Annotated in this window: 31 protein-coding genes and 1 pseudogene; 21 read left to right on the plus strand and 11 right to left on the minus strand. The window is 71.3% G+C overall.

Going from position 1 to position 96,052, the window contains the following annotated elements:
- Positions 1-143: 143 nt before the first annotated feature.
- On the minus strand, positions 144-962 hold the full coding sequence (locus tag AB0H83_RS21945) for a zf-HC2 domain-containing protein (RefSeq protein WP_360097011.1): 819 nt from the start codon (positions 960-962) through the stop codon (positions 144-146).
- 227 nt (positions 963-1,189) lie between these two features.
- Here AB0H83_RS21945 and AB0H83_RS21950 point away from each other — a divergent pair, with 227 nt between their 5' ends.
- The gene (locus AB0H83_RS21950) at positions 1,190-3,778 is read left to right on the plus strand and encodes a hypothetical protein (RefSeq protein ID WP_360096807.1); all 2,589 of its coding nucleotides are present in this window, start codon (positions 1,190-1,192) and stop codon (positions 3,776-3,778) included.
- Here the strand turns inward: AB0H83_RS21950 and AB0H83_RS21955 are convergent.
- Positions 3,682-5,496, minus strand: coding sequence for a hypothetical protein (locus tag AB0H83_RS21955; RefSeq protein WP_360096810.1), 1,815 nt, complete (start codon positions 5,494-5,496; stop codon positions 3,682-3,684). The two genes, AB0H83_RS21950 and AB0H83_RS21955, sit on opposite strands and share 97 nt — an antisense overlap.
- Before the next feature lie 192 nt (positions 5,497-5,688).
- Between AB0H83_RS21955 and AB0H83_RS21960 the strand changes: the two genes are divergently transcribed.
- Entirely contained in the window at positions 5,689-6,336 is a 648-nt protein-coding gene (locus AB0H83_RS21960) for a hypothetical protein (RefSeq protein ID WP_360096813.1), read from the plus strand.
- 75 nt (positions 6,337-6,411) lie between these two features.
- Here AB0H83_RS21960 and AB0H83_RS21965 read toward each other — a convergent pair whose 3' ends face one another.
- Positions 6,412-8,811, minus strand: coding sequence for a right-handed parallel beta-helix repeat-containing protein (locus AB0H83_RS21965; protein WP_360096816.1), 2,400 nt, complete (start codon positions 8,809-8,811; stop codon positions 6,412-6,414).
- Complete coding sequence (locus AB0H83_RS21970) at positions 8,808-11,516, minus strand: LuxR family transcriptional regulator (RefSeq protein ID WP_360096819.1); 2,709 nt, start codon at positions 11,514-11,516, stop codon at positions 8,808-8,810. Before AB0H83_RS21970 ends, AB0H83_RS21965 begins: the two co-directional genes overlap by 4 nt.
- A 282-nt stretch (positions 11,517-11,798) precedes the next feature.
- On the opposite strand from AB0H83_RS21970, the gene AB0H83_RS21975 reads away from it, so the two are divergent.
- Both AB0H83_RS21975 and mycP read left to right on the plus strand, forming a co-directional pair.
- A complete protein-coding gene (locus tag AB0H83_RS21975; RefSeq protein ID WP_360096822.1) occupies positions 11,799-14,006 on the plus strand; it encodes a hypothetical protein in 2,208 nt (735 codons plus the stop codon).
- Entirely contained in the window at positions 14,003-15,223 is a 1,221-nt protein-coding gene (gene mycP / locus AB0H83_RS21980) for a type VII secretion-associated serine protease mycosin (RefSeq protein WP_360096825.1), read from the plus strand. Before AB0H83_RS21975 ends, mycP begins: the two co-directional genes overlap by 4 nt.
- Before the next feature lie 64 nt (positions 15,224-15,287).
- On the opposite strand, the gene eccCa is transcribed toward mycP, so the two are convergent.
- Complete coding sequence (gene eccCa, locus AB0H83_RS21985; protein ID WP_360096828.1) at positions 15,288-19,250, minus strand: type VII secretion protein EccCa; 3,963 nt, start codon at positions 19,248-19,250, stop codon at positions 15,288-15,290.
- Between the two features lie 139 nt (positions 19,251-19,389).
- Between eccCa and eccD the strand changes: the two genes are divergently transcribed.
- From eccD to AB0H83_RS22055, 14 genes are all read left to right on the plus strand, one after another.
- Positions 19,390-20,796, plus strand: a complete 1,407-nt coding sequence (eccD, locus tag AB0H83_RS21990; protein WP_360096831.1) for a type VII secretion integral membrane protein EccD — start codon at positions 19,390-19,392, stop codon at positions 20,794-20,796.
- The gene (gene eccB / locus AB0H83_RS21995) at positions 20,793-22,208 is read left to right on the plus strand and encodes a type VII secretion protein EccB (RefSeq protein WP_360096834.1); all 1,416 of its coding nucleotides are present in this window, start codon (positions 20,793-20,795) and stop codon (positions 22,206-22,208) included. The genes eccD and eccB overlap by 4 nt, the downstream gene beginning before the upstream one ends.
- Before the next feature lie 135 nt (positions 22,209-22,343).
- Complete coding sequence (locus AB0H83_RS22000; protein WP_327006893.1) at positions 22,344-22,955, plus strand: hypothetical protein; 612 nt, start codon at positions 22,344-22,346, stop codon at positions 22,953-22,955.
- A 214-nt stretch (positions 22,956-23,169) separates the two neighbouring features.
- Positions 23,170-25,014 carry a hypothetical protein gene (locus AB0H83_RS22005; protein WP_360096837.1) on the plus strand — a complete coding sequence of 615 codons (1,845 nt, stop codon included), beginning with the start codon at positions 23,170-23,172 and terminating at the stop codon, positions 25,012-25,014.
- Positions 25,015-25,159: 145 nt separating this feature from the next.
- The gene (locus tag AB0H83_RS22010; protein WP_360096840.1) at positions 25,160-25,450 is read left to right on the plus strand and encodes a WXG100 family type VII secretion target; all 291 of its coding nucleotides are present in this window, start codon (positions 25,160-25,162) and stop codon (positions 25,448-25,450) included.
- 30 nt (positions 25,451-25,480) lie between these two features.
- A complete protein-coding gene (locus AB0H83_RS22015; RefSeq protein WP_360096843.1) occupies positions 25,481-25,771 on the plus strand; it encodes a WXG100 family type VII secretion target in 291 nt (96 codons plus the stop codon).
- Between the two features lie 95 nt (positions 25,772-25,866).
- Entirely contained in the window at positions 25,867-26,484 is a 618-nt protein-coding gene (locus tag AB0H83_RS22020; RefSeq protein WP_360096846.1) for a hypothetical protein, read from the plus strand.
- Between the two features lie 15 nt (positions 26,485-26,499).
- Positions 26,500-28,860 carry a hypothetical protein gene (locus AB0H83_RS22025; protein ID WP_360096849.1) on the plus strand — a complete coding sequence of 787 codons (2,361 nt, stop codon included), beginning with the start codon at positions 26,500-26,502 and terminating at the stop codon, positions 28,858-28,860.
- A 14-nt stretch (positions 28,861-28,874) separates the two neighbouring features.
- Positions 28,875-29,201, plus strand: coding sequence for a hypothetical protein (locus AB0H83_RS22030; protein ID WP_360096852.1), 327 nt, complete (start codon positions 28,875-28,877; stop codon positions 29,199-29,201).
- Positions 29,198-30,103 (plus strand): hypothetical protein, encoded by a 906-nt coding sequence (locus tag AB0H83_RS22035; RefSeq protein WP_360096855.1) that lies wholly within the window; start codon positions 29,198-29,200, stop codon positions 30,101-30,103. Before AB0H83_RS22030 ends, AB0H83_RS22035 begins: the two co-directional genes overlap by 4 nt.
- The gene (locus tag AB0H83_RS22040) at positions 30,100-30,558 is read left to right on the plus strand and encodes a YbaB/EbfC family nucleoid-associated protein (RefSeq protein WP_360096858.1); all 459 of its coding nucleotides are present in this window, start codon (positions 30,100-30,102) and stop codon (positions 30,556-30,558) included. The genes AB0H83_RS22035 and AB0H83_RS22040 overlap by 4 nt, the downstream gene beginning before the upstream one ends.
- Positions 30,558-30,872 carry a hypothetical protein gene (locus tag AB0H83_RS22045; RefSeq protein ID WP_360096861.1) on the plus strand — a complete coding sequence of 105 codons (315 nt, stop codon included), beginning with the start codon at positions 30,558-30,560 and terminating at the stop codon, positions 30,870-30,872. Before AB0H83_RS22040 ends, AB0H83_RS22045 begins: the two co-directional genes overlap by 1 nt.
- A 24-nt stretch (positions 30,873-30,896) precedes the next feature.
- Positions 30,897-86,558 (plus strand): zeta toxin family protein, encoded by a 55,662-nt coding sequence (locus AB0H83_RS22050; RefSeq protein ID WP_360096864.1) that lies wholly within the window; start codon positions 30,897-30,899, stop codon positions 86,556-86,558.
- Positions 86,559-86,663: 105 nt separating this feature from the next.
- On the plus strand, positions 86,664-88,235 hold the full coding sequence (locus AB0H83_RS22055) for a S8 family serine peptidase (protein WP_360096867.1): 1,572 nt from the start codon (positions 86,664-86,666) through the stop codon (positions 88,233-88,235).
- Positions 88,236-88,285: 50 nt separating this feature from the next.
- Here the strand turns inward: AB0H83_RS22055 and AB0H83_RS22060 are convergent, their stop codons facing one another.
- The gene (locus AB0H83_RS22060; protein WP_360096870.1) at positions 88,286-88,909 is read right to left on the minus strand and encodes a sigma-70 family RNA polymerase sigma factor; all 624 of its coding nucleotides are present in this window, start codon (positions 88,907-88,909) and stop codon (positions 88,286-88,288) included.
- 174 nt (positions 88,910-89,083) lie between these two features.
- On the opposite strand from AB0H83_RS22060, the gene AB0H83_RS22065 reads away from it, so the two are divergent.
- On the plus strand, positions 89,084-89,359 hold the full coding sequence (locus AB0H83_RS22065; protein WP_360097014.1) for a zf-HC2 domain-containing protein: 276 nt from the start codon (positions 89,084-89,086) through the stop codon (positions 89,357-89,359).
- On the opposite strand, the gene AB0H83_RS22070 is transcribed toward AB0H83_RS22065, so the two are convergent.
- A complete protein-coding gene (locus tag AB0H83_RS22070; RefSeq protein ID WP_360096873.1) occupies positions 89,277-90,563 on the minus strand; it encodes a hypothetical protein in 1,287 nt (428 codons plus the stop codon). The genes AB0H83_RS22065 and AB0H83_RS22070 overlap by 83 nt on opposite strands.
- Positions 90,564-90,766: 203 nt before the next feature.
- Between AB0H83_RS22070 and AB0H83_RS22075 the strand changes: the two genes are divergently transcribed.
- A complete protein-coding gene (locus tag AB0H83_RS22075; RefSeq protein WP_360096876.1) occupies positions 90,767-91,003 on the plus strand; it encodes a zf-HC2 domain-containing protein in 237 nt (78 codons plus the stop codon).
- A gap of 122 nt (positions 91,004-91,125) precedes the next feature.
- The gene (locus AB0H83_RS22080) at positions 91,126-91,659 is read left to right on the plus strand and encodes a sigma-70 family RNA polymerase sigma factor (protein WP_360096879.1); all 534 of its coding nucleotides are present in this window, start codon (positions 91,126-91,128) and stop codon (positions 91,657-91,659) included.
- Positions 91,660-91,661: 2 nt separating this feature from the next.
- On the opposite strand, the gene AB0H83_RS22085 is transcribed toward AB0H83_RS22080, so the two are convergent.
- The 4 genes and pseudogenes from AB0H83_RS22085 to AB0H83_RS22100 all read right to left on the minus strand — a co-directional run.
- Positions 91,662-92,105 carry a roadblock/LC7 domain-containing protein gene (locus AB0H83_RS22085; RefSeq protein ID WP_360096882.1) on the minus strand — a complete coding sequence of 148 codons (444 nt, stop codon included), beginning with the start codon at positions 92,103-92,105 and terminating at the stop codon, positions 91,662-91,664.
- A gap of 155 nt (positions 92,106-92,260) precedes the next feature.
- The gene (locus AB0H83_RS22090) at positions 92,261-93,688 is read right to left on the minus strand and encodes a nitrate- and nitrite sensing domain-containing protein (protein WP_360096884.1); all 1,428 of its coding nucleotides are present in this window, start codon (positions 93,686-93,688) and stop codon (positions 92,261-92,263) included.
- Entirely contained in the window at positions 93,681-94,757 is a 1,077-nt protein-coding gene (locus AB0H83_RS22095) for a hypothetical protein (protein WP_360096887.1), read from the minus strand. The genes AB0H83_RS22090 and AB0H83_RS22095 overlap by 8 nt, the downstream gene beginning before the upstream one ends.
- A gap of 163 nt (positions 94,758-94,920) precedes the next feature.
- Positions 94,921-96,052, minus strand: a pseudogene (locus AB0H83_RS22100) (hypothetical protein); the annotation flags it as partial.

The following is a 96,052-nucleotide window of genomic DNA, read 5'->3' on the forward strand; positions in this document are numbered from 1 at the left end:
CGCTCCGGCCGGGCGAGCAGACGAACCCATCGACCAACTGCGCCGGATACCGCGTTCATCGCCACCGCTCCTGTTGGTTGTTCGGACCTCGCTCCGATGACGAGTCCCGAGCGGCGATGGTTCACACGAAGGCGACAACGCGGTTACGGTTTGGACAGCCGTACCGTGACCAGAGTGTCGTTGGCGGTGTCGTTGGCGCGGAACAGGGTCACCGCGGTGATCCGACTGATGGGGATGGTGACATTGCCCCCGACGCTGTGCACCCGGTTCTGGGCGGTCCAGGAGACGGCGAGCTGCGACTCCCCGCGGTCGCCGAGCGCGAAGAGCCGGTACGACTGACCCACCGCGAGCTCTTCGACGACGGCCTCGACCCGGGCCCCGTTCGGCGCGCTGACGACCGTGACGGACACGCTCACGCCGGACTGCGTATCTGTGTCGTTCCCGGCCAGCCGGACGTTGACTGGTTCCTTCGCGCCGAGCCAGGCGCCGATACTGATGCCGACGGCCAGCGCGAGCGCCACCGCGGACACGACGACGCGGGTTGGCCGTGCCCGCCGCCGTCGCGGCCCGCCTGGCGGCCGGCCCGAGGGCGGCGCGCTCCTGCCGGGCGACTCGGCGGCTGGGCGCGCCGGTCTGGGCAGCGCCGGATCGGCTTGGGTCGGGCCGGCTTGGGTCGGGCCGGCTGGGGCCGGAACGGCTGGGGCCGGAACGGCTGGGGCCGGAACGGCTGGGGCCGGAGAGACGGGTGACGCGGCGGCGGCCTCGAGCAGGCGGGCAACACCGCTGCTGTCCAGACGGTCCAGCACCCGGCGGACATCGGTGAGGTCGGTCGCAATGTCCGCACATTGTGAACATTCCACGAGGTGCTGCGCCACGGCGAGCTCCTCGTCCGCGGGCAGTGCACCAAGCACATACGCGCCGAGCTGAAGGCGCACGTGTCCGTCACCCTGCTCCGCCGTCATCTCCACCGTCCCACTCGCACCCCGACCGCTCCACTGATGGCCCTCGTTCTACGAGGACGGGGCATATTCGGTTCAGCGGACCTGTTTCGGTCGCGTGAACGTTTCTGCCGTCGCGACCGTATACCCGTCAGCCCGCGGTCGACTGCGGTCAGCCCGCAGTCGACCGCGGAGAAGCAGGAGGAGGAGGTCTCGTGCCCGGCCCACCAGGACTAGAGGGCGATGGTCCCGTGATCGATCTTCCGGACGCCGCGCAGCCCGGGCCGGTGCTCACGCTGCTTGTCGGTCCGGCCGGTATGGGGCTCGGCGCAACGCTGACCGACCTCGCCGATCGGGCTCGGCGTGGCGGGCGAGTCGTCGTAGCGGTCTCGCCGGACCCGGCCGAGCAGCGGCACGCCTGGCTCTTCCTGACCCGATTGGCCGGCGAGGCCGCGTTGCCCGGGTCGCCGTCGGGGGCGAGCCGCATACCCATCGCCGGCCGTACGCCGGAGAGCCTCGTCACGACCGTCTGCCGGCTGCTGCGCGGGTTGCCCGATCCGCTCGTGCTGGTGGACGGCGGCCAGTGGGTCGATGCGGCGTCGGTCGCCGCTGTACCCGCTCTGTTGCGGGGGTTGGCCGGCTCCCGAGTGCGCTGTGTGGCAACCGTCAGTACCCCGGTCATGGTTTCCGCCGCGCCCGACGGGACCGCCATGACGCTCGCGCGGCTGCGCCGTGACGGCCTGCTCACGGTCCGGACGCTGCGCCCGCTGGAGCAGGACGAGTTGGACGACCCGGGTGCCCGACCGGAGGCCCAGGCGGTTCTGGCCGCCCTGCGGGCCGCACCGCAACCGGTATGGCCGGTCGCGGTGGCGATCGCGGCGCTGCACCCGCTCGGCGCCGGCGCCGCGGCGCACGCCGCCACCGTGCTGGATCTGACGCCGTCAGCGGTGGCGCAGGCGCTCGGGACACTCGTTCACATGGGCGTGCTGCGGGGCGGTGGGACCGGCGGGTGGCGATTCGCCAGCGCGGCGGTCGTGGCGGCGCTGCGCGCCGCCGACGGGCCGTACCGGTCGCGGCAACTGGCCCGGGAGGCGGTGCACGCGATCTGGGACGGCCCGGCGGGCGGCGCCGCGCCGACGTATCTGGGTGAACAACTGGTAACGGCGGGTACCGCGGTGGACCCCGAACGCTCGGCGGGCGCGCTGATGATGCTCTCCGACCGGTTGCCGATGACTGACGGGCGGACCGTCCAGTGGTTCGCCGCGGCGAGCCGCCTGACCCGCGATCCGGTCCGCCGGGTGCAGGCGCTGCTGGGGCTCGCCGCCGCCGCGACCAACACCGGCGACCATGCGCTGGCCCTGCGGAGCGCCCGCAGTGCGCTCGACGAGATCGACGGTCAGCAACCGCGGTCGGACGGTGCGTCGCGCGATGGCCTCCGGCTCGACGCGCGCCTGCTGAGCCTGCGGGCGATGCACGGGCTCGGGGACGCCGCCGGACTGGCGAGGGCGGCGAAGGAGGCGGGCACACCCGTCGAGCAGGCCGCGACATTGTCGATGACGGACTGTTGGGCCGCGGCCGAACGGCGGCTCGGCGCCGCCATACCGCTAGAGCCGGCGCGGCCCGCGCCGTCGGGCCGCAGCGCGGTGGTGCGGGCCGTGTTGGGTGAGCGCATGAGTGGCGTCGTGGGACCGTGGCGTCCGACCGCGACGGAGGCGCCGGCGCCACCGGGTGACCCGCTGCACCGGGATCGGGTGGCGCAGCGGGCCGGCATCCTGCTCACGGTCGGCGACCTCACCGGAGCCCAGCGGCTCCTGCGCGTGTCCCAACTCGATGCGGGCGACCTGCCGTGGGCCGAGCGCGCGCTGCTCGCCTGGCGCCGGGGTGCCTGGTTCGACGCGCTTGACCACGCCGCCGCGGCGGAGTTGCTGCGGTCGGCAACGCCGCCGGTGGACGCCGTCCTGGCCCGCGCCGTCGCGGTGACCACCCTGGCCCAGGGCCGCCCGCTCCGCGCGCTTGACAGATCAATGTCGATGGATTCGTCGCTCGGCCTGCCGCACCTGCGCGAGCTGACTCGCGCCGAGATCGAGGCTGCGCTGGGCGACGCCGAGCGGGCCGGTGCCGCGCTGACCCGAGCCGCGGCCAGGGCCGAGCGCGATGGTGTCAGCCTGGGGACCGACGAGATCTGGCTGCGCCTGACCGAGCTCGCGCGGTCGCGTGGGGACTATCCGCGAGCGCGCCAGTACGCGGCGCGCGCGGCCCATGCCGCGCGTTCGATCGGCACGCCACTGGCCGAGCTCCACGCCCGCCTGGCCCAGGTCGCCGCCGAGACGGACGCGGCCGCGGCCGGCGAGGCGCTGACCCTCGCCCGTGACCTCGACCAGGCCTGGGTACTGGCGAACACCCTCGAACGGGTGGCGACCTGGGGCGCGGGCCCGGCCGGCCTGCTGGCGCAAGCGTACGAGCTGCTCGGCTCCCTCGACGCGATCCTCGACCGGGCGCGCGTGCGCGCGGCGATGCGGACGCTCGGCGTCACCGTGCCGCACCGCTCGGCGACCGCGGCCGAGAACGAGCGCCTGCTGGCCGAGTTGGTGGCGGACGGCCTGTCGGGCCAGCGGCTCGCCGCCGCCCTGTGGGCGACGGCGAAGAGCGTCGAAAGCCGGTTGGGTCGCCTGTTCGCGCGCACCGGGTATCGGTCGCGGGCGGCCCTGGCGGCTGCCGTCGCGGCGCCCGATCCGGCCGGTGGTCACCCGACGAGGAGCTCGTCGAGCGTCAGGTCCGGTACGGCGACCGCCCGCCACGCCCCACGCTCCGCGACGAACGCGCGGCTGACCGTGACCTGATCGAGGAACGGACGAGGGAGCAGTAGGTCGAGGCCGTCGCGGGCGAAGTCAGGCAGGCGCGACCGGACGAGGGGCAGCTCCGCCAGCCGCGCGGCGCTCGCCGGGACGTCGATCGCCACATCGCCGGGCACGTCCAGCTCCAGCAGGCGATAACCGCCGGTCGGCGTGGGCCGCCGACGCAGCACCGGCACGAACTCGGAGGTGGCTCCGCGCGCCGGGTGCACCGCGTACGCGCGGGCGTGCCGGCGGTGCGGCCAGGTCACGACATCCTCCGGCACGCCTGCCACGCCATGGGCCGCCCCCACACACTGCAGGACCACCGGATCACCGGCCGCGCCGTCGTCAGGACGCGGCCGCCCATCGAGCGTCTCACCGGGGGCGGGCAACCGCGCACGGTCGAGCCATCCGGCGGGGATGAGATAGGTCCCGGGCGCGGCCAGCCGCTCGCGCAGGCGCTCCGGGGCGTATGCCGTGACCCGCGCCGCCGCGACCGCTGCCCCCGGCTCGACCAGCAGCTGGACGTCGTGGGCAGCCCACGACGGGTCCTCATGGTCGCGGTCGACGCGGCCGAGAAGGAACAGCTCCGCCGCGGGCACCCCCTCCGTGTGCGCGCGGGCGGCGGGCGCGCTCGACGAGACCCACAACCACAACGGGGCCGCGTTGACCGGTGTGGGCCGGGGTAACCAGTCCAGCCCGCTTCGCCGCGCATCAGGTTCGGCGTCGACGAGCTCCGGCTGGTCCCACCTGGTCTCCTCGTACCCCGGCGGGTCGAACGGTTCGATCGCACTCGGGTGGGTGACGGCGGCGTGGTCGGCTCGGGCCGCGACCTGAGTGACCGGCTCGAGCCAGCCATCGTCGCTGCTCCACCGCGGCTGGCTGGCGGCGAGGCCCGGTGGGGTCATGCGGTGCCAGGTCGCGGGTCGACCGTCCGGCCACACCGCCCGGGGATGACCATCCTGTATGGACAGGTTCGTGTCGGGCGTACGGAGGTAGATGTCGACGCCGAGCACGGTCGCCAGCGCACGCAGATGCGCCTCCGCCGCGGCGGCCTGCGTCGTCGTGACCGCGGAGAGCAGGCACAGGTCCTCATCGATCCAGCCGGTGTCGCGCAGCAGGCGGGCCAGTTCCTCGCCGCCGACGGCCAGCAGGCTGCCATCGGTGTACGGCACCGCGAGGCGGCCGTCATCGAGCGTGATCAGCTCCACATTGGACAATCCTGGTCGCATCCAGACACTGTCGAAGCGCTCCGCCGACACAGGGTCACGCCCCGGCGGCACGGCCACCACGCGGACGCCGCCAACCTGGCGCACCCGTGCTCCGCCCGCCGGCACCAGCCGCCCGTCGGCGTCGGAGACGAATGACCCCGGCTCAGCCCCGTCCGGGGGGTACTCCCGCCAGCTCGCCGTGCGTCCGCCCGGCGCCCGTACGCCGAGATCGAGGCAGCCGTCGAGCAGCTCGGCCCATGCCCCCGGCGGCGGCGCCCACACCCGGGCCCCGCTCACCTCGGCGAGTTCACCACAGTACGCGTGCAGCCACGGCTGATCGCCGGGATCGACGGGCCCGGCCAGCCACAGCCGCAGATCGCGACCGTACAACGGCAGGTCGCTCAGCGAGGCCGCGAGCTCCGCCCCTGTCCGGTGGGTCAGCGTCCGGGGGCCGGCCTGGTCACGCACGACGACGAACTGACCTTCATCGAGCGACGCCGCAACCGTGAGCAAGCCCGGATGACCCGGGGCCAACCTGCGCGTCGGCGGTGCCGGCGCCGTGCCGACCGCTGCATCCTGGCGCGTCACCGCCTTTCGTTTCGCCACGCACATACGAACGTTGCCAACTGGCGCTCGGTTCATGACGAGCCGGTGAACCGACGGGTCCGTGCCGTACGTCATGCCGGGGGCATCAGGAGGTGGATCGTGACCGACGACTTCACGGCGGTATGCGGGCGGATTTCAGGGGATGCCCGCGATGGAGGGCAGGAGCGCCTCGCGGTGGCGCGGGCGGTGCAGGAGGCGGCGGTACGGGTCCAGCGGCAGCTTGGGCGCGTCCGCACGTTGATGCACCGGCTGGACCCGGCGGGCCTCAACATCTCCGGCCGCCGGTTTGAGGCGGTGCTGCTCGGATACGACGTCTATGTGTGCATGCTCGTCGACGCTCTCGCCGAGACGGTCGACACCCTGTCTGACGGGGCCGATACCCTCTCCAGCGCGGCCGGAATCGCACGCTCCCGAGACGGGCGGTCCGGTGTGGCCGAATCCACCGGGCAGCGCGCATCCGGCCCACCGCGTGCGTCAGTTCCCCGGATCGATGCGATCGGCGAGCTGGCCGGCGCGGCCCGCCGCGAGCTGATGCGGTTGCGGGCGCTGATCGCCCGCACCGAGGTGCGGATCGGGCCGGAGCCGGCGCTCATTGACGACTGGAGCATCGCCGAGCAGGGCCTCTTCGGAGCCGACGGAGTCCTCGGCGTCATCCTGGGCGCCGGCACCGCGCGCACCACCGCGCTGGACGGTTCACGCGTTTCCACATCGGTTGGATGGTGGACGGCTACGTCAGATGCGGCGTGAAGCTGCCGTATCGCGAGGGCTCCCCGCCGGCATCCTCCCACTGATAGTCGTCCGGTTCTCCTGCATGGTGCGAGGTCACCCCGTGGGCCGGAAGTCGGCCGCGGTGAGCAGGGTCAGCTCAACGGTGCTGGCGCTCGGTGAGGCGGCCAGACGGGAGGCCTGCTGGTCGGCCATCCGCTCGAACACCTTGCGGGCGACTCGACCGTTGCCGAAGGTCCCGTCCTTGGGGATCTCCTCGAAGTAGCGCAGCAGCACCTGGGCCGCGTCGTCGTCGAGCTGGTAGTCGTGGCGGCGACTCTGGTCCCGCACGATGGTCACCAGCTCATCCGGGGTGTAGTTGGCGAACTCGATGGTCCGGCTGAAGCGTGACTCCAGGCCGGGGTTGCTCTCCAGGAACTTCAGCATCTCGTCGGAGTACCCGGCGGCGATCACCACGATGTCGTCGCGGTGGTCCTCCATAAGCTTGACCAGGGTGTCGATCGCCTCCCGGCCGAAGTCCGGGCCTGTGCCGCCGCGGCTGGAGCTGAGGGTGTACGCCTCGTCGATGAACAACACGCCGCCCAGCGCGCTCTTGAAGGCCTCAGTGGTCTTGATGGCGGTGCCGCCGATGATCTGCGCGACGAGATCGGCGCGGGCCACCTCCACGAGGTGACCCTGGCGCAGCACGCCGAGCTTGGCCAGGATCGCCCCGTAGAGGCGGGCGATCGTGGTCTTGCCGGTGCCCGGGGCGCCGGCGAAGACGAGGTGGCGGGCCATCGGCGGCGCGGAGAGGCCGGCCTCGCGACGACGCTGGGACATGATGTTGAGGTTGATGAGCGAGGTCACCTCCTGCTTGACCCCGGCCAGCCCGACCAGGCTGCGTAGCTCCTCGACCGGGTCGGAGCCGAGCGCGGCGGTTGGTCGGGTCGTGGCCGGGCGAGCCTGTCCGGGCGCCACCGCGCCCCCACCGGTCGCGGTCGCCGTGGCGGCCGTGGCCTGGTTGCGCGCGCTGGTCAGATCCTCGACCGTCACTACGGCGTCCGGCACCTGCCGGAGGCCCTCGCCGCCGTTGTCCCGAACCGTGCAGGCGATGACGCGGACCGCCTCCGTCGTCTCGACCCGCACCCCGTCGCCGGCGTTGCCGGTGAGCTCGCAGTCGCGCAGCGTCCCGCTGGAGCCGGGCTCGAAGCGGCATCCGGCGTCGTGGTTGTCGTGGATCCGGCTCCGGCTCATGGAGACCTCACCGTCGGCCCGCACCACCACCCCGTCCGTATCGGATCCGGCGATGTCGGCGTCGGCGATCGTGAGGCTCGCGTCGGCGACGATGACCCCGGGGCCTTCGCTGCCGTTCAGGCTGAGCCCGGTGATCTGCGGCCGGCTACGGTGGGTGACCGCGACCCCGGCCGCACCGACCTGGTCGATGGTGACGTGTTCGAAACCGCCCCGCGCGCCGTCACGTACCTCGATGCCCGCCGCGCCTCCGCGCACCCGCAGGCCACGGAAGAACGGGTCAGCCCCGCCGGTGACCGTGACCCCCGGCCCAGCGCCATCGCGGACCTCGAGGTCACGGAACTCCGGGGTGCTGCGCTCGGCCACCATGACACCCGCACCGTGGGAGCCGATCACCGCGCACGACTCGACGGTGCCGGCCGATTCGCCGATGAACCGGAGGCCATCGGTCCGCACGGTCCGCACGGTGCACCGCAGCAGGGTCGGGGCGCTGCCCGCGGCGGTCACGATGCCTCCGCCGGCCTGCTCGATCGTGCAATCCTCCAGCTCGATCGTTCCCGTGCTGGCGAGGTAGGCCCCGATGCCCATGGCGTCCTGAATGGAGAGCCGGCGCACGACGGCGGTCGCCTGGTGCTCGATCGCGAGCGCGGGCTTGCGCGCACGCTGGATGCGGCTGTCCTCGATGAGGATCTGCCCGTGCCCGTTCAGGCAGATCCCGTTGCCCGCGGCGTCGCTGATCGAGCTGGCCCGCAGGCGGACCACACCCCCGTCGGCGACGACCACGCCCGACGTGCCGAGTTGCTCGGCCGTGCAGTCGTCGAGCACCGAACCGGCCGGCGAGGTGACCACGATGCCGGCACCGACCTGGTTGGTCACGCGGCTGGCCCGCATGTCCAGCGATCCGCGCTCGCAGACGAAGATGGCCGTCCACGCGGCGGCCGAGATCTCGCATTCGCTGATGCTGAGCCGGCCGAGGCTGAACGCCACCGCCGGGCTGTCGGCGTCACTGGCCTCGATGGTCAGACCCGACAGCGTGGCCGAGCTGGCCGCGAGGGTGACCGCCACGCCCGATCGGGTGGACAGCTTCACGGTGCCCGGACCCTCCTCGGCGGCGATCCTCACCGGCTTGGTGAGCACGAGGTTCTCCGAGTAGTGCCCGGGTCGCACCGTGATGAGCGCTCCCTCCGCGGCCCGACCGAGCGCCTCGCTGATGCTCCGGCACCCGTGGCCCGCGCCCGCCGCGACCACGATGCGGGTTTCGTTCATTCCCGGCCTCCCAGGGACAGATGGACCGTTGCCAGCTCGACCCGTGATCGGCAGCCGGTGCGCGAGTAGAGCCGCGTGAGGTAGGTCTCGACCGTCTTCTCGCTCATCCGGATGCGGGCCGCGATCTGACGGTTGGTGTGTCCGTCGCGGATCAGTTCGATGATCTGTGTCTCGACCGCGGACACGTTCGGCTGGCTGGCCCGTTGACGAGCGGGCCGCAGCCCGTGTGCGCGCAACAGGGCCCCGATGCGGGGAGCGCCATGGGCGCCGGTGGCAGCAGCCGCGTGGGCCTGGCGTAGGCACTGGGCCGGATCGGCGTTGGTCTGGACGCTGACCCCGGCCGCGACGAGACAGGCCGACACCAGAGTGGGCTGGTCATCCCGGTCGCGAGCCCGGTCGGCGGCGGCCTGGGCCAGCGCCGGTTCGGCTTCGAGCACCGATCGGACGATCAGACCGAGGTCCTCGCTGAGCGGGAATCCGTGGTCCCGGCTCGCGGTCAGGGCGTCCTCGAGCACGCGCGGCGCGTCGGCGTCCGTGGTCCACGCCCCGATCTCTGCCATCCGGGCCAGGCTCAGCTCCACGCCGAGGCCGCCGCCCGGGGCGCTGCGCAACGCCCGCAATCCGTCGTGCAGCAGCGACGGTTGGTCGTAGATCGCGCCGGTGCCGGCGGTCACCCACCACCGGAGGCCGAGGAACGGCTGCGTGGCCACGACGCCCGAGAGGCTTTGCTCGACGAGGGCGGCCTCGCCCCGTTGGCCATGAACCTCGGCGGCAAGGGCGCGAGCCACTGCGTGGGCCGCCGAGCCCGGTGGCCCCGCCAACTCCATCTGCCGGGCCAGCGACAGCACGGTGGTGCTGTCGCCGCGCCGGAAGGCGGTGACGAGCCGGTGGTGGGCGGCGAGCGGGCCGTCCGGCGGAGTACCGTACCGCGGGCCGAGCAGGCGACCCACCACCGCCACCAGATCGCCCAGCGAGGCGGCGAGGAGCATCTCGTCGTCCAGGACAGCCGGCGCGCCGGTGCCGTCGGGCTCGACCGGCAGCCGCAGCGCGGTGCGTAGCGCGGCGAACTCCGCCGGCGCGAGCAGGGTGCCGTCGGCGGTGCCCTCGACTGGGGGGCGCGGATCCGATGTTGACAGTGGCGGGGGACCGACCGGGTGGAGCCACCAGTCGGCCAGGTCGAGCGCGTCCACACGGTTCGGTACGGCGTCGCGCAGTGCCTGGCTGACCTCCGGCGTCACCGGCGTTCCGGTGTGGACGGCCGCGAGCAGGGCGGCCGACGCCAGATCCGAGTACGTGTGGCTCGGCAAGCAGCGCCGGAGGCCGGCGATGCCGACCGCCTCCGCCAGCCACCCGTACCGTCCGGCCCGTACCAGCACCGGCAGCAACTGATCGAGGATCTGCTCCGCGTCCGGTCCGCCGCCGGCGTGCGGCAGCGCCGCCCGGAGCCATCGCGCAGCCCGTTCGGGGTCCCGATGCTGGGTGGCGCGCGCGACCGCCGCGAGGCTCGCGGCCATGCGGCCGTCCGGCGGCATCGTGGCTCCCGCCGCTGTCAGGTGGTCGGCCAGCAGGGTCGGGTCGGCCTGCTCGCCGCGGCCGATGCGGCGCAGCAGGGCCGCCGCGAAGGCGCGGTGCAGCCGGCCGAGGGACTTCGCGCCGTGGTCGTGGGCGATCCGCGCGCCCAGTGCCGGGCAGACGGGGGCGACGAGTCCCTGCTGGACCACCAGCGCGCCGGCGGCGACCAGATCGTCGAGCACGCGACCGTAGGCGTCGACATCACCGAGGGTGGCCTCGGCCAGCAACGGCAGATCGTCCACCCGCAACGGCAGCACCGTCGCCGCGCCGGCGAGCCGGCCGGCTACCGGCCCTCCGGTCCGGATGCGGACGGCGAGCGGGTGGTCGGGCGCCAGTTCGATCGAATTGTCGCTGTCGCGTAGGCAGAGGTGTTGCCGGCGCCCTTGGCCCAGCCGGACGATCCGATCCGTGCGGTCGAGATAATCCATTGTGGACAGTATTGTCGGTGGATGGCCGGCCAGGTCGCCGAGAGCCGCCCACAACGCATCCAGCAGCCCGTCGTCGACGACACCACCGAAGCGCTCCCCGATCACCTCGCCGGCCGCCCGGGCCGACAGCGGCGGTAGGTCCACGACCGTGTCGGCGGCGCGGGCCAGCGCCCGCATCCAGGGCTGCGCACCTGTGGTGACCGCCGCGACCACCACGCACCCCGCCCGGGCGAACGTGGACAACGCCAAGGTCGGCGCGGCGATCGCGTCGGCCTCGTCGACGACCAAGGCGGTGGGTCCTCCGTCCCGGAGCGTCCGCGAGAGCCTGGCCAGGGCGTCGGTGGCCCGCACGAGAGGTTCGGGTGAGCCGTCGTCCGCCGTTTCCCGTGCGGCCACCGTCGCGGCGAGCCGGCTGGTCGCGTCGACGACGTGCGCGTCACCGATGCGCTCGAAGTGGTCGCGTACCGCCCGGACCAGCCCGGCGAACCCCATGTCGTCCCCCGAGCCGGCGAGGCTCGTCTCGACCACCCGGACGCCGTTGCGGCGCCACTCCTCGCCGATCCCGGTGAGCAGGGTGGACTTGCCGATGCCCCGCGGTCCCCGCACGAGGACGAGCCGGCCCTGGTCGCCGGCCGCCTGCAACGCCGCATCGAGGGTGGCGTGCGCGTCCGAACGACCAGGGACACCCCGTCGCCGTCGCCCCATCCCACTCCTCCCATGCGCACCGTCGAACGCCCGCCGTTGGTAGCACGCGGTGGCACGCGCCCCGGCGCCGTTAGCCCGTTGGTCGCTAACGCGGGGGAATTCCCGCGGTGACCGGACAACGGATCCTGGGCCTCATCGGTTCGCGCCGGGATCGTTGGCGCGGGTTTTCCCGCGAGTTATCGGGACGAGGCCCACGGGCCGGTCCGCGGCCGCGGCACTGCCGTGTGATAAGCGCAGGAGCGGCGTGGCCTGCGGGTCGCTGCTGGAGGAGGCTGAGCTCTCTTGTGGAGGAGCGGGCGGGTTTCGTCGGCTGAGCGGACTGTCGGCCGGAGCCGGGGTGATCGCGACGGCTCCCGGGCGGCGGGGGCCGGCACCGATCGGGAGCTGTTCGTCGAGTGGTACGGCGGCGGGGTCGCCGTCTCGCACCGGGACGACCAGCCCTTCCTGCTCTGGCAACTGCTGAGTGCCACCTTCCCGGCCTCCGACGACCTGCCGGTCCGCTACACCAGAGCCGCCGGTAACCACGCCTCGGTGGCCGCCGTGCTGCGCGACGTGGTCGGTCAGGCGGCCACGATCCTGGCCCGCCGCGGCGGCCACGGGCGGCTGGTGCTCACCCCGGTCGATGACGACGGTCCCGCGTTCGCCGACGGTCGGCTCGTCACCCGGCTGCAGGCGGCGGCTTCGGTGCCGCTCACGGCCGAGGCGGCGCTGCCGGTCACGCCGCCGCCCGCGATACTGGCGAGCGGGTGGCTGCGCGAGACGAACCGGCTCTACCGGCACGCCGAGCCGCGTGTCGCCGTGGCCGAGGTCCTGCCGGCCGGGATCCTGCTGCGCCCCACTCTGGTCTACTCCTCCGGCGCGGTCGCGGTATTCCGGCCGGCGCAGTGGACGATCAGCATCGGTAGCCATGGCCGGGCCGTGCCACCGATTCTGGTCGCGATGCTGCGCCGGTTGCTGCTCGATGTCCCAGCCGAGCCGGTGCCGCTGCAGCTCGTGATCGACGGCGAGGCGGACGACGCGACGCTGCTCCAGATCGCCGCTCTGGCTGAGGAACTGGCCGCACGGTCGCAGACCGCGGCACCGGACCTGGGCCTGGCGATGACGGCCGGAAGCCCGGCAGCCGCCGGCCTGGCATGGCCGCTCGAGGACGAGCCGGACGGACTTAGCGCGTGGCCGATTGAGGACGAGCCGGACGGACTTAGCGCGTGGCCGATTGAGGACGAGCCGGACGGATTCAACGCGTGGCCGTTCGAGGACGAGCCGGACGAACTCAGCGCGTGGCCGCCGCCCGATCGAGAGGACACCTGGTCGCCGCCGGCTCCGGCGGGCGCTGGTGAATCCGCCACCGTGAATCGTGCGGAGCCCGAGCCCGAGCCCGGCCGAGTGGTCGCGCGCCGGCCGTCGGGTGCGGACAGTTCCTGGCCGCCGCCGCCAGCAACGCCAGCATCAACGCGAACGCCACCGTCACCGCCGGCCCCGCGGCCCACGATGCCACGCCCGCCGATCGTGACAATCGTCGATCCAGATTTCGACGTCCCCAGCGCAATGCCCAGCGTCGGGCCGGTACGGCCGGACGTCATGTCGGAGGTCATCGAGCCGGCTCTGGTCGAGGCGAACGAGCCACGGCAGGAGCGACCGGCGGACCCGGCCGGACCCCGGTGGCAACCGGCCGCGCCCCTGGCGATCGCCGACCGGGCGAGCACGGAAGAGGAGCAGCATCGCTTCTCCGCGGCCCTGGGCAGCCGCTTCACCGACCTGCTGGCCGTGGTCAACGCCGCCATGGCGACCTGGCCGGTGCTGCGCGAGACCTCGGCCGCGGCCAAGGCGGACTTCGTCGCGGTCTGCCTGTATCTCGGAGCGTCGCAGATGGGGGCGGTGCGGCTCAACGAGGCCCTGCGCGGCGGTGAACCGGTGAGCGTGGACGGCTACGTACCCTGTCTGGTCTCGGGGCTGCGCCAACTCCCGTTGCACCGGCGCCCGGTGCTGTCCCAGGCGCGGCTTGACCAGCCGGCGTCGGCGCTGTATCCGGTCGGCTCCGTCATCACCGAGCCGGCGCTGCTCACCGCGAGCGTCTCCGCCGAGGTGACCGCGCCCGAGGCAGACGTAGACTTCCTCGTCTGGCCCCGCACGGCCCGGCAGGCCTCCGTGCTTGTCACGGGCAACGAGGTCGACGAGGCCGTCTTCGGGCCGGGCCGGCGGTTGCGGGTGCTGGCCGTCCGCTCTGGACAAGCCGAGTCGCCACCATCCGGCCCGCCGGCGCCGGCGACCGCGGTCCTGCTGCGTGAGCTGTCGCCGGACGAGCAGCCCGCGGGCCCGGAGCTCGACGACGCGGACCGCGCCGCCCTGAGCCGGCTGGAGACGACGCTGGGCCGGCGCTGGGCGGCCACGCTGCGCACCCTCGAAGACCCCGCCGTGGTGGCCCGGCTGGTCGGGCCGCCGCCCGGGTATGTGTCGGCCGGCGCCACGAGCGGCCGGGTGGGCGCGGCGTGACCGGCAGGACCGCGTACCGGGCGCTGAGCGCCCTCGCCGCCCTGACGCTCACCGGGGCGGTTGCGATCGGTGCCCTACCCCCGCTCGGCACCGCCGCGCAGGCGGCCGACTGCGTCGCGACACCGACGACCACCGAGTCCTCGGTGCCCTGGGCGCAGCGGCTGCTCCAGCCCGACCGGGCGTGGGAGTTCAGCACCGGTGCAAACATCGTGGTGGCGGTCGTGGACAGCGGGGTGGATGGATCGACCCCGCAGCTCGCGGGGCGCGTCGACCGGGGCCTCGACCTGCTCGCCAACGGCGGACGGGCCGACACCGACTGTCTCGGCCACGGCACGTTCGTCGCCGGGATCATCGCGGCCGCGCCGACCTGGGGGATCGGCTTCGCCGGCGTCGCCCCCGATGCTCGCATCCTGCCGATCCGGGCCACCAGGTCGGCGGAAGGCGACCCCGCGCTGTTCGCCCGGGGCATCCGGGCCGCGGTCGACGCCGGCGCGAAGATCATCAACGTGTCGGCGAGCACCACCGATCAGCACCCGGCCCTGATCGACGCGGTCGCCTATGCCGAGAGCCGCGACGCGGTCGTGATCGCCTCGACGGCGGGCGACTCCCGCTCGACCGCGCCCGTGTATCCGGCGGCGCTGCCCACGGTGCTCGCCGTGGCCGCCATCGACTCGGTCGGTGTCCCGGCCAACTTCTCCCGGTCGGGCTCGTACGTCGGGCTCGCCGCTCCGGGGGTGGACGTGCTGAGCATCGGACCGGGCGGGCCGGGCCAGCTCATCGGCAGCGGCACGAGCTACGCCGCGGCGTTCGTGAGCGGCGTGGCGGCGCTCATCCGCGCGTACCGTCCCGGCCTCACCGCCGAGCAGGTGCGCAACCGCCTCCGGCGGACCGCCGATCACGCCCCGCAGGTGCCGGACCCCGTACTGGGCTGGGGCGTGGTCGACCCGCTCGCCGCCCTGACCACCGAACTGCCAGACGAGGGACAGAGCGGTGCCGTCGTCGCGGCGCGGCCGAAGCCGGCCGACATCTCGGCCACCGGCGCGCCCGACCACACCGGACGAGTGCTCGTGCTGCTGGGCGCCGGCGCGGCGATTCTTGTCGCCGGGCTGAGCGGGCTGTTCGCGGTGCTCGGCCCGGCCGGTCACCGTCGTCGCTGGCGTCCGGCGCGGGTGATGCGGGTGACGGCGGAGAGCCCTCCGCCGCCACCCGACAGGTGAGCGCAAGCCGTTTGTCCCATGCGCCGCCTCTCGGACGAGACCGGTGCGGACGGCCCGGCGCCCGTCAGTCCGACGTCACCAGCGGGGTCTGGACCAACCGAACGGTGCGGCGCCGGTCCAGGTGCTGAGCCCGGCCGACGGGGAGCAGCCGGGGCTTGAGGTTGCCGAGGAAGGAGCCCTCGTCACGGGGGCAGGAGAAGAGCAGGGCGGGGTTGCCCAGCTCCCAGATCCGGCGTATGGCCTGGTTCATGAAGGCGCGCGAGGCGCCGGCGGTACGCCGGGCGATGATCACGTGCAGGCCGATGTCCGCGCCCTGGGCCAGGAGGGGCACCAGGGGCTGCAGGGGTGAGTCGCTCGAGCCCTCGGCGAGCTCGAAGTCGTCGACGATGATGAACAGCCGGCCACCGGTCCACCAGTCGCGCAGCGGCAGACGTTCGGGCGTGATGTCGGAGCCGGGCACGCGTTCACGCAGATGTCCGGCGACCTCCTTGAGGGTCTCGGTGAGCGAGTCGGTGCTGACCGAGTATCCGACCTGATGAGACCGCGGGACCGCGTCGTAGAGCTGGCGACGGAAGTCACCGAAGACGATCCGGGCGTCGTCAGACCGGTAGTGCGTCGCGATGGCGCGCGCGATGTGGCGCAGCAGGTTGGTCTTGCCCGTTTCGGAGTCGCCGAACACGAGCAGGTGCGGGTTGGCGTCGAAATCGTGCCACAGCGGTGCGAGCTGCACGTCGTCCAGCCCCAGGGCCACCTGGACATCGGCGGTGGGCGAGGCGGCCCGCGGACCGGGCAGCGCCGCGCTGGGCAGCGTGCCGGGCAGGAGCCGCACCTGGGGGGCCCGCGGCGCGGTCGGCAGGTCGAGCGCGGCGACGAGCTCGGCGGTGGCCGCGGCCAGGTCCGCGGTGCCCGAGTCGCCGTCGATGCGGGGCAGCGCGGCGAGGAAGTGCAGCCGGTCCATCGTGAGCCCGCGGCCCGGGCGCGCGGGCACGGTCGCGGCGAGCTTGCTGTTGACCTCGGAGTCGATCGGATCGCCCAGCCGCAGCTCCAGCTTCGTGCCGAGCACGTCGCGCAGCCACGGCCGCATCTCGGCCCACCGGTTGGCCGCGACCACCAGGTGGATGCCGAAGCCGAGCCCGCGGGCGGCGAGCTCGGTGAACCGGCCCTCGATCTCATCGAAGTCCTGCTTGACGGTGTACCAGCCATCGACGACCAGGAACACGTCACCGTACGGGTCCTGCTCGGCGAAGGCGCCGCCGCGCTTGGCCCGGCGGTAACTGGCCATCGAGTCGATGTTGTGGATACTGAACATGTTCTCCCGGAAGGCCAGCAGGTTCGTCATCTCCAGCACCGTCCGGGTCACCCGGTCCCGGTCGAGCCGGTTGGCCACGCTGCCGACGTGGGGGAGCCGGGCCAGCGGCGCGAGCGTGCCGCCGCCGAAGTCCAGGCAGTAGAACTGCACCTCGCGCGGGGTGTGGGTGAGCGCCAGCGCGGCGATGAGCGTGCGCAGCAGTGTGCTCTTGCCGCTCTGCGGGGCGCCGACCACGCCGACGTTGCCCGCGCTGCCGGCCAGGTCGACGAGCAGCAGTTCCCGGCGTTGCTGGGCCGGCATGTCGATGAGACCGAGCGGCACGGTCAGCATCGACGTACCCAGGGCGCCGACTGGACGGGGGCCGAGGTGCGGGTCGTCGACCAGCGGCGGCAACAACCTCTCCAGAGTGGATGGTTCGGTGAGGGGCGGAAGCCACACCTGGTGGGCGGCCGGGCCGTGGCCGCGCAGCCGGCTCAGCAGCAGGTCGACCTGCAGCGGTGGCCTCTCGTTCTCGTCCTCCGGCTCCGGTTCGGGTTCGTCGGCCACCTGTGGGGCCACGTGTTCGGTGTCGAAGGGCACCAGGCCACCGGCCGACGGGCCCCGGCGGGAGCGGCGCGCGGGACGGTAGGGGCCGGAGGAGTAGGCCGCCTTGAACCGGACCAGGGTCGTGGTGTCCGGCCGCAGGTAGCCGTTGCCCGGCACGTTGGGCAGCTCGTACGCGTCGGGCACGCCGAGCACGCTGCGGCTCTCCATCGCGGAGAACGTCCGCAGGCCGATCCGGTATGACAGGTGCGACTCGATCTGGTGGATGCGGCCCTCGTCGAGGCGCTGGCTGGCCAGCAGCAGGTGCACGCCCAGGCTGCGCCCGAGCCGGCCGATCATCGCGAACACCTCGATGAACTGTGGCTTGTTGGTGAGCAGCTCACTGAACTCGTCGACCACGATGAACAGCGCCGGCATCGGCTCGAGCCGGGCGCCGTCCACGCGGGCCTGCTGGTAGTCACGGCGGGACGCGTAGTTGCCGGCCGCCCGCAGGTGCTCCTGGCGGCGGATGAGCTCGCCGGTCAACGCGTCCTGCATGCGGTCGACCAGCTCGAGCTCGTCGGCCAGGTTGGTGATGACGGCCGAGGTGTGCGGTAGCTTCTCGAACCCCAGGAACGCGGCCCCACCTTTGAAGTCGACGAGGATGAAGTTGAGATCCTCGGACGAGTGCCGGGTGGCGAGCGCCAGCACCAGCGTGCGCAGCAGCTCGCTCTTGCCCGACCCGGTCGCCCCGATGAGAATCCCGTGCGGACCCATGCCGTTCTCAGCCGCCTCCTTGATGTCCAGTTCGATGGGCGAGCCGGTGCCGGAGATGCCGATCGGAACCCGAAGGCGCTGGCGGGGCGGGCGCCCGGCCCGGTAGGAGATCGGGTCGAAGTCCATCAGGTTGTCGATGCCGAGCAGCCTGGCCAGGTCGTAGTCGGTGGCCAGCGGCTCATCGACGTCGACGACCTGGCCGAGGCGGTACCGGGACATGCTCCGGGCCACGGCCGAGGCGGCGGCCACTCCCAGCGCGTCCGGCCGGCCCAGTGGCTTGGTCGATGTCTTGCCCAGGTGGTCGAAGGCCACCAGGTCCACCTTCTTGGCGCTCACGTTCAGGTAGAGCGAGTGTGGCCGCGACTTCCAGGGCAGTGATCCGCCGACGTCGAGCACGACCAGGTTGCGATAGCCCTCGGCGGTGAGACGATGGTCCTCGGTCAGCGTCGCTCCGTCGAGCACCAACACGACGAGCGGCTCGGTCCCGGTGATCGGCGTGTCCGGCTCGAACCCCGGCCGCGGCGTGACGCCGAGCTCGCCGAGCCACCGCTCCGCCTCGGCCTCGTCGTGGGCGAACATCCGGCGCGGGCCGGCGGCGTCGGCGCGTTCATCGTCCTGGGCGTGGGGCAGCCACTTCGCCCACGACCAGTCGTCGCGGGCTTCGTCGCCCACCCACACGAGCAACCGCAGGTCGGCCGGGCCGTGCGCCACGACCGCCTGGGCCACCATGGCCCGGGCCAGGGCACGGATGGCGGCGCGGTCACCGTCGAACTGTATGGCCGCGAAGCCGCGCAGGTAGACGGCGACCGGGGCGTCCTGCAGTGTGGAGTAGGCCCGGAGGAAGCGGCGCAGCACGTGGGCCGAGAGCGGTTCCAGGTCCTCGACCGGCTTGGTCTGCGGGGCGACCAGGCGGCTCGCCGACCGGCGGGTGCCGCGCCCGACGCGGACCTCCCCGAAGTCGTCGTGCGCGGTGCGCCGTTCCCACAACCGTTGGCTCAGCGCGACCGACCACAGCCCGGCCGGGTCGGGGTGCAACCACCGCGCCGCGCGGTGCTGCTCGATGAGGGACGCCCGCACGGTGCGCCGCTGCTGGCCCAGGTAACGCAGGTAGTCGCGTCGGTCGCCCTGGGCGTTCTCCTTGTGTTCGCTGGCGTTGCGCAGGAACGGAACGATCGCCATGCCCAGCACGGAGACCACCATCAGCACCACGCCGATGTAGGCGAGGACGCCGGCGCCCGGCCGCAGCAACATCAGCATGATGGCAAGCGAGCCGATGCCCATGGGTACGTACAGCAGGACCTGCCCGGCACCCCCGGTCGGCGGTTCCGGCACCACGGGCGGGGCCTGCAGCTCCAGGTCGCTGGTGGGGGCGACGGGGCCGGCGCGCCGCGCCTTGCGGACGAAGACGATCGTGCCCACCTGGTTGCTCCATTCGTGAGGGTTATCCCGCGAACCGGCGACGCCGTCCCGCCCCCACCCATGGCTGGGCGCGGGGCTGGCTAGCTTCGCTGCAGGTGACGGTTACTGAACCTTGGGCAGGAAGGAACCGGACCACACGATGGAAGAGCGCACACAGCATCGCACGCGGGCACCGGTTCGGCTACGGTTCGTTCTCGATTCACACACCACGGACCTGGCCGTACCCGCGCACGCACCACTGGTCGACGTGCTGTCCACGGTGCTGCCGATGCTCAACCCGGACGCGCCCGATCATGGCGCGGAGCATGACGGTTTCGTCGTGGCGCGGCTCGCCGGGCCGCCGCTCGACGAGGAGCGCACGCCGACCGAGTTGGAACTGCTCGACGGAGAGACGCTCCACCTACGCCCGCGGGCGCCGCAGTTGCCACCGGTCATGTTCGACGACCTCGTCGACGGGGTGGCGGAACAGGTACGCGGCGGGTCAGGGGTGTGGACCCCCGCCCGCTCGGCAGCCACCTGGTCGGCGTTCGCGGCCGTCGCCCTGCTGCTCGCGGTGCCGGTGCTGGCGCTCGGCGGCCCCGACGACCTGCGGGCCGTGACGGCCATGGGGCTGAGCCTGGTGCTCCTCGTCGGCGCGGGCCTCGCCAGCCGGGCGGCTGCCCGGCCGGTCATCGGCACGGTGCTGGCCGGTGTCGCCGGGATCAGCGCCGCCGCCGCAGGCTGGTACGGCGGGCAGTGGGCCGACCCGACGAGCGGCTGGCCGTTGCAGGTCGCGACCGCGACCATCGCCGCGTTGACCTGCCTGAGCCTCGGTCTCGCGCTGGTCGCCGACGCAACGCTGCTCTTCACCGCAGCCATGACGCTCGGGCTCACGATCTGCCTGCCGGCGATGGTCGCCGCGGTCGGGGCGTTGCCGCCGCAGCACGCGGCGGCGACCTTTCTGGTCGCGTCGCTGGTCGCGAGCCTGTTCCTGCCGCTGTTCGCGTTCCGGTTCAGCGGACTGAGGCTGCCGCTGTTGCCGAGCACTGCCAAGGAACTCGCCGAGCACATCGATCCGGTTCCGCAGGAGGTCGTGGTCAATCGGGGCACGGTGACGATCCGCTACCTGACCGCGCTGTGCGTGGGGCTGGGCGTCGCGCAGGCGCTGCTCGGAGTCGCCCTGATCGTGCCGGGTGGCAAGTGGCCCCTCGTGCTCGCGGTGGGCGCCGCGGCCTGGCTGCTGCTGCGGTCGCGGCACATGGGCACCGCCGTGCAGCGGTGGGCGGTCGTGACCCCCGCCGTGCTGCTCGCGGCGGGGGTGGCCGTGCGGTGGAGCGCCGACCACGACTTCTTCGTCCGCGCCGCCGTGGTGCTGCCCGTCCTGGCCACCATCGGAGGGCTCCTCGCCGTCGGCGGTGCCATGTTCCCGGGACGGCGGCTGACGCCCTACTGGGGCCGCGCGGCCGAGTTGCTGGAGACCATCGTCGCAGTGGCGATCCTGCCCGTGCTCGGAGCGGTGCTCGATCTCTACCAGATCGTGCGGGCCTGGGCGAGCGGGTTCGCGTGACGACGAAGCGAGATCAAACCCAGGCGTACTTCTTCCTGGTCGGCCGGCTCGTGGCCGGCCTGCTGAACGGCGAGCCGGACGCGCTGCAGCGACCGAACCGGCGTCCGTCGGTCGGGACCGCAGTGGGCGTCCTGCTCACGATCCTGGTGGCGGCCGGGTTCGGCATCTACGGACTGCTGCGCCCCGGCGGCCCCATGTCGTGGCGGGCCAAGAGCGGCGCCATCGTCCTGGTCGAGGAGACCGGAGCCCGCTACGTCTACGTCGACGGGACGCTGTTTCCGGTGCTGAACTACGCCTCCGCCCGGCTGGCGCTGGGCGCCGAGGCCCCGGTCGAGGTCGTGTCGCGGGATTCCCTGTCCGGAATGCCGGTCGGTGCCCCGATCGGCATTCCCGGGGCGCCGGACGGCCTGCCCTCGCGGGCGTCGCTCTACACCGGACCGTGGAGCGTCTGCGCGCGGCCATCGCTCGGGTCGTCGAGGCCGTCGGCGCTGACCACCGTCGTCTTCGGCGCGGCCGGTGCCGCCGCGCCGGCCCTCTCCGACGATCAGGCGCTGCTCGTGTCCACATCGGACGGCAAGGTGTTTCTGATCTGGCACGGCCGGCGGTACCGGATCGCCAGCGCGGCCGCGCTCGTGGCGCTCGGCTACGGTTCGCTGAACCGGCTCCCGGTCACCGAGGCGTGGATCAACCCCGTGCCGGCCGGGCCCGATCTCGGCTTTCCGCCGGTGACCGGCCGCGGGCGGCCTGGGCCGACGCTCGGTGGCGCGCCGGGCGTCGTCGGGCGGGTGTACGAGTGGCACAACCCGGCGCTGTCCACGTCGGAGCTGTTTCTGTTGCGTACCGACGGGCTCGCGCTGCTCAGCCGGACGGTCGCCGCCCTCGTGCTGGCCGACCCGGCCACCAAGGCGGCCTACGGTGACGCACCGGTGCGTCGGGTGCCGATCGGTGCGGACGAAGTCGCCGCGGCGCGCGTCGTGGATCTGACCACCTTCGTGACCAACTTTCCGCCCGAGCCGCCCAGAGCGGCCAACAATACCGGGGCGGACGTGGCCTGCGTACGGCACACGCTCGACGCGACCGCGCCCTCGGTGGCCGCCACGCTCATGCCGCCGGCGGCGCTGGCCTCGGCGGTGTCGCTGGCCGGACCGGCGGCTACGCGGACCACGGCTGACGAGGTCGTGGTCGCGGCCGCGTCCGGTGTGTTCGCCCGCAACGCGGCGGCGCCGGGCACGGTCTACCTGATCACCGAGTCCGGGGTGAAGTACCCCATCGCCGACGAGGAATCGTTGTCCGCCCTGGGCTACGTCGCCGCGGCGGCCGTGCCGGTGAGCGGTGAGCTGCTGGCCCTGCTGCCGACCGGCCCGGTGCTCAGCACCACCGCCGCGCGCGCCACGCAACCGGCCGGCACCTGACCGCGCCGTCGACCGGTGAGGGTTCTCCCTCCCCCTGGCTCGGCATCGCGGGCGAAGGGCCGGTCGGGGCAGGTGCGGTGCTTGCATGGGTCGGCGCGACGCGCCTGCAGCGTCTGTCGAAGGATGTGATGGTCCATGGTCAAGGAGACGCACGTCGGCGCCGGGTTGCCCGATCTGCTGACCCGGCTCCGTGGCCTCATCCCGGCGGACATGATGGCCGATTTCGAGAAGCTGAACACATACGTGGTGAACGCCGGCCCGTCGGGTATGGACTCCGCGCAGTGGCTCGAAGACGTGGTCAAGGACCGGCGGGCCGGTCTGATCGCGCACGCCAGGCTGCTGCAGGCGTCGTTCACATCACTCGCCGGCGCGATCGGCGACGCGGCACGGCTCATGTCCGATGCGGACGCCGATGGCGCCGCCGGCCTGGCGGCCATCCAGGCGTGGCTCGCCTCGTCCGACCCGAAGCTGCTGCCGCCGGTCGCGCACGCCTACACCGGTGGCCGCACCAGCTACGACAGTGAGGACCGGGGCGGAGACCCGCAGCTGCTCTTCAGGGTCACCGACGGCGGCGAGCACGTGACGGAGAAGGGCGGCGTCGTCGTCGGCCTGCCGGACAAGAAAGAGGCGCCGTCCCCGGACCTGTACCAGGACATCTTCAAAGACCTTCCGAAGAAACCCGGAAGCTCCGCGGTGAAGGACCCGCCGGAGCTCATGTTCCTGTCCGACGAGTATGTCGTGAAGTAGGTAGTCCTCGATGGCCGAGGAGAAGTACGCCGGCTCGCTGGACGACCCCCCACCGCTGGGCCAGACCTTCGCGCAGATCAAGACGTGGGAGCAACTGCACGCCTTCGTCAAGGAGCTCGTGGAGGACAACAGCGCCAACCTCCACGCGTGGTGGGATCTGGCCAGCGCCACCAGGAAACAGGTCGAGGCGCTCGACACCGTCCGCGGCAACTTCGTGCGCCTGCTGGCCGACCTCGAGGACGAGTTCCGCGGGGCCGCCGGCGCGGCCGTGCAGCAGCGCGGCGCCGAGATCGTCACGTACATGAAGACGGTCGCCGACGCGGTACGCGAGTCGCCGCCGCCGATCGACGCCACCGGCCACGACATCGTGGTGTACGGGCGGTCGTTCTGGGACGCGAAGGCGGTCTTCGACAAGCTGGCCGATGCCGAGGCGGAGGCATTCGTCAAGTGGTTACGTCAATATATGGCCAACGCCCGGCGCACGCTGACGGCACAGATGGCCCAGCGGGCGCGCGACGCGGCCCACCAGATGGTCGAGCGGAACCTGCACATCCCGCATCAACGCAAGCTGCTCATGATCCTGGCCGCCAAGTACGCCGGAAAGCATGGGCGGCTGGATCCGTTCGCGATCGAGACCAAGGGAACGAGCTATACCTATACCGGCGGCTCCGGCGGTGGTTCAGGTTCGGGTTCGGGCTCCGGTTCGGGCTCTGGTTCGGACTCCGGTTCGGGCTCCGGGTCGGGCTCCGGGTCGGGCAGCGGCTCCGGCGGCGGATCGTCCGGGAGCGGTTCCGGCTCGGGGTCTGGCTCCGCCAGCGATGATCAGGCCCGACGGGACGCCGAAAACAAGGCCAATGCGGCCATCGACCAGCTGAAGGCCAACGCGCCGGGGCCCGGCTTCGGCACCGGTGGTTCGGGCCCGGGCTCGGGCGCCGGTCTGGACGCGGGCGCCGGCCCGGGGGCGGGGACCGGGGGTGCCACGGGCAGTTCGCCCGGGGGATCCGCTGGTGCGGGCTCTCCGGAGTCGGGCACCGGGTCGGGCTCCTCAGCCGGCGGTGGGATGCCGGGGCTCGGCGGTGGCCAGGGCTCGGGCTCCTCAGCCGGCGGCGGGATGCCGGGACTCGGCGGTGGCCAGGGCTCGGGTTCGGGCTCGGGCTCGGGTGGCTCCCCGTCGGGCGGTTCTTCCTCGCCGGGGTCCTCCTCCCCGGGGTCCTCATTGGGCGCCGCGGGCCAGACACCGCTGCAACCCACCCGCCCCACGGCGCCGATGGTGTCCGACGGCGCGGGCGGGGGAACCCCGCTCTCGGCGCAGCAGGACAAGGCGTTGCAGGACGCTCGACGGGCGGCCCAGGAGGCGATCGACGCCTTGCGAAAGCCCGCTGACTCGGCCGACCGGACCACGGCGCTGGACGACGCGAAGCAGGCCCTCGGCGCCGCGCTCGACGACCTTGCCGACAGCGGCATTCCGGGTTCGACCGACCGGGCCGGGGCGCTACAGGCCGCCCGCGCCGCCGCCGACCAGGCCATCGACGACCTCCTGGACGGCACGTCGTCCGACCCGGCGGCCGAGGACCGGGCCCGGGCGCTGCAACAGGCGCGGGACGCGGCCGACCGGGCGATCGACGACATGCTCGATCGGTCGCTGCCGATCACATCGGATTCCAGCGGGGCTTTGTCGCGCTTTCTCAACGGCGGCACCGCCGGGTCCGGTGGCGTCACCACCGCCGGGGCCGGCTCGTCGGGCGGTGGCTCATCCGGGGGTGGCTCGTCGGGCGGGGGCACCGGGGCGGGGACGCAGGTCGGGATCGCGAACATCTCGTCCGGCGGGGACGTCGGCGGTCAGCGGACGGGTTCGCTGTTCTCACCGGCGGTCGATCCTGCGGCGCTGGCCGACAACCGGGGCATGCCGATGGCGCCGCCCATGGGTGGCATGGGCGGCGCGGGCGGCAACCAGAAGCAACGCGACCGGGCCACCTGGGTCGAGGGCGACCCGGAGGTGTGGCAGGACGAGGAGGACGACGCCGTGTCCTCGCGGGCGATCGGGCGCGGTGACGGGTGAGCGCCGGTGAGGGATATCCCCGAGGCGGCCGCGATTTCCGTGCCGACGGTGCTACGGGCGTGTTGCGGATGGTGGCATGGCGCGTGTCACACACAGTTCGCCAGCGGCACGCCCGTCGTGCCCTCGCTGACTCGGGAGGTCATTCATGGCGAAGGCTACCAAAGGGCAAATCGAAGACATTCACAACAACGCCGGCCGCCACCGGGATTCCGCCAATGCGTTCCAAGAGGCCAACACCAAAGTGCAGAACACGGTCGATGGCTTGAGGGCGATCAACAAGGGCGACCTCATGGACAAGCTCGACGCGTTGCAGGACGAGTGGAGCACGAACGTCAAGAGGGTCGTCAACGACCTCAACGAGATGGCGAGCTACCTCGATCAGGTCGCGAACCAGATTCAGCAGCAGGACGCGGACAGCGGCGGCGGACTCAACTGACACCGCCCGACAGTAGATAGGAGGATCGTCATGGCCGACTTGGTTCATTACGACTACGAGTCGATGGACAACGCGTACGAGGACATGAAGAAGACTTCGGACCTGATGCGGCAATCGTGCCAGGACCTGACCTCGGACGCGCTGCGGCTGCTGCAGGGCAGCGCCGGCGGCGCCTACGCCGATGGCTACGAGGCCAAGGTGAAGAAACTCAACGCTCACTTCGAAGAGCTCAACGACCAGATGACGAATCGCGCGAAGGAACTGCAGAAGCGGTTCGACGACATGGGCCAGATGGACATCAAACTCGGCGACGGTTTCTGACGCGGCCGGCACCCGGGGGGCCGGCCCCGACCGGCGCGGCCGGTGTCGACCCCGCCGACGCGTATGCGTAATCGCGAGAGGACGGTGAGGAGTTCATGGCAACGACAACGACCATCTCCACCACAGAGGCGGACGATTTCGCCCGTCGCCTGCGCGCCCTCGTCACGCCGGAGACGGTCTCGAAAATCGGGAAGCTGAAGACGATCGAGCTCGAGGCGGGACCGCCAGGCATGAACGCGGCCGAGTGGCTCGAGGCGATTGTGGGTGATCGCCGGGCCGCAGTGGTCGAACATCTCAACTACCTCGACACCGTGTTCGAGGGCATGGCGACGGCAGTGCAACGCGTCGCTGCGGTCCTGACCGGAGTCGATGCCAGTGCCGACTTGGCCGCGGGGGCTCTCAACACCTGGATCGACCAGGTGAACGGGGTGAAGATCCCGGCCTTGCCCCCGGGAGTCAAGACCACCTACGACACCGGGGACACCGGCGGCGACCCGCAGATGCTGTGGCAGGTCGGCCCGACCGGCACCCACGCCGGCACGGACCCCAATATCGTCATCAATCTGCCGGACGGCAAGGCTGGCCTGCCCAACCAGCAGCTCTTCGACGAGTACGGGAAGATCATCAGCGACGCGCACGACGGCGAGAAGCCGCCGGCACTGATCTACACCGACGACGGTCGCGTCATCAAACCGGGCGATCCGGAAAACTAGCAGGCGAGGTCAACGGTGGCAGACGGTGGACTGGTCGGCTCGTTCGACGTTGCGCCCCCAACAGGTCAAACCTTCGCTCACATCAAAGTGTGGACGGACCTGTGGGGCGAGTACGGGCATCTCGTCAGCGATGCCGAGTCGATCGCGAAGCAATGGTGGGACGCCGCCACGCTTTTCCGCGCGTACGCCGACGCGTTGGACGCCGTCGCCGCCGACTTCCAGAAGATCCTGGCTGAACTGCGCGCCAAGTTCAGCGGCGCCGCGGCCGAGGCGATGGCCGCACGCGGCGACCAGATCGTCAAGCACGTGATGGAGGTCGCCAAGCAGGTGCGCGGCTACCCCGTGGTTGTCGACAACACCGGGCACGACATCAAGGTGCACAGTGTGGCGTTCTGGGAGGCGGTCAGCTACTTCCACCGGATGACCGAGATAGAAGAGGACAAGATCGAGGAGAACATCCGGGCGATCACTCAGGATTCCGGGATGTCCGGGTCCGAGATCGACGACCTCGTGCGGCGGGGGCGCGATGCCGCCTACCAGATGGTCGAGCAGAACTACATGATCCCGCATCAGCGGAAGCTGTTGATGGTTCTCGCCTCGAAGTACGCGAGCAAGCACGCGGCCCTGATGCCGATCGACATCCAGATGAAAGACTTCAAGACCGTCTCCACTGGCGTCGGCGGCAACGGGTCGAACAACGACTCGGGCAGTGGTTCCGGTAACGGTTCGGGCGGTGGTTCCGGTTCCGGTTCCGGTTCCGGTTCCGGTTCCGGTTCCGGCGATGGCTCCGGTTCCGGTTCGGGCGGTGGCTCCGGCTCCGGTTCCGGTTCCGGTTTGGGCGATGGCTCGGGTTCCGGTTCGGGCGATGGCTCCGGTTCCGGTTCCGGTTCCGGTTCCGGCTTGGACGGTGGCTCCGGGTCGGGGATGCCGGGCGGCGGCTCCGGATCGTCTGGCGGATCCGGGTCGCAGAAGGCAGCAAACGACGCCGCGAAGGCGGCCAACGACGCGATCGACGCCATGAAGGGTGCGGGCGCGGGTGAGTCGGGCGGCACCGAGTCGGGCGGTTCCGGGGCGGGCAGCCCGGGGTCGGGCAGTTCCGGGGCGGGCAGCCCGGGGTCGGGCAAATCCGGGTCGGGCGGCGGTCCAGGCTCCGGCGAGCGGGACAAGGGGATGAAGGACGCCCAGGACGCGGCCAACAAGGCGATCGACGACCTCATGGGCGCCGGCTCGGGCTCCGGCCCAGGGTCGCCGTCCGGCTCCGGCTCGGGTGGCGGCAGCAAGCGGCCGCCAACGAGCTCGTCGGGCCCGGACTCCCAGGAACGCGCCCAGGCCCTGAAGGATGCCAAGGACGCGGCCGACAAGGCGATCGACGACCTTCTCGACGGCACCGAGGACGGCAGTGGCAATGGCATACCGACCACATCGGACCCGGACGCGCAGCAGCGGGCCGAGGCCCTGAAGGACGCGCGGGAGGCGGTCGACGACGCGATCCAGGACCTCATCGACGAGAACGAGGCCTCCGATGCCGACCCGCACGACAAGCAGGTGCGGGAGGACGCGCTGCGCGATGCCCAGGACGCGGCCGACGACGCGATCGGGGACCTGATCAAACGGACCGGTGGCGACTCGGCGCTCGACGAGGTGCGCCAGGACGCACTCGATGACGCGCACGGAGCGGTCGACGACGCCCTGGGCGACCTCAACAGCGAAGGCTCCGAGGTTCGGCAGGACGCGTTGGATGATGCCCGGACGGCGGCGGACGATGTCATCGACGAGCTCAAGAACGAAGCGCCCGACCGAGGTCTCGACACGGCGCAGGAGATCCACGCCGATGCGCTCGGCGACGCGAAGCGGGAGCTGAGCGCCGAGTTCGGCCGGCTGACCAACGAGACGCTGGCCGATACGACGCTCAGTGACGCCGACAAGCTGGCGCGGGTGGACGCCCTCAACGACGCGAAGAACGCCGCGCTCGCAGCGGTCGACGATGCTATCAAGTCCGACGCAGCCCAGGGGCGATCCGAGCTCTCGAGGTTCCTCAGCACGCCCACCGGCGGCCAGACCGGGGGCCAGACCGGTGGCACGGGCGGGACCGGAGGCGGGGTCTCGGGCGTCCAGCTCGGCACCGCCAGCGGTGGCGGTGGCGGTGGCGGCCAGAGCGGCGACGGGGGATCGGGTGCCCCGATGAAGCTCGACGCCACCTCGATGCCGGCGAACCATGGCATGCCCATGGCGCCGCCCATGGGCGGGATGGGCGCGGCCGGCCAGCCGCAGCGGGAGCGCGATCGCGCCAACTGGCTGGAGGGCGACGCGGACGTCTGGGTGGACGACGACGAGTGGTCCAGCCGTGCCATCGGGCGCCACCCGTCGTCGAGTTGAACCGGAGGCAGCACATGGCAGTAACCACATCCATCGACGGCGTCGCGATCGACCTGCTCGTCACGAGGCTGCGGGCGCTCGTGCCACCGGCGGTGCTGGCGGAGCTGAAGCAGCCGGGCAGTCCGCGGCTGCAGGCCGAAGGCGCCCTCTTCGACGCCGCCCGCTGGCTGGACGACGTCGTCGAGGACCGGCAACAGGCGCTCGCCGAGCAGGTACGGCAGCTTCACATGCTCTTCGAGGAGCTGGCCGAGGCGCTCATCCGCATCCGCGGCGAAATCGCTCTCGCCGACAGTACGTCCGCGGACATCCTGGCCACGTCCCTGACTCGGGAGTCGACATGATCCCCCCCGCCCGAACGACGGCGGATGCCGTCGCCGACGCGCTCGAGTCGGTCGATCCGGCCTGGCTGCACGCACGGGCCGCACGATTCGACGAGGCGGACAGCCATATCGCGGGCATCGCCGACGGCTTCCGGTCCGTGCTGCGCGAGGTGGTCGAGGTCTGGCAGCGATACGAGGCGGGCGGTGCGGCGCCCGTCCTCGGCGAGCGTTCGAGGCAGGCGTTGCGGCGGCTGGAGGAGCTGCGCTCGCACGAGCCCGGGGAGGCGCTGCGGCGGGCCGCCGACAGCCTGGCCCAGGCGCGGCTGGAGCTGCGGGACCTGCGGGCAACGCGGGCCGCCACCTCCGGTGCGGCGGCGGCCGCCGACGAGCGGGCGGTCGCCGTGCTCAACCGGGTCTCCCAGGACTTCGCCGAGGCCGGCGGTCACCTGCTGGCGCTGCCGTACGGGCCCGGCTCGGAGATCGCCGGTCGCGGGCCGGGGCCCGCGTCGTCCACTGTGAAGCCGGCCCCGATGGAGCTGGAGGCGGCCGACGACCCGAAACCCCTGGGCGGCCGGGACCGTCTCCCTGGCCTGGGCGGTGTCTCGCCGCTGTCCAGCCTGCCCGACACACCCAATCCGGCCGGAGGTCAGCCGATGATGCCGATGATGCCCATGGGAATGGGCGCGATGGGTGCGATGGGCCAGCCCGGGGGCAAGGATCGGCAGCCCGGTGGGCAGGGCACTGCCGACCCCGGGGCGTGGCACGAGCCCGACGACGGCTGGGAGACCGTCGGCCGGGGCACCGGCCGGTCGGACCCGTCGGGCCGCACGGCCCAGCGCCAGAGTGCCGAGCGTGAGGTAGAGCGGATGATCGACGACCTGCGGGAGGGGCGTCGAGACCCGATGACGAGGAGAAGGATATGAGTCAGCAGCTGGAGGGCGGTGGCCTGTCCCGCGGCCGGATCGCGGATGCACTCGCTGAGCTGGAGGAGCAGCGCCGCAAGCTCACCGCGATGCAGAGCGAGATGGCGACCACCACGACCACTGTCCGCGCGCGGGACCGCCTGTTCACCGTGACGCTGGACGGCCGGGGCGAGGTCACCGGCATCAATTTCGACGGTTTCCGGTACCAGCGGCTGGCCCCGACCGAGCTCGCCAAGCTGATCGTCGACACGATCGCAACCGGTCGCCGGGAAGCCATCGAGAAGATCGGCACGATGATGGGCGGCGATCCACTGCCCGGCATCTCCTTCACGGAGGTCGCCACCAATGCCCGACCGGCCGCCGAGGTGCTCGACTCGTTCCTCGGCGCCGCCCTGGATCGGTTGCCCGACAACGTTCGTAGCCGGGTCGAGCAGCGCATGCGAGGGGATCAGTAGTGTCCAGGATCACGCACATCGACATCCCGAGTGCCGATAACGCCATCAACAACCTCGGGAAACTCGTCGCGGACTACCAACAGGCCGTGGCGCAGATCAGGCGGATCGCGAGCGACCTGCATGGGTGTTGGGGCAACGACGACATGGGTAACGCGTTCGCCGCGAGCTATGTCGACCCGGCCGCCGACGTGCTGGCCGGGTCCGAACAGTCCGTCGCGTCGCTGCGCGAGGTGGAGAAGTACCTGCGCGAGGCGGTGCGCAGGTTCCAGGAACTTGACGAGGGCTCCGGCCGGTACCTCGAGTTCCAGGACTAGCGAGACAGACGAGCAGGTATCGCCGTGCCCCAGGATCTTCCAGACGGCCTGCAGACCTTCCTGAAGGTCGTCCTCGGTCAGCCGTGGCCGGAGGGTGACGTCGGGCAGCTGCGGGAGCTCAGCCGTGCCTGGCAGACCTACCACGATCAGCTCGAAGATCTGATCAAAGGTTTCCGCTCTGTCGGCAACGCCCTGGACCAGGCGATGGAGGGTGATGCCGCCGACCAGTGGATCAGCTACCTGCAGACCGAGCTCCCCAGCGGCCTCACCGACCTGCTCGCGATCACCCAGAACTTCGCTGACGGGGCGCTGAACACCGCCGCGGACATCGACGAGGCCCGGATCATGATCGGCATCCAGGCCGCGATCACGATGGCGGCGGTCGCGTACCTGCTGGCCACGATCATCGGGGCGGTGTTCGTTCCGGGCGTCCTCTCGGTCGCGCGGCTCATCATTCAGATCCTCCTCGATATTCTCCTTGAGCTGATCCTGGAGGTCGTGCTCGGGTTCGTCATCCCGCTGGTGATCGAGGCGTGGCAGACGTACGTCGATCACACGCGGACCCACATCGACTGGGACAAGCAGTGGAAGAACCTGGGCAGCAGCATCGTCGGCGGGCTCGCGGCCGGTTTCGGCAAGGTGGCGGCCAACTTCGTGACCGGCCACCTGGCCTCGAAGCTGATCGGAAACCAGCTGAAGTTCACCCTCGACCGGTCGGGTCAGGGGATCCGGGTCGAGGGTGCTGGCTTCAAGACGTTCTACTTCGTCAACAACGCCACCTGGCAAGGGCTGGGCGGGGTGGTGGCGGCGAGCGCCGACATGGCCATCCATGGCGGCGAGTTCAACTGGAGCACCGTCACAGCCTCGGCCATCCCCGGTGCCGCCGAGGGCACTGACCGGCCCTACGGCTTGACGGGCCTGATCGGCAACGCGGTCGAGCGCATCGTGCTGCCGCAGAGCGTGCAGGTTTCGAACGGCCCTCTCAACGCTCCAGACACGGTCTACCCCGCGGTGGCTGCGGGCACCGGCTGGGAGACCCAACCCGCGACCCAGGCGTCCGGCGTAGAGGCACCGCGCGCACCCTCAGAGCCGGTCTACCCCCCGGTGAGCCCCGGCACCGGCTGGGAAACCCAACCCGTGACCCAGCGGTCCGGTGTGGGTTCGGAGCAGGGTTCGGTGGCGCCGGGCCACGGCGGGGAGACCGCAGAATCCGGCTACGCCGAGTCGTACTCGGGCAGCACCCTGGCCGGCACTCCGATGACGGGTACCACTGCCGCCAGCACCCCGGCCGGCGGCACCCCGTACGCGGGCTCCGTGGCCGGCGGCTCGGACAGCTCGGACGCTTCCGGGCGGGGCGGGTCGTCGGCGGCGGCGGGGGCCGCGGTCGCCGAGGCGATGGCCACGGCCGGGCACACGCCCGAGTCGCTGGCGACCGCGACCGGCGTGCCTGCCACCACCATCGAGGCCCTGCTGGAGACGGCGGCGGGTGGGGCCGCGACCACCGTGTCCGTGGCGGAGGCAACCGCGATCGCCGATGGACTGGGGCTGACCGGCGCCGACCGGGACTCCTTCGTCGCCGCCACGACCGATGGTTCCGCCAGCCCCGCGGAGGTCGCGGGCCACGTACAGGCGGCGATGGACGCGGCGGGCATCACCTCGGCCGCCGACGTGGCCGAGCTGGCCGAGCTGGCCGGCGTCCCGGAGAGCACGGTGCAGGCGCTCGCCAGCGGCGACCCGTCCAGCCTGAGCGTGGCCGAAGTCAGCCGGGTCGCGGACGCGTTGGGACTGGAGGGACCGGGCCGGGACAGCTTCGTCGCCGCCGTCGCCGGTGGGACCGAGTCCAGCTCCGGGCCGCCGCCGGGGGCGTACATCCAGGCGGCGATGGCGCAGTTCGCGACCGAGGGGCTCACGGTCGAGGGGCTGGCGGTGCGGGCGGACGTGCCGGTCGAAACCGTTCGCGACCTCCTCGCGGGCGAGCGGGTCACGCTGTCGGTCACCGACGCCACCCGCCTCGCCGACGCCCTCGATGTCGACGGCCCGACCCGGGAAAGCTTCATCAACGCCGCCACCGCAGGCCCGGTGACCCCGCCGACATCCTTTGTGGACAGTGATGGTGGCCACCCCTCAGTCTCGGACTACCTCAGCAGCGGTGCGAGCCGATCGGACGGGCCGACATCGACTCTGGGCGCATCGACTCTGGGCGCATCGACTCTGGGCGCATCGACTCTGGGCGCATCGACTCCGGGCGCATCGGCTCTTGGGCGACCGGCCACGGTCTCACGCCAGTCCGGCTTGGCCGAGCACCTGCAGCGCCCGGTCACGACGAGCAGCCCCGGCCTCGACGACGTCGGTCCGGTCCAGCCGGACCAGACGCGGGGCGCGGACACGACAGGGCAGTCGGCGCTGGCCGCGCATCTGGCCGGGGCACTCGAGTCGGACGGGCCGGTCACGCCCGAGCCGACGCCGGCGCCGCCGTCCAGGGTGGAGGGTGAGTCCCCCGAGGTGCCGGTCACTGTGGACAGTGAGGGTTCCCTGGTCTCGGCCCAAGCCGCGCCGGAGCCGACTGTCTCCGCCCCGGCCAGCGGTGGCGGCCGGCGGCTGTCGGCCGAGGCTGGGCCGTCGCGCCAGCGGTCGGCGGCGCGTCGGGGCCGGCGCTTGTCGAACTTCGCGCGGCGGGAGCAGCCGCCGCCGGGCGAGACCCGATCGGACGAGGTCTGCGTCCCGCAGACTCTGGCGGCCTTCAACGCCCGGTATGGACGGTCGGGCAACCGGTCGGTCGACGAGCGGATGGTCGGCCCAGGCGGCCGGACGCCGGCGACGCTCACCTGGGCGGACCTGGTCGATCTCCTGCAGGGTGTCGAGACGCGTCTCGTCGACGGGCAGCCGACCGGCGCGCAGATCGTGGCCGCGCTCGCGGCGACGCCGGGATCGATGGTGATCGTGGATATGGCGCCACCCGGGCAGGCGCGGCACGTCTTCGCGCTGGTCAATGAATCGGCCGGGGCGGCCCGGCCGGACGTGCGCATCGTCGACGTCACCGAGCACGGCAACTACGAGCGGCCAGTGACGGTGGCATTCGCGCGGTCCCCGGAGAACCTGGCCGGCCACCACCTGTTGCGCGCGCTGGTGCAGGAGAACACTACGGTCCTCGCGTTCGACGGCACCGGGCAGCCCACCACGATCGCCGAACTGCTCGGCGAGGAATTCGTGGCGGCCGGCCCGTCGACGCGGGTCGACGCGCTGCTCGACCCCCCGACCACCAACCGCCGCGGTGCGCCGCCCCGTCGGACCGCGACCGAGAGCGACGAGAACCCGGACGAGTCGGCGGCGACCGAAGGTGCGCCGGTGCCGACGGTCGTGGAGCCACCGACGGAGCACACGTCGACGACCAGCCCGGCGTCGCCGATCCCCGGCCCCCGGGCGGTCACGCCGCTCGAAACTGTCACCCCGATGGGGGTCGACGCGACTCCGACGGAGGTCATGCCGACAGCTGCCATGCCACGGGCGGTCGCCCCGGCGGCCTCGGTGGCGTCACCACTGCCGGCCGACCGGACGCCCGACGTGTCGTCTCCCTCGACGCCGGACCTGACCCGCCCGGTCCTGCCGGTCGCGCCCCGCCCGGTCCTGCCGGTCGCGCCCCGCCCGGTCCCGCCGGTCGCGCCCCGCCCGGTCCCGCCGGTCGTGGCCGGCCCGTCCCGGCCGCCGGCCGCCCCGTTCACCGAGCCGCCGACCGCGCTCCCGACCAGCGTCGGGCCCCAGCGCCGGATCGGCGCCAACACGTGGTACAGCGTCGCCGCCAGCGGCACCCAGGGCATCGGCCGGGCCGAGTTCAGCGGTGACGGCCGCCTGCGGTACCGCGCACTCGGCAGAGACGGGGTCGAGCTGCGGACGGTTGCCGCCGCGCAGTGGCGCCGCTCCGGTGGCGTCCTGGTCGACCCGACCACCCGGCTGGCATTCGAGCCGGACACCGGGGTGGTGCGCCAGGCGGGGACCGAGGAGATCGGCGCGGCCGCCGGTCCAGCCGTCACCGTCTCCGCCGATCTCGTCGGCATCTATGTCTGGACCAGTGGCAGCGACGGCTTCAGCCTCGAGTACGGCCGGCACGACATGCGGCCGAGCCAGGGGACGATCACGCAGCCGAACCCGCACACGACCCCGCTGAACCGGCTGCAACGGGAGATGGTGCAGCTGGCCAAGCTGAACGCCACCGCCCGGGCCTACACCATGCGTCCGGACCTGGCCCGGGACCTCCTGGCGAACATCGGCGACGCAGCCGTCTACCAGTTGCGGCTGATCTCGGCCAAGTTGACGTCGATGAACGACAAGCCACGGATCCCCCCGCCGTGGTTCGGCGTCGTCGATCCCCACGCGGCCGCCACCACCGGCGAGCAGCCACGGTACTTCTCGCTGGGCCACCACAGCCGGGTCATCATCCGTCCGGCGGACGGAGCACCCGAGTCCGGCTCGTTCGCCGTACCCGACATCACGCCGCGCTCGCGCGACCAGCTCGTGCAACTGGTCGTGGACACGCTGCCCGCGAGCCGGAAGTTCCTCGCGCCCCACGTGGAGGCGGCGGTGCGCAAGTACCTCGCCGCGTACGACGGGCGGGTCTTCCTGGAGATGGCGCTGAACGAGGGCGTGCCCCTGGAGGTCAGGCTGCCCGGCCGCGCGCGCTGGTCGCCGTTCGGGAAGCGGACCTACGAGATCCGGGTCAAGCTGGCACCGGGAGACCCACTGCGGGCGGAGTACGTGCCCCTCACCGACGCCGAACGGGTGCCACCGGGCCTTGAATGGCACATCCCGGTGAACGCCGACCACGAGGTCCAAAAGTTCAACGACCACTCCGTGTCGGACAGCCGCAAGATCAACGTTGGCGTCGGGACGGACAATCTGCTCCCGGACAGCGCCGGCGTCGACGTCAGGGCCAAGTTCGCACTGACCGGGGCCAGTTCCCGTACCTTCGCGGACGGCGACGACACGGTGTCGGCGACCAAGCGCTACCTCGATCTGACCGGGCTGTCGGCCTACTTCGACTACGGCCCGGCCGACCGGGGGCGCCCGGTTACCGAGGGTGCCCACATGGTCACCGAGGTCCGCGAGCTCGTTCGACAGCCACGATTCCTGCGGCGATCGCTCCGGGTGCTGTCGACGGAGGTTGAAACCGGGACGAAACGCCTGGGACTGCGCTTCGAGTTCCCGCAGGACTTGTCCCCCGAGCGGCCGGACGGGGTGCACGGGCTGGTTCCGGACGCCCCGATGAAGCTCAATCCGTCGGGCCGGCCATTGGGCGTCGACATCACCCAGTACCGGGAGGCGCTGCGCGAACCGGCGACCGAAGGCGCCGTTGCTCCGGGCGGCGAGCTTCCGCTGGGGTCAATGACGAAGCAACAGGCGGACGCGCTGACGCGGGCGCTCGGCTACGTGCTCCTCGTCCCGGAGGCGGCCGGCGGGCTCGAGCGGCTGCGCGCCAAGGTGTTGGCCCGGCTGAACGGTGGGCCCGAACGGCTGTCGGCGGAGGCGGCCGGCGGGCTCGAGCGGCTGCGCGCCAAGGTGTTGGCCTGGTTGGGCCGTAGACCCGAACGGCTGTCGGCGGAGGCGGCGCAGGATGCCGCGTGGTGGCTGAGCGAGGCGGCTTTCCTCCGCATGATCCAGGACGTCATCGGCAGCGGCGACACGGGTGCGGTCTCGCCTCCGTTCGCCAACGGAAAGCACTACTTCCAACTGCCACTCTCCGCCAAACTGCTCCAGGCGGAGGCGGTCACCATCGACAACGTCCCGATCAAGGAGGAGATCCAGCGGTTCCGGGCGTCCCACAACGACACGGTCGAGGGCGGTGGGCTGGCGGTCGGCGTCGAAACCTCGGCCACCGGTACCATCGGCGACCCGACGGCCACGGACAACAGCCTCCTGCTGAATCTCGGCGGCGGCCTGTCGGCCGGAGTCGAGAGCGGCGCGAGTCGTGGCACCTACGCGACCCAGGGCTCGGGCGACATCCGGGGCCTGGTCTACGTCGGCGACAGCGTCCGCTACCGCCTCACGATGCATGCCCGGACCGGCGTTCTGACCGACATGAAGGGTGTCGATCCTTCGCCGGTGGCCGACATCATCGAGGTCTTCGTCCGGATTCCGGTGCAGCAACAGGCCCGGTTCGAGGAACTGCTGCGGCGGGCCATGAGCGAACCGACCACCGACCCCGTCTCTCGATGGGCCGACCTGCCGCAGGACCGCGACCCCCTCCCGGCGGACCCGGGCGAGGCCGACAACGTGCGCCGCGCCGAGGAGGAAGTGCGCTACCCGCCGGCCACGCTGGCGTCCAAGCAGAGCATGGGCAAGGGTGCGATGGAGCGCCTGGCCGGGGCCGAGGCGGTGCTGGGTGAGCTGCTCCGCCTGGAAGCCGCGGCGGACCGGCAGATACCAGACCTGCCGCAGCGCAGCCAGCGTGAGCAGGGCCTACATCTGCGGGTGCTGAGCGCCAGCGCGACGCGCGAGGCATTACTCAACCACGGCCTCGCGGTCGACAGTCCGGATGGACACACCTGGACCGACGAGCAGCCCGGCTGGTTCGGCACGGTGCACCGGCGCTATGTCGTGCGGGCCGAGCGAGGCGACGATCCGGTCGGCTCCGGGCGCATCGCCGACGCCAAGATCGAGACCATGCCGGCCGGGTTCAAGAACCTCACCGGTGACGTGCGGGTCGGCACCGGCGCGTCGTTCGCCGGCCGGTTCGCCCCGATGGTGCTGCGGCTGTTCGGTCTTCCCTTCGGCGGATCGGTGCGGTTCGGTGGGTCGATCGGACGCGACGAGTCGACGTCCCTCGGTGCCACCGGCTTCCAGATCCAGGCCGTCCTCTACAAGGGGCCGGCCCGCTACTTCGACTACGGGGCCACGTTGCACCTGTCGGTGCAGACCGAGTACCACCGCAACGCGCTGGGCTGGGTGTGGCAGGCGATCTTGAGTCTCCTCAGGTTCTCCCGCCCGGCGAAACCGGTCACCACCGCGGAGCCGCGCACCCACACCCTGCCGGCATCGATACGTCACGTCGTGCCCGAGTACCTGACCCGGACGGCGCGGGCGGGGAGGCTGACCCGGGAACGCACCGGGGCGGTGACCGAGCTTTCGGACACCCCGGAGAAGACGGTCGCGCAGCAGCTCAAGGAGAAGCTCACCCCGCCGGTCGCCGCCCCGAGGCCGCCCGCCGAGCCGGAACCCGCCCGGACCGGCGAGCTCGGCGGGTACGACCCGGTGCCCGTGGACACGCTCCCCGCCGACTGGCACGACGAGCCGGCGGCGCCGCTGCGCGGTGGGGGACACCGGCCGATCAACAACGACGACGCCACGCAGGACGTCCTCGGCGGCGGCCGCCTGCGGCAACACATCGTCGAAACCCTCGGTGCGCTGGACCGGCGCCCCACGGGCCGGGGACCGTTCGGCTCCCTCCTCGGGCTCCTGTTCTGGCGCCGGCGGCTGACGCCCCTGTTGACCCAGGAACTGGCCGACCGGGTCACCGATGTCTCCCAGCTGATGGGAATCCACGTCGCCGGCAATTCGCCGACGCACGCCACCAAGACGCTGAAGGGTCTCTTCTCCAACACCCAGTACGACGTCCACCTGGTGAGCCGTCCGTATGACCCCAGGCCGGCCGGGCCGCCCACCGAGACCATGAAGATGGACGTCGCCGAGGGCGGTCAGGCCGTCGGGTACGGTCGCGGCAAATCGAGATCATTCAACTTCGGCGGCGCCATCTCGTTCATCAAGACCATCGGTACGGACAACTCGCTCTCGCCGGACGCCGGCGGCGGCGGTAGCCGGGCCAAGCGGAAGGGGTTCGGGCGAGGGCTCGGCCCGCAGGCCGGCCGGCTGAGCCAGCTCACGCGCTCGTACGAGCCGACCACCAGCGACGGGTCGTGGGCGGTGGTCGTCCGGCGCCGCCAGAAGACGTTCGGGTTCAGCTTCTTCCACCGGGACGACTACCGTTTCTTCGATGTCTCGGATGGGATCTCCTACCTGCGGACTCTGCAGTCGGACCCGCTGGCCATTCCCCGAGCTGTCGATCCGGCCCACCGGACCGTGGGAGAGATGCTCGCCCTGCCACCCGCGGTCCGGCCGGCGCCGGAGACCGAGGACAGCCCCCCGGCCGAGACCGACGGTCCGACGCTGCGGGACCTGTACTCCGAAAGGGGTGCCCGTCGGGTTCCGCCGGGCCTCAGTGCCCGGGCACGGGTACTCGGATGGCTCGAGGCGCCGCTGGTGGAACCCACGCGCCTGGAGACGATTGCCGAGGTATCGGAGGGCGAGGAGGCATCGCAGGCAGAGGCGCCGGAGCCGGTGCCCGCCCGACCGGTTCGCCGTCTCACCACCATCACCAACACCGTGACCGGAACCAACCTGGCCTGGCGGGAAGGTCTGGGCCCGCTGGACAAGGCGGGCGAGGCGGCGGATGACTCTCCCGTTTACCCGACCGCGAAGAGTGAGGGTACGAACGTCTCCGTCGAGTCGGAGGCGGACGAGGCCCTGGGAGACTATCCGCTGACGCTGGATGACCTGCCGGTCGGCGTTCCCGTCGACCGGCTCTTCGCGGTCGTGGACGAGTCCGGCCGCCTGACGGTGAACGACACGAATCCTTTGGTCGCGGCGGTGACCCGGTCGTTGCCGAAGCGTTTCCACAAGCGCGACTGGACGGTCACCGTGGAGACGAGCGGCCCGACAACACCGGCCGGAGAGCCTGCGGGTCCGGGTGAGCGGCTGGCTGCGCTGCTGAACCCGGGCTCGCTGATGGCCCTCGGGTACACGCTGCCGACCGGCATCCAGCTCGTTGCGACCCGATCGGGGTTCCTCTTCCACGAGACCGCGGTCGTCAACCTTCAGCTTCACCGGGACGGCGATCGGCTGCGCATCGTGCGCGAGGAACACAAGCTGCCCCCGCGCTTCGTCCTCTCCGAGGTCATCAAGCGGGCCAATGTCGCCATCTACTCGTTCCGCAACAACGCGGTGACCACAGCGGTCGAGCGCTCCAAGGCTGTCGACTACAGCGCGGGTGTGCGGCTGTCGGCGAAGGTGCCGGTCGAGGAAGGGCCGAAACTGGAACCCGCCGTGTCGGCGAAGGGAGCGATCAAGGTCGCCCGGGAAGAAGCGCTGGCCCGCACCGACGGTGCGCGCGACACGCACTTCATCACGGGCTCGGCCGGCCGCTACAGCGCGGTGAGCGAACTGCGGGCCACCGCGGCGGTGACCCGCGAGCCATCCCGGTTGCTCAACGCGATCCTGCCGATCGTGGCCCGGTCCATCGTCAACCTCCGGCCGGCCAAGGCTCCCGAACCGACGTCCCAACTCGTGCTGGAACGCTCGATCGTCCCGTTCGACCTGACCCTGGAGGACGTCGAGCCCGGGCCGGACTCCGAGACGGCGGTGACCGAGACGGCGCCAACCCCGCGGGTGGTCGAGGTCGGACCGGGCAGCGAGCTGCCGGTCGGCGTGGTCGAGTTCCCCGTGACCATGCAACAACTCCTGGCCCGAGAGGTCAGGGCCTTCGGCGTCAACCCGAAGGTGGCCGCTGAGCTCCAGAGTCTGGTGATCGGACGGTTGCGAAGCTTGGTGGACCCACCGGCAGGCGGGTCGAGGCCGGGCCACGTCGTGCGCCGGACGGTCCGGCCGGGTCAGCGGGCGGGCGACGCGATGAGCGCGTTGTTCTCGGTCCCGATGTTGTTGCGGGAGTTGGAGTTCCACGTCGACGACGACGGCCTGCGCGCGACATTCATCGCCGACGACGGTGTGCTGACGGACAAGCGGGCCCGCGTCACGATGAGGATCAGGTTCCTCAACCCGCGCATGTTGAACTGGCTCAACATGTGGACCGAGTTCACCACGCCCCAGTTCACCGAGCACAAGGAGCGGATGGGCGCCAGCGTCTCGCAGGGCGTCGCGGGCGCGGTCGGCGTGCCGGTCGGGCCGGTGGCGCTCAGCATGGGATTCTCCTTCGGGCCCACGGTCAGCCGGGCCGGCAGCGCTGTGCTCAAGTCGCAGTTCCCGACCACAGGCTTCCTGACCGCGATGGCGCAGCTGCGGACCCAGCTGGACGCGCGCGTGACCTTCGAGGTCGACGGTGAGTACAGCCCCCTCCTGTTCGGTGGGGTGCCGCTCGGCGGTCCGGTCAGGATCGAGGCCGACGCGGCCGGGCTCTTCGTGGTCCTGCTCGACCCGCTGCACACGATCGCGCGGGGCCTGACGCATCCGCTGGGTGTCCCGCACGGGCCTGGATACGGCTTCGTGAGCCAACGGGTCTTCGAGGAGCGCGAGGACAACTCTCCTGAAGCCGTTCGCCGCCGCGAGGACGAAGTCTCAGCGTGGGCGTCGTTCCCACCCGTGGACGGGGTGGCGGTCATCAACATCAAGACCCGACTGGCCGATGACGGAAGCGTCCGCTTCGAGTTCGCCGACCGGATCCTGACCGTGGAGCAGTTCCAGACCGAGGTCCTGGAGCCGCTGCTGCGCAACAGCCAAGGCAAGCCGAGGTTTCAGCTGGTGGCGCTGGTGGGCTCGTACCTCGGTCGGCCCGGACCAGATGGTGGGCCGTCGGTGGCCCAACGGTACGCCGATGCCTTCGACACCCAATTCGTCGCTGCGCCCGGCCGGGTGTACACCGACACCGGGGGACGTGTCGTTTCCGGTGACCTCGTGCACGTTGCGGGCCTGCCGGTTCCGCGGCAGACGGAGCCCTTCGTGCTCTTCCGCCACAAGGTGGTTCTGGCGAGGACCCAACCCAAGGCTGCGGAGCTGTACCCCGACCTCGTCGACAGCGTTCGGCACGCGGTTCGGGTGCCCGGCCCGCCGATTCGGCTCAAGCCACCGTTGCCGCCCACGCGCCCGGTCTTCTGGGACACCCCGTCGTCGGAGCCGGCATCGGAGGCCCGCGCGGCCGTGACGTCGATGGACGGCGAAGGGTCGGTGTCAGCTCCGCGGACCACATCGCTGCTGTTCCCGCGGGGGGTCATGCTTGTCCACAACACCGCGATGCCGCCAACGGACGCTGAAATGGAGGCCGCCCGCAGGGCCGCCGGCCCGCTCGGGACACTGACGGTCCTGGTTGCCGGCACGGTCGACCCGATGAGCCTGTTCACGGCCATCAGCCGGGTCCGCGCCACGGTTTTGCCGGAGACACGCCCCATCGTGCGGATGCCGGCGGACGTGGCCGCTCTGCGCCCCGACCCCGATGGGCCGACGTTGGCCGCCATGCTCGAGTCGTTCCATGACCTGAAGGTGCGGGGCTTCCTCGACCCGGACGAGAACCGGCGGATCTTCGATGAGGAGATCCTGCCCAACCTCCAGCTGAGCTGGCGGGGATCGAGTACCCGGTTGGAGTCCCGCGACGAACCCATCATTGTGGTCGTCGTCGCCCAGACCGGAGCCGGCAAGACCGAACTCTCCGAGTCGGTCCGGGCCGAGCTCGCCCGGGAGGGTCCGTTCGCACACATCGATATGGACATGTTCACTCCGCACTATCCCGGGTACGACGACGCGGTGCGGGCCGACCCCCACCGGGCCACCGATATCGCCCGGGAGGACGCCGACGTGTGGTGGGACCGTGCGCTCGCTTGGGCCCGGGCACGTGGGCTTTCCGTGGTGGTGGAGTCGGCCGCCGCGTCGCCCTCGGAGTTCGAGGACATTCTGGAGTACTACAGCGCGAGCGGCTATCACGTCGACGTGCGATTCTTGGCCACGCCCGAGCCCGTGAGCGTGGCCGGAACGGTGGTCCGCGCCGTCCGGCAGCTCGAGGAGGACAGCGCGCCGCGAGTGGTGCGCCGTGAGGATCATGATCTCACGCTTCGTGGCCTGTTCCGCGCCGCCCGGGCGCTGGACGCCAGCGTCGACCTGGCCGACACGGTCTCCATCTACCGCCGCGATCCCGGCGCGTCGCAGGACGAGCCCCTGTCGATGGTCCACTACAACAATGTCATCGATGATGAGTGGGCAACGCCACCCAGCGCGGCCCGGGCCCTGCTCGCCGAACAGCGCATCGTGCACAGGGAGCCAGCACTCGAATCTCTTGACAATTGGGAGTTGACTCCCGCCAACTTCCTTCACCAGGCATCCGAGCTGCGCCGGGCGGAGGACCTCATATACCACGGCATGGCCGTGAACACCCCCTTGCCCGAACCTTCCGCGCTGTCCCCGGATCCTGACGACGAGGCTGGTCCAGCCGGCCGCGGCACCGAGTCAGACGAATGGAGCCAGTTCCCGCCCGAGCCAACGGACGACGACATCGTCTCCCCGTCGGTCGGGGCTGGACCGGGCGCCACGCCTCCCGCGGTGGAGCGGTCCCGCCCCCTGAGGGTCGAGGCCGGGGCGTTGGGGTCGCGCTGGACCGAGACGTACCTCGACTTGATGGACGAGCTGGTCAACGACCACTCGCGAGCGCAGCAAGCGGCGGTCAAGGACCACATCGACTGGCTCCAGGGCATCCAGCGCAGATACATCGGCGGCGGGCGCCGACACGTCGAGCACGTGCTCGTCAACGCCTTCAGGGAAGGGATCAGGGACCGGCTGGGGCTGTCCGAACACGTGCCGGACGACGCCGTCGTCGAGGCGCTGACCGCCTTCGTCGTCGACAAGCTGGAGGCGGAGTTCGCGCGGTGGGCTGCCCGTACAGGACCGGACCGGGGGCAGCATCGTCCCGACGACTACCCCCTGATCACCGCCCTGACCCGTCACAACGCCCCCGTCGACGAGGCGTTCACCCGCCGGCTGATCGCCGCGATCAAGAGCAATGGCCCCTGGGACGCCTGGTCCAGCCACCTCATGGCCGACGTTGAGCTCTCGGCGCTCGGCTTCGCCGCGCTCGTCCTTGACCGGACGGATGTCCGACACATCGGCGTCCCGGGCGTCGAGCCGACCCGCTACCTGTGGGGCGACCACAGCGGCATCGACGGGGTCGAAAATCACCAGATCGAGGATCCGCCGCACCGTCCGAGGCCATGGCGAAGGGCCGATCAGGAGCTGGCCGCCCGGGTGTTCGAGTTCATGGGCGACCTCGACCACCTGGCGACCGTCCGGGTCGGCCGCGCGTTGCGCACCGCGGACGCCGAGGCGACGGCCGCACTGACCGCGGCACGGCGCCAGCTTCAGACTGCCCGGGAGCGGTACGCCGCCCGGCCGATGGCGGAGGACCTGGGCCGGCTGCTACGGCTGTACGGATACCTGCGGAGCACGATCGCCGCGCCGCCGCCCGAGCTGGTGCACCGGCTGCGCGAGCTGAACGAGACCGAGGACACCAGCTACCCGGTCGACGACCCGATCTTCCTCGACGACCTGCACGACGCGCTCGAGACGTCGCTGGAGTCCGGGGTCACGGTCGTGCTCACCCCGGCCCAGGCCCGATCTCTCGCCAGGCCGGGAACGGCCGCGACGACCCCGCTGCCGGCGGCGGTCACGAGCCGGCACCCCGACACCGACCCCACCCGGAACGCGCTGGTGCAGGCGCACATCCGCGGCCGCGCCGTCCGGCGGGTGCTCGCCGACACCGGGTCGACTGCCATCGATCCCGTCCGACTGCTCCTCGGCGGGGCCGACACGAACGTCCGCCAGCGCCTCGCCCAGGTCACCGGCTTCCGCCACGACCCCGCGCTCGCGACCGCGCCGTCCGGCGGCGGGGCACTGGCGCTGACGCTGCCCGGGCTCACCTGGAGTGACGTCGACGAGGTGTTCGTCGGTTGGGGAGCCGACCGCACCCGGCCGGGCGACGGGGTCCTCACCGACTGGCAGGCTGAGATCCTCAGAGACGAGCTCATGTCGGCCCACCCGCCTGTGGTGGAGCTCGGCGCCGCGCTCAGCGCGGGCGACGAGGTGGCTCGCCAGCGGGTCCGTGAGCTGTTCGACCTGCCGGCCGACCACGAGCCGGCCCCGCCCGACCTGGCCGCGGCCCGGAGTCTGGACGCCCAGGTGCGCGGGGAGAACGGGGCGTTCCCTGACCGGGCTGAGCTCGTCCGGGCGGCCCAGGACCGCGGCATCACGGGCGCGACCGACACCGAGATCCTGCGGTCGTTCGCCCGCGCGCTCCAGTTCGCGGACCGGCTCAGGGCAGCCAACGACGCCGGCACCTCCTACCCGACCAGCTCCCTCACGGCGGCCCTGACCCTCCTGGATGAGGTCGGCACATACCTGCGCCAGTACGACTTCTCCGTCCGTATCGCGCCGCAGGCCGCGCTCGAGGGGACCGCGGTCCTGCGGCCGACCGGCCAGACGATCCACCTCGGCCCGGTCGACGTCGCCTCGATGGCCACCGCCGCCACCCCGGCCCAGGCGCCGGGCACGCCGGTCGCCGGAGCGGTGGTGGCGAGGCTTCGCCCCGAGGCCCTGGGACGCTCGCTTGACGCTGCCCACGGCGACTGGCTCGCGCGCGAGGGCCTGGCCGGCGCGCTGCTGCTCACCGACGACGCGGTGTTCCGCTGGCTCGTCGGCCTGGCCACGCAGGGGCGGCACGACCCGGGCTTCGACCGCCGACCGCCGGCCGATCCGGGCCTCGCGCTACCCGTACGCACAGCGGTCGCCGGGACGGAGGTGGCCCGGTTCACGGTGCACCCCGGGGCCGACCCCGACCGGCCGACCGCGGTGGTCACCCACGACCAGGCCCGGATGCTCGTCGACACCCTGAACGAACGTGCCACTCGGGACCGTGGCGCGGATCGCCGGGTCGTGGCCGAGCTGGGTCGCGACGTCGGCGCGCCCGATGCCGCGCGGCGAATCGAGGAGAGCCGGGTCCACCGCCTCTACGGGGTGGCCCCGGGTGGCCCACGCCGGGACCGGGCGCTGCGGACCGCGGCCTGGCTGGACGCGGTCGCCACCGGCCATCGATCGCTGTCGTTCGCCTCCGACGGCGAGTTGCGGGCGCTCGCGGCGGACGTCGGCCTCGACGGGCCGCGCGCCATCGAGGAGCTGTTCGCCGTGGCCTGGCAGGCGCTGCCGCCGGACGGCCTCCCACCAGACGTCGACGAGCGTGACGCCCTGCGGGCGACGGTCCGCGAGCGGGACATCGCGGAACTCGACCGCGAGACGGCGCAGGGGGCCGGCGCGATCGAGCGCGGCCTGAGGGCGTCAACCGTCGCGCCATCGGTCGCTCCGTCCGGTGCCGGGGTGCTTGGACCGGATCGATTCGGCACCCGGGCCGCCAAGCCGTCGCCTGAGTTCCTGCGGGGGTTGGACCAGAGCGAGGTGCCCTCCGCGTCGCTGCACGACTTCTTCGCCCGGCTCGACCTGAGCCGGCGGACCGCCCCCGGGTCGGCCGACCTACGGCTCTCGGCACTGGTCCCCGAGCCCGGCAGTGTCGTCGCGGTGGGTCGCGAGGACGGGCACTGGGCGACCGACCCGTCTCAGCTCAGCCCGCAGGCCGGACCGCTCGGGCGGTCCAGCCTGCCGCGCAGCGTGCACGCGGTCTGGCTCGGGTCACCGATCACCGGCGGCGACGGCCGGGCCGCGGCGGACCGGAGCGCGATGCGGACGGCGCTGGCCGCGGCGGCGGCGCAGGCCGCGCAGGCCCGGGTCATCGGGGCGGACTGGCGGGTACACCTGTGGACCGACATCCCCCGGTCGGACTTCGAGGCCGCCGGCGACAATCGGCCCGAGACCGGCAGCGACCGGCTGCGCGACGTCCGCGAGATGCGGCAGTGGGCCGCGGCGAACCGCATCGTGCTGATCAACGTCGACGAGGTGTTCCACGCCGGCGCGCCGCTGCCCCTGCTGGCGCAGTACCGGGCCGAGCTGGCCCGCCGCACCGAGCACGGACACCGCGAGGCGAGCGGCATTCTGGGCGCCTCGATCGTCGAACGCTTCGGCGGTGTCTACCTGGGACCGCACAGCGGGCTGGCGACCATTCAGGGGCTGTTGGACCTGGCCGGCGCTCCGTCCTTGGCCCTCGACTTCCAGGTGGTACCGACGTCGACTGGTGGTGGCGTCGCCCTCGACATCGAGCCATCGACGATCGTGGCGGCCCGCCGGCACCCGTTCTTCCATCAGCACCGACGATTCCTCCTCGACACCTACAGGCGGACCGAGCAGCAGCTGCTCAACGCACCCACGTTCAGCACCCGGCGGCAGCAGGAGGAGGCGCTGCGCGGGGCGGGCGGCGCCGGGCCGGTCCGCCACCCGGCGACGCTGCGCACGAGCGCCCGCGGGGTGGACCCGGTCGCGCTGGGCTTCCGGTACGTGGCCGACATCCCGAACCTGCGGCGACTCACCAGGCCGGCAACGGCGACCGACACCGCCGGTGATCCGTTGGCCCCGGTGGTCCGCTACGGCCCGCAGGACGTGCCCGCCGTCACCCGGGACATCGTGTCCACATTGGAGCGCGGTCTGGCCGACCGGAATGGTGACCTGCACCTGACGGCGGTCGCCCCGGTGGTGGCCGCGCTGCCCGACCCGGTCGCGGCGTGGCGTGGCGTGATCCGGTTCCTGCTCACCCAACCGGACATCGCGGGGCGGATCCGCACGGTCACGGACCGGGTGCTCACGCTCGATACCGAGGGCGGGGCCACCATGCACGTGGTGCCCCTGCCGGCGTCCGTGCGGGCGAGCCTGGGACTGACCGAACCGGCGCCGGGTGCCGACCCGGAGGGGCAGTGGCGCCTGGGCGAGCTGATGCGCCCCTACCGCGGCGGGCGGGTCGATGGCCTCGCCGACGACGCGGCCGGCGACGGACACGCCGGGGCGGCGGCGCCGGGCAGCGAGGCCACTGCGCAAGCCCAGTTGCGGTCGGCGCTCTTCGGGGACCGGGGCCGCTACGACGGCGTCGCGATGGACGCGCTGATGACGATGGCCGTGCACCGGCAGCACGGCGCCCCGGCTGGAGACCAGCGCGCTACAGCCGTCGCATTCGAGGCGCTCGCGGAGGATCTCGGCCTGCGTTTCAGCCCTGACCATGGCATTACGCGTGGACAGCGTCGCTGGATGGCTCTCGACCTCGTCCGGCGGGCTCAGCTCACCTTCGGGCTCGCGATCGGTGAGGTCAGGGTCGACGACCTGCGGACGGTGCTCGCCCTCGACGACCTGGCCGACGACGGATCGGGCCTGCGTCCCCCGACCCGCGGGCAGTTGGTGGCACTCGCCCAGCGGGCCGGCATCGGCGGCGAGCCGGGGCCGGCGCTCGTGCAACTCTTCGCCCACGCCGGGTGGGTGGGAGCGCAGGGACTCACCGTGGCTGCCCTGCGCCAGGTGCCGGACCAGCGGCTGCGGGACCTGCTGCGGGTCCCGGACGGGGCGGCCGTACCGGTCGATGGCGCCGCCACCGTCGCGCGCCTCGACCGGCTGGTCGCCCCGACCGCCGGCCGGTTCGCCTCCCGGCAGCAGCTCTTCGATCTCGCCGCTCGGGTCGGCATCGACCGGGACTCGCCCGATGCGCTGGCCATGCTCATCGACCGCGTGCGCTGGCTGGGCGACGCGCGCCCGCTGAGCGAGCAGGCGCTGGCCGAGCTTCCACAGCAGCGAGCCCGCGAACTGTACGGGCTGCCGGACGGGGCTCAGCTGGGCGCCGCCGACCTGCGGGCGGTGAGTCTGCTCGACCAGTCGGCCACCGGCCGGGCCAACACGTTCGCCTTGCCGGATCAGCTGGACGCACTGGCCAGCGAGGTCGGCTTCCGGTCGGCCTGGGAGCCGGCGCAGGCACGAGCGCAGCTGTTCCGGCTGGCGCAGGGGGCCGAAGCGCCGCTGACCGTGGAGCGGCTGAGGCAGCGGTGGGTCAGCCAGACGTACGGTCTGCCCACCGCCGGAGATCATGAGGTTGCGGTGGCGGCCCGGCTGGACCGCCTGGCCACCGGCGCGGAGGGCGGGTTCGCCCCGCCGGGCCAGCTGCGCGCCCAGGCGTCGGCCGTGGGCTTCGGCGGCTCCCGGTGGTCGGACCCCGCCGCGATGCGGGAGCTGTTCGGCCTGGCCGGGGCGATCCCGGATGGGACTGCGCTGACCGTCGACCAGCTGCGCGAGCGATGGGTCGCCCGGACGTACGAGTTGGCCTCTGTCGATGCCAACCAGATCGCGGCGGCCCGCCGGCTGGACCGGTTGGTGACCGCTGTGGACGGCGTCGTCGGGACCAGGACGGAGCTGGTCGCGCAGGCCCGCACGGTCGGCTTCGGGGATCGCCGCGGCGCCACGGGCTGGTCGGACCGGGACGCGCTGCAGGAACTGCTCGGGCTGGCCGGCCGGGACGGGGAAGCGCTGAGCGTCGCGCTGTTGCGGCAGCGGTGGGTCGGCCAGACGTACGGTCTGGCCGACCCCCCGCTGCCCGACTCCGCCCAGGTCGCGGCGGCGGCGCGACTGGACGACCTGGCGACCGGCCGGTCGGGCGTGTTCGCGCCGCCCGACGCCCTGGCTCGGCTGGCGCGGGAGGTCGGCTTCGGGACGCTGACCGCAACCTCCGGGTGGTCGGAGCCGGACGCGCGGCGGGAACTGCTGGCGCTGGCCGCCCAGGACACGGGCGCGCTGAGTATCGAGCTGCTGCGGGCGCGCTGGGTGGCGCGGGCGTACGGTCTGTCCACGGCGGGCGCCGACGATGTCGCGGCGGCACGGCGCCTGGATCGGCTCGTCACCGGCCGCGACGGGGTGTTCGCGACCCGGGACCGGTTGGTCGCGACGGCGGCCCGGGTCGGGTTCACCGAGCCGCGCTGGACGTCCGGGGATGCCCTGCGGCAGCTGCTGGCGCTGGCCCGCTCCGATACGCCGTTGACCATCCCTCGGCTGCGCGAGCAGTGGGTGATGGACCTTTATGCATTGCCATCCGTCGACCCGCAGCAGGTCTTGGCGGCGGCCCGCCTGGACCGGTTCGTCACCGAGGTGGACGGCGTTGCCGCGACCCGCAACGAGCTGACCGATCTCGCGGTGAGCGTCGGCTTCCGCGCGCCGCAGTGGCCGGCGGCGCAGGCGCTTGCGGCCCTGATCGAGCTGGCCCGGCATGACCCGGCGGGCGAGCCGCTGAGCATCGACACACTGCGCCGCCGTTGGGTGAGGCACACCTTCGATCTGTCCTCCGTGGATGACCGGCAGCTGGCTGCGGCGGGCGGGCTGGACCGGCTCGTCACCGGCCGTGGCGACGTGCTGGCCCGGCCAGAGCAACTGCGCGCAACCGCCCAGCAGGCGGGGATCGACCAGGGTGCACCCCGACCGCTGGTGCAACTGCTCTCCCGGGCCGACTGGCGGAGCCAGCAGACATCGTTGCCGCTCACCGTGGAGTCGCTGCGGTCGGTGCCTCGGGAACGCGCCGCGTCGCTCTACGGGCTGGGGCCCGCGGCGGTGACCGAGGCCGACCTCGCGGTCGTGGCCGGTCTCGACCGGTTCGTTACCGGCGAGGACGGCGTCTTCGCCAACCGGCCGGCCCTGCTGGGGTTGGCCCAGCGCATCGGAATCAGCCTGGACGCCGACGGGGCGCGGGCGCTGGGGGAGCTCTTCGCCCGAGCCGGCTGGCAGACCGAGCAGCGTCTCCTGTTGACGGAGCCGGCCCTGCAGACGGTGCCGAGCCGGCGCACCGCGCAGCTGTACGGGATGGCTCCGCAATCGGTCGGCCCCGCCGAGGTCGCGCTGGCCCAGCGGCTGGACGAGACGGTCACCGGACGCCCCGGGGCGTACGCGACGCAGGCGCAGCTGGCTGCCGTGGCCCGCGAGGCCGGCGCCGATGGGCCCGCCGAGCTGTTCGCGCGGGCCCGGTGGCTGGCCGAGCACGGTCAGCCGATGGACCGTGCACACCTGGCCGGCGTGCCGGTCCGGCGGGCCCGACTGCTGTACGGCATCACGCTCGACATCGACGTGACCGCCGACGAGCTGGCGGTGATCGGGCGACTCGACACGCTGGCCACGGGCCGTCCCGGCACGTTCGCCAGTCGCGACCAGCTGCTGGACCTGGCCGAGCGGTCAGGCATCGACCGGGACTCTCCCACCGCGCTGGCTCAGCTGCACGCCCGGGCGGGCTGGGTGGGCGACCAGGTCACGGCGGCGCACCTGCCGCTCGTGGAGGACCTGCGGGTGCGGCGGCTCTTCGGCCTGCCCGACGAGCCGGGCCCGACGCCGGCCGACATCGCGGTCGCCCGCCAGCTCGACGAGATCGCCACCAGCCGCCCGGGCATTTTCGCGACCGAGTCGCAGCTGCGCGACGTGGCCGGACGCGTGGGCGTGGACACTCGTGCGGAGCTGTTCGCCCTCGCCCGGCGCACGCTGCCGCCCGAGGGCCTGCCGGCGGACGCCGACCCGATCGCGGTCATGCGGGCCGGCAGGGACGACTCGTCCGGCCCGACCGGCGACGGTGGCGCCGCCGCGACCCTGGACCGCCGCGACAGCTCGGACGAGGAGGCCGGGGCGGGCGGCGCGGCGACAACCGGTGGAGCCGCCACGATCGGCCGGGGCGATCCGGCGGACGGCGCGAGCACCGCCGCGCTCGCCACTGCAGAACCGTCCGGCGTCGGATCACCGGCATTGCGCGACGCGGTGCTTGCGTTGGCGCCCTGGATTGAAGGCACGCCGGACTGTCTGCCCCGGGTGTTGGAGGTACTGCGGGCGTTGAGCGCGCCTGCGCGGGCGTCGGACGACAGCCGGCGTGAGCGGGACGAGGATCGGATCGCGTCCTGGCTTGACGGAACGTTCGTCGAGTCCCAGTTGGGCCAGTTGGCGGGGTTGCGGCCGCGTGGCGTGACCGCGATCGTGGTGGAGCGGCCAGGAGAGCACCCGCATGTCGTGCTGGTGGAGCGGCAGGCCGACGGGGGGCTCGTCCTGGCGGAGACCCAGGCTAACGGCGACGAGCGACTGGTGCGGTTCGAGCTCGATGGGCGCTTCGATGCTCACGAGGGACTGAGCCTGCCGCCGTCGCTGCACGGCTCGGTGCGGCTGGTGCGGGATCCGCTCGGTGGGCTCGCGCAACTCGAGCCGGTCGACAACCAGCCTCGGCCGATGCGCGTCGCGGAGGCGGACGCCCGCGTCCCGTTGCTCGTCGGGGCGGGTGTGGTCGCAGCGATCACCGACGCCGTCGAGGGCGAGGTCGGCATGCGCCGGGCGTTCAAAGCGGTGGGGCGCGCCGTGACGGGCCGGCCGCGGACGGTCTTCGGGCGGGGCGACGAGGCCAGCCAAGGGGCGTCGGCTGTCCGGACCGACATCCAGACCGTCTTCGTGCGCCGCGAGGGCGACCGGTTGGATTCCGAGCCGATCGACGCGGTGCTGGCCGGCCGCGACAGTCGCGTGGTGCGGATCGTGCCGTCCGATGGACTGGTCCTCGATGCGGCGGCGGTGGAGTCGCTCCGGCAACGGTTCGTCGCCGCGGGGCGGGTGGCGTTCATGCCCAGCCCGGGCAGCGAGGTGCGAGCCCACCAACACGATCTGGTCGTCGACGCACCGGGCGGGTGGGTGCGACTCGACGAGACCATGAGTGACGGCGGTTACGCGACCACCAGCACCGGCCGACTGGCTCGCGACATGACCGACCCGAGCCTTGTGCCGAGCAGGGGCGAACTCATCACGTGGGCGGCCGAGCTCTCGGCGCTGCCGGTGTCCCTGGACTCCCAGCCGGGTGACTCCGTCCGGTCGATCGGACTGGAGCTGGAGTTCGATCTGCCGGAGCGTAGTGCGGACGAGTGGGCGGCGACGATGGCCGACATCATCACCGACCTGCGCCGGTACGGCCTCTCCACGCAACGCCAGATCCTGGACGACCACGGCACGCAGGCGCAGGGATACACCCGCGCCCCGGACGGCTGGCGGTTGGAGCGTGAGGGCACCGTGGAGGGCGGCGGCGAGCTCGTCTCCCCGATCCTGTCGTTCCGGCGTAGCTTCCCGTCAACCACGCAACGTCCCTTGTGGACGGACATCGCCCTGGCCATCGGCATCCTGCGCCGCCACGGGGCGGTCGGCAGCGTCCGGACTGCGGGTCACATCCACGTCGGTGTCGGCGACTTCGGGTTGGACCGGGACCGGATGGCCCGGTTGCTCGGCTCGGTCCACGCCCATCAGGAGTCGCTGTTCCGCCTCGGGCTGCCGCCCGGCGCCCGCTACCACCGCGGCGTGCTGCAAGCCAGGCCGCTTCCGGCGCCGTCAGACGGGTACGGTGAGCGACTGAGTCGGCTGCTCGACTCGGGGCCGGACGCGCGGTACGACGCGTTCACCCTGGACCCGCTGGTCCAAGGCTGGCACCGTGGGGTGGCGTCCCGGCGCGACCACGTGGAGTTCCGCTTCTTCGGCGGTGACCTCGACCTCGGCGCGACGCAGGCCCGGGCCCGGATCGTCCAGGCGATCGTCGACGCGAGCGTGCGCCCGGTGCCGGTGCCCGGACCTCAGGTGTTGGGCCAGCACTACGGCCGCGACGCCGACCCGGAGAGCAGCCGCGCCCTCGACGGGTTGCAGGGCCTGTTCCCGCCCGAGGCGGAACTCGCCCGGGAACAGGTGGCCCGGCTGTGGGCGCTGACCGTCTGGCAGCCGCCGCTCGTCGCGGGAATCCGGGGCTGGGGGAACCTCCTCTGGACCGGAACGGCCGTCAAGTCGGGGCCGGTGTGGGACGCCTACGACGCGGCGGCAGCCGGCTATCCGGGGCCCGTCATCGTCGCCGTGCCCCGCGGCGTCACCGACCAGGTTCCCGTCGTTCCGCGCGCGACCACCGCGGCCGGCGTCCCGGCGCCGCGAGACATCCGCTTCGGTGAAGACCCGGCCGACGCCGCCGAGCTGACCAGGCGGCAACGCGAAGCGCTGAGGGCGCAGCTGGACGCCTTCGCCGCCGACACCCGGCCGGTCGTGCTCGCCCTGCACCCGGCCGGCACCGAGGATGCCCTGCGTGGCGGGGCGTGGCTTGTCCGGCCGCGAAGCTCCGACGGCGACGTCAGCGTCACGCTTGAGAGCGGGTCTGATCCCGGCTGGCACTCGCGGCACGGCTGGGAGGTGCTCGATGCGGCCGGCACCGTTGTCCATACCCATGGCCCGCGACTGGACGGGGCGGGACTGCGGGCGATTCTGGCGGTCGCGGCCGGATCGCCCGCCGCCGACGGCACGACGGCGTTCTCGGAGCCGGTGCTGTCGTTGCGCGGTGGCGCGGGCCGGCCGGAGGACCTGGACCTCACGAGCGACCTTGGCGACCTGTCCGATCTGCACATCAGCGATGAGTCGGACGGCGAGCCGGGCGATCCGTCAGACACTGAGTTGGCTTGGTCGGAGGATGGCTCGTCGTCTGGGGACTCCTCGCTGACGGTGGTCGGGCCAATGGTGGCGTCGGACGGCCACATTCGCGCGTTGCTGGACCTGCCGGATGACGTGGTGGTCGAGGCGCACCACCAGTACGAGGCGGAGGTGCTGGCTGGGGCCGTCCGTCCGGGTGCGACGGCGGCGCGGGTAATGCCGGAGCAGGTGTTGGTGGTGGCCGATGCGCTGCACGCGCCGGGGACAGTGATGTTGACGGAGCCGCCGTCGGCCGCGGTGATGGCTTCGCGCGGGTGGTTGATGCGCCGCAGCCGTGGGGTGGCGGGCCTGGCAGTGCAGTTGTACGGGCCGGGGGTGCGGCCGACCCCCGATGGGCTGCGGATCGTCCGGCGTCTCTATGACGTGTTGGAGATCGGCGGGTTGACGCGGGACCGGGCGGGGTTGGCGGCGCTGGCGGCCCGGGTGCTCGGCATCGATGCGGCGGCGTACACGGATGCTGACGGCCCGCGGTTGCTGGAGTTGGTGCACCAGGCGGCGATGCCCGGGACCGAGCCGACAGCGGCGGCGGTCGCGCAGGCCGGGGTGGCGTCGCAGGGGATGCGCCACCTGGCGGGTGAGCTGTCGCTGAGCGTGGATGAGCAGCGGCGGTTGTTGGTGGAGCTGTTGACGCCGCGGCCGCGCGAAAAGGATCAGTTCCTGGCGGTGGCGATGCTGTTCGACGCCGACGATGCGACGCTGGCGCAGCTGTTGACGCCGGCCGACGTACGCGAGGCGGTGCTTGGTCGCGTGCGGCTGCCGGTGGTGCGCCCGGTGCTGGAGCGGGTCATCAACGACCGGGTCGAGGGCGGGATGGACGCCCTGTCGTCCGGCGGCCCGATCGTTGCGCATGGGCAGCCGGCGGGGCGGTTCACGCCCGACATGCTCGACGATTTCGACACCGACATCGACTTCGACACGTTGTTCGCGTTGCCGGGGGTGGAGAAGCTCAAGGCGTTCCGGTACCTGCTGGCCCGGCAGTTGGAGGGGGCCCCGCCGGTAGCCCCGCGCACACCCGAGGAATTGCGCGAGGACGCGCTGCTGCTGCGGCTGATGCGCGAGGTGACCCACCGCTTCGCCAGCATCGGCGGGACCGCGATGGCGCGAGCGGTCGTCGACACGCCGTCGATGGCCGTCGTCGCAGCCACCGATGAGGCCATGGCCGGCGATCCCTTCCGGTCGGTGGCGGAGACCCGGGAGTTCGTGGAGACGCTGCCCGGTCACACCGAGTCGTATGGTGTCCGCTTGCGCGAGCGGATCGAGGCGTTCAGGACCGGCCGGCTCGCTGCAAGCCTTGCCGGTTGGCGGCCGGAGGATCGGGTCCCGGAGCGCCTGCTCGGGTGGGACCGGGTCAACGAGATCGTCAACGCGGCCCGGGAGAGCAACAACACCGCGTTCGCGCCATACAGCCGCCTGGAGACTCCGTACGTCGGCGGCACCGGCTCGCCCGACGACACGATCGTCGACATCTGGGAGTACTTCGAGCCCATGATGCAGACCGCCGAGGGAGTCGACGAACTCGCCACGGAAGCGCTGCATCAGGTAATCCATGGCCTCGACATCCACAGTGAGCACGGCGCCCGGCTGGATCTGTTCGCCCTCGCCAACCGCGAGTCGCAGATCGTGTACGAGGTGATGGAAGAGCAGCTCAACGACCCCGCACGGGCGCGTCAATGGGCCGAGTACATGCGCAACTGGCCCGGCATGACCCTTCCGGGCAAGGCGATCGTGGTGCGGCGGTGGCTCCCTGAGAGCGCCGAGGAGAGGCTCGCCATGGAGCTGAGTCTCTTCCAGGTCACCACGCACGAGGACGTGCACTTCCGGGAGGCCGCGGGCTACCTGGCATTCCGGGAGCAACTGGCCGAGATCACCGCCGGCGGCCGGGCGTGGCGTGAGGGCGTGCCGACGGCCCTGCACGAGCTGAGCTGGTGGCGGCTGCGCGCCGACCGGGGCCGTTGGGAGCGCGTCCTGGCGACGGTCGGTGGCCCGAACGCGCCTGAGGGGCGGTACTCCCCGCCGTCCATGGAGGGCCTGCGATACAACGAGTATGTCAATGCGCTCCGGCTGATCCATGTGGTTGGGGCCGAGAACCTGATGGCGTTCTACTTCCTTGGCGACGGCGAGCGGTTGATCAGCTCGTTCACGGTCGCGATGCTCGGCTCGCCCGAGGCGCCGCTGTCGGTGCGGGCGATGCGCGACGCCGTCGGGCGGCTGGGTTCGGCCCCGCCGGCGGCCCGGCACGGCTTGAGCGTGCAGGTGTTCCTCGACCCGCGGGACGCGGCGTCGGCGGAGGTGGCGGGCCTGTTGCGCCAGCCCGGCGCCGACGTGGTGACGGTGAACAGCCCCGCTTCGTCGGCGTTGGCCGTGTCGTCGTCGCGGGATGGTTCGGGCCGGCCGGAGGACCTGGACCTCATGAGCGAGCTGGGCGACCTGTCCGGTGCGGACATGAGCGATGCCGGTTTGCCCAGGCTACCGACCGTCGAGGGAGCGGTGGAGCTCGCGTCGGTTCCGCCAGGATGGCGGCCGGCCTCGATCCAGGTCCGGCTTCCGGTCGGCGGCCAATGGGTGCCGCGGCGGTTGCCGGGACGTATGCGCGAGGACGGATCGGAGTTCGTCTCGGTGCGCGAGGCCACCGGGGTGGAGTCGACCTGGCGCTGGTCGGCGCCGCGCGGCCGGTGGGTGCTGGCGCACAGCGGCACGGGCTCGCCCTCGGGGCCGGGTCAGTCCGACCTGAACAGCGGGGTGGGCGGTGGCTCCCACCCGGACGGTTCGGTGGCCGGGGCATCGGGCTGGGTGGGTTCGTTGCGCGGTGGCGCGGGCCGGCCGGAGGACCTGGACCTCACGAGCGACCTTGGCGATCCGTCCGATGCGGACATGTCCGATGGGTCGGGGAGTGAGTTAAGTTCTCCGCCGGATACGGAGATGGCCGATGAGGACGCGGAGTCGGTGTCGCTGGCTGGGCCGGCACCGGCAGCCGACCACCATATCCGTGCGCTGCTGCGGCTGCCGGTGGGTGCGACGGTCGAGGCGCACCACCGTTCCGAGGCGGAGGTGCTGGCCGGAGCATTCCGTGCGGGTGCGACGGCGGCGGGTGTGACGCCGACGCAGGTGTTGGCGGTGGCCGATGCGCTGCACGCGCCGGGGACGGGGTCACCGGCGGCGTCGCCGTCGGCGGCGGCGATGGCGACGCGAGGCTGGCTGGTGCGCCGCGCTCGTGGGGTGGCGGGGCTGGCGGTGCAGTTGTACGGGCCGCAGGTGCGGCCGACCCCTGATGGGCTGCGGATCGTCCGGCGTCTCTATGACGTGTTGGAGATCGGTGGGTTGACGCGGGACCGGGCGGGGTTGGCGGCGCTGGCGGCCCGGGTCCTCGGCATTGATGAGGCGGCGTACACGGACGCTCACGGCCGGCGGCTGCTGGACTTGGTCCACCAGGCGACGGTGCCCGGGAGTGCGCTGACGGAGGAGTCGGTCGCCCAGGCTGGGGTTGCGTCGGAGGCGATGCGCCACCTCGCGGGAGAGCTGTCGCTGACGGCGGAGCAGCAGCGGCAGTTGTTGGTGGAGCTGTTGACGCCGCGTGCGCGGGAGAAGGATCAGTTCCTCGCGGTAGCGATGATCATGAATGCCGACGATGTGACGCTGGCGCAGCTGCTGGCACCGGCCGACGTGCGCGGGGCGGTGCTGGACGGCGTGCGGCTGCCGCACGTGCGACCGGTGCTGGAGCGGGTCATCAGCGCCCGGGTGGATCGTGGGATGGACGCCCTGTTGTCTGGTGGCCTGGTCGTTGTGCATGGGCAGCCGGCGGGGCGGTTCACGCCCGACATGCTCGACGATTTCGACACCGACACCGACATCGACTTCGACACGTTGTTCGCGTTGCCGGGGGTGGAGAAGCTCAAGGCGTTCCGGTACCTGCTGGCCCGGCAGTTGGAGGGGGCCCCGCCGGTAGCCCCGCGCACACCCGAGGAGTTGCGCGAGGACGCGCTGCTGCTGCGGCTGATGCGTGAGGTGACCCACCGCTTCGCCAGCATCGGCGGGACCGCGATGGCGCGAGCGGTCGTCGACACTCCGCCGATGGCCGTCGCCGAAGCCATGGACCGGGCCATCGGCCGCAAGCCGGCCCAGCCCGCCGTGGACACCCGCGCGTTCGTGGAGACGCTGCCCGGTCACCCCGAGCCGTATGGCGTACGCCTGCGCGAGGAACTCGGGAAGGAGCTGGCCAGCCGTGCCTCGCGGCTGAGCGAACGTCGGCCGGAGCATCGAGTTCCGGAGCGCCTGATCAGTTGGGACCGGGTCAACGAGATCGTCAACATGGCCCGGGAGGCCAACAACGCGGCGTTTGCGCCGTACAGCCGCCTCGACACCCCGTACGTCGGCGGCACCGGCTCGCCCGACGACACCCTCGTCGACATCTGGGAGTACTACGAGCCCAAGATGCAGACGCCCGAGGGCGTCAGAGAGGTCGCGAAGGAGTTCCTCCACCACATCATTCAGAACCTCGCCGTCAACAGCGAGCACGGGGCCCGCTTGGATCTGGTCACCTTCGCCAATCACGAGTCGCAGATCGCGCGCGACGTGATCGACGAGCAGCTCAACGACGTGGAGCTGGCTCGGAACTGGGCCGAGGCCATGCGCAACTGGGGCGGATCGACGCTGGGGGGCCAGGTGATCCTGGTGGACCGTTGGGTCAGCGGCGCCCACGGCAGGCGCAGGTCGGAGGAGTCTCTCTTCAACACCGCGCTCCACGAAGACGTGCACGTCCGGGAGCCCGAGGGCTACGACGTTTTCGTCCGAGCGTTCGCCCGTCATGTCAGTGATCGGGTGCTCGAGGAGGGCGTGCCAACCGTCCTGCACGAGCTGAGCTATTGGCAGCTCCGCGCCGACGACAGGCGGTGGGCGCAGGTACTGACGAGCCTCGGCGTGTGGACGTGGCAGGTGCGGTCGTATAAGCCGATGCAAATTGACGCTTGGCGCTACGCCGAGTATGTCAACGCGCTTCGCCTGCTCCAGCTGGTCGGGCCCACGAACCTTATGAAGTTCTACTTCCTGATGGACAGCGATGGGCTCGCCAGCTCGCTGACGGTCGCGATGCTCGGCTCGCCCGAGGCGCCGCTGTCGATGCGGGCGATGCGGGAGGCCGTCCAGCGGTTGAGTTCGGCACCGCCGTCGGCCCGCCGGGCACTGAGCGTGCAGGTGTTCCTCAGCCCGCAGGACGCGGCGTCGGCGGAGGTGGCGGGTCTGTTGCGCCAGTCCGGCGCGGACGTGGTGACGGTGAACAGTCCGGCCCCGTCGGCGTTGCCGGCGTCATCGGAGCCGGTGCTGTCGTTGCGCGGTGGCGCGGGCCGGCCGGACGACCTGGACCTCAGCGAGCTCGACGAGGTGTCCGATGTGGACATGAGCGACGAGTCGAACAGTGCGCTGAGTGATCCGCCGGATGTGGGGTTGCGGTCGGCTGATCCTGAGGTGGTGCGGTGGGCGTGGCGGGTTGGTCGGGAGGTGCGGTTCGGGGCGTCGGGTCGGTCGGCGGCGTTGGTGGAGATGGCGCAGTGGGCGGCGGGTTTGTTGGGGATGCGGCCGGTGGGGGTGGTGCCGGGGTTTGATGGGGTGGTTGGGTTTGATCGGGTGGCTGGTGTGGTGCGGGTGCCGGTGTCGGGGTCGTGGCGGAGTTTGTGGTTGTCGTTGATGGTGGGGATGGCGCAGGCGGAGGCGTGGCGTCGTTTCGGGGTGGTGCCGGAGGCTGGGCAGTTCGCGTCGTTGGCGGAGGTGGTCGAGGCGCAGGTGGATGTGGATCCGGTGGTGCCGTTGGCGTCGCTGTTGGCGTCGATCACGGTCGAGTCCGTTGTGGATGGGGCCCGGGTTCGTGGTGAGGTGTTCGGTTGGTTCACCGATGGTGGGCATTTCATTCAGGTCGATCCGGTGTCGGTGCAGCGGGTCGGCCGGTACTGGCGTGATCCGTCGGGCGATTGGCGGCCCGCGTTGGCGGGCGGCGCGCCGTTGCCGGCGCCGGCGGTGTCGTTGGTCGCGGATTCGTTTGCGGAGCACTATTCGGATCTGATGCGGGGTTCGGCGCCGCGGTTGATGGTGAGTCGGGATGTGGTGCGGGCGTTGGTTGGTGAGGTGGCGGGTCTGGGTGAGGATGGCCGAGCGGTGTCGCGTGTCGATGCGGTGTTGGCCAAGGACATGGTCGCCTCGGCGCTGCGGGAACTCGGGTGGCTCTGGTGGCGGAAGCCGAAGCCGGAGGAGCCGGCGCCGCCGGTGCGTCGGGGGAAGCGGCAGCGTCTGGCGAGTTTCATGGCCGAGTTGCGGTTGTCAGGTCGGCCGGGGTCGGGGTCAGGTGGCGAGGCGAGTTCCTCCGCCGGGGTCGGTTCTTCGGTCGGGGTGGGTGAGCCGGAGCGGGCGTTGGCGTTCGTGCACGACCTGTTGGTGGCGGCGGCGGTCCAGCCGGTTCGGGAGCGGGTGGGGTCGGATGGTGTGCCGATCGGTGAGGTGATCGCGCCGGTGAGCCCGGCGGTGGTGGTGCGGGTCTTGCTGCAGATGGTCGATTCGCGTTTGGCGCGCCGGGATCCGTTGGCGGATCCAGCGCTGAGTTTCCTGAACTATGACCCCACTGAGCCGGTGGTGGTGCGGTGGGCGCGGTTGCGTTTGTTGAATCTGAGCCCCGAGGTGGGCTCTTTGGTGGCCGGCGATCCCCTGTTCACTCGGTTGTTGGCTCGTCCGGATCTGTTGCGTGAGGAGTTGTTCCTGCCTGGTCACCGTCCATGGTGGACGGTCTATGTGCCGGGTTCGGTCGGGGCGCTTGTGTTGGGCCGGGTGATGGTCGATCGGGCGGCGCGGGAGTTGGCGGTGGATGTGGCGGCGGCGAGGCAGCGGCTGACACTGGTTGAGCGATCGGTGGAGGAGGCGATGGCGCAGCGCGGGGCGGCGAGCGCCGCGGCGCTGGCCCGGGCGGTTGATGAGTGGGACGGGGTGGTTGATCCGGCTTGGCCTTCGCGCGGGTTGTCCGACTTGCCGATCGGAGCGCGGCTCCATGCGAGTTGGTGGTTGGCCGATGATGTGAACTTGGGGTCGTTGTGGAGACTCGCCGTCGATGAGGGCGGCGTGTGGATGTACAACGTGGACGGTGCGCCGGTGGTGTTCCTGCGGGCCGAGCCCACCGGCGGGGAGACCTTCGTGGCCACTGTGGGGCCAGGACGGGCCGGTGTGCCGCTGGTGTTCGGCGAGGTGGGGCAGTTCCTGGCCCAGCACGGCGTGGATCACATGAGGGTGCGGGGTCTGGCGTGGCGTGGGGTCAGGCTGACAGCTCCTGTGCTGATTCAGTTGTTGTCGCGGTACCGGGCGGGCGATCCGGCGGCAGCGCTGACGGTGCAGGACATGCGGGTGTTCCTCGCCTTCAGCCCGGCTGATCAAGCGGAGCAGATGGCCGCGGCGCGCGTTGGGTTGGTGCAGCTCACTGATGACGCGGAACTGACTTGGCTGTGGCAGTCGGAAACGGTGCGGCGAGCATTGCGGGAGGTTGCCGGGGTTCCGCGGGTGGGGTCGTGGTTGACCGAGGTGCTGGCGCAGCGGTTCGACGATGGTGTCGCGGCGTTGGACCGGCCCGACGCGGTCGCGCACGGGGCGCCGAGACAGTTGTTTGACGCGCAGAGGGTGACGGAGTCGCTGGCCCGGACCGGTCCTGAGGAGTTGGCGCAGGCGCCGATGCCCGCCGTGTTGGCTGAGTTGCTGGCGTTGCCCTTGCGGCAGCGTGCGTTGGCGGCGACGTGGCTGGCCAGCCACGTGGAGTCGCGTTCGCTCGCGATTGATTCCAAGGTCCTTACGACCGTGTTGTACCGCTTGTATGCCGACCAGGTTCAGCACGCGCCGCCGTGGAACCTGGCAGAGGCGGTGGCGATGCGGCCCTCACCGGGACGATGGAAACTTCTCGCCCAGGCGCTCGCACCTGAGCTCTCCGTCACCTCGTCGACGCCGGCCGGCTCGCGCTGGACGGACGAGCAGTACCGGCAAGGGCTGCGCACCGCCTTCCGCCAACATATTGATGAGGAATTTCAGGACTTCGTCGTTGGCAGAGGTGAGAAGGAGCACGCGGAACTGTCGGAGCCGTTCACGTTGTTGCATGCGGAGCGGATCGCGCATCTCGTCGCCGAACAGATCGACCAGGTGTTCGGTCGGCTGGCCCGAGCACCTCGCCTGGTGGCCGATCGTCCCGGCAAGCCCGGCGACCTGCGCGACAGGTTTGTTGTCTACGGAGAGAAGAACGCGAAACTGGTCCGTGACGAACCGGGACGCGGTCCAGACCAGCCCCAGGCCAGGCGCGGCACTGCCCGGTGGGCGGCAAAGGAAAGAATGCTGAAAGTTCTGGCCGGCGGGTACCTCCCGGAGATGGCGTACGATCAGCTGCCGAAGTTCGACGCAATGAGGCTCCCGACCAACCGCGCGGGGCGGATCGCGGCGGAGGTCATCGACGAAATCCTGGACGAACCCGGCCGGATCGATCAGCTGCTTGCGATCGGTCGGGGTAGGACCGGGGGTCACCTCCCCGGCACGGGTGAAATCGTCATTCAAGTCTTCCCGGCCGGGCAGACCGACGTCGCAAAACAGTGGACGTTGGTGAATCTGTCTGCGACCTTGGGCCACGAGATCTTCCACAAGATGGAGCACCCTGGCTACAGGGCGGGAGTCGACGCACACTTCCCTTTCGGGACGACGGAGTACAACACCTTGATCGAGGGTGTGGTGTCGGCGTGGACCCGCTTGTGGTGGCACGTGGTCGCACCGCAGCTGAGGGAGACGGAGGTGTCCGACCCGGGCCATCCGCGGGCGATCGTCGAGGGCCCCTTCTCGTCCTTGCCGCCACACCCTGAGTTGGACAGCGTCGTGGCCGATTACCCGTCGATTGCCCAGGCGCGGCGGCTGATGCTCATGGTGGGGTTGCCCAGCACGCTGGTGGCCTTCTTCCATGGCCGGTTCGACCTGATGATGTCGAGGCTGGCCGTGGTGTTGGCGGGTTCGCCGGTCAACCCGTTGACCACCGCCGACTTGGTGACGGTGGTGGACCGGTTGGCCGCGCTGCCTCCGGTTGAACGTGAGTCGTTGTATGTCAACGTCTATATGGATGGCGTCGAGGAGCGGGATGTCGCGGCGGTGCTGTCGCGGCCGGGGGCGGAGACGGTCTCGCTGTTCACACCGGCCCGGCCCGTCGACGACCTGAGCGTGCCCGAGGTGCCGGTACCTCAGGCCGCCGGCATCGAGCCGCGGGTCGTCGAGCTGGACGAGTCGGTGCCCGCCGACGCGCAGCCTCCGCTGGTGCCGGTCCCGAGCCTGCTCGGGCTCGCGGCGCCGTCCACGACCGACCCGGACGGCTCGGTGCTGTCCGACGGCTCGGTGTTCTCCGACACCTCGGTGGCGCCGGAGCCGACGTGGCTCGGGCAGTTGCGGCTGGCGGAGGACGAGGTCGCGCGCTGGGCGCGCGAGGTTGGCTCGGTGGTGCGGTTCGACGCGCGCAGTCCACTGGACGCCTTGGTCGAGGCGGCGGAGTGGATCTCCGGGTTGGCTCAGATCCTGCCGGTCCGGGTCCGGACCGCGATGGAGGGTGGGGCGCGGTCCGATCTGTTGGACCGGTCGGTGTGGGTGCCCGTGGGGCCGTGGCGCACCGCCTGGTCGCACCTGATGCGCGGTCTGGTGGCAATCGAGGCGTCGGATCGCCTGGGGTTCGTGCCGGACGAGGCGGAGCTGGCAGCGGCGGGCGATCGGGTGCTGGCGGCGGCGGGTTCGGGTGGTCCGACGGTGCCGTTGCGGTCGTTGCTGACGACGATCACGGTTGAGTCCTTTGTGGATGGTGCGCGGGTTCCGGGGGAGGTGCCGGGCTGGTTCACCCACGCCGACCACTTCACCGGGGTCGATCCGGAGTCCGTCGCGGTGGTCGGCCGGTACCGGCGGGATCCGTCGGGCCGGTGGCTGCCGGTGCTCGCCGGCGGGATGCCGGATGGGTCCGAGACGTCAAGCATCGACGGCGATGACCCGGAGGGTGAGTCGTCGGGGTCGGTCGGCCCGAATGGGGCGGCGGACGTCGCCAGCATCGGCATCAGCGAGTTGGTGTCCGTGAATCCGGGAACGGACAGCTGGTACTCCAATGGTCTCGATTGGCGGATGTATCCGACAGGGTCGTGGGGGCCAGGTGGCCCGCGCCTGAACCTGTATCGGACGGCGGATGGGCGTTTCATGCTGACCGATCCAGGGACGGCCGAGCCGGTGGGCGGCGGATGGCTGCGCGCATTGCCCGGTACCAGACGCCATGCTGCCGGCCGCAACTGGCTCGAGAGGGGGGACTCCGTCGATGTGGACCGCATCGGTCCAGGCGAGCAGCAGGAACAGTCCACAGCCAACGACGTAGGAAGGGTCTTTTGGCAGGGCGCCGTCCTTCTAGTGGTCGCACCCAGCAGCCAGACCGTGTGGCTGCGGTGGCACGAGGAGCGGGGCCGTCTTGCCGTCATCGATCGGACTGGAAGTGTACATAACGTCATCGATGTCGACCTGGTTGAGCACGGGCCTTGGCTGGTGCATCCCTGGTATCAGGTGTCGATCGTTCGAGGCGGGACGATCGGGTTCGCGCAGGCGCGAGGTGTGCGGATCTTCCTTCCGGTCCGGGCTGGGGACGTCCTCGTTGAATCTCGCGGCGACGGATGGGTGCGGGTCGTGGATTCTGGCGGCCAACTGTTGGTACTGCGGCGTCGGGAGAGGCTGCTCGCCGGGGAGCCACTGCTCGACGGCGAGGTGGCACCGGTGGTGCGGTCGGACGCGCCAGGGCGGCGTGACCAGATTGAGGTCGACCGTGACGGCTACGTCGATACCCCTGTCGGCCGCTTCTTGATCGGTGCGGCCTATGCCGGCCGTCAGCTTCATGTCCTGGATGAGGGTGGTTATGGGCGCGTCTTCGACCCGCAGGCCGGCGGATTGGTGCTGTCCGAAATAGTCACAAACGTCAATGTGATCGATTGGTCGGCCTGGGGCCCGGTCGTTGACGTCACGGCCATCGACATCAGCGAGTTGATGCCAAGGGAGACGGGGTCGAGAGAGTGGGAATGGTCCGGTTTCGACGAGACGTCGTTGCCGGCACGGATACCGTGGCGGGTCGGCTTGCGCATGAACCTGGCTCATCGGCGCGACGGATGGTTCATGCTGACCGATGCGGCGACGGCCGAGCCGCTGGCTGGAGGATGGCTCCCGCGTCTCGCTAGTGACGAGCGACGAGTACGGACTCGGGAGTGGCTGCAAACGTACACACCGGACGAAATGGAGAACGCCGGTCCGGGCGAGCGACAGATGCTGGTCACCGCCGACGACGCTGGGAACATCCGATGGCCCTTCGGCACGGTCCAACTGCCGCGGTACAGCGGTGCGACTCTGGTGGTCCGGTGGCATGAGCAGTTCCATCGAATGGTGATCATCGGTCAAAGCGGATACGTCGTGCACAGAGGGGAATTCAACCGTATCGAGCACGGTCCGTGGCCGGTCCATCCCTGGTACCGGGTGTCGGTGGCGCCGAGGGGGACGATCGGGTTTGCGGGGGCGCATGGGGTGCGGATCTTCGTCCGGGTCCGGGACGGCCAGGTTCTCGTGGAATCTCGGCCCGACGGTTGGGTGCGGGTCGTCGATGAGCGTGGCGGGCTGTTGGTGTTGCGGCGCCGGGACCGGTTGATCGCTGGGGAGCCGTTGCTCGGCGATGAGGCTGCGCCAGTGGTGGGGCCGGACGCCGTCGGGCAAGGTGAGGTCGTCGAGGTTGACGAGAACGGATATGCCGACACCCCGGATGGTCCGGTGTTGGTCGGGGCGTTCTATTACGGCCGTCCGGTGCTGATGCTGCGTGAGGGTGATCGTCGGGTCTTGTTCGATGCGCGGGCCGGCGGGCTGATACTGGCGGAACTGGTCCCGAACACGGCTGACGCCGTGAGTCCGGCTGACGCCGTGAGTCCGGTCGGCAACACCGGAGCGTCGTCGCCACCCGCAGTGCCTACGGAGCGCAATGCGGGCAACGACGGCGTGGCTCCGGCAGTCACCGCGTCGATCGTTCGACCAGGGGTGCAGGTCGACAGCGTTGGGCAGTCGACGGCAGAGTCCTCGGGTGGGAGGGCCGTCATTTCTCCAATTGAGCATTGGGATGCCCTTCTTGGGAATCCCGGTTTCGACTGGCAAACCACCGGCCAGGTCGCTCGTGAGTTCTGGCGCTCGTGGGTACTTGTTCAGCGTGATGGTCAGCCGTGGATATGGCTTCGGCAGCGATCCCGGTTCGCATTGGAATCGGTCGAAAGGGTTGTTCCTGATGTCGGGCCGCCCGGCGTGGTGCCGGATGGGGCGCCGGTGCTGGTCGTCGGTGTGCGGCGGCCCGATCGCCTGACCCCGGATGGTGTGTTGTGGGGCGTCTTCGACACATTCGGCGGTGCCCAGTGGGCGCCTGAGGTCTTCGTGGTGGTCCACGGCTATGGGCAGCTGGACTCGACGGTGGTGGCCGTGTACCGGCACGGTGACGGCCTGTGGCTGAGGGAACTCGACGGATTGTTGGGCCCGGACGTGGTCAGTGCCGCGGCCGCCGTGGATTGGTCGCGGGCCGGTATCGACGGCTGGCGAAGGCTGGCCGGGGTCTTGGAGACCGCCGTGTCGGCGGTCGGCACGCGGGAGCAGCCGGGTCCGGCGTTGCAACAGTGGCGTGCCGACCTGGCGGCGCTGGCCGGGGTCGCTCCGGAGACATGGTTGGGGGATGCGCGGCAGCGGGTGGAGCAGCTGGCGGAGTTGGGGTGGCGGTTGGCCGAGGTGCGCCGCGCGCTGTGGCTGGGCGCGCTGGTGCGATGGGCGGGCGAAGCGCCGGCGCGGCACCTGGTGGCGGTGATGAGTCTCGGCCGGCCGGCCGACGAGCTGCTGGCGCAGATTCGGACGGCGCTTGATGGGTTGGGGCTGTGGTCGGACGGCATGCCGGTGCCCGATTCGGTCGTCAACCTCTTGACGACGGTGGCGTTGGTCGATTTCGCGCTGCACACGGATCTGGTCGGTCCCGACATTTTGCAACCTCCGGGTCGGCGCCTGGCCGACTGGTTGCCGGGTATCGATTTCATGACGTTGGAGGATGAGAACTTCTCGGCGTACTGGCCGAGCAGTCGGGTGGGCGCACTGCTCGGGGTCGCCGCTGACGGGCCGGACCCGCGAGCGTTGCGGCGTGCTTTGGGCGAGGCGGCGCCGCCGCGGGGTCTGCGGCCCGACCTGGATTCGACGACGGCGGAGGAGGTGTCCGCCGCGGCGAGCGCGTTCCTGATCGGGCAGCGCGTGGTCGAGGATCAGATCGCCGCTCGACGCGATGATCGGCCCTGGGCTGTTGAGTCCGGTTCCGGGCGTGAGACCGATGGGTGGGAGTACGCGACCGGGCAGGTCGCATTGGCCGCCGGGGTGCAGGCGGCCCCGGGGCTGCCTCGGTGGTTGCGGCTGGGCGGTGCGCTCGGCGTGGGCGCGCTGTGTTTGACGGACACCTTGGCTCAATTGTTGGTTCGGGCGCGACCTTCTCAGTATCAGCTCCTGGAATTCGCGCCGCAGCGGGCCGAGAACTTCCTGAATGTGGTCGAGGAGATGCTTGATCCGGATCACGCGTTGGTCGTTCAGTTGCGATCCGGCCAGGGTGGTGAGATCTACGAGCCGGGATTCCTCGACGCGTTCCTGGCCAACTTCGGGGTCCGGGTTCAGGTCATCGAGTTCCGGCGTGGGCTGTGGTTCCCGCATCAGGTCCAGGGTGAGAGTGGACCGCTGTTGTTGGTGGCGTATTCGCCCGGCCACTGGGCGCCGTTGTTCGTGACGGACCAGAACGCTCGCCTGTCGCTCGATGGGCGGCCAGCCGATGGGCTGTCAGCCGATGGGTCGTCAGCCGATGGGCCGCCAGTCGACGGGGCCACCCCCGCTGACGGCAGTGCGGCGGACGGGCTGGTGGCTGACTGGACGCTGGTGATGTATGGGTCGGGCGGGCGGGCGCATGCGGATCGGACGGATCGACTGGGCCATGTGGAGCAACGGTTGGAGCGACTTCCGGCCGAGCGGCAGGGCGAGTTGGCCGCGATGGGGGCGGAGTTGGCCGAGCGTGCGCAGCACTACATGACCTCGGTCAGGTCGTTGCGCATGCGCATGGGGCCGGAGGCGCAGGGTCACACCCCGGCCGCCGTCCAGGCGGCGGAGCGGTTCTTCCGTGCGTTGCCCCCGGAGTCGCGACCGCGGGTTGCCGCCCAAATCCAGCAGCTCGCCGAAGCGGCGGCCGCGTTGGAGGCCAGCCTGGCCACGCTGGAAGGCGAAGTGCCCGCCGAAAATGTCGAGCCGGTGTTGGCGCAGCGGGGCCGGGATATCGGGGCGCAGCTGGATTCGGTGCCACGGACTCCCCGCCACTTCTTTGGTCTCGGTGCTCTGGAGGACTTGGCGACAAATTCGGACGGCCTGTTGCAGGTCGATGACATCACGATCCGATTGCCGGATTGGGTGCAGCAGCGGGAGGGGTTGAGTCTGTACCTGTCTCGTTCGGAGATCAATCAGTTCATGGTGATCCTTCCGGAGACGGCTGAGCCGGTGGTTGGCGGGACGCTTCCGCCGTTGCCGGACTCGGCCCGTCGGTTCACTGCCGAGGCCTGGCTGCGGAGGTTCGCCAGGGTCGACGTGAACGATGTCGGTCGGGGTGCGCGGCAGGAGCAGGTCGCGGTCGGGCGCGGGGGCGCAGTGGTGACGCCGGTCGGCAACGTCATCCGAGTTGACGGTCGTCTTGCCGGGTCGGTGGTGTGGGTGCGGTGGCACGAGGAATTCAACCGGGTGGCGGTCATCGCGACGAACGGTGAGGTGTTGGCGGTCGAGAGCTTCTCTCGTGTTGAGAATGGGCCGTGGCCGGTGCACCTCCGGTATCGGGTGCGGACGGTCACCGGCGCGACGATCGGGTTCGCGGGGGAGCGCGGCCGGCGGATCTTCGTAGGTGTCCACCACCGCGAGGTGTTGGTCGAGTCCCGGGGTGACGGTCGGGTACAGGTCACCGATGCTCTCGGCCGTTCGATCGTGTTGCGGCTTCGGGACAGGTTGATGGCTGGGCTGCCATTGCTCAACGACGAGGTGGCGCCGACTGTGGGGGAGGACGTCGTGGCGCGGGGGGAGAGCGTCACGGTTGACGAGGACGGGTACGCGGGTACCCCGGATGGTCGGGTGTTGGTTGGGGCGTTCTATCACGGCCGTTCGGTGCTGACGGTGCTGGAGGGTGGGCACCGGATCGTGTTCGATCCGGAGGCCGGTGGGCTGGTGCTGGCCGAACTGGTCGTGGCGCAGGCCGTGGGCGCGAGCCGGGCCGCCGACGAGACGACGTCGGGCACCACCGAGCAGGACACGTGGGTGATCGATCCGGTGGGATGGGAGGCACGGTCATGGTCCCCGCCGCAGATGGGTCCTTTTAGGACGTCCCCGCCGCAGATGGATCCTTATGGGACTGATAGGAGCCCTGCCCCAGGTGCGTTCCAGACGATCACCGATCGTGACCGAACCGATGCGGGGCGCTACTATCGGAGTCCGGCACCGTTCCCCCCGGATGAGCCGCTGGACGTAGAGGGCATCGGAATCGACCAGATTGAAACCGTGGTGACCCGGGCGGACGGTCGGTTCGTGCTGGATGGCGTCGTCATGTTGCCGCCGGATGACACGTGGTCGGGGCCGGGGATCGCGCTGACCGTGTCTCGTTGGGAGCGGCACGGTTGGTTCGTCGTGACCCGGGCGGAGACGGCGCAGCCCGTGATGGGCGGCACGTTGCGCCCGTGGCGTCGCTCCGACCGTTGGCGCGCCGCGATGCAGACGCTCGGACTGATGCCTGACGAGGACTGGTTGCGGGCGGGGCAGACGGTCGACGTGGACGTCGTTCCTCCGGGCGTGGAACAGCGACCGGTCACTGTCGACGGCACTGGGTTGGTCGAGTGGCGTGGTCATGCCATCCAGGTGCCGAGCGGGGAGCCCACGGTGTATCTGCGGTGGCACGAGGAACTGGGTCGGGTCGCGATCATCGACCCGGCGGGAACCGTGGTCCAGGTTCAGGACTTCCACCGGCTGGTGCCCGGGCCGTGGCTGGTGCATCCGTGGTACGGGGTCCGGGTCGCGCGGGGCGGGACGATCACCGCCGCCGTGGCGCCGGGCGTCCAGATCCATGTACCGGCTCGGGTGGGCGCTCTGGTCTTTGTGGAGACCGGGGTTGAATCCTGGATACGGGTTGTCGACAGGGACGGGCGGGAGCTCGTGTCGCGGCGGCGTGACGGGGTGCTCCATGACCAGCGACTGCGGGCCGGCGAGGTGGCACCGATGGTGGGGCTGCTGCGGGAGGTCGACGACCGAGTCGTCGGCTATGTGGACAGCCCTGAGCTCGACCACCGAGGCGTGCACCTGATCGTCGATCAGGACGGCTATGTGGACACCCCTGAGGGCCGGGTTCTGATTGGCGCGTCGTATAGCCGGGGGTCAGTTGGTGCGATGTATGAGGGTGCTCGTCTGATCATCTTTAATCTATCCCATGGCCTGATCCTGGCGGAGCTTGATGCGGGGTCGGCCATGTCGCGTGAAGTCGTGAACGTCCCGGATCTCGGCATCGGGGAGTTGGAGGCAGTGCTGACCGGTCCGGATGGTGGGTTGTCCATTGATGGCGTGGAGGTGCCCTTGCCGCCGGGGACGGTGTTGGGCGAGGGGCTGAGTCTGAATCTGTCTCGTACGGATGACGGGGAGTTCGTGGCGACCCATCCGGAGACGGCCGCGCCGGTGGTTTCGGGATACCTGCCGGTGCCGGATTCTCTCGATGCGGGCAATGTGATTGGGCAGAGGTTTGACCTGGACGATTATGTTCCGTTCGAGCAGGAACAGGTAAGGGTCGACGGCTCGGGCGTCGTCAGATGGAGCGACGGCCATCTCCGGATTCCCGATCTGGCCAATGAAGAAGTATGGGTGAGGTGGAGTGTAAGTAACCGTTTGGTTTTTGTCCTTGACGCTGACGGAGTGGTTCTGGGCGTTCGTGAATTCCCCGTCTTCGATGAGTTCCCGATGTTCTTGCATTCGTGGTATCGGGTGCCGGTGGCGTCGGGGGGGACGATCGGGTTCGCGGAAGCGTCCGGTGTGCGGATCTTCGCTCGGATTCCGGCGGGTGAGGTGTTCATTGAGTCTCGGCGCGATGGCTTGGTGCGGGTGGTCGATGTGGATGGTGGGCTCCTGACGTTGCGGCGTCGGGATCGGTTGTTGAGTGGGGAGCCGTTGCTGGATGAAGAGGTGGCGCTGACCGTGGCGCCGCAGGATGTGGGCCGGGGTGTGGACGTCGAGGTCGACTCCGCGGGTTACGTCGATACGCCTGACGGTCGGGTATTGGTCGGTGCGGTCTATCACGGCCGTCCGGGTCGGGTCCGGATGCTGAATGACGAAGGCGTCCGGGTGTTGTTCGACCCGGAGGCGAGCGGGTTGGTGTTGGCCCAGCTCGTCACGAGCCGGGGCGCCGACATCCGTGCCGCGTCATCGGATGGGCGGGATGACCCAGCCACCTGGTCACTCGATGGGACTGGTGGTGGCGAGGCTCCGCGAGTGTCGCTGGCCGCGCTGGCCACCGCGGGGTTGCGGATGCCGGCCGAGTACGAGGGATTGCCGTTCGGCCCCTGGTCTTTCGCGCCGGTGGCGCCCGGGGGGACGGTCGAACTCGCGGGGGCGCCTGGTGTCCGGATGTTCGTGGGGGCCGAGACGCTGGAGGCCTTCGTCCGGGACAACAACGGCTGGGTCCGGGTCGTGAACAGGACGGAAGAGTTGGTGTTGCGGCGTCGCGACAGGCTGGTCGCTGGGGAGTCGTTGCTCGGTGACGAGGTGGCGCCGACGGTGGGGGCGGACGCTGTGGCGCGGGGGGAGAGCGTCACGGTTGACGAGGACGGGTATTCGGATACCCCGGATGGTCGGGTGTTGGTCGGGGCGTTCTATCACGACCGTCCGGTGCTGATGTTGCGTGAGAACGGCCGTCTGGTGGTGTTCGATCCGCGGGCTGGTGGGCTGGTGCTGGCGGAGCTGGTCGCGACCCAGGCCGTTGTCACGAGTCAGGCTGATGTCTCGGACCCGGTTGATGTCGCGAGCCAGGCCGAGGGCGCGGCTGGCGTCTCGGACCCGGACGGTGTGGCGAGTCCGGCCGGTGGTGCTGCCACGCGGTCGGGGGTTGATGGTCATGGTTATGGGTTCACGGTGTTCCCGGGTGGTGTGGCGGCGTTTGAGTCCGACGGGGTGGTGGCGGATTCGCTGGTGGGGTTGGCGGTGCCGGGTGTGTTCACGGTGGTGGTGGATCTGAACGCGGGTGGTCTGCCGGTGTTGTCGCGGCGGGGCCTGAGTGTCGCGGCGGCGCTGGATCCGGTGTTGGCGTTCGTGTCGCGGCATGTGCCGGTCGAGGCTGGTGGGTTGCCGGTGCGGGTGGTGTCGCGGCAGGGCAGCGTGACCAGGCCGCTGCAGGTACTGACCGACCGGGTCAATCAGCAACGGGAGACAGCGGATCCGTCCGGTGGGACGGATCTGCGGTTGCGCGGTGGTGAGTTGTCGCGGTTCGACCTGGACTCGGCGGATCTCTGGTCCAATGACGGCTCGGACGTGTCTGATGACACGCAGTCTTCGCTGGTGCCGGTTCCGGAGTGGCTGGAGTCGTTGCGGTTGGGGGATGTGGGGGTGGCGCGGTGGGCGCGTCGGGTTGGTTCGGTGGTGCGGTTTGGTGCGGTGAGTCCGTTGGATGCGTTGGTTGAGGCGGCGGAGTGGATCGCTGGGTTGGCTGGGATGCCGCCGGTGCGGGTGCGTACTGCGTTGGAGGGTGGGGCGCGGTTTGATGTGGGGGATCGGTCGGTGTGGGTGCCGGTGGGGTCGTGGCGGGTTGCGTGGCCGGATCTGATGCGGGGTTTGGTGGCGGCTGAGGCGTCGTACCGGTTCGGGGTTGTGCCGGAGGCGGCGGAGTTGGGGGTGGCGGCGGATCGGGTGCTGGAGGTGGCGTCGTCGGGTGAGCCGGGGGTGTCGTTGCGGTCGTTGTTGGCCTCGTTGCCGGATGAGTCTGTTGTGGACGGGGTTCGGGGTGGGGTCCCGGGTTGGTTCAGCGATGCGGAGCATTTCACGCAGGTCGACCCGGATTCGGTCGCGGTGGTGGGCCGCTATTGGCGGGATTCGTCGGGTCAGTGGCGACCGGTCCTGGCCGGTGGGGTGCCTGGTGTGCGGGGGCTGTTGTCGATGGCGGCGGCGGTGGGTTTCCTCGGTCAGCTGGTTCCGTTGGCGGGTATGTCGGAGGCGTCTACGGCGGTGGCCGGGCCGCGGGTGGTGGCGAACTATCTGGCGCAGTTCGATCCGGCTCGGCCGGATCGGTATGTGTCGCCAGTGCATGTGGTCGGCGCGGCCACCGATGTGGTGGTGGGTCCGGCCCGGTTGGCTGGTGATGGGCGTGGTCTGCTGATCAGTGCCGCGGATCCGGAGCAGCCGGCCTACCGGCAGATGTGGTCGGACCTGGCCACGCTGCAGCGTGAGGGCACGCGGGTGCTGGTCAAGCTGGAGGGTTTCCGCACGTTCCGGCGGCTGGATCGGGACTTCGAGCAGTTCTATCCGATGGTGGAGGATCTGGTCCGCCGGCACGGGTTGGACGGGGTCGATCTCGACGCCGGCCCGCAGACGCCGGTCGCCGTGGTAGAGCGGTTGATCCGGGCGTTGCGGGCATCGTTCGGGGACGAGTTCGTGGTGAGCGTGTCGTTCTCGTCGAGCGAGTTGGACGCGCCGGATCGGGCGGGGATGGACGTGACCCGGCTGGTGGCCACCACCGGGCAGGCGATCTCGTGGTTGACGATGAGGCTGACGCCGCAGGACCGGCAGCGGTCCCTGGCGGAGGTCTACCAGACGCGCCTGCGCCAGGCGGGCGTAACGCCGGATCGGCTGGTGCTCGATGTCGCCACCAGCGACCCCGCCGCCACGGTCGCGGGCGCGCCGGCGCGGGTGCCGCTGGCCGAATTGGAGGAGCAGGTCGCCCAGTTGCGCAGCGCCTTCCCAGACCTGGGGGGCGTGGCCGGCACCGACTACGCGCTCGCGCTCCACGACCCGACCATGTTGGAGCTGCTCGGCGAGATGCCGTCGTGGATCTGGTTCCGCCGGGTGCACGCCATGCTGAACCCGTCGCGCATGCTGGCCCCTGAGGTACCCGTGCCGTTCGGGCACACGACCGCGCCCTTCAGCGGTCGGGCCCGCGCGCTTCTCCGGGCGACGACCGGTCTCCTCGCGATGGAGTACCCCGACGGCAGCATCGCCACCGGTTCGGCGGTGGTCGTCGACAGCCCGTCAGGGGACCTGGCGTTGACCGCCGCGCACAACATCTACGACCCCGAGCACGGCGGGTACGCGAGAAGCGTGTTCTTCTCGCCCGGCCACACGCCGGACAGCACTCCGTTCGGCATCTGGCAGGCGCACACCTGGGACATAGTGGACGGCTACACGAGTTTCTCCCCGCTGGACGTCGCCGTGGTGCTGCTGCGCCCGCAGCAGGGCCGGCACATCCAGCAGGTGGTTGGTGGCGGGCAGGGCGTCGACTTCGCCGATCGCGGCCGACCGGGTCGGGAGATCCACGCGTTGGGCTACCCGGCAGGGGAGGCCCGGACCGTGGAGGGCACCCTCTACCGGGGTTCCACCGAGGTATTGTGGATCGGCAGCAGCCGTATGGTGCTTCCGGGCGACGTCAAGGAAGCGGGCGCCGGCGCCATCGAGCCCGCCACGCCGGTCTTCCTCACGTCCGGCTTCAGCGGCGGGCCGTGGCTGGCCGACGTCGACCTGCACACCGGCCGGGGCCGGATCATCACGGTAACCTCCGCAAACGTCCCCGGGGCTTTGCCCGGGGACGGCCAGCCATGGCAACGTCCGCACTCGCTCGGTGCCTATTTCGGTGAGCCGGCGCGGCGGTTGTATGAGCGGTACGCCAACGTGTCGGAGCCGCCGGAGCCGGTGGTGATCGCTAATCGGGGCGGGCAGGATGCCACGGCGACGGTCACCACCGACGACGGTATGCAGCGAGGCAGCGCGGTCGTGCCGGCCTGGCAGACGGTCACGCTGCAGGCCCAGTTGGAGGGCTGGCACAACCTGACCGTGGCCGGCCAGGTCGCGGGCCGCGACGTTGGCGAGGTGCCGGCGAACGCGTCCGATCTGGCCCAGCTGACGTTCGAGCTCACCGAGCGGGCGTTCTTCGGGTTCGAGTTCCGGGCGGTTGATTCGGCCGGTGTTCCGATTCCGGATCAGCGAGGTGATGGGTTCTGGTTGTGGAGCGCGGGTGGGGTAACCCTGCTGGCCATGGTGGGGGCTGGGGTAGCGGTGTGGCAGCGTGCTCGGCCCGCCCCGGCTCAGGTGGAGCCGGCCGCCGCGGCGCCGGTTGAGGGGGCCCAGGCTGACGCTGAACCGGCAAGCGAGCCGGCTGGGCCTGAGGTCGCCCAGGTGGATGTGCATGACGTCGTGGTCGAGGTTGGTGCCGACGGGGTGCCGGTGCTGCCGGGCCGCGAGGGTGCCGCCTCCGTCCCCGATGATGGGCAGGCGTTGGCCGAGCATGTCGCGCGGCACCGGCCGGCCGGCTGGACCGGGGTGGCGGTGCGGTTCCTGATCGATCGGGCCGTGCCGGATGCCGCAGTGGCTCGATTCCGAGAAATCAGTGCAGTGGCGGCCCAGCGCCTGGCCCAGTGGGGCCAGCTGGTGCCGGGTGCGCGTCTGGTCGAGTCGCCGCAGGCGCAGGCCGGGTCGGCTGAGGCGGGGCCGGTGGTGCAGTCGGGAGTTGACAGTCGTGGTTACGCCTACACGCTCTTCCCCGGTGGGGTGGCCGCGTATCAGGTCGATGGGGTGGCGGCCACCGCGTTGCCAGCACGGGCCGAGCCGGGCGTGTTCACGGTGGTCGTAAGTCTGAACGCGGGTGGTCGGCCGGTGTTGTCGCGACAGGGCGAGGAGATCGACGCGACGCCGGGCGCGGTGCGGGCGTTCGTGCTGCGGCACGCTTCGGCGGCGGGTGGGTCGCGGGTTCGAGTGGTGTCGTCCGAGGGCACCGGGTCCCGGCTGCTGGACCAGTTGACGGAGCGGGTCAACCGGCAGCTGGAGGCGACGGTTGGTCGGTCGCCGGGGGCGGCGGGCGGCGCCGTCCTTTCGTTGTCGCCGGTCGCCCGAGCGGCGGTGGCCCGGTTGACGGCGTCGGGCGAGTTCGCCGGGTGGTCGGTGGGTCGGATCGAGGATTCGCCGCTGGTGTTCGGTCGGCGCAACCCTGCCTTGCCGCTGCCCGGTCTGGTGTCGCCGGACGGATTGCAGGGGCGGTCGCTGGATCCGGAGACGGGCGCGGTGACCGGTAGCTGGCGCCGGACCAGCCACGGGGAGTCGTGGCTGGTCCGGCAGCTGGGCGGGGCCAGCTCACCGTCCGACGTGGACATGCACGACGTGGACAGTGAGGGCCCGGGTGAGCTGCCCGCGGCGGGGCGCCGCCGTCAGCGCGACGACTCCGCGGACGCGGCCGCGGAGGGGCGGCCGGTGCGTCGTCAGCGGCTCGGGTCGCAGCGCGGTGCGGTGCCGGTGGATGAGATTGACGACCAGGACTGGTTGGTGAGGCCGCTGCCGCGGGTCGGTCAATCGGACGGAGATATCTGGCGGACCCCGGCTCAGTTGCCGCGTGCGTCCGTGGATGAGTTGAAGAAGCAGGCGGCCCGCACTGAGTCGGGTCCCAGCCTTTATCGGGGGGTGGCGCGGGAGGTGGCGACGGGGCGGGCGCCGGTGGTGGTTGCGCCCGGGCGCGCGCCGGACTTCGACCCGGACGCGGTGGGGTTTGTCGCGATGGTCTACGGGCCGAGCCGGGTGCGACGCGGCCCGCACGACCGCTCGCCGCTCGAGCTTGCGCGGATGTATCGGGAGGCGATGGGTGGCAGCTTCGGCCGGATGCGGCTGGTGATCGGAATCAACCGGCGAAACGACCCGGCCTCGGACCTGCCGACCGTGCGGCTGGAGGAAGAGCTCGCGGTCGAGGTGGCGCAGGAGCAGGCGGCCATCGATGCCGAACTCGGCGACGAGGCCGGCGCGGTCACCGTCATTGCTCATATCGCGGAACTGCCGGTGCGCGACAGGTCCGAGGACGGTGAGTTCAATGGCCCGCTGGTTGATGCCGACTATTGGCGCTGGCGCCGCCGGCAGGGCGACTGGATCCTGCGCTATCGGTTGAACTTCCCCCACGCCGGGGTGCGGCTGGCGATCGTGGGTAGCGCGACGTTCCTCGGTTACCTGCGGCAGATGCAGCGGTCGTTCGGTGAGGTGTTCGTCCACTTCGGAGACTCCGACGTGGTGAGCCTGGCCAACCCGCGGCGCGGCAACACCCGTTCGGTGTTCGACCGGTTCACGGAGGAGATCATCGCGAGTCGGACCGGCGGTGGGCGTAGCCCGTTGGTGCGTCTGGGCGGCGCCGTGGCGTTCTCCGCCGAGGAGGTCGACGGCCCGGAGCATGTCGGCCCGCCGACGGTCGACGCCAAGTTCACCGTGCTGATGGGGGAGGCGCATCAGGTCTACTCGGGGGTACTCGCCAGAGGTAGGTACCCGCTGGCGTACCACATCGAGTCGAACACCCTCCTGAACGCGCGGTGGCTCGGCAAGCTAACTCTGCCGGACGGCCGTGTGGTGCCCGGACTGCTGCGGGCTCTGTCGCAGGAGGAGGCGCAGCGGCGTCGTGGATTCGACTCCACCTATGGCATCCACCATCGGCTGACGGAGCTGGACCTCAACACCCAGGAGGTCTCCCGGTTCCTCTCGGATCCGGCGGCTCAGATCGTGACATCGGTGCGCGGGGAGAAGCGCACCTTCCGCGAGCGCCACTTGTACGAGGTGGCCACCCCGACCGAGGACGGGGGCTGGCGGCCGAAGCTCCCCGGCCGCCTGCTCTACCAGCTGGGTCGGCTGCCGAAATCGAGCAACTTCTCATTCTCCCCGAGCCGGCTGCTGGCGCGCCTCGGGAGCCTGGTCGGCCTTGGTGACCCGCAGCGCGTGGCCAGTCTGTTCGACCCCGCGAGCCGGCCATTCGCGTTGCTCGGCCTGCCCGAGGATGTCATCGTCGAGACCCGCGAGAAGCTGGCCGCGCTGTCGAAGCTCGATCTCAGGCTCATGGAGATGCTGGCGGACGGGCTGCGTCGCCCGCTCGATGACCTGCAGGACGACCTCGCTGACTTCGCCTCGATGCCGGACCCGGAATGGATGCGCGACGAAGCGCGGTTCGGGCCGGTCGAGGAAGAGGTCGACGGCGACTCCTCCATCGAGGGTCCCGCTCCGGTCACGCGTGCGCAGCGCCGCAGCCAGCGCGACCGCGACGACGACCGCCCGGCCGGGTCTGAGACGGATGAGGTGACCGACGATCCGGATGCGGCGATGGACGGGGAGTACGACTCGTCGGACGATTCCGATTACGAGGACGACGCCGTCGACTCTGACGATGATGCCGATGAGCCCTTGGCGGTGAACCCGCGTCGCCGGGCGCCGGCGGTCTCGGCGGTGGCTGCGCCGGGATTGGGCCGTGTGCCTGCCGGTTGGTATGAGGTGTCGGTTCGAGTCTTCAGTCGGCGCTTCGCCTTTGCCGGGGCCGTGAACCTTGTGCCGAAGCGGTTGCCGCTGGCGGTGCTGGACGCGTTTGTCACTGCGCAGGGCTGGTATGTCGTGACCCATCCGGCCACCGGGGAGCCGCTGGTGTCCGGGTTGGTTCCGGGTGCCTGGGCGGTGAACGCGCAGTGGCTGCGCGTGGGGGACATGGTCGACCCGCAACTGTTGGGGCAGGACGAGGTGCAGCGGCGGGTCGAGGTCCGGGGCGCGCAGATGTTGATTCTCGGCTATCTGGTGGAGATGCCCGAGAATGTGCGGGAAGTTTTGGTGCGGCTGCATCGTGGCATCGCCCGGTTGGCGGTGATGACCACGGGCGGCGAGGTGCTCTCGGTGGTGTCGGTTGCCCGCCGGGACGCCAGGCCGGGGCGGACGGTGCATCCCCCGTATCGGGTGCAGGTGTCGTCATCGGGCCAGATCGGGCACATCAGCGATCCGCGGTTGTGGTTCTTTGTGAACCGGCCGGCGGGCACGGAGGTGATGGTCGAGTCCACGGAGGACGGCACGGTAATCGTGACCGACGTGCACGGACGGGAGGTCGCGCGTCGTCGCCTGCGAGGCCTGCAAACCGGAGCCGCGCCGCGGCCGGGTGAGGAGCTCGTCGCCACGGTGCCTGCGGATGTGGTCGCGACCGACACCGCCAACGTCGTAAACGGATATGTCGATACCGGTGACGGCTGGTTGCCGGTGGGCCGAGCCTGGCGAGATGCCGCGACGGTCGGTGTCTGGTACGACGGCGACGCTCGTGTGTACTTCGACCAGGTGACCCGGGTCGTGCTGGGCCGGAAAGAACCGCTCATGGCCACGTTCCGCCGGCCACCGGCGCCCCGTCGCGTCGCGCCCGGGCCCGGTGTCGGCTGGCAGGAGCTGAACGCGGACGGTCTGCTGAGGTTCTTCCGCGTCGACACGCTGGTCCGCGCCGGTCTGAACCGCGACGTCAAGGTTGAGCGGTTCGTCACCGACGACGGGCTGTTCCTGTTCACGCATCCACACACCGGTGAGCGGCTGCTGGCGGGGTGGCTGCCGAATACGCCGCTGACACCAGCGGAGCGGTCTCAGCTGGGTGCGGCATGGGCGGCGGCGGGACACGCCGGTGACGTGGCGGCGCGGCCGGTGGTGGGTCAGCCACCGCCACCGGTGCTGCTCGGAGACGTCGAAGGCACGACAAGGTCCGGTTTCGTAGCGATCAATCGCATCCTGCTGCAGATGCCAGGCATTGCGCCGGGTTGGCCGGTGCTGCTGAGCGAGCAGCGGGGGTGGGCGATCGTCACCAACCCGCGGACCGGTCTGGTGCAGATCGTCACCAACGTGGTGCGGCGGATCCCCGCCGGGCAACCAGTCCTGCATCCCGGGTTCGAGGAACTGGTGCTGCCGGGCGGGTCGGTCGCGGTTCCGACCGACGGCGGGTTGCGTGTGTACGTCGGCGTCGAGGACACCGCGGTCGAGCCGTACGTCATGCTGAGCACCGACCCGCAACGGTTGACCGTGCATGCCATCACGGACTACACGCCCTCGGGGCAACCGATCGCGGGTCGGTTGCTGGTCCGCGTGCGGTGGGAGGCGGTGCGCGGCGGTCCACTGCAGGACGACGATGTAGTCGCTCGCGTGCCCGAAGGGGTGCCGACGGGTTCGGCCTCGGTCGACGAAGCCGGTTACGTGGATCGGCCGGGTGGCCTGGTCCTCGTCGGCTCGGCCTGGGGCGGGGAGGAGGTCGGGACCTGGACCGACGACGACGGGGCGGTGTGGTACTTCGACCCGGCGAACCGCAGGGTACTGGCCCGCGAGTTGCCCGACCCGGTCAGCTACGCAGAGCCGCCCAAGCTGGGTTGGAAGCCCGGCCGCGACAGGCTGGCCATTGACTCGCGTCGGCCGGCTCAGCATGCGGGGAAGCGCCATCCGCTCCGCCCAGGGCTGCGCGGCGACGTCGAGATCGACCGTTTCGTCAGCCTGGACGGGTGGTACCTCCTGACGCACCCGGACACGGGAGAGCGGATCGCTTCGGGGTGGTCACCGGGTGCCCCGCTGACCAGGGCGGAGACCGCCGACCTCACCGCCCTCTGGGCGGCGGAGGGACACGTCGGGGACGTGGTGGCGCCTCCGGTGGTGGGCCAGCCCACGCCACCGGCGTTACCCGGCGACGAGGTGGTGGCGCTGGCCACGGGTCCACAGCTGTTCATAGATTCGAGCAACCTCTGGTTCCCTCCGGGACTGGCCAGGGGACGCGTCGTCATGAGCCGGCAGCGGGGATGGGCGACGATCTCTGATCCCGATACGGGTTTGGTAGCGAAGGTCATCAACGTCGCCCGCCCGGATCCACCGCACCGGCCTCTGACGCACGGGCGGTTTGCGGTTCGGGTGCTCCCGGGTGCGACGGTGGCCGTCCCGGAATCGGATGGCGCGCACGTGTTCGTGGGGCCTGACGGCCTGTCCCCCGACGACCCGTTCGTGATGATGAGGGCAAATCAGACGCACGTCACGGTGTACGCCGTCGCGGGCCGTACCAGGTCCGGGCAGCCGATTCCGGGCCCCATGCTAGCTCGGGTGTCACGGGAGTCCCTGCGTGCCAACCGGTTCACTGACGACGACGTGGTAGCGCGGGTCGATCTCCCGGCGGGTGCGCAGTCCCGTCCCGCGTTGGTGAACGGTCTGGGCTATGTGGACGCTCCCGGTGGTCTGGTGCTGGTCGGTCCGGCCCGCGCCGGCCGGGAGATCGGCGAGTGGGCGGACGGTGAGGGGACGGTCTGGTACTTCGATCCGGACAGCCGCGTGGTGCTGGCCCGGGAGGTGCCGGGCGACCCGGCCAGTTACGCGCAACCGCCCGAACGGTCGTGGACGCCCGGTCGAATCGAGAGACGTTTTTCCGTGAACCGGAGCACCAACTACGGCAGCCTGACGATCATCCTTCGGGACGGGCTGCGGTCGGATGTCCCGGTCGACCTCTTCGTGGCCGACGACGGCTTCTGGCTTATGACCCATCCCGACAACGGCGAGCGGCTCCAGTCGGGCTGGTCGTTGCGTACTCCCCTGACGGGAAGGGAGCGGGATGACCTCGTCGCAGCGGGAGCGCCGGTCGACCCCTCCGGCGACGTCGTACATCGGCCGGTCGTCGGTGAGCCGCCACCCCCGAAGATCACCGGCGAGGTAATTCAGAAAGTCTCGGGATCACAGGCGTACATCGAGCGGCTGATGCTCTGGATCTCGACAGACGAGTCTTTCGAAGGGCGGGTGCTGCTGAGCCAGCGGCGAGGCTGGGCCGCTGTCCTGCCGCCGGATGAGGATGTGGTCCTCAAGGTGATCGACGTCATTCGGGTGGACCCACTGACGCGGCCGGTGCTGCATTCACGGTTCACGGCGCGGGTCCTGCGGGGTGGCACGGTGGCAGTGCCGGCGCCGGGTGGGCTGCACGTCTTCGTGGGTGCTCAGCCCGACCCAGGGGCGAGGTTCGTGATGATGCGGACCGACGCGCAGTGGGTCAGCGTGTTCGCCATCGCGGGCGATACCCGCTCGGGCCAGCCGATCCCGGATCGGTTGCTGGTCCGGGTGTCTTGGGAGTCGCTGCGCACCCGGCAGTTCCGCGACACCGACACACTGGTAAGGGTGACCCTGCCACCAGGCGCGTCGATCGGACCGTCCATGGTGGATGGTTGGGGGTTCGTCGTCGGAGTCGGCGGCGCGGTGCTGGTCGGCCGTTACTGGTCGTACCAGGACGTCGCTGTGTGGACTGACGCGGACGGCGTGGTGTGGTACTTCGACCCAGCCACGCGAGTGGTGCTGGCCCGGGAGGTGCCGGGCGATCCGGACAGCTACGCGCGGCTGCCGGTGCCCGCGCGCGGCTTGAAGGAGACCGGGGTCGGCCAGGTCTGGGTCGGTAAGGACCGCACCCCTGTCTTCTCCGGCTTCCGTCACCGTCTGCGACCCGGGCTGCGGGTGGAGGTCAATCTCGACCGGTTCGTCACGGACCTGGGTTGGCACGTGATCACCCATCCATACACGGGTGAGTGGGTCGGGTCCGGGTTGCTTCCGCGGACACCGCTGTGGGAGGAGGCGCTCGGCACCGAGGTGCTGGCCGCCAAGCCGAAGCCGGGCGACCCGACGCCGGCCAAGCTCGACGGCGACCTGGGCCCCGAACGGTTCCAAGGGCGTGCGGGCCGGTCGGCCACGATCAAGTTCCATGGGCACCTGCTCTATCTGCCGACCGGCATGCCCGCGGCGGACGTACTGGTCAGCCCCGAGCGTGGCTGGGCGGTGATGCTCGATCCCGATGACGGCCAGGTCGTCAAGGTGACCGACATCCTGCTCTTGGATCGGCCGGCACCGCCCAGTCCGTATCCGCCCTATGCGGCGCGAGTGCTGACCGGCGGGACGGTGGCCGTTCCTGCGCCGGACGGCCCGATGCGTGCCTATGGCGGCGAGGTCGATCCCGCGCTGCCATTCGTCATGCTGCGGCTGGACGAGGTCGGATTCACCATCAACGCCATCGCCGGCTGGACGGCTTCCAAGATGCCGGTCGCCGGGCCGTTGCGGTTCAAGGCTCGGTGGGACTCCTTGCGGAGTGGCCGGTTCACCGATGCCGACCACGCCCCGCGGGTGGCGCTGGAGTCGGTGACGGGCGAGGCCTCTGTCGATGCCGGCGGTTGGGTCGGGGCAGGCGCCGCGCGGGTCCTGCTCGGCCCCCGTTACGCCGAAGCGACGGTCGGCACCGTGACCGACCAGAGTGGCCGCCTCACGTACGTCGACCTGAGCACCGGCGTGATCCTCGCCGTGGCTTCCGTCGGCCCGGCGCCGCGAGCGATGCGACCGGAGCGACCCGGCGGTGGCGTTCGCCGCGCTGGCAGTGAGCTGCGCGGCCGTGGCCGTGGTCGTGCTGCCCAGGGCGGTCGTGGCCGAGGTGGACGGTCCGCTCCGGTGGAGTCGTCGGAGGTGGATTCGGATGAGTCGAGTTTGACGAGCGATACGGGGTCGGAGGCGCCGGCGCCGGCTCGTGATGGCCGTGGTGGCCGTGGTGGAGTGTCCCGGGGTCGGGGTGCGGGCCGTGGTGCTCGAGGTGGTGTGCGCGGGGGTTGGGTCGGGAGGCAGGTCGCCCTGCGCCAGGCGGCCCAGCCGGTGGCGACTGGTCCGACCTTGGCTGCTGCCGGGACGGACGTCTCGGCCGGGCCGCCGTCGCGGTCGGCACGGGCGGCGGCTCGTCGGGGGGCGGAGCCGTCGGCGTCGGATGAGTTCGCCGGGTGGACGCAGGAGTTGGTGCGGGTGCGGCGACCGGGTGGTGGTCGGCCGGTGAACTTGGCTGGGTTGATTCGGCCGGATCGCACGGTGTTCGTGGCCGATGATCCGGTTACGGGTGGGAAGTTGTGGTTCCGGTGGGGGAACGGGGCGTGGCAGGTGTCCAGCCGTGAGGAGGCGTTGGAGAGCGACGGTTCGGGCAGTGAGGGCTCGGATAGCGAGGATTCGGGCAGTGGTGCCGAGTCCGGTGGCTCCGGTGGTGCGGTGCGGTCGCGTCGTGCTGACAGTGGTGGTGAGGATTCGGCACTGGACGAGATTGTGGTGGGCGGCGTGCGGGCCGGGTCGGGTGTTGGTGGTGGCGGGCCGGCGGTGGTGGAGCCGGTGTTGGGGGAGCGGGTGGCGGATGGTCGGTTCGCTGGTTGGTGGCGGCAGTTGATTGAGGTGCCCGGTCCGCAGACCGGTCGGTCTGAGACGCGGTACGGGTATGTCAGCCCGGATGAGTCGCTGTTCGTGGCGATCGATCTGGACACGGATGGGGTGGTGGCGCGGTACCGGTCGGATCCGCAGGGTGGCTGGGTGACGGCGCCGGCGGCTGGTGGGTCGATGGACCGGTACGGCTTGTGGGCTCAGGTGCGGATGACGGTGCCGGACGGCGTTGGTGGTGAGCGGGTCGTCGATGGTCGGTTGCGTCCGGATGGTGTGGAGTTTGTCGCGCTGGATGCGGTCGAGGAGGTGGTGGTCGAGCATTGGGGGCGCCTGGCTACCAGTGCGCCGTGGTCGCGTTCGGCCCGGCCGCCGGTCGCGGAGGGTGTTGTGGACGTGCCGGCCGATCGGGTGCCGGTGGTGTCGGCGGTGGCGGCGGCTGAGGCGGCTCGGTTGGCGGCGTCGGGTCGGTACGCCGGGTGGTCTCCGGGGATGATCGCGGATCCGCTGTTGGCGTCGGGCCGGAGACCGGACTTGGTTTTGCCGGGTCTGGTGTCGCCGGATGGGTTGACTGCGGTGTCGCTGGATTCGCAGACGGGTGAGAGGACCGGCGATTTCCAACGGCCGGGCGTGCGCCATCGGTGGAGTGTGCGGTTGCGGGGCGGGGCCAGTTCGCCGTCCGATGTGGACGTCCCCGGCCGGCTCTCGGTGGATTCCGAGCCGGTCGGCCTGCGGGGCGGGGCCAGCGCACCCTTCGATGTGGACCGGCCCGGGGCGTTCGGGGGCCTGTGGTCGCACGATCCCGACGTGATGCGGTGGGCGTGGCGGATCGCCCGTGCGGTGCGGCCCGACGCGTCGAGCCGGTCGGCGGCGTTGGTGGAGACGGCGGAGTGGGTCGCGGGCCTGCTGCACATTCCGCCGGTGCCGGTGGTGCCGGCCGTCGATGGCGTCGGTGGGTTCGATGTGGCGAGCGGCTCGGTGCGGGTGCCGAATGGCCTGACGTGGCGGGGTCTGTGGGTGTCGTTGATGGTCGGGATGGCGCAGGCGGAGGGGCGGTATCGCGATCGGCATGTGGATGGTGATCAGCTGCGGGCCCAGCTTGAAGCCGTGGTGGCGGAGGAGGAGGGTGTCGAACCGGCGGTGTCGTTGGCGTCGTTGCTGGCCACGATCACGGTCGAGTCCGAAAGGGACGGGGCCCAGGTTCGGCGGGAGGTGCCGGGCTGGTTCGCGGATCGGGGCCGGTTCAGGCAGGTCGATCCCGACCGGATCGTGAAACTCGGCGAGCACACGCGTCGTGCCGCGGCGGGCCAGTGGCGACCCGTCGGGCTGCGCGGAGGGCTCATCGGCGACGAGGCCGAGGTGTTGGGCACCGCCACGGTCCGTGATCAGGAGTTGCCCCCCGCCGACGCCACGCCGGCGCACCTACCTGGCCGTGCGTCCGACGGCAACGGCATTGACAATGACAATGACAATGGTGAGGCGCCGGTCGTGACGACGGCGAGCATTGCTGTGCCGGATACCGGGGTACCGGTGCCGGTGACGCCCATGACGGAGATGGAGTTCCGCCGGGCGGCCGAGGCGGTGCGCCGGCGGCTGTCGGTTGGTGACGATCCGGTGCCCATGCAGCCGGCCGGTGCGTTCGCCGCGCTGCCCGGCGCGGAGCAGCATGCGGTGCGGATGCGGGTGCTGTTCGGACCGGGATCCGGGGGCCGTGCGGGGGACGGGACGGTGCTGGATCCGGACACCGGAGCCCGGGTGCTGGAGCTCACCGTTGCCGACACGCCGGAGTCGTGGGCCCGGATGGCCCGGTCCCTGCGCGTGGTCCGCGCGGCGGGGCTGATCGCCCATGGCGTCGAGATCGTTGTCTCATTGATCGCCCGAAACCCACCGCACTATGGGGACGACCTCGAGGAGCGGATCCGTCGCCGTTGGCGGGAGCTGCACGCGCGGCTGGTGGAGGCCTTCCCCTCGGCCGCATCGGGCGAATTCTGGCCGGCCGGAGCGGAGCTGATCATTCCTGGGCTGACCACGCAGACCTCGGCCGGTGTGCTGCAGGCGCAGGCGAAGCTCGCTCTCGCGCTGGTGCTGGCGACGAAGCGGGGTGAGCCCACTGGCACGGGTGAGGCGGGGCCGATGGGTCTCATCGCGGAGCTGTTCAATTCGGACGCCGACCGGACCCAGGCCGCGGAGCTTTACCATGCCCTCGCCGCGGGTCTTGACAACCGGTCGTGACGTGGGTGGGGGAGCGGATCACTTGCCGCGTGCTTTCTGTGAACGCGAACGGGGGCGGAGCCGTTGTACGGCCGGCGGTAGGAACGCTGACCCAAGGGAGCGCCCGTGCAAGCCTGGACCAAACGACGGTCGACCGGAGTCGTCCTCATCCTCGCGGCCGTCTGGCTGCTCGTCGCGGCCGGTCTCCCGGCGCTGGCCGCCCCGCCGTCCGGGTCGGCCCGGGTCAAGTACTACCTGGTCGCGGCGGGCGCCAACGGCGCGGTGGAGACGGTGCCGGAGATCGCCCTGAACCTGCTCGGCAGTCAGAACCGCGCCGGAGAGATCTACGAGCTGAACGTTGGCCGGCGGCAACCCGACGGTGGCGCCCTCACCAGCGGCGGGTCGTTGCGTGTCGGGTGGGCGCTGGTCCTGCCATGGGACGCGGTCGGCGACGGGGTCCGCTACGGCGTGTTGCCCGGGCCGGCATCCCCGCCACCGGCGACCAAGGCCCCGACTCCCACGGCTAAGCCCAACCAGTCGCCGCCGGCGCACACGTCGGCCCCGCCCGGGTCGACGACCACCGGCTCACCTGGTTCCACCCCGGCGCCCACCACCCAGCCGACGGCTCCGGCCAGCGCCTGCCCCGCAGTGCCGGCGCCGACGCCGGCCGGGAATGCGGGGGCGCAGCAGGACATGGCCCTGACGGACGCCTGGGCGGCGGCGGGGCGAGGCAGTGGCGTGGTCGTGGCCGTCGTCGATTCGGGTGTCGATGCGAGCGTGCCCAAACTCTCGGGTCGGGTGAGCGTGGGGGTGGACGTCGTCACGGGCACCGAGTCCGGCACCACCGACTGCCTGGGCACCGGAACCGCCATGGCGGCGCTGATCGTCGGCGACGATCCCGAGTTCCTGCTCGGCGTCGCCCCCGACGCGACCGTGGTGCCGATCCGGGTGACGGTCGACCAGGCGACCGCGACCCCGACCAACCAGGCGACCGCGATCGACGTGGCAGTCTCGTCCGGAGCGAAGGTGATCGCGCTGGGATCGTATGTGGACGTCTCCTTGCCCGGCGTCCGTCAGGCGATCAACAACGCCGCCCGTCACGACGTGGTCGTGGTCACCGCGGCGCCGGCGCCCGACGACGGGTCGCTGCCACCGCAGCTGCTGCGTGTCGGGATGCTCAACGGTGATGGGCGGCTCGCCCGGGAGTATCCGCCGGGCACGGTCGACATCGTCGCGCCAGGGCAGAACTTGGTGAGTCTCGGCACCGGCCGACGAGGCAAGATCCAGGTCAGCGGGGTGCAGTACGCCGTCGCGTTGGTCGCCGGAGGCGTGGCGCTCGTGCGCGGCAAGTCGCCGGGCCTCCCCGCAGCAGAGGTGGTCAAGCAGTTCCGGACGACCGCGACCCCGGTCGATGCCGGATCGTCCGGTCCGAGCGGGCCGGCCGGTGACGACGGCCTGGTGGTGGTCAACCTGACGAAGGCGGTCGCGGCGGCGATCCCGAGCAGCGCCGCCCGCGTCACTCCTCCTCGGGCCAGCGAGGAGGACGGGTCGGGCACGGCGACGATTCTCATCAGCGCGGCCGTACTGCTGGTGCTCGTCCTCGGCGGGGTGCTGCTGCTGCGTCGCCGTGCGCTGCGGACCGTCGACTGGGACCCGGCCGAACCATCCACACAGGAAGAGTGGCCGGATTCCCGCTGACGCCGAGCACGAACCCTCGCCGGTGGGCTCCCACTGGCGAGGGTTCGTGGTCATCCGAGATCAGCCAGCCCTTCACCGGCGACCAAGCCGCGTTCGGCGAACCGTTCTCGCAGGGCACGCAGCGCATAGAAACTTCGAGACTTGACCGTGCCCTCCGGTATGCCGAGAATCTCGGCGGCCTGCGCCACGGACCGGTCCCGGAAGTAGACCTCGATCAGGACGTCCCGGAACCGGGGTGGCAGTTCCAGGACCGCCTCGAGAATCGGTGCCTGCTCGCCGACCCGTTCGATCCGGTCGTCGGTCGCGGGACGTTCCTGCAGGCGTTCGTCGCCGACCTCCGTGGGACGGGCCAACGCGGCCCGCACGTGGTCGATGAAGATGCGCCGGGCCACCATGAACAGCCACGGCCGGCTCCAGTTGCCGTCCACCCGGGCCTCGGGATGCCGCCAGGCGCGGACGAGGGTCTCCTGGAGAAGATCCTCGGCCCGGTGCCGATCCCCCTTGGTCAGGCGTATGAGGTAGCTGAGCAGCGCGGAGCCGTGCGCCTCGTAGAGGGCGCGGACCGCAGCATCGGAGTCGCCGTCGGGCGCGGCTTCCGCGGGGTCGCCGCGCCGTCCCTGCTGTTCGCCTGTCACCACGGGGGGTAATACGCGTCGACCGTCGGCAACGTTCATGCGGCCATGGACCTGTCCACCAAACCCGGCGACGTGAGGGAGTGCCGCGAGCACGTGAGATTTCTATGGCTTGGGTTGAACGATTCGTATCGTGACGCTCGTCGTACGGTCGGTGATGTTGCATCTGTGAGGGGTTAGGCGATGCGCCGCGATGGTGAAGACGATCATGAACAAATGCGGACACTGCTCGGAATCTACGCGTTGGGTCAGATGTCACCCGATGAGATCGCCGCGGTGGAGGCGCACTTGGCGCGGTGCCGTCCCTGTCTGGCCGAGTGCGAGGAGTTGGGCCTGACGGCCCTCTGTTTGGGCGCCCTGTCTGATGTGGACCTCACTGCAGCTGTTGTCGAGGCCGGGCGTTGCATGATCACGATACGGCTATTGACCAGCGGGACCGGGGCCCGGACCCGACCGCGACCGGCACCACCCGGGGCCGCCGCCGGGCAATGAGTTCATGCAGGATCACCACGTCGGCCGGGGCGAGTTCGTCGAGAAAGACGACGAGCAGCTGGGCCGAGCCGGGCCCGTCGGCGAGCTCACGCAGTGACGCCACGCGGCGGCTGGTCAGATCGTTGAGGCCGGGAACGTCGTCGACGACGACCGTTGACACTCCGGCCTGCGACAGTTGGCGCGCGATCTCCGCCGCCTGGCGGAGTACCCCGGCGCGCACGCCGGTGATCCTGACGACGTCGGGGCTTACCGCGAGGTCCACCCAGAGCGCGTCCGGCCCCGGCTCACCCAGCCGTACCACGGCACCGCCGCTGTGGCGCGGTCCTACCAGGCCGCGGCCGAGGAAATCGGCATCCGCGTCCGGGCGGGCGCCGATGAGGCGAACGGTCACCAGGTCCGCACCGACCCGCAGGCTGGCCTCCACCCGTGTCATCACCGGGTCCGCGGATATCGTCGGTTCCGGTTTCGGCTCCGGCTCCGGCTCCGGTTTCGGCTCCGGCTCCGGTGCGGGTGCCGGCGGCGTCGGCCGCGCGGACGGCTCGATCGGGCGGCTGGGCTCGATCAGGCCGCCGTCTTCGACCGCGCCACTTTCGAGCCGGCCGCCGTCCTGGGGCGTGCGGGCCCACCGGCGGCGGATGCGCCGGACGGCAGACACTCGCTCAAGCCCCGAGTCGCGCGCCGCTTGCGCGGGCACGGGGAGCCTGATCCGGCGGCCGCGCCGCAGCAGGTGCAATGCGAGGCCGAGGATGGTGGTGACCAGGATGAAGGCGGCCGCGCGTACACCGTTGCCGCTGGACGACTGCGTCGCTGCCCCGCTACCGGTCGTCGGCGGCGGAGCCTGTGCGCTACCGAAGATCGGCGGTGTGCCAACCACGACGCCCGGCCCGTCGGCATCAGCCGGAAGGATGAGGATCCACCCGGGCATCAAAACGAGCGGGTCCTCGAGCCGCTGCCCATCCGGCTGGAGCCGGTCCTTGTTCAGCTCGAATATCTCCAGATAGCGACGTCCATCGCCGAGAGTCCGGGCGGCGATCTGAAACAGGTACTGCCGCTCGGACGTGCCGGTGGTCCCGACGACGTAGTACTTGACCGGGTTGGCCTGGCCCACTGAGGTCGATGGCGACGGTCCCTCCGCGAAGGCGGGGACGGCACCGACGTGCCCAGTGCCGGCGAGGATCGCCACGAAGAGCAACCAGGGCGCCACGCGCCGCACCACCCGGCCGACGGCTGGCGCGGGTCCGGGTTTCAGGGGGGTCAGCACTCCTGCACCAACGAGCGGGCCTGGCATCCGGTTCATTCCGTCCGGTGGCCGATCGCGAAACCGGTGTGAACGGACCGCCCGGGGCTGGTCCACAACGCGCGGTCGTGCGAAGCTGGGCGTAGACCGACGGGAGCAGGCCACCGAACATGGGACTGGAACACGGCACCGAGCCGGGGAGTTCGCACGTCCTCGATCGGCTGGCCGGCTACTTCTCGGGAGCGCTCCCAGTCGAAGACGAGCAGACGGTCGAGGCCCATCTGCTGCACTGCGCCGATTGCCGGGCCGAGTACGACGACCTGGGTTCGGCGGCGTTGCTGGTGGCGTCGTTGCCGGTAGGTGTCCTCGATGAGCCTGACCGGGCCGATGATGAGCCCGACGGGTGATCGCTGACGATGAGGTTCGGGTTGTCAGACATCATTGCCGATGTGAGAATCCGGAAGGATCTTCTGGTACCGCGCCAGACGTGGTTGCGCTTTTCGTAGCAATTCCGAGGGAGCCTCGTTGAATGGTCGGCGGACACCGAGCACCGGCTGACGCCGACCGCCGGATGCAGGAGCTCCACGAGCTGCACGGCCCCGCGCTGCACCGGTTCCTGCTGCGCTGGACGATGGGCGATCGGCAGGTGGCCGAAGACCTGCTGCAGGAGACGTTCCTGCGCGCCTGGAAGAACCTCGCCCAGCTCAACGCCGACCTCACGACAATCCGGCCGTGGCTGTTCACGGTCGCGCGCCGGATCGCGATCGACGCGAGCCGCGCCAAGCAGGCTCGCGTGGCCGAGATCGGTGTCGGTGACATGTCCGATCGCACCACGGGCGTCGACGAGATCGACCGTATGCTGGACGGTCACACGGTCCGGGCGGCGCTGGCCACGCTGTCGGTGGACCATCGTCAGGTCCTGCTCGAGATCTACTATCGCGGACGCTCGGTCGCTGAGGCGGCCCGCATACTCGGCGTGCCCGAGGGCACCGTCAAGTCGCGGACCTATCACGCGCTTCGGGCGCTGCGGTCGGCGGTCGGCTCGGGTCAACCGCAGGACTGACGTCACGATTGCGCGGCGTTCTTCAGCTCATCGATGACCGTGGGGGTGAGCACGCTCCCGGCTTGATTGGCGAACATCGCAATGTCATAGGCGAGATTGCCGAGGTCGGCCGCCTTCGCGGCCAACACACCCATGGTGGACCCCGTGCCGATTGTCCGCACCACCAGGTAACCCCGGTCGAGGTCGATGATGACCTTGAGCGTCTCGCCGAGGTCGTAGAGGCGGGCCGCCCCGTTGGCCAGGATCGACATGGCCGAGGTGATGGCGGCCAGGCGGTCGGCGTCCGCCCGGTCGGCCGTTGCAGACTTGGCGATCAGCAGGCCGTCGGACGAGACGGCGATCGCCTCCTTCACTCCGGCCGTCTCGGTCGCGAATCGACCGAGGAGCCAGTTGAACAGCTGTGCCTCGGCGCTGATCCGGGCGGGAAGTGTCATCAGGCGCTCCATGGTCGGGACCGCGGTGGGTACGGTTCGGCCGTGCGGGCCAGTCCGTCGAGGTAGCCGGTGAGCTGCTCGCGTTCGGCTTCGGGGCCGGTCGCTGGGGACGGGGATTCCGGCCGGCGGTGGAGGCCGACCGGCGGACGGGCCAGAGGATCGAGATCTCACCCGGGCTCGCGGCGGCGCAGGTCCGACCGGGTCGACGCGGCGGTCTGCTCGTCGGCCCGGTGAGTGCCGTCGACGAACGCGTTCAGCGCCGTCCGCTCGGCCTCGGGGTCGGCCGTGGGGGCCGACCGCAGCGCCGGCGGGCCTGCCGGCCCTGACGTGGGCGCCTCGGTCCCGGGCTGACGCCGTCGCAAGCCGCCGGGGGAAAGATCAGGCGGGCCTACGGCGATGTTGCCGAACATCCGGGTGACCTTGCGGCGGGTCACCACCTGCTGCTCCATGAGCAGGGCCGCGGTGGCCTGTACCCGGTTGAACGCCGAGGCGAGCTCGCCGATCTCGTCCGATGAACGGTGCGTCAATGCGGCCAGGCGGGGAGCCGACTCGGTGTCGGTCTCGTCGTCCCTGCTGATACGGGCCATCTCGCTGGCGGCCAGGTCGGCGATCGTGTTGGCGGCGACCGCGACCCGCCGTAGGGGGCGGGCCACCGACCCGATCACCCGGACGCCGAGGAGCAGGCAGGCGATGACGAGCACGCCGGCCACCGCGCCGAGCACCAGCGACTCGAGCCGGGCGGCGGATGCCGCCGCGGATGTCTGCGCGACCAGCTCGTGGCCGACGTGGGCGCGCAGGATCCTGCGCTGCCCGGCGGTGGCCTGGGCCAGGGCGAGCCGCTTGTCGAGGGGCAGTCCGTTGGGCCGGGCGGCGGTGATGTCCACCAAGGCCGCGTCGAGGTGTTGCGTGGCCGATCCTCGCTGGATCCCGTCGAGGACGGCCACCGGCCCCGACGCGGCCAGCCGGCCGAAACGTTCGGCATCGCCGCGACCGAGCAGCACGGCCTGGTCGACCACCGACGCCGCGAGCGGGGCATCGGCCGGCGCGGCGACAAGCGCCGTCGCCGCCAAGCTGGCGTGTTCGTTGCTGCGCAGAAGCGCGTCGAAGGCCTGGGGCTCCCGGGCCGTCGCGATCGGCGGATCAACCCGGGCCAACTCGTTGAGCAGCGCTTCGATCAGCGTCGTGTAGGTCGGCAGCACCTGCGCGACCGCACCCCGACCGGCCATCACGTCCTGCCGCAGGGCGGTCACTTCGCCCAGCCGGGACAACTGGTCGTGCAGCTTGACCGCCGCCGGCCCGGTCAACGATCGGTAGGCCCGGCCGGCGGCCTCGGTGGTGGCGAAGAACTGCCGCGACAGGTCCTCCCGGTAGTCGGCCGGCGCGCTCAGGAACGCCGTCACGAGCAGTCGCTCCGTTTGCAGCTCCTCGATGACCAGCGCCACCGCCTGGGCGTCGCTCATGGTCGCCGCGAGGCTCTCGGCGGCCCGGACCCGGTTGAGCCGGTCGGCGGCACCCGGGATGGCGATCGTCAACAGCGCGATCACCGGCACCACCAGCAGAAGGTAGAGCCGCTGGGCGACCCGGATGCTAGGCATTGTCGGCTCCGTCCTGCGGGCGGGCCCGGACGCCCTGGCCGGCGTGGCCGAGCTCCGCCATCTCCAGCAGTTCCCGGGCATCGACGGTGGGCGACCGCACCGACACCGAGGCCACGTCTGCGCCGTCGCCGCCGGTCTCCTCGGCCGACGCGGCCCGACCCGGGACGGCCGTCCGCCACAGAACGACGAGCGTCAGCGCGATGCCGGCGATCACGGTCACGGTGGCGATGACCTGTTGCTGGGTCAGCGTCTCGACCCGTTGCGACAGCGACGACTCGACCTCCGCCAGGGCGCTCGTGATGAACAGGTTCGTCTGCTGACGAACGTCGCTCGCGGCGTTCGCGGTCGTCGACGTCGGCTGGTTGATCGTCGTCAGTAACGCCAGCCTGAGCTGCAGCTGGTCGAGCTGGCGGGTCGCGTCGGCGACGAACCTGTTGCTGGCGCCGGTCTCCGTGGCCATGCGCACCGAGGCGGTCAGTCCCGCGTACGCCGTCGTCAGATCGTGTCGGGCCAGGGCGAGCTGGACGACGTCGTCGGATGACGGGGACGCGTTCGGTTTGGCCGGTGGGGGCACGTCGGCGACCCGGCCTGCGGCGGCCACCAGCGTCGGCGTGTGGATCACGACCGCGTCGATGAGCACCCGAACCTGGGGGCGTGGGTCGGCGATCAGCTGTGCGGTGGCGCTCACGGACTGCATGAGGCTACCGGCCTGCACGATCAGGTCACCGTATCGCTCCCGGGCCACTTGCCCGGTCGGGCCGTCGGCGCGGACCTGTTCGACCGCTGCTCGCAGCTCCGCCGTGCGTTCGGTCATGGACAGGTCCGCTCCCACCTTGGCGTCCACATCGGACAGCGCGACCAGGGCGGCGGTCATCGACGGCACGGTCTGGCCGGCCGTGGCCGCGGTTCGGGCCTGGACCAGCTCACCGGTCAGGCCGCCGAGGGCCCGCAGGTACGGCAGCGCCTGCCGTTCGGTGTCGATGCGGGCCAGTTCGGCACTGTTGGCGCGGCTGACCTGTAGCCACAACGTGCCGAACAGCCCGCTCGCCACGACGAGCAGCAACCCCATGACGAACAACCGCGTGCTCCACCGCGGGCGCTGGCCGCGGCTCACGAGCACCGCCGAGACGTGCTCGCCGTCAGACCCCGGGACATGACATGGCCTCCACTGTGAGGGATGGTGCGTGACTGGCCGGAAGTACGTATCCCGGCGGTCCGCGGTTCTCCGGTATTCACCTCGACCGTGGCGACGCGTCGGGCCAGCCATCGGTCCACGCGCTGAGCCGTCGGGCCGGCGGGTCGACGGACCGCCAGGTATCGCGGCGCCAGCGCCACGCACCCACCACCGTCACCGCGCCGTAGCTGCTCGCGGGCAGCAGCAGGTCCACCCCTTCCGCCGCGAGCGTCGACGCGGTGGACCGGACCGCGGTCAGGCCGGCCACCGCCGACGCGGTCGCCGTGATGTCGATGGCCTGTCCGCGCCCGACCCGGACCGCCAGGATTCCGGGGCCCGGACGGGGGGTGGGGCGATGGGCGTGCAGACGTTGCCACGGACCGAGGCCACCAGCTTCGGGGACCAGCACGTAGCGGGTCGCCGTGCTCCGCAGCCGACCGTGAGGCCACCGCTGCGCCTCCTCCGGGAGACCGTCGACGCCGTGGGAGGCACCGGCCGGGGCCAGCCTCAGTGGAGCGCCGTCGACTTCGTGCGTCAGCACTGGGTCGCCGGAGCGACCGACCTCGTAGGTGGCCGTGACCCGGCAGCGCGAGAGCCAGCCGACCGGCAGGAGGAAGACGTCGTCGAGCTCAAGTGCGGCGGCGTACTCGCGCGGCGGGGTCGCCTCGCTCGCCACGAGGTCGACGGCTCCGCCGGTCTCCACCCGGATCCGCAGCACGTGCCCGGGTGCAGTCCGGGCGGCCAGCCGCTCGAGGTCGAGGTATCCGGCCAGAAACAGCGCCGGTGCCGGAACCCCCTCGGTGAGGGCCGCCTCGGGATCGGCGCCGCACGCGATGAAGGCGTCGAACGCCTCCGCGTTGGTCTGCGGCTGCGGGGGCAGCCAGGCCAGGCCGTGCCGCGGGGTCGGCGGCGCCAGCGTTATTCGAGGTCCATCGATGAATCGCCAGATGCGGGTCGAGGGGGCGAACGGATCGGGGAGGAACCCGTCGGCCAGGGCCACGGCGGTCGCCGGCTCTGGGGCGTCGGTCGTGGTCTTTGCCGGCGGTGGGGCCGGGTCGGGCGTCGGGTCGGGCTCTGGGGTGTCGGTCGCGGTGCTTGCCGGCGGTGGGGCCGGGTCGGGCGTCGGGTCGGGCTCTGGGGTGTCGGTCGCGGTGCTTGCCGGCGGTGGGGCCGGGTCGGGCGTCGGGTCG

Origin of the sequence: Dactylosporangium sp. NPDC050688, from assembly GCF_040654515.1 — a bacterium.
Lineage (GTDB): Bacteria > Actinomycetota > Actinomycetes > Mycobacteriales > Micromonosporaceae > Dactylosporangium.

Bases quoted from the DNA above. Each gene is read 5' to 3' on its own strand.
- AB0H83_RS21945 (WP_360097011.1), bottom strand. From the start codon at position 962: ATGACGGCGGAGCAGGGTGACGGACACGTGCGCCTTCAGCTCGGCGCG.
- AB0H83_RS21965 (WP_360096816.1), bottom strand. From the start codon at position 8,811: ATGAACGAAACCCGCATCGTGGTCGCGGCGGGCGCGGGCCACGGGTGC.
- AB0H83_RS21970 (WP_360096819.1), bottom strand. From the start codon at position 11,516: ATGGGGCGACGGCGACGGGGTGTCCCTGGTCGTTCGGACGCGCACGCC.
- eccD (WP_360096831.1), top strand. From the start codon at position 19,390: ATGGAAGAGCGCACACAGCATCGCACGCGGGCACCGGTTCGGCTACGG.
- AB0H83_RS22000 (WP_327006893.1), top strand. From the start codon at position 22,344: ATGGTCAAGGAGACGCACGTCGGCGCCGGGTTGCCCGATCTGCTGACC.
- AB0H83_RS22010 (WP_360096840.1), top strand. From the start codon at position 25,160: ATGGCGAAGGCTACCAAAGGGCAAATCGAAGACATTCACAACAACGCC.
- AB0H83_RS22015 (WP_360096843.1), top strand. From the start codon at position 25,481: ATGGCCGACTTGGTTCATTACGACTACGAGTCGATGGACAACGCGTAC.
- AB0H83_RS22020 (WP_360096846.1), top strand. From the start codon at position 25,867: ATGGCAACGACAACGACCATCTCCACCACAGAGGCGGACGATTTCGCC.
- AB0H83_RS22030 (WP_360096852.1), top strand. From the start codon at position 28,875: ATGGCAGTAACCACATCCATCGACGGCGTCGCGATCGACCTGCTCGTC.
- AB0H83_RS22035 (WP_360096855.1), top strand. From the start codon at position 29,198: ATGATCCCCCCCGCCCGAACGACGGCGGATGCCGTCGCCGACGCGCTC.
- AB0H83_RS22040 (WP_360096858.1), top strand. From the start codon at position 30,100: ATGAGTCAGCAGCTGGAGGGCGGTGGCCTGTCCCGCGGCCGGATCGCG.
- AB0H83_RS22060 (WP_360096870.1), bottom strand. From the start codon at position 88,909: ATGAACGTTGCCGACGGTCGACGCGTATTACCCCCCGTGGTGACAGGC.
- AB0H83_RS22065 (WP_360097014.1), top strand. From the start codon at position 89,084: ATGCGGACACTGCTCGGAATCTACGCGTTGGGTCAGATGTCACCCGAT.
- AB0H83_RS22075 (WP_360096876.1), top strand. From the start codon at position 90,767: ATGGGACTGGAACACGGCACCGAGCCGGGGAGTTCGCACGTCCTCGAT.
- AB0H83_RS22080 (WP_360096879.1), top strand. From the start codon at position 91,126: ATGGTCGGCGGACACCGAGCACCGGCTGACGCCGACCGCCGGATGCAG.
- AB0H83_RS22085 (WP_360096882.1), bottom strand. From the start codon at position 92,105: ATGGAGCGCCTGATGACACTTCCCGCCCGGATCAGCGCCGAGGCACAG.
- AB0H83_RS22090 (WP_360096884.1), bottom strand. From the start codon at position 93,688: ATGCCTAGCATCCGGGTCGCCCAGCGGCTCTACCTTCTGCTGGTGGTG.
- AB0H83_RS22095 (WP_360096887.1), bottom strand. From the start codon at position 94,757: ATGGGGTTGCTGCTCGTCGTGGCGAGCGGGCTGTTCGGCACGTTGTGG.